We start from the raw sequence: 114,916 nt of genomic DNA on the forward strand, positions 1-114,916 counted from the left end.
GGATCCTCCGCCGAATCGAGCGCCTGGTCGAGCGAAAGAATCAGCCTCTTTTTGTCTCGATTGATGATACGATTTGCCAAAAAACGAAGCCTTCGTCACGGGCAACGCACGCCATTCAAGGGTGTGGTTGGCATTTCTCTCACAAAGATCATCAATCGGTTTGGGGGCATTCGCTCGTTTGGCTGATGGTGCACACCTTGACACAAGCGTTTCCGTTTGCGTTCCGCCTGTATGACAAGAAAGCGGGAAAAAGCAAGATCGACCTGGCCATCGAGATGCTTTCTTCGCTCAAAGTGAAGCGGGCTCAGCCGGTGTATGTGCTCATGGATTCGTGGTATCCGTCCAAAAAGCTCATTGAAGCCTGCTTGAAACAGGGATTCCATGTCATCGCCATGCTCAAGACGAACCGGATTCTCTACCCGAAAGGCATCGCCATCCAAGCCAAGCAGTTCGCCCGCTATGTCGAGTCCGAAGACACCCGCCTCGTCACGGTGGGTCAGGAGCGTTATCGCGTGTATCGCTATGAGGGGGCGATCCATGGCCTCGATGACGCGGTGGTGCTGCTGGCTTGGAAGGCGGATCAGCCGATGGCGCCGGAACATCTCCATGTCGTCTTGAGCACCGATCGGGAGCTCGGGGACGAAGACATCTTGCGTTACTATGCTCAGCGTTGGACGATCGAGTGCTTTTTCCGGCAGGCGAAAGATCAACTGAAGCTTGATGGATACCGCGTTCGCCACATTCGGGCGGTGAAACGGTATTGGGCGGTGGTGCTGCTCTCCTGCGTGTATAGCATCGCCGAATCCCGACAAAACCTCTCCGCCGGGCTGGAGCTTCTTCGGTCGCGGAAAGACCACAGCGTCGTCGAGTTCATTTATGACGCTGCGAAGCAAGATATTCCCATTGATGTGATCAAAAAACAGCTCCGTATCGCGTAAGGGGTACCCTGTTTGTCTCTCTAACCATGGAAATTATTGTAATGAAAAATGCTCATCTACAGTTAGTTAAAGACTTTTGGGATGGAATTAATAATCCACAAAGGATTAGTAAAAATATCTTAGTGGATCGAAATGTAGAAATTATTGAAGTTGATGGAAAAGAAATCGTGAAAATTTATGTTCCAAGAGCTTCACGTGAGGACAAGCCAATTTATATTGGTCATAATCCTTTTACGGGTACATATCGCCGCAATTATGAAGGAGACTATAAATGTACAAAAGAAGAAGTACAGCGAATGATAGCGGATCAATCTCCAATTCCTCAAGACAGCAAAGTTCTTCCCAATTACGGTTTACATGATTTGAATATGGAATCGGTGAGAAGTTATCGAAATCGTTTTTCCTCTTTAAAACCAGATCATCCTTGGAATGGATTAGAATTGGAAGAATTTTTATATAAAATTGGAGCTTTGGGAAGGTTACGCGAAACCAACGAGGAAGGGCTAACATTAGCTGGATTGCTCATGTTTGGGGAAGAGCGCAGTATTACAGAGTATTTACCACAGTATTTTTTGGAATATCGGGAAAAGAGTTCGGATGTGCCGGGAGAGAGATGGACAGACCGGATTATTTCTTCCGACGGCACTTGGTCGGGGAATTTGTATGATTTTTATTTTAAAGTGATCCGCAGACTAACGGATGATTTAAACATTCCTTTTCAAATGGAGGGGCTTTTTCGCAAGGATGATACAAGGGTGCACGCTGCTCTTCGTGAGGCTTTAGTCAATACGTTGGCTCATGCCGATTACTACGGGCAACTCGGAATTGTTATCGAAAAGGAAAAGATGTTATTTCGATTTTCCAACCCGGGTGTTCTTCGGATTCCTTTGCAACAAGCGCTGAAAGGTGGAATAAGTGATCCGAGAAATCCAACCATTTTTAAAATGTTTATGTTAATCGGACTCGGTGAACGAGCAGGGTCGGGGATTGAGAATATTCATTTGGCGTGGAAAGAACAACATTGGACTGCCCCGGAATTAATTGAAGAATTTCAGCCGGATCGCACGATTCTTACATTGCGAACAACTTCATTATTACCGCAGGAAAGCGTCGATTTTCTAAAAGCAGTTCTTGGGAAACATTATAAGTTTTTAACCAATGATGAAGTATTAATTTTAGTGACGGCACATCAAGAAAATTATGTGACTAATACGAGATTGCAAAGCCTGACAGATAAAAAGAGTGATGAAATAAGCAAATTATTATCCGGACTTGTGGAAAAAGGATATTTAGAACCAAATGGACAAGGAAGAGGTACAAAATATACGCTAACGGAAATGTTTCATCAAAAGTCTATAGGGAACTCCAGATATAATCGGATAAGCTCCGGACCTAACGCTGCTAACTCCGGACCTAACGAAAACGAACAAACAAAAGATCATGAAAAAGTGCTATTGGATATTTCTGAATTAGCAAGGAAGAAAAAGAGATTAAATCCTTCCGAAATGGATGAGATCATTTTAAATCTTTGTGCAATTAAGCCGTTAACGCTCAAAGAATTAAGTCAATTACTGAATAGGCAGATGGATCCTCTTCGCAAAAAGTACATTTCACGATTGCTTAAGGAAGGGAAATTAGAACCGCTATATCCAGAGCAAATAAACCATCCGAAACAAGCGTATATGACACGATCTCTTTTTAACCAGCATTAGGATATTGAAATGGAAAGCATGGGCAATGATTCAACGTATCAAAATTTCTTTTTCCTCATACATTGTGATAAGAGGAAAAAGGGGGGAGATGGATGCGGCAGGACGAGCTGAAAGAGTTGGAACGGGCGATTGCGGAAATTACGGAAATCGCAGAAGGATTTGGGCTTGATTTTTACCCGATGCGCTATGAGATTTGCCCGGCGGACATTCTTTATACGTTTGGCGCTTACGGGATGCCGACGCGGTTTTCCCACTGGAGTTTCGGGAAACAGTTTTACAAAATGAAGCTCCATTATGACTTAGGGTTAAGCAAAATTTACGAACTTGTCATTAACTCGGATCCTTGCTACGCGTTTTTGCTTGATACGAATACGCTCATCCAAAATAAGCTGATCGTCGCCCATGTGTTGGCTCACAGCGACTTTTTCAAAAACAACGTCCGCTTCAGCAACACGAAGCGCGATATGGTGGAAAGCATGGCGGCGACAGCGGAGCGGATCAAGCATTATGAACATCAATACGGAAAATTGGAAGTGGAAAAATTTTTGGATGCCGTCTTGGCCATTCAGGAGCATATCGATCCCTCGCTCCTGCGGCCGAAGCTGTCATGGACGTGGGAAGATACGGAAGTGTACGAAGAGGAGGAGCCTCCGAAAACATCGACGCCGTACGACGATTTATGGTCGCTTGACGAGCGGAACAAACTGAAAACGCCGCCGCGAAAAAAACGGCGCAAGTTTCCGCCGCAACCGGAAAAAGATGTGCTATTGTTCATTGAAGAATACAGCCGCGAACTGGAGGATTGGCAACGCGACATTTTAACGATGATGCGCGAGGAAATGCTTTATTTTTGGCCGCAGCTGGAGACGAAAATCATGAACGAAGGATGGGCGACGTATTGGCATCAGCGCATTTTGCGCGAGATGGATTTGACGAGCGATGAGGCGATTGAATTTGCGAAACTGAACGCCAACGTCGTGCAACCGTCGCGCACCGGCATCAATCCGTATTATTTAGGACTGAAAATTTTTGAAGACATTGAAGAGCGGTGGAACAACCCGACTGAGGAGATGAAAAAATACGGCGTCAAGCCGGGGTCGGGGAGGGCGAAAATTTTTGAAGTGCGCGAACTGGAATCCGACATTTCGTTTTTGCGCAACTATTTGACGAAAGAGCTCGTCATGCGCGAAGATATGTATTTGTTCCAAAAACAGGGAAAAGAATATAAAATCGTCGACAAAAACTGGGAGCATATCCGCGACCAACTCGTCAGCATGCGGGTCAACGGCGGGTTTCCGTATATCACTGTCAATGACGGCGACTACATGCGCAATGGGGAGCTGTATTTGAAGCATTGGTATGAGGGGATTGAGCTTGACTTAAAATATTTGGAAAAAGTATTGCCGTACATTTATCAACTGTGGGGACGGCCGGTTCATATGGAGACGGTTGTTGAAGAGAAGCCGATGTTGTTTACGTATGACGGGAAGACGGTGCATCGGAAGTATTTGTGATCACGAACGGCAGGGCATCCTGCTTTTTTTGTTTGTCACGACGAATATGTGAAAAACGTCGCAAATTATTCGAATTTGCGATGGATAAGAGCGGGAAGTTTATGGGATAATAAACACAACTGGTTTGTGATGTTTATCACAATTATGTCATGTAGGACTTTACGGGGGGAATGAACGTGTGGAAACGGCAAGAAACGTGGCTCATATGGATTAGTTTTTTGGCGGCAGCGGCCGTGTTCGTTTCGTTGATGGGACGGCTGTTTTCACAGTGGGGATGAAACATGCGCGAGTATGATCCAGTGTGGCTCAGCCGCGTGCTGACAGAGTTGACGCTGACGTTTCACATCATTTACGCCACGATCGGCGTTGGGATTCCGCTTATGATCGCCATTGCCCAGTGGGTCGGGATAAGGAGTAAACACAATTTCAGCGTCTTGGTAATGCATAGTTTGCCGCCAATCGCTCACACTAGCGGATGACAACGAATCAAGGAAGGGTGGGCGATCATGAAAGAAGTGTTGCAGCGTGTGAAAGAACAGTTGGAACAAGCATTTGACGAACCACGTTCGACGAGCCTTGACGGGGCGCTCCATGAGCTTGAACAATTGAAGGCGAGCGCTGGGGAGAAGAAACAAATGATTGAAGACGTCATTCGCGCCGTCGCCCATGCGCGCAATGCACGAATGGAGCTGGCCGAGGCTGGAGATGAATCGGCGGCGAACGCCTTCGCTGAGGCGTATCGGGCGCTGGATCAAGCGATTGAATCGTACAGTGGCGTCGATAACGACCCGGTGTAAGACGGATGGGGGCCCCCTCGGCCTTCATCTGTCGGAAATACGCGGAAGGCGGATGGATTGCAAGCGTTTGGCTGACGTGTTATACTGATTGGCAGTCAAGTAAATACAGGGAATGTTTTCTAGGGTTCCGCAGCTGCCTGGCAGCTGGACTGCGACCGAGAGAAAACGCGCGGCGCGGCTCGCGTACACGGAGGGACAAAAGCCCGGGAGGAGCATCGTTTCGATCGTTCTCGCGGCTTTTTTATTTTCGCTAAAAAAGGAGGACGGGGCATGGCGTGGGTTTGTTTAATAGTTGCTGGTTTGTTCGAAGTTGTATGGGCGATCGCGCTGAAATATACGAACGGGTTTGCCCGCTTTTGGCCTTCTGTTGTGACGATTGCGGGGATGGCGGCGAGCTTTTACTTTTTATCACTGGCGATAAAAACGTTGCCGATCGGCACCGCCTATGCGGTGTGGACGGGAATCGGAGCGCTCGGGGCGGCCTTGGTCGGCATGTTGTTTCTCAACGAGCCGGTCAACGCGCCGCGGGTGACGTTTTTGCTTTGCATTCTTGTCGGAGTCATTGGTTTGAAGTTTACGGCGGGGCAATAAATTGGATTCATTTCTTGTCAAGAAAAAGAGTTGACAACAGGTATAAATATTGAATATCATGGAAATATAAAAACGAATATAGTTTCTTTTGTTAAAGGGGAGTAGCTTTAACAGCAAAGTCGTCAGTTCAGGGCGCACGCCCTCGGCTTTGTTGGCAACGGCGACGTTGTTAGCGAGACCTTTACCGATGTGGGTAAAGGTCTCTTTTATTTATGAAGGCCTTTACCAAGGATGGTAAAGGTCTTCTTTCATGTCATGAAACAAAAGGGGGGAAGATAATCGTAAAAGAAGATAGGTTCGGCTTCAAAAGAACAAAAAGTGGAGGGGATGGCATGCGCAAATGGTGGAAACGGCTTCGGTTCATCGTCCATGTCCGGCGTTTTCTACCGTTTTTGTTCGAATTTTTCGTTTCTCATGAAGTGCCAATGCGAAAAAAATTGTTTTCCGTCGGTTTGCTGCTTTTGTATATAGCGCTGCCGCTTGACCTCATTCCGGATTGGCTTGCGTTGTTTGGTTTGATCGATGATTTGGCCGTCTTCCTATTTATTTTGCAACAAATCATTAACATGGCACCTATTTCATTAAAACTCACATTTCGCACCCTAACAAGGTCAAAACAAAGGATTTTTTATTTAGTTTTTCAGAATAACTTTTTGACCAACACAACGAGCGATGGCAATCCTTTTTTTACCATCGCTAGTCGTTCTGTATCATGTTAGACGTAGATGCTCTCATCCATGCCCAATCCCTGCAGAATCCTTCGCTGATCCGGGTTGAGGGAGCGATCCAGTGCGCGTTGGATGCGCCCGTCTGGCAGCTCCAGCAGGATGACGTTCACATATTGAAACAGCTGAAAAATCGCCTGTCCCGTTGGCCGGGTCAGCTTGCGGCCTCCCGCGCCCTTTAACGGGCGTTCTGGTGTGATGAACTGACGCACCCGGCGCTGAAAAACGCGGTAAATCGCCAAGGCCAAGAGAAATAGATAGCCCAATACGGCGACCCGTTCTGGTTTTTTGACATAAATCTCATCCGTGAAAAACGGATCTTTCAAAAACGCGAAGTTCATTTCCACCGAGATTTGCCCTTTATACAGCTTCAAGATCTCTTGGGCATCCATTTGTTGGCCCTTCCATTCCTTCGGAACGGTCGTGACGAGGACAAACCGGGACGCTTTCCGTCTTGCCTGTTCCCATGCCGGTTGGTCGAATTCGACGTTTAGGCGAAGGGTGTACAGCGTCTCCGTCTCGGGTTCCGCCCCTTTTTTCGGCCGTCCGCGCCGTTTTTTCGGACGCACGATCTCTTCGACCGCGGCCTCCACTCGATGAAACCGAGGGCGAAGGGACGCCTTGAGGGACGTCAAGGCTTGTTCGGCGTCTTCGCGGCAGGAGAAGGGGTGGCGCTCCCAACGGACTTGTTCCTCGCGAAGAAGCTCCGCTTCTTTGACCCGCTCTTTTTCGAGCGTTTTTCCTTTGCGCTGGTCGAGCGCGCTCGATTCGACGACGATCAGCCGAACCGGGTGGCCTTCATAGGTCGCGGCCGTTTCCCATACCCGGTACGTGGCGCCGTTTCTCTCCGCTAGGGTAAAGGGTTCGCTCCACGGGATGTGAGGCGAATCGGCCTCCGCGAGCGCCTGTTTCACGATTCGAAGCGACGAAGGGCCTCTGGTGATCAAAAAGGCACGGGCGGCTTTTGTCTGCGCCAAGGTGTCTTTCGTCATCGCGGCGGAATCGGCCACGTAAATCCATTCGTCGTCGATCTTGGCTTGTTTGAACTGTTCGTGGATCCGCGACAGCACCTCAGGATTCCACGCCTTATCCGATAGATTGCCGTCATGCACATCGCCGTAAAACGGGATGCCATCCTCGTTGCCGACCAGCCCGAAGCCGATCTGTTTTTGCCAACGGTGATGGCGGTTATAGCCATGTGTGATCTGCAAAGCCTCTAATGAGGCCGATTCATACGCTCCGTAAACAGTTTTGTCTGTCGTATCGGCGTGAAAGGCTCGGAGGGAAAGGCCTTCTTTGCGATAAATGTGAATCAAGCAAGTGCTGATGACCTTGTGAATATCGGCCTCATACAAGCGGTCGAGATGACGGGCCAAGGCATCGTCGTTCAACCAGGAAGGATGGAGACCGGGACGGATGAGTTTCTCCAGATCGATCTCCTGAGCCCATCGTTCTAAGTGAACCAGGGCTTGCCGGCCGTCAAATAGATTGTAAAGGATGGCCTGAACGGCATCGCTGACTCGCGTTTGGCACTGTGGATCGACGGGCACAAGATGGTCAATCAAGTGGGGGATGTCGAGTTTTTTGACTAGAACACTTATTATATTCAAATAACCATTACGATAGACCCCTTTGACTTTCACATTCATGAGAGAAAAACTCCTTTACGTTCCTTGTGTGTCAAGGATTCATTCGACATCGGAACAAAAAATCCTCCCGATTTTCGTCGGAAGGGTGCGAAATGTGAGTTAAAAGAAAAATATAACTTGTAAAGGGGGATTCTTCCATGGATCTGTTGTCAGCAGAGTTTTGGACGGCGTTGCTTTCGATCGTCATTATTGATCTTTTGCTGGCAGGGGATAACGCCATTGTGATCGGATTGGCGGCCCGCAACTTGCCCAAACACCAGCAAAAAAAGGCCGTTGTCTGGGGGACGGTAGGCGCTGTCGTCATCCGGGCGTTGGCGACGATTTTTGTCGTATGGCTGCTGAAAATCCCAGGGCTTTTGCTTGTCGGCGGCGTGCTGCTGGTCTGGATCGCCTATAAGCTGCTTGTTGAGGGGAAGGGACACGACGATGTTGAAGCCGGGGGAAATTTATGGGAAGCGATTCGCACGATCATCATTGCTGATGCGTTGATGGGGCTTGACAACGTGTTGGCGGTCGCTGGTGCGGCGCATGGAAGCTTTCTCCTGGTTGTTCTCGGGTTGCTCATTTCCGTTCCGATCATGGTGTGGGGCAGCACGCTCATTTTAAAATGGATCGAGCGCTTCCCGATCATCATTACGATCGGCGCTGGCGTCCTCGCCTGGACGGCGGCGAAAATGATCGTCGATGAGCCGTTTTTAAAGGCGTATTTTGCTAATCCTGTTGTGAAGTATGGATTTGAGTTGCTCGTTGTCGCTGCGGTCATTGGGGTGGGAACGATGAAAAAACGAAAAAGCGCCAAAGAGCCGCAACCGAAAGCCGCCAATGAGTAATTGGCGGCTTTTGTGGTGGGGCAATCACCAAGCGGATGGCTATTTCCATTTCAGCAGCAGAAATTGCAGCAGCCATCCAATGGAGAGCCCGGGGATGACAGATAAAATCGGCAGCCAAATCGGCCCAAAAAACACGTCGCCGATCGTCACGTGCGATGAATACATCAAGCCGACCGTCACAAAGTAGGCGGAGACGACAAACGGCAAAAACGAGTACGGCGTTTGCCCGCCGCCAGCGTCTTTAAACGCATCCCACATGGCAAAAAAGTATAAACATGGATAAAACATCAGCCATCCGATATCGACAATGCGGGCGGCCTCATCCGTACGTCCCAAAAAGCTGAGGCGGATGGCTTCATTGAAATGAGATTGGGTGTTAATCACAAATTCCAACGCAATAAACAAAATTCCTTTTATATACTTTTTGTTCAACAGTTGCCCGAATCCAGGCAAAGCAATGCTCCATAACAATGCTTCGATCGCCTTCACCTTCTCGAACCCTTTACTGAGATAATATTAGTTGATCGTTGCTTCGTCCGTTGCACCGTCAGATGGAGCTGGGGACAATCGATGGGTGCTTCATGGTCAGTTGCTGGTTAAGCCGATGGGTGCAATTACATTTTTTGCGCCAAAGACTTGTTTTATACTTTTGTGAAATAGGAATGGGGAAAAACGTTCCTATAGAACCAAACGATACGTTAGTTGAAGATGAAAAAATGTCTTTAAATTTTTCAGAATAATGAATATAATAGTGACGTAAAGGATTTTGACAAATAAAAAAGGAGGAAGCCGTGTGAAGGGGCTAAAATCGATTTTGTTATGGGGCCTGATTTCCGTCCTTGGGGCCGCAGCGTTTGCCATTTTGGCTTTAAGCCGCGGCGAATCGGTCAACGCCATGTGGCTGATCGTCGCCGCCGTCTGCACGTATGCGGTCGCCTATCGATTTTACAGCCGGTTTATCGCCCGCAAAGTGTTCGGTCTTGATGATAACCGGAAAACGCCAGCGGAAGTGTTCAATGACGGGAAGGACTATGTTCCGACGAACAAATGGGTGCTATTTGGCCATCACTTTGCCGCTATTGCGGGTGCGGGACCGCTTGTCGGACCGATTCTGGCCGCGCAGATGGGGTATTTGCCGGGGACGCTTTGGATTGTGATCGGCGTTGTGCTCGGCGGAGCGGTTCAAGACTTTGTCATTTTGTTCGCTTCGATGCGCCGCAACGGGAAGTCGCTCGGCGAAATGATTAAGGAAGAAATGGGTCCGGTGACGGGCTTGATCGCAGCGCTTGGCATTTTGGGCATTATGATTATTTTATTGGCCGTATTGGCGCTCGTTGTCGTGAAAGCGCTTGTCGGAAGCCCTTGGGGGATGTTTACGATCGCCGCAACGATCCCGATTGCGATTTTGATGGGTATTTACATGCGCTTCATCCGTCCGGGGCGCGTTGCTGAAGCGTCGCTTGGGGGATTTGTGCTGTTGATTTTGTCGATCGTGGTCGGGCAATATGTCGCGGAGCACCCGACGCTCTCGGCGATGTTTACGCTAAAAGGGGAAACGATCGCCATCTTAATGATCATTTATGGCTTTGTCGCTTCGGCGTTGCCGGTATGGCTGTTGTTGGCGCCGCGCGACTATTTGAGCACGTTCTTGAAAATCGGCACGATCGTCGGACTGGCGCTTGGCATTTTCGTCGTCATGCCGGACTTGCAAATGCCGGCGGTGACGAAATTTATCGACGGCACGGGGCCGGTGTTTGCAGGCGACTTGTTCCCGTTCTTGTTCATCACGATTGCTTGCGGCGCGGTGTCTGGATTCCACTCGCTTGTTTCATCCGGCACAACGCCGAAGATGATTGAGCTTGAAAGCCATGCGCGGCCGATCGGCTACGGCGCGATGTTGATGGAATCGTTCGTCGCTGTCATGGCGATGGTAGCGGCTTGCGTCTTGACGCCAGGGGCGTATTTTGCCATCAACAGCCCGGCGGCGGTGATTGGCACAGACGTGGCGCAGGCGGCAAAAGTGGTATCGTCATGGGGCTTCACCGTAACGCCGGATATGCTTGCGCAGCTGGCGAAAGACGTCGGCGAACAAACGGTGTTGTCGCGCACGGGCGGGGCGCCGACGTTGGCGATCGGGATGGCGCACATTTTATCGAGCGTCATCGGCGGCAAGGCGCTTATGGCGTTCTGGTATCACTTTGCTATCCTGTTTGAAGCGCTGTTCATCTTGACGACAATTGACGCCGGCACGCGCGTCGGCCGCTTTATGATCCAAGATATTATGGGGACGTTCTACAAACCGCTCGGCAAAACGGATTCGCTTGTCTCAAACTTGATCGCCACGACCCTTTGCGTACTGGCGTGGGGCTACTTCCTGTACCAAGGCGTCGTCGATCCACTGGGCGGCATCAACACGCTATGGCCGCTGTTTGGCATCGCCAACCAAATGTTGGCTGGCATCGCCTTGTTGTTTGCGACGACGGTTCTATTTAAAATGGGCAAAAAGGCATATGTTTGGGTCACGCTCGTGCCGACAACATGGCTTTTGGTCGTCACGCTGACGGCCGGGTATCAAAAACTGTTCCACGAAAATGTCAAAATTGGTTTCTTGTCGCATGCGAAAATGTTCCAAGACAGCTTGAGCCAAGGCAAAATTTTGGCGCCGGCAACGAATGAGGCGCAAATGCGGCAAATTATTATGAACGATTACATTGATGCGACATTGTGCGCGATTTTCATGCTCGTTGTGATCGCGATGCTGATCTCGGCGTTGAACATCTGGATCAAAGTGTTGCAAAACAAACATGTGCCGCTCAAAGAAGCGCCGTACGTGCCGCGTGATGGAGAAGGAGCGAAGCACTATGCCTAAATGGCTGCAAAACGTTTTGGCTTATCGCCGGCAGTTTCTTGACTTGCTTGTCGGTGTGCCGAGTTATGAAAAATATGTCGAGCATATGAAAACCCATCACCCTGGCGAGCCGATCAAGTCGCGGAAAGAGTTTTTCTGCGAGGCGCAAGAGGCGCGCTACAATGCCAAAGGCGGCAAAGTGTCGCGTTGCTGCTAGCGGACGAGAAGGAAGGAGGGGCGCGTTCCCTTCTTCCTTTTTTCTTCTTGTTCATCATCGTGGAGAAACATGTTCGATTGGCGGCATGGCTTTTGTGAAAGACGTTGGGAGCGTTGGATCAACCCTCAAGTAGAGAAAGGAGCTGTACATACGATGCGCATTCTGTTTGTCGGAGCGGGAGCGGTCGGCGGGTATTTCGGCGGCCGTCTTCTTGAAAAAGGGGTGGACGTAACGTTTCTTGTCCGCGAGCGCAGAAAACAGGAACTGGAGAAATACGGGCTTGTCATCCACAGCATCCATGGCGATGCGGTATTGGCGCCGAAATTGCTTGTTGCCGGCGAATCGGCCGAGCCATTTGATCTTGTCGTGTTCTCAAGCAAAGCGTACCATTTAGACGGCGCCATCGCCGACGCGAAACCGTATGTTGGAGAGGCGACGATGATTTTGCCGTTGTTAAACGGCATGGCCCATATGGAGGCGTTATGGAAGGCGTTCGGCCGCGAGAATGTCTTAGGCGGGCTTTGCTTTATCGAAACGACGTTAAACGAGAGAGGGGAGATCATCCAAACGAGCCCGGCGCATGAGATGCGTTTCGGTGAATGGCCAAACGGGCGGAGCGAGCGAACGGAGGTGCTTGCATCGTTGTTTGCCGGCGCCAACGCCTGCTTTCGCCTAAGCGAACAAATTGCGGTTGATATGTGGAATAAATATTTGTTCATTGCGACGATGTCGGGCGTGACGACGCTGTTCCGCGCCCCGATCGGGCCGATTCGCTCCGGCGAGTACGGGAGCGTCATCATCGACCGGCTGTTTCGCGAAATCAAAACGATCATCCAGGCGCATGGGGCGCCGTTGACCGATGAAATGGCCGAGCGGCAACGCACCCAGCTCGAACAGATCGCCCCAACGATGAAGTCGTCCATGCAGCGCGATATGGAAAAAGGACAGCTCATCGAAGCCGACCATTTGCAAGGGTATTTGCTGGCATTGGCGAAACGGCATGGCATCCATGCCCCGATGCTTGAGGCAGTATATCACAATTTAAAAATTTACGAAGCGAGCCGCGCAACGAGTTGATCAACCCCAGCCGGTTGGCAGGAGCGTGCAGCCCCGCCAACCGGCTGTTTTTTTGAGAAAAAGAGAAGTTGTTTACCGCACCAATATAGTGTACAGTTAATAGTGAAAACGTGTGCGCAAGGAGGAGGCAGCCTTGAAAAAAACATGGTGGAAAGAAGGCGTTGCGTATCAAATTTATCCTCGCAGCTTTATGGATGCCAACGGCGACGGCATCGGTGATCTTCGCGGCATCATCGAAAAGCTGGATTATTTGGTGGAGCTTGGAGTCGACATCGTTTGGATTTGTCCGATTTACCGGTCGCCGAACGCCGATAACGGATATGACATCAGCGATTATTATGCCATTATGGATGAGTTTGGAACGATGGATGACTTCGATGAATTGCTTGCCCAAGCCCATCGGCGCGGGTTGAAAATCATTTTGGATTTGGTCATCAATCATACGAGTGATGAGCATCCGTGGTTTATCGAATCGCGGTCATCGCGAGACAATCCGAAGCGCGACTGGTACATTTGGCGCGACGGCAAAGACGGGCGCGAACCGAACAACTGGGAAAGCATTTTCGGCGGCTCGGCATGGCAGTATGACGAGCGGACGGGTCAGTATTACTTGCATATTTTTGACGTCAAACAGCCCGACTTGAATTGGGAAAACGACGAAGTGCGGCGGGCGCTTTATGCGATGATCAACTGGTGGCTGGATAAAGGCATCGACGGCTTTCGCATCGACGCGATTTCCCACATTAAGAAAAAGCCGGGTCTTCCCGATTTGCCAAATCCGAAGGGGCTGAAGTACGTGCCGTCATTTGCTGCGCACATGAACCAGCCAGGGATTATGGAGTATTTGCGAGAGTTGAAAGAGCAAACGTTTGCACGATATGACATTATGACGGTCGGCGAGGCGAACGGAGTAACGGTTGATGAGGCCGAACAATGGGTCGGGGAAGAAAACGGCGTGTTTCATATGATTTTTCAGTTTGAGCATTTAGGGCTTTGGAAAAGGAAAGCCGATGGTTCGATCGATGTCCGCCGGCTGAAGCGGACGTTGACGAAATGGCAAAAAGGATTGGAAAACCGTGGGTGGAACGCGCTCTTTTTGGAAAACCACGACTTGCCTCGATCAGTGTCGACATGGGGAAATGACGGCGAGTATTGGGCGGAGAGCGCGAAGGCGCTTGGCGCGCTCTACTTTTTCATGCAAGGGACGCCGTTCATTTACCAAGGGCAAGAGATCGGGATGACGAACGTGCAATTTTCCGACATTCGCGACTACCGCGATGTCGCTGCCTTGCGTCTGTATGAACTCGAACGGGCGAACGGCCGGACGCATGAGGAAGTGATGAAGATCATTTGGCAAACCGGGCGTGACAACTCGCGCACCCCGATGCAATGGTCTGGTGCCCCAAACGCTGGATTCACGACAGGTACGCCATGGATCAAGGTGAACGAAAACTATCGTACGATCAATGTCGAGGCCGAGCGGCGCGACCCGAACTCGGTATGGTCGTTTTATCGACAAATGATTCAGCTTCGGAAAGCGAACGAGCTGTTTGTTTATGGAACGTACGATCTGCTTTTGGAAAACCACCCATCCATTTACGCGTACACAAGAACGCTTGGCCGCGATCGGGCGCTTATCATGGTCAACGTATCCGATCGTCCTTCACTTTACCGCTATGACGGCTTCCGCCTTCAGTCAAGCGATTTGGCGCTCTCGAACTACCCGGTCCGTCCGCATAAAAATGCGACGCGTTTTAAGCTGAAGCCGTACGAGGCGCGTGTATACATCTGGAAAGAATAAGAAGGAATTTGCCTTTCCGTGTGGAATGAATGAATACGGAAGGGGGATGATCAACATGGCAACGATCGATCCGATTCGCTACCCGATCGGAACGTTTCAAGCGCCGCAGCAGTTTGAGGCTGGGGAGGTGCAAGAGTGGATTGCTGCCATCCGCGGGCTGCCAAACGACTTAAGAACCGCTGTTTCCGGCTTGAACGATGAGCAGCTGAACACGCCGTATCGCGACGGCGGCTGGACGGTTGCCCAAGTCGTCCATCATTTGGCTGATGCAAGCATGAATGCGTTTTTGCGCACGAAATGGGGAGTGACGGAAGACGGCCCAACGGTGAAGCCGTTTGCGGAAAGCGAATGGGCGAAAACGGCCGATGCTTGCTCGTTGCCCATTGAACCGTCGCTTTTATTGCTTGACGGGCTGCATGCGCGATGGGCGGCGTTGCTTGAATCGATGACGGAGGCAGATTTTCACCGAACCGTTCGGCCGGAAGGGGCAGCGGGGGAGATGCCGCTGTATGTATTGACCGCGTTGTATGCATGGCATGGGAAACATCATACCGCGCAAGTTGCGTCGTTGCGCAAACGAAAAGGATGGTAAAGGCTGCCGATTCTTCGGTGGCTTTTTTCTTCATGCATCATAGAAGGATGGTGCTGCGCAAACAACAACCGGGAACCGCCGGCTGGGCGGGGCTTTTTTGTCGTCATCCTGCCGGGAGAACGGTGAAATAGCATTTTGCTTAAACGGCGGCATAGGATTATGTTATACTAACAAATATTAAGGGACACGAAATACATAGTTCGCAAGGGGGATCGGTATGGGAGCGGAGCAGCAGCCGCTTATTGCAGAACAAAAAGAAAAAATATGGACGAAAGATTTTGTTTTGATTTGTTTGGCCAATTTTTTTGTGTTTCTTGGGTTTCAAATGACGCTGCCGACCCTTCCGCTGTTTGTCAAGCATTTGGGCGGCAACGATCAGCTGATTGGCGTTGTCGTCGGTGTGTTTACGTTTTCGGCGCTCATCGTCCGTCCGTTCGCCGGCCATGCGCTTGAGACGAAAGGGCGCCGGTTTGTGTTTTTATTGGGGCTTCTCATTTTTGTCATTTCTGTCGGTTCCTACAGCTTGATCTCAAGCATTTTCCTTCTCTTTTTGATGCGGGTCGTCCAAGGAATCGGCTGGGGGTTTTCGACAACCGCTTCCGGGACGGTGGCGACGGACATCATTCCAGCGAGTCGCCGCGGGGAAGGAATGGGCTATTACGGGCTGTCCGGGAATATCGCCTTGGCGTTTGGTCCGTCGCTTGGACTTGTGCTTGCCGCTATGATTCCGTTTAGCCATCTGTTTGCCATTTGTGCGGCGCTTGGAGTCGCTTCGGTGCTGTTTGCCGCCGCGATCACGTATAAAAAAGCGGAAGCCGTGCATGGCAAAGGGGCGAACAGATGGGATTTGTATGAAAAAAGCGCTTTGACCCCGTCGTTGCTGTTGTTTTTCTTGACGGTGACGTTCGGCGGCATCGCCTCATTCTTGCCTCTATATACGGCGCAAAAACAGATCGGCGGCCTGCAACTGTACTTTTTGCTTTACGCGCTTGCCTTGATGGTGACGCGAACGTTCGCTGGCCAGTTGTATGACCGAAAAGGGCATCGAGCCGTCTTTCTCCCTGGTGCGGGGCTTATTTTGCTGGCGATGCTTCTTCTCGCTTGGCTGCCGGGAGAATGGGCGTTGCTTTTGGCGGCGGTGCTGTACGGTTTCGGCTTTGGCATGGTGCAACCGGGGCTGCAGGCGTGGTCCGTCGAGCGGGCGCCTGCCCACCGCAAGGGAATGGCGAACGCGACATTTTTCTCGTTTTTTGATTTAGGGGTCGGCGTCGGGGCGATGGTGTTTGGCCAAATCAGCCATTGGTTCGGCTATCCGAGCATTTATTTAGCTGCTAGCGGTTCGGTGCTCCTTTCGATGCTTGTCTATCTGTCGGTCTTGCATAAAGAACAATCGCTTCGCTCCAGGGAACGAAAAAACGCTTAGGGATAACCCCTAGGCGTTTTTTCTGCCCAGCAGCGCATCGAAACGGCCTTTGAGGGCGGCTCGTCACCGCCGAGAATGCACTTCGTAAATGGCGAATTTTAAGTAGTCGCCTTCTTCCGCGGCAAGGAGTTTCGGGTGGTCGTAGCCGGCGCCGTTCCAATATACTTGGCGCAGCACTTTTTTCGCGTCAAATGCCGCATCAGCGATCATCTCTTGAAATAGGTGCGGGCGGACGTGGTACGAGCAGCTTGATGTGACGAAAAAGCCGCCGTCTTTGACAAGCTTCAATCCGTTTAAGTTAATGTCTTTATAGCCGCGCAGCGCCTTCGGGACGGCATGGGCCGATTTCGCGAACGCCGGCGGGTCGATGATGACGACATCCCACTGTTTGCCGGCGCGCACCGACTCGCGCAAATAGTCGAAGGCGTTGGCGACGACAAATTCAACGTTCGTGAATCCGTTTAACGCGGCGTTCCGTTTCGCCGTTTCGATGGCATGTTCAGAAATATCGACGGCAGTAGCATGTTTTGCCCCATACAGACAAGCGTTTAGCATAAACGAGCCGGTATGGGTGAAGCAGTCGAGCACGGTCGTCTCCGGACCGATGAGCGGACGAAGAGCGGCGCGGTTTTGCCGTTGGTCGAAGAAAAAGCCGGTTTTTTGTCCGTTTTCAATATCGACGATGTATTTCACGCCGTTTTCCTCGATTTCGATTTCCGTTTCCGCTTTCCCGTACCAAAAGCCTTTTTCTTGTTTGAGACCCTCAAGCTCCCGAACGGACACATCGTTGCGCAAATAAATGGCCCTTGGGGCAAACACGTCAAGCAAGCCGCGCAAAATCCAGTCTTTCCGCCTTTCCATGCCGAGCGCCAAAATTTGCACAACAAGCACATCTTCATATTTGTCGACGATCAATCCGGGCAAAAAGTCGGCTTCGCCATAGACGGCGCGGCAGGAGCGAACGCCGGGAATCATCCGTTCACGGTACGCCCACGCCTGACGGATGCGGTCGATGAAAAAGCGCTCATCGAGTTCATCGTTTGGGTTTTGCGTCAAGACGCGGACGATGATTTGCGAAGCGGGGTTGATATATCCTTTCGCCAGCCAATAACCTTGATGATTGTAAACGTCAACGAAGTCGCCCGGCGTCGCATCGCCTTCGATGCGGTCGACTTCACTTTGAAAAATCCATGGATGCCCTTGCTCAAGCCGTTTTTTCCGTTCTCTTTTCAGGATGACCTTCGCCATCGTTTCCACTCCCATTCCGTCGTCAATTGCTGCGTTTCCATCATAGCGGATTGCAACGCATAGCGCAACGTCGGAGAAAAAAAGATTGACAATCGTTCGTGCCATGGTATGATTAAGTGTAAAGAAAACTGAAAATTGCACCATCATCCACTAGGGGGGCCTTTAGAAAGGCTGAGATCAAAGTGTGCCTTTGAGACCCTTAGCACCTGATCTGGGTAATGCCAGCGTAGGGAAGTGGAGGAGCAGCACAGCAAGGCTAGGCTTTGCCTGGCCAACGTCGCATGCCCACGCCGCTTTCTTTACGCCAATCGGCAAAGGAAGCGGCGTTTTTATTTTGCCAAAAAGGGGGAAAACGAATGTCATTTGCCAAACAATTGCGCCAAGCGGCCGATCCGATCTGGCAGGCGAGTTTCCGCCATCCGTTTGTTCAGGAGCTTGGCCAAGGGACGCTTGCGCGCGAGAAGTTTCGCTATTACGTGATGCAAGATGCCTATTATTTGCGCCATTTTGCCCGCGTGCAGGCGATCGGGGCGGCGAAATCGCCGGATTTGGCGACGACAGCCCGGTTGGCGCACCATGCACAAAGCACGTGCGAAGCCGAGCTTTCGCTGCATGAAACGTTCGCCGAGCTCTTGGGCATTACGGAAGAGGAAAGGGCGGCGTTCATTCCGGCGCCGACGGCGTACGCCTATACGTCGCACATGTACCGCGCGGCGTACGAAGGGCATCTCGGTGATGTTATCGCCGCCATTTTGCCGTGCTACTGGCTGTATTACGAAATTGGCGAGCGCTTGAAAACGTGCCGCCCGAACGATCCGATTTATGAAAAATGGATCGGCACCTACAGTTCGGACTGGTTCCGCTCGCTTGTGGAAGAGCAAATCGCGCGGCTTGACGACATCGCTGACGCGGTCACCGAAGAGGATCGCCATCGGATGAAGCGGCATTTCCTCATCAGCAGCGAATATGAGTACGAGTTTTGGGAGATGGCGTATCGGCTTGAGCAGTGGCCGTCGGCTGAATTGGCGGCGAGCCGTTGACGTGAGACAAGGAGGAGAACAGGATGGAAGTGAAGACAAAAGGGTTAAAATTGGCGGATATTTTAACGACGATCGTCATTGCGATTGTGTTTGGCATTATTTACAAATTATGGGGCCCGCTATATAGCGCGGTGGGAGCAGTAGGGTTTCATCTCGATCAACTCATTTACGGCATGTGGTTTATCGCCTCCTCGCTCGCTTATTTGCTCATTCGCAAGCCAGGGGTGGCGTTGCTCGCGGAGATTGCGGCTTCGTCCGGCGAGCTGATCATGGGATCGCAATGGGGGCTTGAAGTGCTCATTTACGGGGTCGTTCAAGGGCTGTTTGCCGAGCTCGTCTTTGCCGCCTTCCGCTATCGGCGCTTTGATACGTTCGTTGTATCGCTCGGCGCGGTCGGGGCGACGATTGGCTCGCTCATCATGGACTTTTACAAAGGCTATATTGAGGCGCTCGCCCCATGGAATATGGCGCTCTTTTTGCTGGCGCGTTTTATCGGCGCCATCCTCATCTCCGGCGTGCTTGCTGTTTCATTGGCGAAAGCGCTCGAAAAAACCGGAGTGACGCAAATGTGGCGGCCGGCTTCAAAAGACGATTACGATGCGTTGAACCGGTAAGGCGGCGAATGGCGATGAAACAAGCAATTGCGATTGATCGGCTGCGCCTGAAATTTCCCGGGAGCGACGGGCTGCTGTTTCGCGACTTGTCGCTTTCGATTGCCGAGGGGGAGAAAGTGCTCCTCCTTGGTCCGTCGGGATGCGGCAAGTCGACATTATTGCAAGTGATGGCTGGCATCATTCCCCACTCGATCGATGTGCCGATGAAAGCGGAGCGTCTTAAGCGGCCGGAACGGTGGGGCTATGTTTTCCAAGATCCTGATGCGCAATTTTGCATGCCGTATGCGGACGAGGAAATCGCCTTTGCCCTTGAAAATCAGAGCGTGCCGCGCCACGAGATGCCCGTCCGCATCCGCGCCCTGCTGGACCAGGTCGGTTTGGAGATCGCCCCGCATACTGATATTCATACGCTTTCCGGCGGGATGAAGCAGCGGTTGGCGCTCGCTTCGGTGCTGGCGCTTGAGCCGGATGTCTTGTTTTTGGATGAGCCGACGGCGCTGCTTGATGAAGAAGGGACGAAGGCGGTATGGCAAACGGTGAAGCAGGTGGGCCGCGGCAAAACGGTCGTCATCGTCGAGCATAAAATTGACCATGTGCTCGACTTTGTGGATCGCATTGTCTTGTTCGGCCGCGATGGGCGCATCATCGCCGACGGCGAGGCGAAGGCGGTGTTTTCCGACTATAAAAACGTCATTGCCGCTGAAGGGATTTGGTATCCAGGCGTCTGGGACGACTATGACCGGACGGCAAGGCGGCGAAATCGCCATCAAGGCGAGGAGCTTCTTCGCCTCGCCCGTTTTCGCGGGTTCCGCGGCCGGGAGGCGAAAATCTATGTTCCTGAAGCAGCGGTGCACGCCGGCGAATGGATTGCCGTCACCGGAAAAAACGGCGCTGGCAAAAGCACGTTGCTGCACGCGCTTATGCAACTCATCCGCACGGACGGAGAGTATATGCTGCTAGGCGCCGACATCAAGCGGCAACACCCGCTCTACCGCCATATTGCGTTTGTTTTCCAAAATCCGGAGTGGCAATTTGTCGCCCATTCCGTTCGCGAAGAGCTCGCCTACTCGCTTCGGCTTGAAGGGCGGCCGGAAGCGGAAATCGAGGAAACCATCACCCGCCTGTTGCGTGAATTTGACCTTGTTGAGCAGCAAGACCAGCACCCGTACCAACTGTCGGTCGGACAAAAGCGGCGGTTGAGCGTCGCTGCTTCGATCGTCGCCGGCCAACGCCTCTTTTTGCTTGATGAGCCGACGTTTGGTCAGGACGCGAAAAACACGTTTGCTTTGCTTGAAATGCTTGAAGCGTACCGCGAACAAGGAGCGGTGATCATGATGGTTACACATGACGAACAAATCGTCCGCCGCTTTGCGACGAGACAGTGGGTGATTGAAGATGGGGCGCTCGTTCGGGACGAACAGCTTGAAATTCGAGAGCCGGTGTTGGCGGAAGGTGGGGCAGGGCGATGAAATGGGAGGTTCGCTGCCGCGAGACATGGCTTCATGAGACGAACCCGAGCTTGAAGCTCATTGTGCTTGTCGTGCTCTTTTTCGCTGTGTTGTTCATTCATAACCCGAACGTGCTGATTAACGTTTCGCTCGCTCTCTTCGTTTTGTTTTGCTTTGGCACCGGCTATCCGGCGAATGTGTTGTTTTGGCTGTTTTTGCCGTTTTTCCTCGTGTTTGTTTCGACGGCTTCATCGATGATGATGTTTGGCGAGGGAACGACAACATGGGTTCGCTGGGGGTTCATCCATGTTACAGCCGAAAGTTTTTGGCGCGGGGTGCACATCGGGTTTCGCGCTTTGGCGCTTGGGCTTCTCGGATTGATTTTCTCGCTGACGACCCGGCCGGTTCCGTTGTTTTATTCGCTCATGCAGCAGTTGAGACTGAAGCCAAAGTATGCGTACAGTTTTTTGGCGGCCGTTCGCCTATTGCCGATTATGCTTGAAGAGTTTCAGGCGATCCGCTATGCGTTAACAGTGCGCGGCGTGCCGAACAAGGGCGTCCTCAGCAAAGTGAAGCGCTACGCCATTCCGCTGTTGTCGCAAAGCATCCGCCGCGCCCAGCGCATCGCCGTGGCGATGGAAGCGAAACAATTTTCCGGCAGCGGGCGGCGCACGTTTTATTATGAAATCGGGTTCGGCAAATATGATATTTGGCTTGTCGCCTTGTTTGCCGCTTTGATGTTCGCCGCCTACTATGTCGGTGTTCATTATCCGTATATTTCTATAAGCGATGTACGGTAGAAAGAAAGGGATGGCGATGGGGGTTCTCCATTTCGTTTCCACCGGGCGTCAGACGGTTGACGAATTCGCCGCGATTTGTGCGCACACCCATCCGTATGCCGACCTGATTCATATTCGCGAAAAAGGGAAGACGGCGCGTGAAGTGGCGGCGTTTGTCGCGGCACTGCTTCGCGTCGGGGTGCCGCCGCAAAAAATCATCGTCAATGACCGGGTTGATGTCGCCGCTGTCTACGGTGTCAAAGGTGTGCAGCTTGCTTATCACAGCCTGCCGGTGCGCGCCGTCCGCCGCTCGTTTCCGGACTTGACGGTTGGTTGCTCGGTGCACGGGTCGGAGGAGGCGAAACAAGCCGAACAGGATGGCGCTCACTTTTGTTTGTATGGCCATATTTTTCCGACGGACAGCAAGCCCGGTTTGCCGCCGCGCGGTCTGGACTCGCTTGCGGAAATCGTGGCCGCCGTGTCCATTCCAGTCATCGCCATCGGCGGCATTCACGCCGGCAACGCCCGTCGGGTGCTGGAAGCGGGCGCAGCCGGGGTGGCAGTATTGTCGGCTGTTTTTTTCGCTGCTGACCCCGTTGCTGAGGCCAAACGGCTGGCAGACATCGTGAAAGGGAGGGGATAGGGGATGACGCATCGGTATGACGTCGCCATCGTCGGCGGCGGGGTGATTGGGGCGGCCATCGGTTTTGAGCTCGCCAAGCGGCGGCATCGCGTCGCCATTTTTGAAAAAGGAACGATGGGAAGCGGGGCGTCAAGCGCGGCAGCCGGCATGCTTGGGGCGCAATCCGAGTTTTCGACGTCAAGCCCGCTTGTGCCGCTTGCCTTGCAAAGCCGAGCTCTCATGCCGGCCTTGGCTGAAGAGCTGAGGGAGAGGACCGGCATCGATATCGGCCTTGTCGAAAAAGGATTGATCAAACTAGCGACAACGGAAGAGGAAGCAGACGATCTCTATCGCCATTATACATTTTGGCGGGGCATAGGCGAACCGGTGCAGTGGCTCACGAAAGGGGAGGCGCTTGAAATGGAGCCGCGTCTTGCGGCGGAAGCGCTTGCCGGCGCGATGTACATCCCTGGCGATGGGCAAGTGAGCGCTCCGGATTTGGCCGCTGCTCTCGCCTATGCCGCCGCCTCCGCCGGCGCTTGTCTGTATGAGTATACGGAAGTGTTCGACATCCGTTCCGACAGCAGTGGGCATGTGTTAGACACAACAGGCGGGACGTTTGCCGCCGAGGCGGTTGTCATCGCTTCCGGCGCTTGGGCGGCGCGGCTCGGCGCGCGGGTCGGGCTTTCGCTTTCCGTTTATCCGGTCAAAGGGGAATGCGTCATGGTGCGCGCTCCGGTTCCGTTGTTGCAAACGACTGTATTTGCGAAAAACGGCTGCTACATCGTTCCGAAATCAGGAAACCGGCTGCTCATCGGAGCGACGTCCACGCCCGGCACGTTCGATCGGCGCGTATCGGCCGGTGGGGTGATGAACTTGCTTCACCGCGCCGCCCACCTTGTTCCGGACATCGAACAGGCGGAATGGGTGGCATCATGGAGCGGCATTCGGCCGCAGACCGAAGACGGCTTGCCTTATCTAGGCGAGCATCCGGAGCGGCGCGGCTTATTCGTCGCTGCCGGCCATTACCGGAACGGCATTTTGCTCAGCCCGTTGACCGGTCTGCTTGTCGCCGACTTAGTGGAGCGGAAAGAGACGGCGTTTGACCTTGCGCCATTTTCGTTGACACGCCATATCGGAAAGGTGGGGGTGGAATGACGTTAGTGATTAACGGGGAGGCGGTCGCAGTGCCCGACGAGGTGAAAACGGTGGGCGATTTGCTTGCCCATTTCCGGCTTGAGAACAAGCTTTGCATCGTCGAAGTCAATGTCCGCATCATCCAAAAACATGAGTATGAGACGACGGCGCTATGCGATGGCGATCGCGTGGAAATCGTTCATTTTGTAGGAGGCGGTTGAGATGTTGAAAATTGGCCCATATGAATTCTCTTCGCGGCTGTTGCTCGGCACGGGCAAATATCCGAGCTTGGACGTGCAAAAAGAAGCGGTGGAAGCATCAGGGGCGGAAATTTTAACGTTCGCCGTCCGGCGGATGAACATCTTTTCCCCGGAGCAGCCGAACTTTTTAGAGCAGCTCGATTTAAGCAAATATAAGCTTTTGCCGAACACCGCCGGGGCGAAAACGGCCGAAGAAGCGGTGCGCATCGCCCGGCTCGCCAAGGCATCCGGATTGTGTGATATGATAAAAGTAGAAGTGATCGGTTGCGACAAAACGCTCCTCCCAGACCCGATCGAGACGTTGAAAGCGGCGGAAATGCTGCTTGAGGAAGGGTTTATCGTGTTGCCGTACACATCCGATGATGTCGTGCTGGCGAAGCGGCTAGAGGAGCTTGGCTGCCATGCGATCATGCCGGGCGCCTCGCCGATCGGGTCCGGGCAAGGCATCATCAATCCGCTCAATTTGAGCTTTATCATTGAGCAGGCGAACGTGCCGGTCATTGTCGACGCCGGCATCGGTGGACCGGCGGACGCGGCGTTGGCGATGGAGCTTGGCGCGGATGGGGTGCTCTTGAACACCGCTGTTTCCGGCGCGGCCGATCCAGTGAAAATGGCGAAAGCGATGAAGCTGGCGGTGGAAGCGGGCCGGCTCGGCTATGAAGCCGGACGCATCCCGAAAAAACGGTACGCGTCAGCGAGCAGCCCAACGGAAGGAATGAGTGTTGTTTGAACGAACGGTATTCCCGGCAGCAATTGTTTGCACCGATTGGCGAGGAAGGGCAAAAGAAAATACGGGGAAAGCGTGTCGTGTTAGTCGGCGCCGGAGCGCTCGGCACAGGCAACGCCGAAGCGCTCGTTCGCGCCGGCATCGGCAAATTGACGATCATTGACCGCGATTACGTCGAATGGAGCAACTTGCAGCGCCAGCAACTGTACAGCGAAGCGGATGCGAAGGAGCGGCTGCCAAAGGCGATCGCCGCCAAACGGCGCCTTGAACAAATCAACAGCGAGGTTGAGATCGAGGCCATTGTCGGCGACGCCGGCCCGGAAGAATTGGAAACGATCGCCCTCAAGCAACGCCCTGACTTATGGATCGATGCGACAGACAATTTTGATACGCGCCTTGTCATCAATGACGTTGCCTACAAGTACAACATTCCGTGGATTTATGGCGCTTGTGTCGGCAGTTACGGTTTAAGCTGCGCCTTCATTCCGAACCGCACGCCTTGTTTGTATTGCTTGCTTGAAACAGTGCCGCAAGGGGGATTGACGTGCGATACGGCCGGCATTATCAGCCCAGCGGTGCAAATGGTTATCAGCTATCAGATGGCTGAGGCGTTAAAAATTTTAGTGGAGGACTGGTCGGCGCTCCGCGGCAAGCTCGTTTCGTTTGACCTTTGGACGAACGAATACGCCTCGATTCGCATTGACGGGGTGAAAAAGGACGGTTGCCCGACGTGCGGACGTCATCCATCTTATCCGTTTCTTTCCTATGAACAACGGACGAAGACTGCCGTCTTGTGCGGGCGCGATTCCGTGCAAATCCGTCCGCCTGCCCCGCGCCAGTACGACTTGAATGAATTGGCGGAGCTGTTTCGCCGCCAAGGGCTTCAAGCGGAAGCGAACCCGTATCTTGTCTCCGTTTCGCTCGGTGACAAGCGATTGGTTGTCTTTCGCGACGGCCGTGCGCTTGTGCACGGCACGAAAGACGTGCAGGAGGCAAAGGCGATCTATTACCGCTATTTAGGTTGAAACGAGAGAAAATGAAATGAGGGCGTCCATTGATGGGAGGACGCTCTTGTTTTGTTCATCAAACTGTCAAAAAGACACCCTTCTCCTCCTGCTTTTCCCGCCGTCAATATGGTACGATGAAAGAGGGGAAGAAAAGGGAGGGGAAGACAAATGGCCGAGTGGTCGGTGACATTCAACATTGCCTCATTGCTTGTTCTTGTGTATTTGATTGGTTCCTGTTGGCTTGAATCATGATGCGCCTCGGTTCATCCGGCGCATTTTTCTTTTTGATTGTCTGGATTTATATGGAAGGACAACTCGACAACTATAGTCAGTTGGCGAAAAATTTGTTATATTTAAGATAGGAAGAGAGAAAACGGCTGCTGCCGGCCGCATCGCTTTGTTTCCGCTTAGCCTGGCAAGTGTGGCTTTTACAAGCATGATTCGGCGGAAAAATGGATATGAATAACATAGTCACCATCCATAGGAGTGTGAAGATTCGTTGGAAGAGTGGCCGCTAAGGTTGTTCGGGTGGTTTTTCCTCTCCCTGCTCGCGAATGCACTGTTCGCTTCAGCAGAAGCCGCGTTTTCTTCGGCAAGCAAGGCACGGTTGCGGCATTATGCGGAAGAGCATCTGCACAATAAGCGCCTCCAAGCGGTGATCGGTCAGCTTGACCGCGTGTTGTTGGCGCTTGCTGTGGCCAACCGCCTCACCAGCGTCGTGACGGTCGTGCTCTTTACGGACATCGCCGTTTCGTTGCTTGGGGAACAGATGGGCTTGTTTGCCACGCTGGCGGTGATGACCGTATTATTTGTCGTCTTCGGTGAAATTTTGCCAAAATCGATGGCGAAAGAGCATGCGGAGCAGCTCGCCATCCGATACGCCGGCCTTGCCTATGGGCTGATGAAGTTGATGACGCCGGTTACGGCGTCGCTCCAAGCCTTAAAAGATCGAATCGCCAAGAGGTTCGCCAATGGGGTGGCTGTGCCGGCTGTTACGGAGGAAGATATTAAAGTGATGGTTGAGCTGAGTGAAGAAGAAGGGGTCATCGACAACAAAGAAAAAGAATTGATCCAACGTTCGCTCGATTTTGATGAAATTTTGGTCGGAGAAATTTTCACGCCGCGCGCTGATATGGTGGCGGTGGAAGTGAACCAGCCGATTGAAGAGATCCGCGACGTGTTTTTGGAAGAGAAATATTCCCGCATCCCGGTCTATGAAGGGGATATTGACAACGTGATCGGCATTTTGTCGGAAAGCGACTTTTTCAGCGAGCTTGTGCAAAAGCGGGAGGTGCGCATCCGCGATTTGTTGCGCCAGCCGTTGTTCGTCGTCGAGTCAATGAAAGTGTCCGATCTCCTGCCGGAGCTGCAAAAAAGCAAAGTGCATATGGCGATCGTCGTCGACGAGTTTGGCGGCACCGCCGGCTTGATTACGCTCGAAGATATTCTCGAGCAAATTGTCGGCGAAATATGGGATGAGCATGATGAGGCGGTGAAAACGGTGCGCCAAATCGACGAGCACAGCTTCGAGTTCAGCGCCGAACTGCCGCTGGATGAATTTTGCGAAGTGATGAACATCGACGTGCCAAAGAGTGAATCGCATACGTTGGGTGGTTGGATTTTTGAGATGTTTGAGCGTATTCCAGCCGTCGGCGAAACGTTGCAATATGGACCGCTGACGTTCACCGTCCGCCAAGTCGACAATCGGCGCATTCGCAAAGTGCTTGTCTCATTGAGCCAACCGCTTGCCGAGCAGGCGGGAGGCGCCTGATTCGCTCCCCGTTCCCATATGAAAGCGCCCCGGGCTGACTGCCCGGGGCGTTTGCCAGTACGCCCGGCATGGGTGCGACGCTATAGGGTGAAAGTCCCGAACGGGGGCTGGCGAGCGCCTACCGTTAGCTGAAGGCAAGGGTGTCCACCGTGAGGTGGAATCTGAAGGAAGCTGGAGGCAAACACTTGACCTGAGGTACACGAACCCAATGGGAGGCCGCCACAGTCGGACGAGTCTGCTGGACAAGACGAAGTCCTAAGCCGCCAAGGGCTGTGGAGGTAGATTGGGCAGGTGCATGAGTGGAAAGTGTCCATCCTTATCCGGGGAGGCCTGTACGGAACGCCTTCTGACGATGGCAACCAGAGTCGAAAGGCTCTGCTGAACGTACAGGAGTCAGCAGAGGCCATAGTACTGGAGTAAGGGACGCCTGAAACAGGAAGGGCCGAACGTCAACTCAGGGATGAATCAGACTCTTTCGAGATGTTGCGTGTCGAAGCAGAATTCCTTTCGGAACTCATCTGAGGAAGCAAGGGTGAAGCCCAGAGGGCCTCAGATCGAGGGCTGAGCGCAACCCGGCAAGACCTGAATCTCATCCCGCGGAAGGAGAAGATCACGATGGCTTTGTTGGAACGCATCTTAGCGAGAGACAACCTCATCACGGCGCTCAAACGGGTCGAAGCCAACCAAGGAGCACCGGGAATCGACGGAGTATCAACCGATCAACTCCGTGATTACATCCGCGCTCACTGGAGCACGATCCGCGCCCAACTCTTGGCGGGAACCTACCGGCCGGCGCCTGTCCGCAGGGTCGAAATCCCGAAACCGGGCGGCGGCACACGGCAGCTAGGCATTCCCACCGTGGTGGACCGGCTGATCCAACAAGCCATTCTTCAAGAACTCACACCCATTTTCGATCCAGACTTCTCCCCTTCCAGCTTCGGATTCCGTCCGGGCCGCAACGCCCACGATGCCGTGCGGCAAGCGCAAGGCTACATCCAGGAAGGATATCGGTACGTGGTCGACATGGACCTGGAAAAGTTCTTTGATCGGGTCAACCATGACATCTTGATGAGTCGGGTGGCCCGAAAAGTCAAGGATAAACGCGTGCTGAAACTGATCCGTGCCTACCTGCAAGCCGGCGTTATGATCGAAGGGGTGAAGGTGCAGACGGAGGAAGGGACGCCGCAAGGCGGCCCCCTCAGCCCCCTGCTGGCGAACATCCTTCTCGACGATTTAGACAAGGAATTGGAGAAGCGAGGATTGAAATTCTGCCGTTACGCAGATGACTGCAACATCTATGTGAAAAGTCTGCGGGCAGGACAACGGGTGAAACAAAGCATCCAACGGTTCTTGGAGAAAACGCTCAAACTCAAAGTAAACGAGGAGAAAAGTGCGGTGGACCGCCCGTGGAAACGGGCCTTTCTGGGGTTTAGCTTCACACCGGAACGAAAAGCGCGAATCCGGCTCGCCCCAAGGTCGATTCAACGTCTGAAACAGCGGATTCGACAGCTGACCAACCCAAACTGGAGCATATCGATGCCAGAACGAATTCATCGCGTCAATCAATACGTCATGGGATGGATCGGGTATTTTCGGCTCGTCGAAACCCCGTCTGTCCTTCAGACCATCGAAGGATGGATTCGGAGGAGGCTTCGACTCTGTCAATGGCTTCAATGGAAACGGGTCAGAACCAGAATCCGTGAGTTAAGAGCGCTGGGGCTGAAAGAGACAGCGGTGATGGAGATCGCCAATACCCGAAAAGGAGCTTGGCGAACAACGAAAACGCCGCAACTCCACCAGGCCCTGGGCAAGACCTACTGGACCGCTCAAGGGCTCAAGAGTTTGACGCAACGATATTTCGAACTCCGTCAAGGTTGACGAACCGCCTAGTGCGGACCCGCATGCTAGGTGGTGTGAGAGGACGGGGGTTAGCCGCCCCCTCCTACTCGATTCTATATGAAGTTGTTCGTTAAGGCGGTTATTGAATGTTGCCGAATTGGCCGCCAAGTTGTTGCTGAGCCATGGCGACAAGACGTTTCGTAATTTCGCCGCCGACCGAACCGTTCGCGCGAGAAGTCGTGTCAGCGCCGAGGTTCACACCAAATTCTTGGGCGATTTCGTACTTCATTTGATCAATGGCTTGTTGAGCACCAGCGACTAACAGTTGGTTGTTGTTATTGTTGCGTGCCATCGTTGATCATCTCCTCTTAAAAATTTTTGATGGTTGGGGTGGTTGGATTTGCACCAACACTTCACGCTGCAAGGCGTGTGCCAAGCTTGGCTGAACCCACCGGCCCACCCGCTTTTGGCTTCGCCAGCGTCCCTGTTGCAACGGATGGGTGATTTCGCTGGCGGTACTCATAGTTTGGGACGTTTTTTGCCTGTTATGCATGGTGAGAATATGGGAATTTTTAACGTTTTACCGCCGTCACCATTAGGGAATATGTAAAGATAAGGAACATCTTAGAGGAGGAAGCAGCATGAATGTATGCCCGCTGTGCAACGGGCTGCGCCGGGTGACGGTGTATTGCAGCTACTGCCGGCAACCAATGGAAGATCATGGGAAAGTTACAGATTATTTCGATGACTACAGCCCGTACATGGATGCGGACGTCATGAAGCTTGTCGACGGCTATTTGCGCACGTATACGAATCATGAATGTGTTCATTTGTTTTACTGTCCGACTTGCCATGAGGAGGAAGTGCGTTTTATCAAGGAATAAGGCTGTTGATGGAGTGGAAAGGAAAGGCGTTCCGTTTTTTCGGAACGCCTTCGAATGAATCTATATGAACAACAATGGGGGGGTTACTTTTCATCCGCCGCCCGGATGCGCCGTTCCGTTTCAACGTCAAAGAAATGCGCTTTGTTCATATCAAGCGCCAGGTCAATCCGGTGGCCCGGCTTGATTTCCGTGCGGGCGTCGATGCGAGCGACCAATTCTTGGTTGTCGATGCTAAAATAGATCATCGATTCAGCGCCAAGCAGCTCGGCGACTTCGACGAGAGCGGTGACTTTCGTCGCCGGAGATGCTTCAAGGAAGAGCGGTTCGTCGTGAATGTCTTCCGGACGAATGCCTAAAATCACTTCCTTGCCGACATACCCTTGCTCACGCAACACTTTCATTTTTCCTTCCGGAATGCCAAATGATGTTTGGCCGACGACAAACTTGCCGTCTTGGAGCGTTCCACGAAGGAAGTTCATGGCCGGTGAACCGATAAAGCCGCCGACAAAAATGTTTTCCGGTTTTTCGTATACTTCGCGCGGCGTTCCGACTTGCTGGATGACGCCGTCTTTCATGACGACAAGACGGGTGGCCATTGTCATAGCTTCCGTTTGGTCGTGGGTGACGTAAATGGTCGTCGTTTCCAAGCGCTGATGGAGCTTCGCGATCTCCGAGCGCATTTGCACCCGCAGTTTCGCATCCAAGTTCGAGAGCGGCTCGTCCATTAAAAACACTTTTGCATCGCGGACGATGGCCCGTCCCAATGCCACGCGCTGCCGCTGCCCGCCGGAGAGCGCTTTCGGTTTGCGGTCCAAATATTGCTCGAGCCCAAGAATGCGCGCCGCCTCGCGGACGCGTTTTTCAATTTCCGCTTTCGGGAATTTGCGCAGTTTTAAACCGAACGCCATGTTGTCATAGACGCTCATATGTGGATACAGGGCGTAGTTTTGGAACACCATGGCGATGTCGCGGTCTTTCGGCGGCACATCGTTCATTCGTTTGCCGTCGATGTAAAGATCGCCTTTGGAAATTTCCTCAAGGCCGGCGATCATCCGCAACGTGGTGGATTTGCCGCAGCCGGACGGGCCGACAAATACGATAAACTCTTTGTCTTGAATATGTAAATTGAAGTCTTTGACGGCGACCACATTGTTGTCGTAAATTTTGTAAATATGATCAAGAATGAGTTCTGCCATAACCATCCTCCTCATCGCCGAAATCGTTTTCTTGCCATTAGTGTATAGAAAAATAGGAACATTCGTAAATGGACGAGGTGCACAAAAAATGCCGCCGATTTTCGGCGACATGACAAAAAAGCGGGGGATTACGAACGGCGCCGGTGCAAGATAGCCAAATAGAAGGCTGCCGCCCCTTTGAACCGTTTGATGTCAACACCAGTTTGCTCCGCCCATTTATCGATTCGATATTGCAAACTATTGCGGTGCATATACAGCTTTTTCGCTGCCATCGAGACGTTTAAGTTGCATTGCAAAAACGTCTCCATCGCCCGCACTTCCTCCTCGTCGAATCCGTCAAGAAACGAGAGGGTCCGGCGGGCTTTCTCACTGACTGCTCCTTCTTCAAAGAGCGGAAGCGGAATGACGTCTTCCCATTCGTACACCGTTCGTTTCGGCCAAAAGCGCCGAGCGGCGGAAAAACACTCTTTTTCAAGGAGAAACGATTCATATAGCCGTTCATCGACGGAGCGGATTGGGCCGATCAATAAATGAAGGGCAGTATAAAAATCAGCGGCGAGCGCCTCAGCCATGTCCGCTAACGAAGGCGGCTCCGTCGTCCGCTTTTGTTTCGCTTCGACGATCAGCCCGCGCCGATCTTGTTCCCAGACGATGGCAACCGGGGAGGAAAATAAGCCGCGAACGGCGTCAGCAAACTCCTCTTTGTTGGCGATCGGCCGGCTGGCTGTAAAATGAATGAACCGGCAATACGGAGCAGCGAGCCGAGCGAGCGCGGCTGGGTCGCCGGTTGCCATCCATCGTTTCCATGCCCGCTCCTCTTCGCTTTCCGGTTCGCGTCGGCGCTCGGCGGGGGTGAAAAAAAGCGCCAGCAATCGCCGCTCCTGCTCTGTCAATCGATGCTTGGCGATGCCGATCTCATCACCATCGGCGGTATAAAACCATTCGTAATCTTCGGGGTGTTCCGGCTGACCGTTGATGACGATGTCCCCTTCATAAAGCGATTCGAGCTCTTTTAGCATCGCGGCGCACCACTTTCCGTCAAGGATGATGTCACGCCGAAGAGGAATCGGCGTTGTTTTCATTATACCAAATCCCCGCGAATGGAAAGAAAGACAATGGATGAAAGCGGGAAAGCCGCAGGATGAATGGGCGGCTTGGCCAACAGCGGTCGTTTCGAACGATCCCTGCCTAACGCATTGGCGGAGAGGCTTCATAAAACAAAAGGCCGACTTTCCCGAGGAGGGAAAATCGGCTCCGTTTACTGGCCGGCTTCGTACGGCGGCTCTTCTTTGACAAGATCGCGCGCTTCCTCAATGTTGACGTCATCGCCGTGGCCGTACACAGCACCTCCGGCCATCCCTTCGTTGATCATGCGGTCGATGTCCATATAGTATTCATCGCGTCCTTCGTACAATGAATCCCGGCGCTCGGCTTCATTTCGTTCCATCATCTCGCTCCTTCCTCTCATCGTTTTTCCTAAAGTTTGCCCAAAAGAGGCATACGCTATCCATGCCATTCATATGGATGAAAGAGGACAAGCGGCAAGAAAGGGGCGGCACGCGATGATCATGCTGATCAAAAAATTGCTCGAAACAACCGCCGCGGCGGAAGAAAAAGCCCGGCAGCTCGCTGAGATGGAAACGGATGAGGCATGGGCGGTCTATTTGGCTGAAGCCGAGCGGCAGCGTAAACTTTGGCAATACGTGCATTATTTAGTTGCTGGGGCTAACGCCGACGGTCGAGCGGAAAGAGAGCAAAGCAAAGCAGGCGCACCTCGTTGTGATCTCTTGCAAGCCATGGCGGCGGCTGAGTGGGAAAAAGCGATGTTATGCCAGAACGTCTGCCAAAGCTTAAATGGAGCCGTCAAACAAGCGGTTGATGCTGTGTTCCGCCAGGCGCTTCGCTACAGCGGCCAGTTTCTAGCTATGGCGTACGATGAGCGAGCTCGGCAAACAGCTGATTGAGCCTCTCGAGCCGCCGTGCCTCAATCTCCGGCTCATCAAACACCATCGGCTTGGCGTTGATTTCATAAATGTAAAGCTGCCGTTCGCTTCCGACGCCGATGTCGGCGGAAAACTCGCCGACAAAGCCAAACCGTTCGCCAAGGCGTGCGCCGCTCAAGGCAATAAGCCGCTCGAGCGCCGCTTCATCGATGCGTTCCTTGACTTCTTTGTACGGGAGGATGGTTCCGCCATGAAACACATGGGTCGTCACCGACTCGACGTCGGCCGAACGAACACCGATGCCGGTGATCGTATGGCGGCCGTTGTGCCAATGGGCGAGCACGCGCAAATCGTAGCGGCGTCCATTCCACTCGTCCGTTTCAGCCAATGCTTGGGCGATGTAGCGGCCGGACTGAATGAGTGATGCGAGCGCATCGAGCGAGCAGAACCGTTTTTGGCCGCCCGGATATTCGCAAATGGCTTCCGTCTCCGACAAGGCGGTGAGACGAAACAGCCCCATTCCTCTGGCGCCGTCATCCCGCTTCAAGTAAATGCAGCTGTATTGGAGGAGCCAAGCGCGAAGATCGGCCGCTGTTTGGACAGGCGCCGTTGGCAATAGATGCGGCCAGAGCCGGCGGTCGGACCGCAGCGCGTCATAAACGTCCGATTTGCGGAAAAAAGAGCGGTTGACAAGTGGAACGCCATGGGCGTTCAACCGGGCAGCCGCCGTTTGAAACGGCTCGCTTTCTTCTTCTTCGCGGCTTTTTACTCGATTGTAGACGACATCGGGCAGTGGAGCGGCCGCTTCGATGAAACGATGAATCGTCGGAACGAATAGATATCCGGAGACCGTTTTCTCTCCGATGCCGGCGGCCGCACTGACGACGGAGATGCCGCCGGCTTTGTGGATGGAGCGGATGACGGTTTCAAGCCACGGCTTTTTCCCAGCCAGCAAAGCGGAAAGGGACGAGGCGCTGACCAGCACGCCGACGAGCGGTCCCACCCGTCCATCTTGCTCGCGGACGGGAAAGACGAGATCGGGAAGGACAGCGGCGGGAGCAACCCAGCCGCTGCCGAATCGATAAGGGCCGCCCGGACTGTTGCACACCCACTCCCCGGTGTCAGGACGGTAGCCGATCGTCAGCATGACCAAAGCGCCTCGGGTTCGGTGATGGCTGTTTTGCTGAGGTGGACGGCGTAAGCGAGCGGCAACCGCGCTGTTCGTTCGTCTGCGTCCTTTAATTTTGGATGCTTAAAAATCGACCGTCCGGGTTTGGAATTGGCTTCAAACATCCAAATCCTTCCTTGTTGGTCAACGCCAAGGTCAAAACCGATTTCGCCGATCAACGTTTCTGATGCTTCATCAAGGCAACGGCTGAGCGTAAGGGCGGCGTCAGAAAGACGGGCGAGCATGATTTCGCGCTCGACGGCATCCGGGAAAATTTCTTCCAGCGTTTTGACGATGCCTCCGCTGTTCATATGGGTCGTGATGCTTTGTTTTCCAGCAATTTTGGCGGCGATGGCGCTCACTTGCCATATGCCGTGTTCGTTTTTGTTAACGTGAACGCGGAAATCAGCCGGTCGGCCGTTGACGGCAAGAAGCGGAACCGCTTGTTGGATGACATAGCGGTGAAGCGGCGCATGGGCGAGCAAATGATGCCACACCGCCATGGCGGTCGGAAACAGCACTGTTTGTATTTCTCCACTTTCATCGCGGAACCGGCATTCATAGGCGTTTTTTTTCGCTAAATGATAAATGCCGCGGCCGAGGCTGCCGTCGGCCGGCTTGATGTACGCTTCACGGTAGCGGGCAAGAAACTGCTCAATGGTGTGCTGCGTCACGTGGGCGGACGTCGCCGGCAAATACGGCTGCGCCTTCGGATGGGCAGCGAGCCGGCGGTAAATGTCCCATTTGTTGAAAAAACACCCGTTAAAGATCGGGATGCCGTAGGTGGTTTGCAGCGTCTTCGTCATCGTTTGAAACGTTTCCTCCTTTTCGACGCGCCGGTTTGGCAGCCGGTTGTAAACGACATTCGGCAACGGCACCGTATGGCGTTCCCAGCCGCGCTCTGTGTAAAAATAGCCGTTCGTCATGCCGTTTTCCCAGTCAATATGGGGCGCGCCAAACAAAAAGGCAAATCCGCCGACTTGCTTTTCTTGTGCCAGCAACTTGGCAAAAAAGAAGCTCCGGCTGCCGACCGGGCGGTGGAGCGACTTTGTGAATCCGGCGGTCAAAACGCCGACAAGCGGCCCGAAGTGAATAGCTTCATCGGTCAAAAAGACATGAACGTCAGCGGCAAATGGGATCGACAAGCATCGGGCAACGTCATGCGCCACAATCACACGGTCGACAAGACGGGGGGAAGAAATGACCCGGCATGGGGTGACAAGGCTGCCGAACGCGGCTGATGTTTGCCTAGATGCTTGGAGCGTGGCGGGAAGAATCACCGTATTTGTTTGTTTTTCGTCAATGATCAACGTGTAGGTCATTGGCTTTTCCCCCCTCTGGCCAAAAACAAGCAATACCGAAGCGGCGCTTCGTACAGTTCGTTTTGTTGCTCCGGGGGCAGAAGATGCGCCACTTTTCTCCCCGGCTTGGAATTGACATCCAAAATCCACACCGCCCCGTTGTCGGTCGCACCAAGATCCAAGCCGATTTCAAACAAAGGTCCGAACATGTGATCTATATAAACTGGCAGCGTGCGGATGATCGTCTCAACGCCATCGAGCACGAAGAGACGTTTTGAAGAGGAAAGGCGGTCGAGCCACTCGGAAAACGGACGAATGTCCGCGCCGGCGCGGACGTTGGCCACCCATGCCCCCGGTCGGCCGACTCGCACGGCCCGCACCCGCTCCACCCAGCGTCCGTTTTCATCCTTTTGCAAAAGAATGCGGAGGTCAAACGGTTCACCCTCCGGGGTCGATAGCTGAAGCAATGGCTGCAGGACATACTCGCCGCGGCGGCTCCAAGAGGCGAGGAGCTGTTCCAGCTCGCTTCGGCGGGCAATGACGGCCTGTTCTTGACCGTGACTGTCTTGGACGGACAGCGCCTTCCCTTTCTTTTGAAAGATGCAAATACCGCGTCCCCCGGAGCCGTGCATCGGCTTGGCGATGGCGGCTTGTTCGCGGCGGAGAAGCGCAAGCACATCATCGGCGCGCTCAAGACGGACAGTCGGAGGCACGTATGCGGACAAGAGCGGGTGAGAGGAGAGCGCTTCATATACGTCCCATTTGCCCGGCAGGCCATAGCCTAAAAACGTGAGGTCAGGTCGCTGCTTCAACCAGTTCATAATCGGTTTTGCTTTTTTGGACCGCTCATCATTGCCGTAAAAGCAGCGGTCATATAAAAATGGCGGAATGGCAAAGACGGCGTTTGTCCATTCGTTCGTTTCCTCTTGAAAGAGAAAGCCGCGGACGTTTTCCGTCTGCGGATCGATGCCAAGCGGCGAAAAGCGGCAGACGGAAATGCCGTAGCGTCTGGCGCATTTCGCCACCTCAGTGCAATACGTGTGGTCTTGCTGTTCGTCAAGGGTGACAAAACCAAGTGAAAGCAAAACGGTTCACTCCTTTTCCTCCATCAATGTCAAACTATAGTCGATGATCGCCTTCGCCGAAGGGCGAACCGATTGGTAGGAAGCGGCCATATCCGTCTGTTTCGACGGCTTCGTATTCACCTCGATGATCCACGGCTGGCCATGGATGTCAATGGCAAGATCAACGCCAAACTCTCCATACAGTCCCTCCGCTTCCGAGGCGAGAACGGCGGCGGATTCCAGTGCGATTTCTTTCAGAAGCTGTTTTTGCTGGAACGCGTCAGCTCTCGTATACCACTTCCGCAAGACATCATTGACCGCCATCAGTTCTCCGCCGCGGGCAAGGTTAGCGACAAACTGATCGGGCGGCGCTACGCGGGCGACGGCGGAAGTGACGCGCCAATCATTGTGGCGGACGCGATGACAAAGCAGGCGAAAATCGACCGGGCGGCCGTCGAGGGTGCGAAGCTCAAGCCCTTGTTGGATGATCATCGGCGTTCGGATTTGTTGCCGCAAAGCGGAAGCTAAAGCGTCCATCGAACGATATACGGACGTTGAAGCGGAAGTGGAATGGCGAAGACAAATTCCGTCGTCCGAATGTTGGAGGCAGAAAATCCCTCGCCCTTGGCTGCCATAGATCGGCTTGAGAAAGACGGATGGGAAAGCGTCAAGGAACGCCTCAAGCGTATGTTGACCGCTCCAGAGCGCCGTTTTCGGCAAGTGCGGGTGCAAGTACTCGTGCCGCTCAAAATGGCAGTGCACTTCCCATTTATGCAAAAAGCGATGGTTGAACATCATCCCGTTTTCTTCGGCAAGCCGGGCGAGCAGCTCGGCAAACAAAGGGGAGCGTTCGAGCTTGCGCGAGTGAAGGCGATTGTAAACGACATCGGCTGGAGGCACGTCCCGCTTGCCCCATCCGCTTTCGGTCCACTGATAGCCGACTCCCTCTAAGTAAAGCGCCGGCGAGGACACGTAAAAAAAGAGACCACGCTTTCTAGCATATGCCGCCAATTCCTCGCAAAAATGATGGATGGATCCAAAGGCAGCCCGTTCACTTGTTTCATTGATTTCCGTCAGCACAGCCATCGTTCGTTGTTTGCTCATCGCAGTCCCTCATTTGCGCATTCGTCAGGCAAGCTCTATAATGAACAATTAGGCAAACGTTTATATCGCCATCGTATGATGACGGACGCCGTTTGGTGACAGCGGCGGGGACGGAAGGAGAAGAGGATGGAAACGTTCGTTTATTTGCTGTTTATGGTGGCGGTCGGGGCGCTCATTGGCGGGGTGACGAATTTTATCGCCATCGTGATGCTGTTTCGCCCATATGAGCCGATGTACGTGTTTGGAAAACGGCTGCCGTTTACGCCGGGATTGATTCCAAAGCGGCGGCGGGAGCTGGCCGAACAGCTCGGGAAAACGGTCGTGGAGCATTTGGTGACGCCGGAAGGATTGCGGCGCAAACTCATGGATCCGTCCTTTACGGCCGAGATGGCCGAGTGGGGGCGGGAATGGCTTCGAAAGTGGCTTGCGCGCAAAGAAACGCCGGCTGAGTTGCTTGAACGCCTCGGTATTCGCTCTCCCGCCGAGCGGCTCGAGGCGATGGCGGCCGAGCAAGCTGAGCGAGCGTACGAACGGTGGAGCGAAACGTGGCGTCTGCGGCCGATACGCGATGTATTGCCAGCGGAGTTGAAGCAGACAATGGAAGCGCGCGTCGAAAGTCTAGCGGGTTATTTGGCCGACAGGACGCTTGACTACTTTCGCAGCGAGGAGGGAAAGCAGCAGATTTCCAGCATGATCGAGCGTTTTTTCCAAGAGCGCGGGATGGTTGGAAATATGCTGCAGATGCTGCTTGGCAATGTCCATTTCGTCGATAAGGTGCAGGCGGAGCTCGGTAAATTTTTGCGCCATGCTGGCACAAGAGAGGTGCTCTCCCGCCTTCTTTGGACGGAGTGGAACAAATGGTTGAACTATCCGCTCGCAACCGTGGAAGAGATGATCGGCCGCCGGCGCATCGATGAAGCGGTGCGGTCGGCTGTCCGCCGCTTGGTGCAAAGCGGCGGATGGCTGAACCGTCCGCTTGCCGAACTGCTCGCCCCATACGAACAGCCCTTGTTTGGTCGTCTCATCCCGCAGGCGGCGGAAGCAGCCAGCCGCCTGCTTAGCGGCAAGATTGAGGCAATCGTGGCGCAGCTTGGGCTTGAAGATATCGTCCGTGAACAAGTAGAGTCATTTTCGTTGCAACGGTTGGAAGCGATCATTTTATCGATCGCCCGCCGTGAACTAAAGATGATTACGTATTTGGGCGCCTTGCTTGGCGGGCTGATCGGCGCCGTTCAAGGCGTCATTGGCTTATGGCTGTAGGCTGTGGCATATCGCCGCCAGATGGCGCATACGTTAGAACGTGAACGATATTCGTATAGGAGGCTCTTTTTATGTCTGAACCCCTTCATGCGCTCGCTAGACAGCTTGAGCAGGCGATTCGGGCGAGCGAGCCGTTTCAGCAGCTGAAACGGGCATACGAAGATGTCCGCCGAGATGAAATCGCCTATCGAATGTTCGCGAATGTCCGCGACATCCAGCTTCGGCTCCATGAAAAACAGATGCGCGGGGCGGCCATTTTGCCTGATGAAATCGAACAGGCGCAAAAGGCGATGGCGCTCGCCCAGCAAAACGAGAAACTCGCCCGCCTGATGGCGCTCGAGCAGCAAATGAGCATAACCATTGCCGAGGTTCAGCAAATCGCCATGAAGCCGCTTGAGGAGTTGCACCGTTCATTCATGGAAGGAAGATAGGAAAAACACCCGGTCGGGTGTTCTTTTTTTGTCCGTTTCGTCATAGTCATGAAAATGATAAGGAATGCAAAGCCGCCGCCAGCTTGCTGGCGGCGGCAAGAGAGGTTGAGACGGACAAAAGGGGGAGACAGCCGTGTATAAGCTGTTGGCGCTCAACATTGACGGAACGATTTTAAAAAACAACGGCCGCCTGCCGCGCGAAACGAAAGAGGCGGTCGACTATGTGAAGAAAAAAGGAGTTTATGTTACGTTAATCACGAGCCGCAATTTGCTTTCCGCCCGCAAAGTGGCGAAAGCGCTGCGGCTTGATGGGATGCTCATTGCATTCCAAGGAGCGATGATTGCCAGAACGCTTGATGATAGGCTGTTTGACGCCGTGATCCCTGAGGAGCGGACGTTTAATATCGTGCAAATTTTGGAAAACTTCAACTGCAACATCCGCCTCATGCATGAGCGGTATTCGCTCGGCAATCGGAAGAAAGTGAAGAAAAACCTTGTCGTGCAAACGGTTCTCTCCTCAAGCGACCCGTTTTTCTATCCGACCCAATTTGTCGACTCGCTTGGCGACGTGTTGATGGACGAACCGATCGCTGTGCCGAAAATTGATGTATATTTTGCTACAGACGAAGAGAGGGATGCAGCGGCCGCTTTATTGACGAAATCGATTCCGTCCATTGATATGATTATGCAGCCAAACGGAAAAATGGAAATTGTCCCGCAAGGAGTGTCTAAACTAGCGGGGTTGCGCCGGCTTGTTCAACATATCGGCGTATCGTTGAAAGAAACGGTGATGATCGGTGACGGCCTTGACGATTTGCCGGCGATTGAAGCGGCTGGGCTCGGCGTCGCCATGGGGAACGCGCCGCTTGAGGTGAAGCGGGCGGCCGACTGGGTGACGCGTTCGAACGAACAGCTCGGCGTTGCTTATATGGTAAAAGAGCATTTTCGCAAACAACAGCGAATCGAGTTTTTGCAGAAACTAAAAACAAAACGGTGAGCAGTCCACGGGAGTTTGCTGTTTCAAAATGAGGCCGGAGCGAATGCCCGGCTTTGTTCATTTTATATACATGTTCATGAAAAGATTAACTTTCTTATAACTGATGCCCGCTTCGGTGATCCTGTTTCGAAGGAAACCAATGGAAAAGGAGCAGGATCATTCATGAAACGTCTGCGCATCACCAATGATCACGGATGGACGCCACGAACGCTTCGCAAACGGGAACGGAAAATCAAAAATGTCCTCCTTCGCCAACGGGTGATGGCGGCCCACCTTGGTCATGGAAGGATATTTGGGCAAAGAGGCGGCCTCCATGGTCAATGTGTGCCGCCAAACCGTTTCCCATTATGTGTCGCTGTTTAACGAAGGCGGCCTTGAACTCCTGCTTCATCGGGATTTTGTCCCTGGGCGGGAGCCGTTTCTCACCGAAGAACAGCAGGAAGAGATCAAACGCCTCGTGTTGACCACGACACCCGCGGAGCTGGGCTGGGACATCGCTTCGGCGTGGAATACGAAGATCCTTCAATCCTATGTGCACCACCGTTATGGCATCTCCATGTCCCGCGAAGCTTTGCGAAAACTCTTGCATCGAAAAGGGCTTTCTTGGACTCGCCCAACCTACACGTTGGCGAAAGGAGATCCGGACCGGCAAAAAACTTTGAAAAACAAATGGACCTAATAAAAAAACGTAATCGATCCGGATTCCATCCTGTTGTACATCGATGAAACGCATATCCGATCGTATCATGTGTTGCGTACGACATGGTCAGAGGTTGGCCGTCAAAAGCAAGTGTCGACGTTCGGCCATCGTGTCCACGTATCACAAAGATCGAAACGATATCACCCAAGCCATTGCCTGGTTTGTGGACTACATCCATGAGCGCCCGGAGGAAGTGCTGCAACTCCTAGCAGGATGGTGAAAAACGACCGATTTCGCCGAACCCGTTGTTTTCGGCTAAAAGAGAAGCGTTGATGTTACAGGACTTCTCCATTTGAGAAGAGAGTCAGTTTTTTTCCGCGGCTTTTCAATAAATCACCAGTTTTCTAGGGGGTACAGCGTAATCGGAAAGTTAACTTTTCAAGGTGCATCTATATACATCAATTTGCTTATCCATGCCAATGCCAATAATATGATAATAATAGTGATTATTTTGATGGAAAGACCCTTTATATCTATTTTTTTATTTTTTATTTGGAAAAACAAAATAAACAAAGAAATAATTAAAAGCAAAATATAAATAATTTCACTCATGAGATTCCCTCCCTGTCGTAAACAATGTCAGCTTTTCCATCATTTAATACAATTTTTTTGTTCACAAGATACATTAATTCATCAGTGTGACTAATAAACAAACAAATTTTGTCATGAAGTAAATCCAGTAAAATGTTTTGAAAAGCTTCTTTTGCGTTTTGATCCATATTCGATGTAGCTTCATCAAATATTAAGACATCAACATCCTTCATAAATATTCTTGCAAAAGCGATTTGCTGAATTTGCCCTTTGGACAAGTTTTTCCCATTATCAATAATTTTTTTATTTAAATCCAAACCATTCAAAAAGCCATATTCAAGAAGTCTATCTAATCTTCTTTGAAATTCTTTCTCAGACAACACCCGATTTCCAATCCGAATATTTTCCTTTACACTTCCTTCGAATAGATAGATATTTTGCGGAACAATCCCAATTTTGGATCTTAAACTATTTATATCTAACTCTCTCAGTTCATAATCATTAATGGTGATATTCCCAGAATAATTTTTATAAAAACCCAATAAAAGTTTGGCTATAGTAGTTTTACCAGATCCATTTTTTCCGATAAATGCTATCCGATCTCCAGAATATAGATCAAAACAGATATTATTAAGAATGCTTTCATTCGATGTATCGTATTTAAATGATACATTTTCAAATTTTACAAACTTGATGTAATCTATTTTTTTACCTGTGCTTTCCTCTATGTTCTCTGTGTTATTAGAGGATAACATGCTGTTAATTCTTGAAATAGCAGCAATAGTAGGTTGTATACTTAACTTAAAACTCTGTAACATAATCAAGGGAGAGTATATCATGCCAACATATTGGGTCATGGACACATAATCTCCTATAGTCAGCTTTTTATTGGTTATGAAAAAACCAATTATACCTATAATGAGCGTCTGAACCACCAAAACCATCACGTTTAGCATTTGGGAACTTTTACTGGCAGTTTTGCTTTGATGAATTGTCTTCAATGCTAATTGGTTGACTTCTTTTGTAATAGACTGATTCATGTGTTCTTCCTCGTTTAGTTCTTTTAATGCAATTATCCCTTCTAATGCAGAATGTATTTTGTTATTCGTATTTGCAGTAGCTTCAAGCATTTCTCTAGAGTATCTGTTTAAGGATGTGATAGAAGTGTTAGAAATAATATAAACCACTGGAATGAACGATACACATGCAACGAATATTTCAATGCTTTTGGACAATATGTACATTAAAGCGCCTATCATTGATATTGTGCTGGAAAGAAAGTTAAAAACAGTTGGAGTAAATATCGATGATAAAGAATTCACTTCGTTCAATCTTGATAAGATATAAGCTGTTGATTGTTTATCAAAAAATGATACAGGCATTTTTAATATCTTCTGAATGATTTCGTTCTTGACGTTGGCTATAATCTTAGCAGACGTTGCAGATATTAAATAATCACTAAAATGATTTAAAACACCTCTTCCAATATATGCCCCTATTAGAATAGATGAGTAAACAGCAATGTTAAAAACATTGTTTTTCATAATTCCTTCATCAAAAACCATTTGTGATAATATAGGAATGATGTTGCTAAGGAAAGAGATGAATAGGGTGAGCAATACTAGAATAACAACATTTTTTAAGCTTTTTTTTAAATAGAACTTTAATACTTTCAATTTCCTTCCTCACCTCCATAACCAAGAGGTTACATCGTTAAAAATTTTTCATTCGATATTTTCTTTAAAAGAAAATGGAGCGTGATTACAAGGAAAAGCAATATACCAATAATGGTTCCAATAATCTTGTATTGATGTATATTCGTAAAGGTTAATACATAAAACATCGCTCCAAACATAGAAGTAACTTTTAATATGACAATATTATCAACCAGAAACATGACGACGCATAACACTATTCCAAAGAGCAAGTTAATAAACGGCAATAATAATAAAGACAGCAAGTATTGAGAAGGGATCTGAATCCCCAAGTACAGCTGATATCCATAGAATAGAAACGAATACATGCTGCTAAGGATTGTTGCGATAAAAACAGAAAAAAGTACCTTGACAATTAATATCTTCTGTATAGAAAAAATTTGCAACATTTTCTCATATACTCGATTTTGTTTATCTGTCTTAATGGATTCAAAAAGTATTTGTAACAGAAAAATAATCGATGTCGTTCCTAAAATGAGATTAAATTTAATATGAATAGGGATAGAATTTAATCCATAGATGAAGTACAAAACTAGAACAAATTCAATTGCGATTAGAAGCAACATCTTTTGCATTTTCTTCTTCAAAAAAAGATATTCTTTCCACAATAGAGCCTTCATTCCGTCAACCTTCTTTCTTATTCAAACGTAAGTAAATATCTTCAAGTATTGCTTCATTTTCTAAAACATCACGTATTTCTATATTCAAATGGATTAATTTTAATAAAACATCGTTCAATTTATAAATTTGTTTATCTAAAATCACTTCATGATCTTTCACCAGAACATTTGGAAATTCTTCTTTAATTAGAATTGATTGTTGTTGATTGATTTTTGAGATGGTTCGTATTCCGACAAGAGAGGATTGAAAATCAGATTTTAATTTATTCAGTTCCTCTTTCACTTTTATCGTTCCATCAACAATCATAACAATTCGATTACACATATGTTCAATGTCATCAAAATTATGAGATGTAATGACAATGCAACTTTCCTTAGGATATTTCTGTATAAATTCCTTTATTAAAAATCGATTTTCTACATCCAAATTTACTGTAGGTTCATCCAAAATAAGGAATTTGGGGGAATGAATAATAGAGCAAGCAAAAGCAAGTTTTTGTTTCATTCCAGAAGAAAGCAAAGACACCTTTTTGTCTGCCATCTTATCCATGTTTAGCCTATCTATCAGTTCCTCCACTACATGGATAGGGGATTGATAAGTTTGAGACCAAAATATAAGATTTTCTCTCACTGTAAACTCTTCTATAATCCCTTTGGTAGAAGGCAAATACCCAATTTCGTGATTGGATATGTTTCTATTTATTTTCCCATATGTTGGAGTATACAATCCCAAGATTATTCTTAATAAAGTGGTTTTCCCAGAACCAATTCCCCCAATAATGCCCACACGATCCCCTTGGTGTAACGACAAGTTGATATCTTTTAGTATGTAATTTTTATTATCAAATGATTTAGCAATATTGTGCAGTTCAATATAATTCAATTGTTCCTCCTCCTACATTCTACTTCTTGGTTTTTAATTATCCTTATTATAAACCCATAAGGCTGGTGAAAAACAATGGATTCGCTCAGTTTGTGAGAAACCGCAAGGAACAACGCTATGGTGTTGCAAGGTTTTGCAATTTGAGAAACACTGTTGGAGAATAGCATTTCCCCTTAAATCACCAGCCCTCCATATAAGAACAAAGAGATTTTTTGGTTAAAATGTTAGAAAAAGCAATCTCTGCGGCTCTGCAATCCATACACATTCGTTTAAATTCGCAAGTACCACAAGGTTCAATATTTTCCAATGAAAGCTTCCAATATTTCAGGACTTCTTCTTTTCTGTCAAACAAATCAAGTAGACTGTTATGTTCTTTAAGATCCATCAGCACTTCCGATTCTAATCTTGGACACGGAACCACTTTTTTATCGGAAGTGATTGCTAAGCTGCCTGTTAAACAAGGATGATATATTCCAAGATAAGAAAAGCTGTTAATGTCGCACCCAAATGTCGGCAACTCTTCATAATATAAAATGGATTCTTCTTTTCCGTTTATAACTATGCTAGGAATGATATTGGCTATTCCTAATTCACTTAGTTGTTGTTTTAAACAATTTAATTTTTTTGCATTATTCTTGCTTGTTACTACATTGAATATGATCTGATTGACATGTTCTTTGAAGTAATGAGAAATCTCTTCTATCGTTTTCAAATCGATACTATCTGTTGTATAATCAAATAAAATGATTGGAACGATATTAAATTGGATTAAAAAGTCGGCTCTTTCTTCATTTAACATTTCCCCATTGGTAAGCAAATATAATTTTTGATTGGAAAGTTTTAATATAGAACTGAACTGAAGAATTTCTTTGGTAACACCCCAATTGGTTAAAGGATCTCCTCCATGAAAATAAATATTTGAAAATCCTAAAGAAATAATGTCTCTTACGAGGTTGTAATAGAAACCTAAATCTCTGTTTCTTAAAACATAGTTATTGGCAACCTTCTTACATGCAAAGCACCCATTAATTTTCGGACTATAACAATGACTGCAGTTTTTGGGACAACTGCAGGGAAGCTCTATGAAACAATTTAATAAAGGAATATTTTCGTCTAATTGCAAGACTTTCAAACTTCCCTTTCTATATGGCTCTCTTGGAACAAAAGTGTCACCGTATTCTCCAATTTTTTTCTCTGTGAATAGATTTAAAAGGTTTTCTACATTCTTAGCTCCATGCGTTTCTCTTAGTTTAGATATTCTCTCTCCCCTAGATATTCCTCTTAAAATTAGGCTTTCTTTTGACTGCAGATGATATATAGTGTTATTTTTAAAATCGTATAAGGTAGTGCCTAATTTTCCATTTATAGGCACACAATGTGGGTATAAATTAAAATATTCTTTCACCTTTTTCTTCTCCTTTCTATGTAATTCATGTATTATCTTTCTAAGATGTTGTCCAAATTGACGTTTTTCTCCATAAGGGTATAAGCAAGTTCAAATATTCTTTGCTTTTCTTCAATTAATTTTTGACAAGGCTTCATCTGTTTTCTGTTAAATTCTCCTTGAGCTGTTAGAAGGACTCGATAGCATGTTGGGCAAAATCTTTGTATAGGGCAATTAATACAGCCTGGACCCACGTGTTTGTTATATCTGTCGAGAGTTTCTGTTATTTTTTTAAAATCTATCCATTTTTTTGTAGTTCCTATAGGCATTTTATCATTTACCTTTTCGCAACTATGCAATATTCCTTTAGTGTCTACGGCAATTTTTGTGCCTGGCACACATGTGCCTGTAAAAGGCAAAAAAGAAGGTCTTAACTCTTGTATGGATACGTTTAGAGGTCTATTTATTACTTCATATAATGGAAGAGCAAAAAGCAATCTTAGCACTGGATCGAGTTTTTCTCCATTCATGACTTTTTTGATAAATATTTGTTTTAATTCTTCTAATTGTTTCTTAAAGTTATTTTTCTGATCATCTGAATATTGGTCGTACCAATCTGTACATACATCGGATACCTGCAAAAGCATAGTCAATTTGTTTTTTACTAGTTCATTCGTGGAGTAAAATTCTCGAAGTTTATGCAAATCCGTTCCTACATCATAAACCCCTATTATTTGACAGTTCGTTCTATAGTAATCGGGATATTTAGTTTTTATATAGCGTATTTTTTCCATAACGTCATCAAACGTACCTTTGTTGTTGGCATAAACTCTCATTCTATCATTTTCTTCCTTATACCCATTTAAACTAATAGATAGAAGAAAATTGTTGTGTACCAAAAATTCTATTTTTTCTTCATCTAATAAGGTAGCATTGGTTGTCATATTAAAATAAATTTTCCCGTTGTATATTTGCTTAGAGTAAGTAACAATTTCTTTGATCAGTGTATAATTTAATAAAGGTTCCCCACCGTAAAAACCAATTATAGGTATCAAAAACGGCTTCTTTTTCTTTATATTAGAAATACTAGATAAATACTTAAATACAGCTTCTTTAGCGATGGAAGAGTCCATTTTAAAGGAATTATGTGTCCTGCTGTTTTCATAGTTTCCTGAGTACACGCAGTATTTGCATCTTAGATTGCAATTTTCCGTTACAATCAGTATTAATTGTCTAAATCCGTTTTCATGAATAAATTTTTCTATTTCTTCCCTGTTCGCTGCTTTAAACTCATAACGTTGCTCACCAAACACTACTCTCTTATTAGGAACATTATCTACAACACTTACATTCCCTGTCGTATCATCATAAAAATAAGAATTATTCATTGTGCTAAAGTAAAAACCTCTTTTTTCCAAAGTACTCATCCTTTCATAAATATTTGGTTCATCACCAAAAGATGTACTTGAACCTACCATTAAAGTATGTTAGCTGTTTCTAGACGAACCCGCAATGCAAAACGCTGGATATTTCTGTATCCGTATCCCCGACGTTTGATTAGCTTGATCTTGTTATTTGTTCCCTCCATTTTTCCATTCGAATAAGGTGACAATATGCATGATATGATTTCATCTGTTCGTTTGACAAGCGATTTTGCGATGGCGCGTACAGCCGAACAAGGACAAAATACATATCGGTGAATCCAAGCCTCCAAACGTCGTTTCGCCTGTTGCTCGTCTTTGCTTTTAGACACATAGCGAAAATGTTGGAGCGATTGGTAGACAGACTTTAAGTAATCGCTTTCATTGCACCATTTCCGTACGATTTGGCGTTCTTCCTCCGTCAATTTCTCTGGGCATTGGCTCAATAAACGACAAACGTAACGAACATTTCCGTGTTTCTTGCCTCCTTTGTCTAAATATTTGCGACAACGCTCTAAAGCATCTGTAAACAGCTGAATGACATGGAAATAATCAACTACATGTGTCGCCTCTGAGCAAACCCTTTGAATCGCTTTTTTCATTGCTGGAGCCAAATCGCTCACGACATACTGAACAGAACCAGACACATGAGCCAACGCACGTCCAATGGCTTCCTCGTTCTTTCCTGCTTCAACGGCATACACTTCTCCCGTTTCGGCATCCATGATCGCCACCCCGTAGTCATGCCCTTTTCGAAACGCAAACTCATCGACACAAACCGCCTTTGGTTGGATTTCATTCGATAGGAAGGAAGGGGCATGGGTATAAAACCAACGTTCAACGGTCGTGTAAGGAAGCTTGAGCATACGAGCCACTGCCTGAATGGATGTCCCTATGCAAGATTGCGCTGCCCATTGTTGAAAGGCATCCGTTGCTATGCTTCGAGGGGAGATTCCTGGATAAGACGTGCTGAATGTCATGCCACACGTACCACAACGTCTTCGCTCTACAGGAAGTTCGATCCAAAAAATCCCGATTCGCTGAGCATAGCCATGCATCCATTGCTTCTTTTTTCCTGTCATTTTGATCGTGCGTTTCAAGCAGACAGGACATAACGGGCATTGTTCGGGAAGAGAAAGTTCGAAAATCCAACGTTCTTCTTCTTTTCGTACCTTTTGAATCAAAACATCTGGTAAATCGATGAGTTCTTTGATAAACTGAGAGTACATGCGAATTTTCCTCCAATGGTTTGGTTTGGTCACCTTTACCATACAGGAAAATTCGCATTTTTTGTACCCTCTATTTTCCCTATGCATACCTATCTTAAAATCTCAAGTACAACTTGTGGTGAAGAGCCAAATATTTGGGGAAAAGTCATCCTATCATTAAGGATGACTTTTCCAATATTCACCGCCTTAATCCACTTGCCTATCTCAACTAAGAAGATTTTTTATGAATCATATCCACTAGCATATCCTGATGTTGTTCCTACTGCATCCATAATTGGGCTAGTAGTGTCAATTGCGCAAACTCCTAGGCAAGGTGCAGCACATTTGAGAGCGCACATCCAGACGCCATCAGGCTTTACTTCTTTCATGTTATCACCCCTTCCTTAAATTCTATTAAATTCCTATCCTTTGTTAAAAGGGTAGGATTTACAAGTATATATTAACAAGTTATTGTTAAATCGGAAATAAAGAATACTCTTTTTTAACCCGTGGTGCTAGATAAAACTCAGACAAGCATAAAAATAGCCCTTGCTGGCGGATCTCCAGTAGAATGAAAGTATCACCCAACATTCGAAAGGAGAGATCCCCCATGCAAGAGCACTTTCATTTTACTACAGATCCAGCCAAACTTCAAAAACAATATGCCGCTATTTTCTGTTTTGTTTCTGCTCAACTGTCGTTGATTCAAATGTATCTTCATCGCCGCAACCGTCACTTGGTCAAGCAAAAAGACGAAGTGGTCATGGCGGTTCACCTTTTGGGGAAGCTGCTGGGCTTTTCTTCTGAACGAGCCTGGCATCGCTTTGTCACGGGAAATTTGTTCACAAACGGCTCGTTTCTTGAACGCTCCCGATACAACCGCCGCTGCCGAGCGCTTGGCTTCGCGGTCAAATGGATTCGTCATGAACTAGCCAAACGTGGCCAACACCATGCTTATGCCGTTGTTGACAGTTTGCCTCTTCCGTTGTGCCATCCCGCGAGAATGCAGCGCGTCAAGCGATTTCGAGGGATCGCGGATATGGGGTATTGTGCTTCCAAAAAGCAATGGTACTACGGTTTCAAGCTGCATCTTCAAGTGACCAATCAAGGGCTGGCCATGGGCTATGTCGTGACGGAAGCGTCCTGCCACGACGTCAAAGCGGCTGAAACGGTGATGACTCAAATCCCTCATCCCTACAACTTTGGAGACAAAGGGTACATCAGCCGCGCTCTTCGAGAAAAGCTGTATGAAGAACACCAAGCCGCGTTCTGGACACCGTCTCGACACAATCAAAAGCACGGCCCATCCAAGGCATGGGAAGAATGGATCAGGAAAAAACGCAAAGTCATCGAGACGGTGTTTTCGATTCTCGTGGACCAATACCGGATCACCGACATTCGGGCGAATTCCATTGCCGGGTTTGAAGTGGCACTCGATGGCATCTTGGTGGCTTATTCCCTGGTCACACTAGGGCTGGTTGAGCGCTGACGCTCAACTAGCACCACGGGTTCTTTTTTAATAAAATATACAAAAATTATGTATTTTTGTATATTGTCAAACTTTATATAGTGAATATAGTTTTTGGATATTCACCACAAGTTGTACTTGATCATTCAAGATCGGTGTGCATAGAGAAAATAGAGGATACAGAAAATGCGAATTTTCCTGTATGGTAAAGGTAACCAATCCCAACCATTGGAGGAAAATTCGCATGTATTCTCAGTTTATCAAAGAACTCATCGACTTACTAGAAGGCCGGTGAATTAATGGGGAATAGACTTCAACAGGATCCCGGTCGGCTGTCGGTGACTCGGTCTGTTCATCTTCCCGGGCGGTGCGGGCGAGGTAGTCCTCCAACGTTTCCACCGGAGCGAGCTTGACTTCCCGCAAGCTGTGGATCGAAGCATTCGCCCGCACTTGGGTGCCATCGGCCGCCGCATGCACGTCTGGCGAGATCAGCTCCGCCGCGATGCACGGATCCACCACGCAGGTCATCAGCCGATCAAAGATTCCGTGTTGGCGCCAGCGTTTCCGTGTTTTGACGAGTGTGGTTCGATCCGGCAGTGTGGGGTGATGAGGATCCGGATGGAGCAAGGATTCACAGTCGAGACCGCAAAACCACAAGCATCCGGCATGCATGGGGAGGATCTCATACAACTCCCGCTCGGAGTGGTCGAACCAATACGAGAGCAGCATCAGGCGAAGCAACTGTTCCGGATCCGCCGCTGGACGACCCGTTTTTTCCGTGTACAGGGGAGCCACCCAATCGTGAATGGCGGAAAAGTCAACGGTTTCGTTGATTTGGCGCAGGATATGATGTGGGGGAATCAGGTCCTCCGTGTCGATGACTTGAAACAGCCGAGGCTGAGTCGAAGGGTTTTTGGGGGATTTCATGATCCATTCACACTCCATTCCAACGATTTTTCTTCCTTTTTCGACATAAGCCCCCTAAATCCCTGCCTTGGCGTGTACTTTTTCACCGGCCTTCTAGGTTCGCCAAGCAGGAGTCATTCCCGTAAAGTCGCCGAAAGGTGCATTCTTCCGCTTGACGAAGGAAACAGCCGTTCAGTACACTGAAAGAAGTTTGAAAGAAAAGGTGATGAACGTGCGGATCGAAATTCAAGGACTGCCGCATCCGGAACGGTTTCAGCGCCCGCTCGAAGTGATGACCGAGCTGTTCTTCGAAGCGCCGGAGCTGTCGTTCGCGCCGCTTCCCGAGGCCGATATGGCCGCTATGTTTTCCGTCAAGGAAGACGGGTGCATCGCTGTTTCTGGGACGCTTCTCGACAAGACGTCCGGGCGCGTTGAGGAAGCGAGTCATGAATGCAGCACGCCGGCGGATGCTGACGGGAAAACGTACGAAAAACAGCTGAAAAACGCCGTTTTGCATGTCTATTTGACGTTGCTTGAGCGTTCTACCGGCCTCATTCAGCCGTGGGGTGTGCTGACCGGCGTGCGTCCGGTCAAGCTGCTTCATCAGCTTTTGCGCTCAGGCCTTTCGAAAGAAGAGGCGCACCGGAAGCTGGCTGAAGAGTATTTAGTGACAAACGAAAAAATCGAATTAATGCAAGCGATCGTGGATCGTCAGCTCACGGTCGTTCCGGATTTATACGATTTGGCCCACGAAGTGAGCATCTATATCGGCATTCCATTTTGCCCAACGAAATGCGCCTATTGCACATTTCCAGCGTACGCCATCAACGGCCGCCAAGGGTCGGTCGACGCCTTTTTGGCCGGCCTTCATTACGAAATGGAGGCGGTCGGCCGCTTTTTGCGCGAGCGCGGCATCCGCATTACGACGATTTACTACGGCGGCGGGACGCCGACGAGCATTACGGCCGACGAGATGGACCGGCTGTACGCTCATATGTATGACGTATTTCCAGACGTCGACCGCGTCCGCGAAATCACGGTCGAAGCCGGGCGTCCGGATACGATTACGCCGGAGAAGCTCGAAGTGTTGAAAAAGTGGCGGATCGACCGCATCAGCATTAACCCGCAATCCTACATTCAGGAGACGTTAAAAGCGATCGGGCGCCATCATACGGTCGAAGAGACGATCCACAAGTTTCATTTAGCAAGGCAAATGGGTATGAACAACATTAATATGGATTTAATCATCGGACTGCCCGGCGAGGGTCTGGCGGAATTTACGCATACGCTCGCCGAGACGGAGCGGCTCATGCCGGAATCGCTCACCATCCACACGCTGTCATTTAAACGGGCGTCGGAAATGACAAAGAACAAACAAAAGTACAAAGTCGCCAGCCGCGAGGAAGTGCAGGCGATGATGAAGGCGGCCCAAGAATGGACAAAGGAACACGGTTATGTCCCTTACTATTTGTATCGACAAAAAAACATTCTCGGCAACCTTGAAAACGTCGGCTACGCGCTGCCAGGTCAAGAGAGCATATACAACATTATGATCATGGAAGAGCAGCAGTCGATCATCGGCCTTGGCTGCGGGGCGTCAAGCAAATTCGTCGATCCGAAAACGCGGAAAATCACCCGCCAGGCGAACCCAAAAGAGCCGAAAGTGTACAACGAGCATTTCGCCGAATATACGGAAGAAAAAATCCATATATTAAAGGGGATATTTGGATGAATCTCACATTTCGCACCCTAACAAGGTCAAAACAAAGGATTTTTTATTTAGTTTTTCAGAATAACTTTTTGACCAACACAACGAGCGATGGCAATCCTTTTTTTACCATCGCTAGTCGTTCTGTATCATGTTAGACGTAGATGCTCTCATCCATGCCCAATCCCTGCAGAATCCTTCGCTGATCCGGGTTGAGGGAGCGATCCAGTGCGCGTTGGATGCGCCCGTCTGGCAGCTCCAGCAGGATGACGTTCACATATTGAAACAGCTGAAAAATCACCTGTCCCGTTGGCCGGGTCAGCTTGCGGCCTCCCGCGCCCTTTAACGGGCGTTCTGGTGTGATGAACTGACGCACCCGGCGCTGAAAAACGCGGTAAATCGCCAAGGCCAAGAGAAATAGATAGCCCAATACGGCGACCCGTTCTGGTTTTTTGACATAAATCTCATCCGTGAAAAACGGATCTTTCAAAAACGCGAAGTTCATTTCCACCGAGATTTGCCCTTTATACAGCTTCAAGATCTCTTGGGCATCCATTTGTTGGCCCTTCCATTCCTTCGGAACGGTCGTGACGAGGACAAACCGGGACGCTTTCCGTCTTGCCTGTTCCCATGCCTGTTGGTCGAATTCGACGTTTAGGCGAAGGGTGTACAGCGTCTCCGTCTCGGGTTCCGCCCCTTTTTTCGGCCGTCCTCGCCGTTTTTTCGGACGCACGATCTCTTCGACCGCGGCCTCCACTCGATGAAACCGAGGGCGAAGGGACGCCTTGAGGGACGTCAAGGCTTGTTCGGCGTCTTCGCGGCAGGAGAAGGGGTGGCGCTCCCAACGGACTTGTTCCTCACGAAGAAGCTCCGCTTCTTTGACCCGCTCTTTTTCGAGCGTCTTTCCTTTGCGCTGGTCGAGCGCGCTCGATTCAACGACGATCAGCCGAACCGGGTGGCCTTCATAGGTCGCGGCCGTTTCCCATACCCGGTACGTGGCGCCGTTTCTCTCCGCCAGGGTAAAGGGTTCGCTCCACGGGATGTGAGGCGAATCGGCCTCCGCTAATGCCCGTTTCACGATCCGAAGCGACGAAGGGCCTCTGGTGATCAAAAAGGCATGGGCGGCTTTCGTCTGCGCCAAGGTGTCTTTCGTCATCGCGGCGGAATCGGCCACGTAAATCCATTCGTCGTCGAGGTGGGCTTGCTTCAGCTGTTCATGGACACGGGACAGTACCTCGGGATTCCATGTTTTATCAGACAGGTTGCCGTCATGCACATCGCCGTAAAACGGGATGCCATCCTCGTTGCCGACCAGCCCGAAGCCGATTGGTTTTTGCCAACGGTGATGGCGGTTATAGTCATGTGTGATCTGCAAAGCCTCCAACGAGGCCGATTCATACGCTCCGTAAACCGTCTTGTCCGTCGTATCAGCGTGAAAGGCTCGGAGGGAAAGGCCTTCTTTGCGATAAATGTGAATCAAGCAAGTGCTGATGACCTTGTGAATATCGGCCTCATACAAGCGGTCGAGATGACGGGCCAAGGCATCGTCGTTCAACCAGGAAGGATGGAGACCGGGACGGATGAGTTTCTCCAGATCGATCTCCTGAGCCCATCGTTCTAAGTGAACAAGGGCTTGCCGGCCGTCAAATAGATTGTAAAGGATGGCCTGAACGGCATCGCTGACTCGCGTTTGGCACTGTGGATCGACGGGCACAAGATGGTCAATCAAGTGGGGGAGGTCCAGTTTTTTGACTAGAACACTTATTATATTCAAATAAGAATTGCGATAGACCCCTTTGACTTTCACATTCATGAGAGAAAAACTCCTTTACGTTCCTTGTGTGTCAAGGATTCATTCGACACCGGAATGAAAAAATCCTCCCGATTTTCGTCGGGAGGGTGCGAAATGTGAGTTTTAATGAGAAAATAATCGGAAAATTCGATGATGAACCTAATTGATTTCGATTTTCGATCATCTAATTCCCTAATATCATCAGTGATACACTACTTTTCGGGCCAGATTTGACGATGATGAGACCCATCATCCAACAATATTTGATTGATATGGGCATACTTATTTTTATCAATTTGGATATGAAAGGAACTACCTTTGCTTCCAAAGGAAAATAAGCTACCCTTAATAGTAATAAGAAGGGTTCCATTTTTCTCGCTTATAGAATACCCTTTATATTTCGTTCCGCTTTCAGCGATACTCCCCTTAATGGAAATCATTTTGTCACCCACATTCGCTTCGCTGATCGCAATACTATTTGGACTTAATGCTTTTGAAAAAAACATAAAAACCACTCCAAATATAATCATTAGAGAAATAATAAAGATCGTAAATAAACCCCTTTTTTTCTTCATATTTTTTCCTCCAAACAAGGAACAAAACCTCAACCGAAATAACGCTTTAAAACGGTAAGGTTCCATTCGTTCCTAAAAGATGATCATTAATACACTTTGCTTCTGATCGGTGCGCCGGTTCCATTAGCATAATATACAGCGTAGCTCGAAGAAAAAGAAAGATTGGTTACATAACCGAATTTCTTTTTAATGTCATCCCTTAGTGAAGTTGGTGTGCTTCCACTTAATTTTACTGCCGCAACGGTGTTCCAAACTTTTGTAGCGAAACTTGCGCAATTATTGGTTAGAGACCAAGTATCACTATTGGCAATGACAGAGTTAATCGAACTCAGTTGGCTAGCATTGAGATCTATGCTTAAGGACACTCGATTATTATATGCGCCTTGGGAAACAAATAAAGCCTCCAAGTTGTACCACAAGCCTGTATGTTCGCTCTTATTCCCCCAGGTTCCTAATGAAACTAATTTCCCGGGTGCCACTCCTGCAAATTTTCCAACTGTAATATTAGAAGAGCTAGTATTTGACACAGTAATCCATGCATGACCATCAGTACTGAAAGAACTGCCTGAAGCATCTGAACTTGCAAAAATCGTTAAAACCGCTACCCCGTTGCCTACACTTTCTGGGCTAATGAACTTCCCTTCTCCACTGTCGTTTGTAGCTGCTGACGCAAAAGAGGGGGACAGGGCAAAATATACAGTCACTACAAAAAATAATAAACTGAATAAACATTTTCTCATTTCAATCACCCCAATTAAATAATATAAAAATGTGATTTTGTTTCCATACACATTGTGTGTATGGATATATATACTAAAATGAATTTTATCAATAATAATAATAATCAATATATTCAGAAAGAAGAACTGACCCAAAGGGGCTGACCCAAAAGGGTAATTTCCCTTAACAAAACACAGCATATTGTTCCTTAATGATGTTTTATACCTATATACGGTAATAAGAAAGGGTGTCCCGATCCTTTTGGGACACCTTCTTTGGGGTCAGCCCCTTTGGATTAACGGTGAAATAAAATGAGCTTGCCGCTGGCATTGACGCAACGGTGTGTTTTCTCCCAACAGCCGCGCTCGCGCAGCTTTTGTTCACCGATTTTTTTCGCTTCTTCATCATTGGCTGCTTCAAACGTTTCATCGAGCAATTTTTCCCCGTTGCGTTCAAAAGCGGTCAACGTATACATCGGCATGTCACCATCTCCTTTCTCTGAATCATCATTCATTTCTCTTTCATTTAGAGGTTTGATAGGCAAATTCCTGCTTCTGTCTGAAACTTTTTTTGAGACTGCACGTTTTAATAATGTGGGTGGAAAATTTGTTTTACGTTGGGGGAATGTGGATGAGTTTAGAGATCATTGAGGTGACGAAACGGTTTGGTCAGGCGACGGCCGTCGACCATTTGACGTTGACGGTTCCAGAAGGGGAGATGTTCGGATTGCTTGGGGCGAACGGAGCGGGAAAAACGACGACCTTTCGCATGATTTTAGGCCTTCTGCTCCCGACGGAAGGGGTGATCCGTTGGCAAGGCGAACCGATTGATTACTCGAAAAGCCATCTGATCGGCTATTTGCCGGAAGAGCGCGGGTTGTACCCGAAGCTGAAAGTGCAAGAGCAGCTTCTGTATTTAGGGCGGTTGCGCGGAATGAAAAAGACGGATATTCTTCCGGAAATCGACCGCTGGCTCGAGCGCTTCCATATCCGCGATTACGCCCACAAGCGGGTGGAGGAGCTGTCGAAAGGCAACCAGCAAAAAATCCAGTTTATCGCTGCTGTGCTTCATCGACCGAAGCTATTAATCTTGGATGAGCCATTCAGCGGTCTTGATCCGGTGAACGTTGAACTGTTGAAAGAAGCGGTGCTTGATTTAAAACGGAACGGCACGACCATTGTCTTCTCGAGTCATCGGATGGAACATGTGGAAGAGCTGTGCGAACATGTCTGCATTTTGCGCCGCGGCCGCGCGGTGGTGGCTGGAGCGCTGCGTGAACTGAAACGTTCGTTTGGCAAACAAATACTTGTTATTCAAGGGGACGGGCCGTTTGAAGAATTGGCGCGGTTTCCTGGCGTTTTGCAGTGGAAGAGGACGGCGGAAGGGGTGCGGCTGCAAATCGCCAATGAGGAGACGGCACAAGCGATACTCGGCCATATAGCAGGAAAAGTCGCGGTTCGTCTGTTTGCCTTGGAAGAACCGTCTCTGAATGATATCTTTATTGAAAAAGTAGGTGCGGCGTATGAATAAGTTTTTCCTTGTGGCGGGGCATACGTATGGAACGAAGCTGAGGGCGAAAGCATTTCTTGTGACAACCGCCATCACTTGCCTGTTGATCATCGGGGTGGCCAACATTCAGCCGATCATCGAGTTTTTCACCGGTGATGAAAAGACTCATGTCGCGGTCATTGACCGCACGGGATCTTTGTACGGTCCGCTTGAGAAGCAGGTAAGCCATGACCAAATCGCGTTGACGAAAATTACGGATATGGAAAACGAAGCGAAAGAAGCAGTCAAAGAAGGCAAATGGGATGGATTGCTCGTATTGTCCATGGATGCGGAAGGATTGCCGGAAGCGGTGTATTATGCCAATACGATTGTGGACAATCAGACGCCTGAGGAACTCAAACGAGCGCTAAGCCAGCTGAAAACAGCGCTTTCAGCCGCTAAGCTCGGCCTGACGGATGAACAAATGGCTGAGCTTTACAAACCTGTTCCGTTCCAAAAGGTGGCATTGGAAAAAAACGCGAAGACGGAAGAGGAGTTGAACCAAGCGCGCGCTCTTGTTTATGTCCTTCTTTTCGCGATGTATATGTTTGTTTTGATGTATGGAGGAATGATCGCGACGGAGGTGGCAACGGAAAAATCGTCGCGCGTGATGGAAATTTTAGTGTCAAGCGTCCCGCCGGTCCAACAGCTGTTTGGCAAAATCATCGGCGTTGCTCTTGTCAGCTTGACGCAATTTTTCGTTTTTTTCGCCGTCGCTTTCGCCGCGTTAAAAACGAGCGGGCAGGAAGTGTGGCGTTTCCTCGGATTTGACCACCTGCCGGCATCGATATTTGTGTATGCACTCGTTTTTTTCTTGCTCGGTTACCTCTTGTATGCGGTGCTGTTTGCCGTGCTCGGTTCGCTCGTCAGCCGGGTCGAAGATGTGCAGCCGGCGATTACGCCGGTCATGATGTTGGTTGTCGCTGCATTTATGATCGCGATGTTTGGCTTAAATGCGCCAGAGTCGGCGTTCGTGACCGGCGCCTCGTTTGTTCCCTTTTTCGCTCCGATGCTCATGTTTTTGCGCATCGGCCTCGTTTCCGTTCCGGGGTGGGAAGTGGCGCTTTGCCTTGTGCTTTTAGCGGCGACGATTGCCTTGCTGATCTATTTTGGCGCCAAAGTGTATCGAGGCGGTGTGCTGATGTATGGGCGAATGAACATTTTCAAGGATATAAAACGGGCCATTCAGCTAACAAAAAAATAAACAGCGTGACGGGACGTTTGGGCCAATGTTTCCTTGCCGTTTCGGCAAGGCTTTCTTTTTGCCCTCTAACCGTTATGATATACTAGAAAGTACGTACAGAGAAACGGAGGAGAACGAAGTGGCGAAAGGCATCATCCATTATGAGGTTGGGGAACAAGTTGATCTCTTTTTGCTCATCAAATCAGCAACGAAAGGCATCGCCAGCAACGGCAAGCCGTTCTTAACTTTGATTTTGCAAGATAAAAGCGGCGACATTGAAGCCAAACTGTGGGATGTCTCGCCGGATGACGAAGAGCGGTATGTGCCGGAGTGCATCGTCAAAGTGGCGGGAGACATCCATAACTACCGCGGCAAATTGCAGCTGCGCATCCGTTCGATCCGTCCTGCTCATCCGGGCGATGCCGTGCGCATCGATGACTTTTTGGAGAAGGCTCCGCTCGGCCGCGAGGAAATGAAGGCGAAAGTCATGGAATACATATTTGCTATGGAAAATCCAAACATCCAGCGCATTACCCGCTATTTGTTGAAAAAATACGAAAAGGCGTTTTTTGAGTACCCAGCGGCGACGAAAAACCATCATGAATTCATCTCCGGACTGGCGTACCACGTCGTGTCGATGCTCGAGCTCGCCAAGGCGCTCATCCATCTCTATCCGTCGCTCAATAAAGATTTGCTTTATGCCGGCGTCATTTTGCATGACCTTGGCAAAGTGATTGAATTATCCGGTCCGGTATCGGCGGCGTATACGCTTGAAGGAAATTTGCTCGGACACATTTCGATCATGGTGAGCGAGATCAGCAAGGCGGCGGAACAGCTCGGCATTCAAGGCGAGGAAGTTGTCATTTTGCAGCATCTTGTGCTCGCGCATCATGGCAAGGCGGAATGGGGCAGCCCGAAGCCGCCGCTTGTCAAAGAAGCCGAGGTGCTTCATTACATTGACAATTTGGATGCGAAAATTACGATGATCGACCGCGCGCTTGAGAAAGTGAAACCAGGTGAATTCACCGAACGCGTCTTTGCCCTTGACAACCGCTCGTTTTACAAACCGGCGTTTTTGTCTGTTTCAAAGCCAAAAAACGCGGGTAGTAAAGAGTAGGGGCGGATCAAGGGAGGGATGGATCATGATCGAACCGATCATTGAAATCGTCCCGACGGCTCAGTATGAACAGGCGAAAGAAGAGTTGAACGAGCTGCGCCGACAGTGGAAGAAAGCGAAGAAGAAAACAAAGAAGAAGCGAAACGAAGCATAAGCGTTGTCCCTAAGAAAGAGGCGGCTTTCCCGCCTCTTTCTCCATGCATACTGCCCCCTTGTTGCGCGTATAGTGTACTAAGACAAGACAAGCATACAAGGGGGAATGGCGATGCTCAGTTTGCCTTGGTGGGTGTATTTGGTTGTTGCCGGCATTATTTTCAGCGGCTATATGACCGTAAAAACGGCGGCGCGTGAGCGGGAAATCGACGAAGCATTCATTGAAAAAGAAGGGGAGATTTACATGGAGCGCATCCGAAAGGAGCGCGAGCGGCGGAAACAAGCGAAGTCCTTGCAATAGCAGGGGCTTTCTTTTTTTGGAAGATTTCATTTGAAAGCGTTTTTTTCGAAAAATTCTCTTTCTTTTTTTGCGAATCGTGTTAGGATAATAATATCAATGGACTACCAGGAGGCAAAGTGAGGGATGACAATGAAACGCGCGTACAACTTCAACGCCGGCCCGTCAGCGCTGCCGCTTCCGGTGCTTGAGCGGGCGCAAAAAGAGCTGCTTAATTTTCAAAACACCGGCATGTCGGTTATGGAATTAAGCCACCGAAGCAAGGAATACGAGGCTGTCCATAATGCGGCGAAAGAGCGGCTCAAGCGGCTTCTAAATGTGCCGGACGGATATGACATTTTATTTTTGCAAGGCGGGGCGAGCCTGCAGTTTTCAATGGTGCCGATGAACCTCCTCACGGAAGGGAAAATCGGCTGTTATGTTCTGACCGGGGCGTGGTCGGAGAAAGCGCTGAAAGAAGCGCAAAAAATCGGTTTGACAACGGTCGTCGCTTCGAGCAAAGAAGCGAACTACACATACATTCCGCCGCTTGATGACGTCCAATGGCCGAAAAACGCCGCCTATGTCCATATTACGTCAAACAACACGATCTTCGGCACTCAATGGAAGGAATTTCCGAACACGCCGGTTGACTTGGTCGCGGATATGTCGAGCGATATTTTAAGCCGTCCGTTCGATGTCAGTCAATTTGCCCTCATTTACGCCGGGGCGCAGAAAAATCTCGGCCCGTCAGGAGTCACGGTTGTCATTCTCCGCAACGATTTGCTTGAGCGCATTCCGGACGGGCTGCCGACGATGCTTGATTACCGGACGCACCAGAAGAGCAATTCGCTGTACAACACGCCGCCGACGTTTGCGATTTACATGCTGTCGCTCGTGCTCGAATGGGTCGAAGAGCAAGGCGGTGTGGCGGCGATGGAAGAGCGCAACCAGCAAAAGGCGGCCGTGCTGTATGAGGCGATTGATGAAAGCGGCGGCTTTTACAAACCGCACGCCGAAAAGGGGAGCCGTTCGCTCATGAACGTCACCTTTACGCTTCCAAATGAGGAGCTGACGAAAACGTTCCTCGCCGAGGCGAAAGAACGCGGGTTTGTCGGGCTCGGCGGGCACCGATCGGTCGGCGGCTGCAGGGCGTCGATTTACAACGCGGTGCCGCTTGAGGCGTGCGAAGCGCTCGCGTCGTTCATGAACGAGTTCCGCCGCCGTTTTGCCTGAAAATTTCTTCTTCACTTTTACACTGCAAAGTGATATAATGATAGAAAAATTCTCGAGCAAAAGATATAGACGAGGAGAGATGAGGAGAGATGAGCATGAATGTGAGAGCATTAGTATCGATGGCGCTGTTAGTCGGAATCGGAGCCGTGTTGCACGCGGTCATTCCGGGGTTGTTTTTCGGAATGAAGCCGGATATGATGCTGGCGATGATGTTTTTGGCGATTTTGCTTTTTCCAAACGTCAAAGCGGTCGGCCTTGTCGGCGTCGTCACTGGCTTGATCTCAGCCATGACGACGACGTTCCCGGGCGGACAGCTGCCGAATATGATCGATAAGATCATCACCGCCTTTGTCGTGTTTGCCCTAGCGACTTTGATGAAAGCATACAGCCAAACGGTCATTGGGGCTTCAGTGCTGGCGGCAGTCGGCACGGTCATTTCCGGCGGGGTGTTTTTGGCTGCGGCGCTCTTGCTTGTCGGGTTGCCGGGCGGAGCGACGTTTTCGGCGCTGTTTGTCACCATCGTGCTGCCGACAGCGGCGTTGAACGCAGTGGCGATGGCCATCATCTATCCGATCGCATCGTCGATTTTCCGACGGATGAACGTTACAGCGCACGTGTAGACGGCGAAAAACCCGATCATTGCTGGTCGGGTTTTTTGCTATCAAAGAGAGAGTAGGAAAAAAATACTTATGCTCCATTTGTTTTTAACGCGTATTAGACATAGCTGAGAAGCCAAGCGGTGAGCAAGCAAATGAACGCTATTCCAATATAGCGCAAAGTCCGTTCTTTCAGCAATGCTTTCGGCGGGTACGCCCGCGCTTTCCATAAGGCGAAAAATGCGTTTATAAAAAGACAGAAAAATAAGAATCCGACAGCGATAAGCAGCCATTGTATATACACCATGGCATTCTCCTCCTGTATGCGCCAAGCGCCTTATGCTTACTACTATGAATATGCAAAAAAAATCATAAAAATAAATACTTTTGTCTTTATTCCTTTTTGTTTTATTGATATAATGGAGAGTAAAAAATACGGTGAGGGAAGAGTGGGTGGAACGATGAAAGCGACAGAACAGCATTATTCCATCAAAGAGGCGATGTTATTCAGCCAACGAATTGCCCAGCTGAGCAAAGCGCTATGGAAATCGATTGAAAAAGATTGGCAGCGGTGGATCAAGCCGTTTGACTTGAACATTAACGAACATCACATTTTATGGATCGCCTACCACTTCAAAGGAGCCTCGATTTCGGAAATCGCCAAGTTCGGTGTGATGCATGTGTCGACGGCGTTCAACTTCTCAAAGAAATTAGAAGAAAAAGGATTGCTTTCGTTTTCCAAAAAACAGGATGACAAGCGCAATACGTACATTGAGTTGACGGAAAAAGGCGAAGAAGTGTTGATGAAGCTGATGGAGACGTATGACCCGACGAAAAATGCCGTTTTCAATGGGGCGTTGCCGTTGCGCGAGTTGTACGGAAAGTTTCCAGAAATTTTAGAAATGATGTGCATCGTCCGCAACATTTATGGCGATGATTTCATGGAAATTTTTGAGCGGTCGTTTGAAAACATTAAAGAAGATTTTATCGAGCAAGACGGCAAACTTGTCAAGCGAAAGCCGAAAACGGAAGAGCACGAGAAAGAATTGGCCAGCCAGGCTAACTGATGGTGCGAATGAGCGTTTTCAGCTCGGTCATCAGCGGGACAAACATTTGTTGGGCCAAAAGAGCGTCAACTGTCTGTTCCAGCGGAAGGTTCGGATGAAGCATCCCAGCAAACTGCACGAGCAGGGGAGTGAAAATCGTCAACCCTTCCGCTTTTTGCTGTTCGTATTGGTCGGCAAGCTCTTGGCAAAACGCCAAGAAGGCGTCGACTTCTTCTTTGGTCAAATCCGCGCGGATGATGAGGGAATAAAATGGTTTTTTCGTTTCGTCGATCATTTCCATCAGCAGAGACTGGTGAAATTCCAGCTTGGCCACTCGCTTTTCCAACGATTCCATATATCGTGCTCCTTTTGGTGACGAAAATGTGACCGTTTTTACGTATATTTTACCGAATTTGTGCGCATTCACCAATAGAAAAATCGGTTTGTGTCCGGAAAAAGAAAAATGATTGATTTCCCGCCATGAACGATGTAAAGTTAAAGCCATGGGCGGCGTTTGGCGAAGAATCAAAGAGGAGGGGAACAGTTTTGGTGCTTTATTTCATCCTCCTGGCGGTTACCGTCTTATTTTTTATCAACCAGCTCACACACTCGCTTTGCGCGCAGCGTGACATCCCGGAGGAGCAGCAGCCGGCGGTTTTTCGCACGATCAATGTCCTTATTACGATTTTATTAATCTCTTCTTACTTTGAAGTGTTGTTTACATAACTTTTCTCTCTTCTAACGGTTGATGCGGGGATTGTTATGTTTTCCTTTTGATGGAGCGAGTTCCATTGTCGTTGCCTCTCCCTTCGTTTCAAGGAAGGCGGCAAAAAAGGGTGCTCCTTTTGCGGGAGCACCCTCTTTCGTTTAGTAGATGACGCAGGCGCAGCCGACAATGATTAGCAAAATAAACAGCACAACAATCAACGCAAAGCCTCCGGAATAAGGTGCGCTCATCGTAACACCCCCTTTCGGCAAGAAGAAGCCTGTCGAGCGCTTCATCCTCATCATATGTATGGCAAGCGTGCATGTTATGGGCGGATGACTAAAGCGGAAAGAGGTTTTTTTTTCGTTGGAAATATGGTATAGTTATTGTCGTGGCTGAAGAGGCGAGCATGTTGTTTCTTGGGCGCGCTTGGGCGCCATTCGATCTGCGCCGCTTGAAAGCGTGGGAACATTCAATCGAAAAAAGATGTAGGAGTTGTGAAGCGAATGAAAAAATGGATGATGGCCGCTGCCGTCGTTTCGCTCATGGCTTTGTCGGCCTGCAGCAACGACGGTTCGGAAGCGATTGTGGAAACGAAAAACGGCAATATTACGAAAGACGAATTTTATAATGAGATGAAAGAGCGCGTCGGCAAATCCGTCCTTCGTGATTTGATTGACGAAAAAGTGTTGAGCAAAAAATACAAGGTAACCGATGAAGAGATCGACCGCGAAATCGAACGAATCAAGGAAGCGTATGGAACGCAATATGATTTGGCCGTGCAGCAGAACGGAGAAAAAGTGATCCGCGAAATGGTCAAGCTCGATTTGCTGCGGACGAAAGCGGCCGTTGAAGACATAAAAGTGACGGAGAAAGAGCTGAAGGAGTATTATGACAACTACAAGCCGAAAATTCGCGCCAGCCATATTTTGGTCAAAGATGAAAAAACAGCAAAAGAAGTAAAGGCGAAGCTTGATAAAGGCGAGGATTTCGCCAAGTTGGCCAAAGAATACTCCCAAGATCCAGGTTCGGCGTCCAACGGCGGCGATTTAGGCTGGTTTGGCCCAGGGAAAATGGTCAAGGAGTTTGAAGAAGCCGCCTATAAGCTGAAAGTCGGCGAAGTGAGCGATCCGGTGAAAACGGATTACGGCTACCATATCATTAAAGTGACGGACAAAGAAAAGAAAAAGTCGTTCAACGAAATGAAAGACGAAATTGCGTTTGAAGTCAAACGGAACAAGCTTGATCCTGCGACGATGCAGTCAAAAGTGGACAAACTGGTGAAAGATGCCGGTGTTGAGATCAAAGACAAAGATTTGCAAGATGTGATCGGGCAGCAAGGAAAACAGTAAAAAAAACGGAAGCGGAACATCCCTGCTTCCGTTTTTTTTATTTGTGGGCTTGACCTTTCTGCTGTTCAACAACGGGAGATCAGCCGAGCTGTTCGCGAATGGCGGCCGCGATCGCCTGCAGGTCAGCGGGCGTATAGTCGCTTGCATGCGACTTCCAGACCGCGCCAAACCCATCCCCTTTGCCGTAGCGTGGAATGAGGTGAAGATGGTAATGGAACACTGTCTGCCCCGCTTGCTCGCCATTGTTGTTCAATAAGTTGAGCCCGACCGGGGAAAATGCTCGCCTGAGTGCATTGGCAATCGTCGGCACTGCCCGAAACAGTTGGCCGGCCGCCTCCGACGTGAGGGTGAAAATGTTTTCCGTATGTACTTTCGGGATGACAAGCGTATGCCCTTTTGTCACTTGGCTGATGTCCAAAAACGCGAGCACATGGTCGTCTTCGTACACTTTCGCCGCAGGCAATTCGCCGTTAATGATTTTGCAAAAAATGCAATCGCTCACTGTGGTCACCCTTTCCTTCCTATTTTCTTCATTTTACCATAAAAAAACCGGGATGTAATCCCGCAACGCAGGTTACATCCCGGTTGGTGAAAAGGGGAGAGGATGATTCAAGCAAATGTGCGTTTGATGAACACCCCATTTGCAGCAAAAGTTGGTTCGGCGTGAGCGCTTCCTTTGTTCAACGTGACCATCCCCTTTGGACAGGCTCGTTGCTTCCCAGCAACGAATGCGATGGTCGCCTCCTAGGAACGTTTACAACGTTTTGCGGCTCACAACGGTGTCTTTGACGAACACCCCATTTCGGATGGATCGTTCATCAACTTTTTGATTCCTCATCCCCTCTTCGCTATTTATCATGCCCGGCTTGAGTGAGTTTATGCAAAAGAACGGTGTGATCTTTTTTTGGTAAGCGAGGCTATAGTTTGGTACAATGGGGACAAAGGCCAGAACGGAAAGGGAGCGGACGATGACGCTTTTAGAAGTGAAGGATCTATCCGGAGGCTACACGGCGCAAAACGTGCTTGAAGACGTGACGTTTGCGGTCGACCGCGGCGAAATGGTCGCCTTGATCGGCCTAAATGGAGCCGGCAAAAGCACGACGATCAAACATATTATCGGCTTGATGGAACCGCGCCGCGGCGCGATTTCCATTAACGGCTATCGGCTTGCGGACGGGCCGGAAACGTATCGAAGGCAGTTTGCTTATATCCCGGAAACGCCGGTGTTGTATGAAGAATTGACGCTTGAGGAACATTTGCGTCTAGCGGCGATGGCGTACGGGTTGAGCGAAGCAGAGTATGAACGCCGCCTTCCGCCGCTGCTTCGCGAGTTTCGATTGGAGCGGCGGCTTTCCTCGTTTCCGGCTCATTTTTCGAAAGGAATGAAGCAAAAAGTCATGATTGTATGCGCCTTTTTGCTTGAACCGCCGCTTTATATCATCGATGAGCCGTTTCTCGGCCTCGATCCGCTTGCCATTCACGCCCTGCTTGAGCGAATGAATGAACAGAAAGCGAAGGGGGCGGGCATTTTGCTGTCGACGCACATTTTGGCGACGGCAGAGCGGTATTGCGACTCATTCGTTATTTTGCACAACGGCCGCGTCAAAGCCAAAGGGACGCTCGATGACATTCGCCGCCAGTTCGGGCTGCGGGGGGCGTCGCTTGATGAACTGTACGTCGAATTGACAAAGGACGATGCGCCATGATTGACGCCCGCCGTCTTTGGAAGCAGCGTTTCCAAGCGGAATGGCGAAAACGGATCCGCTACTTGCGCTATATGTTCAACGACCATTTGCTCGTCGGTTTGATCATTGTGCTTGGCGGCATAGCGGTGATGTACGAGCGCTTTGCGGCGGCGCTTCCTGACTCGTTTCCGTATCCGGCTATTGCGGCGGTCGTGTTCGGCTGGGCGGCGGCCGCTGGATCAGTGCGCACCTTGTTCCGCGAGGCGGATGCGGTGTTTTTGTTGCCGGCGGAAGAACGGCTGGGTCCGTATATTCAGCGGGCGTTTTTCGTCTCATGGTTATGGCAGGCGTACGGCCTTTCTTTGCTTTTGCTGTTGGCGGGTCCACTGCATGCTCGCTTTTCCCCGGTGTCATGGCCGCTTTTTTTGTTCGGTCTTTTCTGCTTCAAAGGATGGAGCTTATGGGCCAGTTGGCAAGGAAGCTACATCGCCGATCCGTCTTTTCATCGCTTTGGCGCATTTACCCGTTTCAGCCTAGCGGCGGTGTTCGTTTATTTGGTGCTGGTTGCGGCCCCATGGCCATTTTTTGTCGTTTTGGTTGGTTTGATGGCCGTTCTGTCCATCTATTTGTCACGGTTGACGATAGGGAAAACATGGAAATGGGAACGGATCATCGCGGAAGAACGGCGAGCGGCCACGGCGTTTTACCGGCTGGCCAACTTGTTTACCGACGTTCCGGAATGGCGGGAGGCGGCGAAGCGGCGGCGCTGGCTTGATCCGCTGCTCGCTTTGATACCGTACGACGAGCGGCATGTGTTTTTTCATTTGTATGCCCGCACGTTTTTGCGCACCGGCGGGTATGCTGGTCTGTATGTCCGCCTCACCGCCATTGGAAGCGTCATGCTGGCTGTGATCGATCACCAATACGGGCGGGCGGCCATCGCATTTTTGTTTCTTTACGCGACCGCTGTTCAATTGGCCGCGCTGCCTTCCCATCATCGCTATTCGCTATGGCCGCGGCTGTACCCGTTGCCGCAGGCGCAACCGGATGCTGCGGCGGTTCGGTTGCTTTCCATTCTGCTGATTGGGCAAAATACGGTATTCCATCTCGTACTGTTGGCTGTTTCCCCGCGCCTTCTTTGGCTCGCCACTTGGCTTGGCGGAAACATATGGGGGCTTTGGACGGCAGGGCGGTACGTGCGCCTGCAGCGTGGGCAGAAAGCCGGACGCTAGCGATGGTTGCGCCGGCTTTTTTCTTTTGGCGTGAGACGATGCGAGCTTTCACACCTTTTTTCCCGCTTCATATGCTGTAGTACGCTGGCCTGGGCGCATGTCCAGCAGTCAGGCTGGAAGTTGGGAAGAAAGGGGAATGGTTCATGGGTGTAGAGCTTGTAGCGCTGCACTGGATTTACTTGCTGTTCATCGTGCTCATTATTGGGTTTATGGTCGCCCGCAAAGATACATCACTCATTTGCATTGCCGGCATCTTTTTGTTGGCGGCGGTCGCTACCCATTCGTTGAGCGCGGCGGTCAGCGGAGTGTTTAACAGCTTTATTTACGCCATTACGGAGCTATTGCCGACGATTTTAGTCATCTCCATTATTGTGGCGATGAGCAAAGTGTTGTCGGCCACCGGCATCAATGATGTCATGGTTTCGCCGTTTGTCCGTTTCATTCGTACGCCAGCTTGGGCGTATTGGACGATCGGAATTTTGATGATGATCATTTCTTGGTTTTTCTGGCCGTCCCCAGCTGTTGCTCTCATGGGGGCAGTTCTGTTGCCGGCAGCGGTCCGGGTGGGTTTGCCGGCGTTGGGAGCGGCGATGGCGATGAACTTGTTCGGGCATGGCATCGCGCTTTCCGGCGATTTTATCATCCAAGGGGCGCCGAAATTAACGGCCGATGCCGCCGGGCTGCCGGTCGGCGATGTCATCGCTGCCAGTGTGCCGCTTGTTTTTGTCATGGGGGCCGTCACAACGGTCACCGCGTTTTGCTTGCTGCGCCGTGACATGAAGCGAGGGCGCCTGGCAAGCGGGGAGGCGGAAATGGCTGCAACGGTCGATTCGACGCTGGAGAAAACAGGCCATTTACTGACGGGACAAACGAAAAAATGGCTTGCGCTGTTGATTCCGATTTTGTTCGCCCTTGATGTCATCGCGATGTTTTATTTGCGGTTGCAAGGCGGGGAAGCGACCGCCTTGGTCGGTGGGACGGCGATTTTCATTTTGATTCTCATCTCCGTTCTCGCCCATCGGCAAGAAAGTTTTGCGGAAGTGACCAATTACTTTATTGAAGGGTTTCAGTTTGGGTTTAAAGTGTTCGGCCCTGTTATTCCGATCGCCGCGTTTTTCTATCTTGGCGATGCGGGGTTTGTGAAAATCATCGGCGACTATTTGCCGCAGGCATCGCAAGGCATCGTCAACGATTTAGGGATTGCCTTGGCTCATGCGGTGTCGCTGAACAATGAGGTGGGGGCGGTTACGCTCACGATCGTCGGGGCGATTACTGGTCTTGACGGCTCCGGGTTTTCCGGCATCTCGCTCGCCGGTTCGATCGCCCATTTGTTTTCTGTAGCGATCGGCGGCGGAGCGGCAACGTTGACGGCGCTCGGCCAAATCGCCGCCATTTGGGTCGGCGGCGGCACGCTCGTTCCGTGGGCGCTCATTCCAGCGGCAGCGATCTGCGGGGTTGACCCGTTTGAGCTGGCGCGCCGCAACCTCATTCCTGTTGCTGTCGGCTTGGTGGTTACGACCGTTGTCGCCATGTTTCTCATCTGAACAGAAAGCTGTCCCGTGCGGCCGGGGCAGCTTTTTTGCTATAATGGGCATGGACTTAAAAATCGGTCGATTTTTTGACAGTTCGCCTTCTTCTCTATACATTGGGTACGGAAAGCTGTATAGTGAAAAGGAGATAGGCAACGTTTAAAGATGAAGAAAAACGCGAAACCATTGACGGGATTGTGAGGAAAGAAAGGCGGATGGAGATGGCTAGACAGATCAACGATACATTTTTGCGCGCCTGCCGCGGCGAACAAACATCGTACGTGCCGGTTTGGTATATGCGGCAAGCCGGACGGTCGCAGCCGGAGTATCGGGCGCTGAAAGAAAAATATTCGCTGTTTGAAATTACGCATCAACCGGAGCTTTGCGCGTACGTCACGAGACTCCCCGTTGAGCAATATGGCGTCGATGCCGCCATTTTATATAAAGACATTATGACACCGCTGCCGGCCATTGGCGTGGACGTCGAGATTCAGGGCGGCGTCGGGCCGGTGATCGCGAATCCGATTTGCTCGCTTCAAGACGTCGAGCGGCTTGGGGAGATTGATCCAGAACATGATGTGCCGTATGTGTTTGAAACGATCCGGCTCCTTGTCAACGAACAGTTGGATGTGCCGCTCATCGGGTTTGCCGGGGCGCCGTTTACGTTGGCGAGCTACATGATTGAAGGCGGTCCGTCAAAAAATTATCATAAGACGAAAGCGTTCATGTATGCTGAACCGAAAGCGTGGTTCGCCTTAATGGACAAGCTCGCTGAGATGACGATCCGTTATGTGCGGGCGCAAATTCGGGCAGGGGCAAGCGCTGTGCAAATTTTTGATTCTTGGGTTGGCGCCGTTAATGCTGACGATTACCGGACGTTTATCAAGCCGGCGATGGCGCGCATTTTTGCCGCTTTGCGGGAAGAAGGGGCTCCGCTCATTATGTTTGGCGTCGGCGCCAGTCACTTAGTGCATGAGTGGAACGACTTGCCGCTTGATGTCATCGGCCTTGACTGGCGGCTGTCGATTCGCGAAGCGCGCCGCCAAGGCATTGCGAAAGCGATTCAAGGCAACTTGGATCCGGCGGTGCTTCTTGCGCCGTGGGACGTGATCGAAGAACGGGTGAAGCGCATTTTGGACGAAGGAATGGAACGGCCGGGCTACATCTTCAACTTAGGCCACGGCATTTTTCCGGATGTTCAGCCGGCGACACTGAAGCGTTTGACCGCTTTTATCCACGAATATACGTCAACGAACTAAACGAGGGGGTGGCACAATGGTGAAAAAAACAGTGGGGCTGCTCGTGATGGCGTACGGAACGCCGTACCGGGAAGATGATATTGAACGGTATTATACGCACATTCGCCATGGGCGCAAGCCGCCGCAGGAACAAATCGACGATTTAAAAGCGCGCTACCGGGCGATCGGCGGGTTGTCGCCGCTTGCGAAAATTACGGAAGAGCAGGCGAAACGGCTCGAGGAGCGGCTGAACGAAGTGCAAGATGAAGTCGAGTTTCGCATGTATTTAGGGCTCAAACATATTGAGCCGTTCATTGAGGATGCCGTCGAGCGCATGCATGATGACGGCATCAAAGAAGCGGTTGGGATCGTCCTAGCCCCTCATTATTCCACATTCAGCATTCGCTCGTACAATGAGCGGGCGAAAGCGGCAGCGGAAAAGCTCGGCGGACCGACCATTTACACGATTGATCAATGGTATGACGAGCCGAAGTTTTTGCAATATTGGGCAGAACAAGTGCGGGCGATTTTTGCCGCCATGCCGGAACGTGAGCGGGAGCGAGCTGTGCTGATCGTATCCGCACATAGTTTGCCGGAAAAAATTATTCAAGCCGGTGACCCGTATCCAACGCAGCTCGAAGATACAGCGAAACGAATTGCTGATCAAGCCGGCGTCGCCCACTATGCCGTCGGCTGGCAAAGCGCCGGTCAGACGCCGGAACCATGGCTTGGGCCGGACGTGCAAGACTTGACGCGCCAGCTTTACGAAGAGCGCGGCTATACGTCGTTCGTTTACGCGCCGGTCGGTTTTGTCGCCGACCATTTGGAAGTGTTGTATGACAACGACATTGAGTGCAAACAGGTGACGGAAGAGATCGGCGCCCGCTATTACCGACCGGAGATGCCCAACACGAATCCATTGTTTATTGATGCATTGGCGTCGGTTGTGTTAAAGCGGTGGGCGGAAGAAGGCGATCGACATGAATGAAGGGCAACGGACGGTCGTCATCATCGGCGGCGGCATTACCGGCTTGACGGCTGCTTACTACTTGCAAAAAGCGATTCGAGAGCAACGCCTCCCACTTGCATGCAAACTTGTCGAGGCGACGCACCGGCTCGGCGGAAAAGTGCAGACGGTCGTCCGCGACGGTTTTGTCATTGAACGCGGTCCAGACTCGTTTTTGGCGCGGAAAACGAGCGCGTTTCGCCTTGTGAAGGAAGTCGGCCTTGAACATGAGATCGTTCATAACGCGACCGGAACATCGTACATTTTGGTCAACGGCAAACTCTATCCAATTCCGGGCGGAGCGGTGATGGGCATTCCGACGCGCATCGCCCCGTTTTTAACGACCGGACTGTTTTCCCCGGCCGGCAAGCTGCGGGCGGCGCTTGACTTTGTGCTGCCGCCGGTGAAAGTCGATGGTGATATGCCGCTTGGCCGCTTCTTCCGCCGCCGCCTCGGCGATGAGGTGGTGGACAATCTCATCGAACCGCTGCTTTCCGGCATTTACGCCGGCGACATTGATGAGATGAGCCTAATGGCGACGTTTCCACAGTTTTTTCAGCTTGAGCAAAAATACGGAAGCCTTGTCCGTGGAGCGAGACGAACGACGCCGAAAGAGCAAAAAGAGCGGAAAGGGGCGTTCCAGACGTTAAAAACGGGCTTGCAGTCGCTCGTTGATGAAGTGGAAAAACGGCTTGAGCCGGGCAGCGTCATCAAAGGGGTGCGTGTCGAGCGGATCGTTCGCACCGATTCGGCGTATCGGCTGCAACTGAGCACAGGAGATGTGTGGGGGGCAGACGGCATCATCGTGACAACGCCGCATCATGTTGTGCCCGACATGTTTGCTGACTATCCGTTTTTCGCCCCGTTCCGTTCAGTGCCGCTGACGTCGGTGGCGACGGTGGCGCTCGCATTTCCGGAGGAGGCGATCCGCCAAGACATTGACGGCACCGGGTTTGTCGTTTCGCGCCGCAGCGATTACACGATGACAGCGTGCACATGGACGCATAAAAAATGGCCGCACACGGCGCCGCCTGGCAAGGCGCTCTTGCGCTGCTACGTCGGGCGCCCGGGCGATGAGGAGATCGTCGACCAACCTGATGATGAGATCGTCCGTGTTGTATTGGATGATTTAAATAAAGTGATGAACATCGCCGGCCAACCGGAGTTCGCCGTCATCTCGCGCTGGAAGCGGGCCATGCCGCAATACACGGTCGGGCACCGCGAGCGGCTGGCGCACATTAAACGGCAGATGGGCGATGCGCTGCCGGGGGTGTTTTTGGCCGGCAGCTCATACGAAGGGCTCGGATTGCCGGATTGCATTGACCAAGGCGAAAAAGCGGTGCGTGACGTGCTTCTGTATTTGCAGCAAGCGCCAGTTCAACAGACGTCCGATCTGTACAGCAGCGTCCGTTAACCAACGGTTTTCCAACGCCCTGGTCCGTTCGCCGCTCACATTTGGACGTCGGTGCGGCCGCCCGCCGTTTGAAGCGAAAAGCAGCGGATGGCTGTTTGTCTCTTTTGGTTCGTGGAAGTGGTTTCCGCTGCAAAAGGGATGTGAAAAGAGCGTGGGAGAAGCTTCAACGGCGCTTCTACCCATTTGCTTGGAAAGGATGAGGGAGCAGGAAGAAATTCCGTCCCCAATGCGACGGCCCTTTACATCCATGTTGTTTGATAGTATAATGGATACGGATTGACCAAATTGTTCATTTAGTCAGTTTGAAGGATGAGGAGTATGGCAAGCGACCGCAAACGGCAAATCATCGAAGCGGCGGCCCAATCGTTTGCTGCCTTTGGCTACAAGGCGACGACGATGGAGCAGATCGCCAAGCTCGCCAACGTCGGCAAGGGGACGATCTATACGTTTTTTAAAAGCAAAGAGGAACTGCTTGATGAAATCGTCTCCGGATTGATTATGGAAATCAAGGCGGAAGCGGAGCTGGCGATGGACTCGTCGCTGCCGTTTTCCGAAAACGTCCACCGCGCCTTGTACCGCATTTTGGAATTTCGCCAGCGCCATCAGCTGACGGCGAAGCTGCTTCAAGAAGTGCGCAATATCGGTACGGCGGCGGTGCAAGAAGTGCTTGCCAAACTGGACCGGGCAATGGTCGAGTTCATTCGGCAAAAAATTGATGCGGCGGTGGAAAAAGGGGAGATTCGTCCGTGCAATTCGGAAATTACGGCATTTTTGATGCTCAAGACGTACATCGCCTTGATCGTCGATTGGGAAAAAGATCATGAACCGTTGACAAAAGAACAAATTGCTGAATTGTTTACGCTCTATTTTTTGCAAGGATTGTCGAGATAGATGATCCTCTTTTTTTTGCTGGAAATTGACCATACGGACAATTTGGTCATCTGTACAAAGGAGGGAGCGCCATATGCTGCGAAAAGAGCTGCGGGCCATCGTGCTCCGCCCGAAAGTGTTTGTCCCGATCCTTGCTGTTCTGTTCATTCCTCTTCTGTACAGCGGGTCGTTTTTATGGGCGTTTTGGGACCCGTATGGGCATTTGGACCGCCTGCCGGTCGCTGTCGTCAATGAAGACCAAGGAGCTAAGCTTGACGGCGAACCGATGCATCCTGGCGACGATGTTGTCAAGCGGCTGAAGGAAAAACATTCATTTGCTTGGCATTTGTTCACTTGGATCATCAGCATAACGTTTATGATGATTGTTCAATTCCTTGTCACCGTGTTTGACAACCCGGGCCGGTTTCTTGCCATTTTGCTATTGATTGCCCAGCTGGTTGGAAGCGCCGGCACGTATCCGATTGAGCTCGTTCCGGATGCGTTGCAGTCGCTTCATCCGTGGCTGCCGATGACCCATTGCGATCCGTGGGTTGCGAGCAGTCATTTCAAGCGGCGATTTCTTGGTCATGTGGAAGGAAGCTGCGATATTGCTTGCGACAGCCGCGGTCTTTGCCTTGGCGACGCTCGTGTATTTTCTCCTTCGGTATCGCCGCCGTTATGCGGTATGGACGGAAACAGCGGCTCAAACGTGATGATTGAACCATGCCGTCTCGAAGGCGTCCTAAAAAGATTGGGACGCCTTTTTGCATTGGCCAATATCGGAATCAAACAAGAGATGGAAAGTAAATGAAAGGAAAACCATTTGCTGGGACGGGGGATTGCTTTTTGCGGATGGGCCGCCATTAGAACGTTGTGTGTGATGGCGCCCCTGAGATTGGCAAAAAAAAATGCCTCTTAGCTGGAGGCAGTCAAGAGAAAAGGCAGGCTGCATTGGGGAACAGCCAAACGCCGGCGGGGCAGCCGACGCCGTGACGCAAGAGATGCCCCGCTTACCTATTGGCGGTAAGCGGCGCCAAGGCAATCAGAGCACGTGTTGCCGTAGCATTCATGCTGCTCGTCAATCTCTTTGCCGCAGTGCAGACATTTTTTTGGCGGTAAGTTTCTGAAAAATTCCAACACTTTCATCAGCATTCCGATCCCCTCCGTTGTCTTGGTAATTTTATTGTATTATAACACATAACAAAATGTCAATAGGTGTTTTAAAACAAAAATCAACAAAGATGAAAAAATAGGCGCGGTTGTGTATGATGAAGACAAAACGAATGGAAGGAGAGAACCGAAAATGAAAGTGACGGTCATCGGCTATTGGGGAGGATTCCCTGCCGCCAATGAAGCGACATCGGCGTATTTGTTCGAGCATGACGGATTTTGCCTGCTCGTTGATTGCGGCAGTGGGGCGCTTGCCAAGCTGCAAAACTATACGGCTGTGGAAAACTTAGATGCGGTCATCATCTCCCATTACCATTACGACCATATCGCCGACATCGGCCCGCTCCAATATGCGCGTCTCATTCATAAAAATTTGGGAGCTGACCTTCCCGTCTTGCCGATTTACGGCCATGTGGAAGACGAGGCGGCGTTTTCACGCTTGACGCACAGCGGCATTACGGAAGGAATTTCCTATGACCCGAATGGGACGCTGGCTGTTGGACCGTTTTCGATCACATTTATGAAAACAGTCCATCCAGTGCCATGCTACGCGATGCGCATTACTGCCGGCGGCAAGACGGTTGTTTATACGGCCGATTCAAGCTATATACCGGAGTTTCTTCCGTTTGCCAAAGGAGCCGACTTGCTCATTTGCGAGTGCAACTTTTACGCTGGGCAAAACGCGGCGCCGGCTGGGCATATGACGAGCGAGGAGGCGGCGGCCATCGCGGAGGGAGCACGTGTCGGAGAATTATGGTTGACGCATTTGCCACACGTTGGCCGGCACGAGCAGCTGGTTGAGGAGGCTGGCCGGACGTTCCGCGGTGTCATCCGCCTCGCCCGCACCGGTCTAACATGGGCGCAATAGGCCAAAATAAGAGAGAACAGCAAAGGAAACGCTTTCCCTTGCCCTTTGCTGTTCTTTTTTTTATAATGAATATAGTTCGAATTTTTTTACTTATAAAATGAATGGTCATTCATTCATTTTGGGGGAGGAGCGTATATGAACGTAACGAAGCGGTTGGCGCAAATCGCTAAGCAGTTGCCGGACAAGGAAGCGTATGTGTTCATGAAAGAGCGGTGCACGTATCAACAATTGGACGAAGCCATTTCCCGATTTGCCGACGGGTTGGCGCGGCTTGGCGTTCGCCGAGGCGACCATATCGCCTTGTTGCTTGGCAACTCGCCGCAGTTCGTCATCGGCTTGTACGGGGCGCTGCGGCTTGGGGCGACCGTCATTCCGATCAATCCCATTTACACGCCCGAGGAAATTTCTTATATTTTGCACAACGGCGACGTCAAGGCGGTGATCGGCCTCGACTTGCTCGCTCCGTTGTTTGTGGAGGCGAAGAAGCGGCTTCCGCTGCTTGAGCATGCGATCGTTTGTGAAACGCCGGAAGGGAAGGAAAAAGGCATTTCCCTGTCGGAAGGAATGAAATCGTTTGCAGAAGTGTTGGCGGACGGCAGCCCGGATTTTACCGGCCCTGAACTGGATGATGACGATGTCGCCGTCATTTTGTACACATCGGGGACGACGGGCAAGCCGAAAGGAGCGATGCTCACTCATAAAAACATATACAGCAATGCGCAAGATACGGCCGATTATTTAGGCATCAACGAAAACGATCGCGTCATTGCCGCCTTGCCGATGTTTCATGTGTTTTGCTTGACCGTGGCGCTCAATGCCCCGCTGATGAACGGCGGAACGGTGCTCATCATGCCAAAGTTCAGCCCGTCGAAGTTGTTCCAGCTGGCTCGCGAGGAAAAGGCGACGATTTTTGCCGGCGTGCCGACGATGTACAATTTCCTTTATCAATATGAAGGTGGAAGTGCGGACGATTTGCGGACGCTCCGCCTTTGCATCTCAGGAGGCGCTTCGATGCCGGTCGCCTTGCTTGAAAACTTTGAGAAAAAGTTCAATGTCATCATCTCGGAAGGGTACGGGCTCTCGGAGGCGTCCCCCGTCACCTGCTTCAATCCTCTCGATCGGCCGCGCAAACCCGGTTCGATCGGAACGAACATTAAAAACGTTGAAAATAAGGTCGTCAACGAATACGGAGAAGAAGTGCCCGTCGGCGAAGTTGGCGAGCTTGTCGTTCGCGGGCCGAACGTCATGAAAGGGTACTACAAAATGCCTGAAGAGACCTCGGCCGCCTTGCGCGACGGCTGGCTGCACACCGGCGATTTGGCGCGCATGGATGAGGACGGCTATTTCTATATCGTCGACCGAAAGAAAGAGATGATTATCGTCGGCGGCTACAACGTGTATCCGCGCGAAGTCGAAGAAGTGCTGTACAGCCATCCGGATGTTGTTGAAGCCGCGGTGATCGGCGTGCCGGACCCGGATTACGGAGAGGCGGTGCGGGCGTATGTCGTCGCGAAAAATCCGGAGCTGACGGAAGCAGAGCTCATCGCTTACTGCCGTGAGCGATTGGCAAAATATAAAGTGCCGAGCGCGATTGACTTTTTGGACGAGCTGCCGAAAAACGCGACAGGCAAAATTTTGCGAAGAGCGTTAAAAGAGCGGCTCGCGTCTTCCCACGCTTGATGGTGCTGAATTTTCAGCACCTTTTCTTTTTTTTGAATAGTATATTGAAAACAAGTAGATAAATTTATATAATTTAACACATAAAAGTTTAAAAGGGCTAAACTTTTCTACATAGGGGGATGGGATCATGGGTCAATCGATTCGGCGGTTCGCCGCGGTGTGCGCGGCCAGCTTTTTGTTGCTTGGCGGCTGCGGCGGTGCGAAAGAGACGGGAAGCAGCCAGGGAAGCGGCGGGAAGAGCGAGAAAGAAAAGACGTACAAAATCGGCGTGACGCAAATTGTCGAGCATCCATCGCTCGATGCGGCGCGCAAGGGATTCCAGCAGGCGTTAAAAGACAAAGGGCTGTCCGTTGAGTATGACGTGCAAATCGCCCAAGGCGACCAAAGCAACAACCAAACGATCGCCAATAATTTTGTTTCGGACGGCGTCGACTTGATTTTTGCCAACTCAACGCCAAGCGCGCAGGCGGCGCTCAATGCGACAAAAGACATTCCGATCGTGTTCACTTCGGTGACTGACCCAGTCGGCGCGCAGCTTGTCCAATCGATGGAAAAACCGGGCGGCAATGTGACGGGAACGACCGATACGCACCCGGAGGCCATTCCGAAAACGGTGCAGTTTATTGACAAATATATCAAAGGCAACCGTGTCGGCATGGTATATAACGCCGGCGAACAAAACTCAGTCGCTCAAATCGAACAGGTGAAAAAGGCGATGCAAGGAACGGACTTGCAAATCGTTCCTGCATCAGTATCGACGTCAGCAGAGGTGAAGCAGGCGACCGAGTCGCTCGTCGGCAAAGTCGATTGTCTGTACATCATCACCGACAACACGGTCGTCTCGGCGCTCGAGTCGGTGATCCAGGTGGCGAATGAACACGACATTCCGCTTTTTGTTGGCGAACTGGATTCCGTCAAGCGCGGCGGTTTTGCGGCGTACGGGTTCGACTATTATGACATCGGCTACGAAGCGGGGGAAATGGCGGCGCAAATTTTGCAAGACGGCAAAAAGCCAGCCGATTTGCCGGTGCAATATCCACAAAAATTGAAGCTTGTCATCAACAAAAAAGCAGCGCAAGAAATGGGCATCAAGCTCAATCCAGAATGGGATTCCATTGCGGAATATATTGAATAAGCGGCCGTCCCTCCTTCGATGAAGGAGGGGGCCAAAAAGTAGGGAAAAGTGCGTTTTGGCACTCAACGTGTCACATGCGCCTTCGGTGTGTTTCCGAAAAGGTAGGTGAAAAGTTGTGTGGACAGCGATGTTCAGTTCCGTCGAAGCCGGCTTGATTTACGCCGTGATGGCGCTCGGCGTCTATTTATCGTTTCGCATTTTGGATTTTCCCGATCTGACGGTTGACGGCAGCTTCGTCACCGGCGCGTCCGTCGCCGCCGTGCTGATTGTCAATGGAGCCAACCCGTTTGCCGCCTCAGCCGCGGCGCTTTTGGCCGGCTTTGCCGCCGGGGTGTTGACTGGGCTTTTGCATACGAAAGGGAAAATCAATCCACTGTTATCCGGCATTTTAATGATGATCGCTTTGTATTCGATCAATTTGCGCATTATGGGCAAATCGAACGTGCCGCTCTTGCAGCAGGAAACGGTCATCACCAAAATCACCGCCATCTGGAAGCAAGCTGGGTTGGATGCGGCGCTCAACCGACTCGTTTCCTTCACCGGCTTTGCGCCGCGGACATGGGCGGTGCTTGTGTCAATGGCGATTGTCGCGCTAATGGTCAAAGGGCTGTTGGATTGGCTGCTGAAAACAGAAGTGGGGATCGCCTTGCGGGCAACTGGAGACAACAAGCCGATGGTGGCGAGCTTTTCCGCCAACACCGATTGGTTGATCGTGTTCGGCCTTGGGCTGTCGAACGCACTTGTGGCGCTTTCCGGAGCGCTCGTCGCCCAGTACGGCGGATTCAGCGACGTCGGGATGGGAATCGGGATGATCGTTATTGGGCTCGCTTCCGTCATCATCGGGGAGGCTTTGTTTGGCGCCCGTTCGGTCGCACGCGCGACGTGGGCGGTCATCGGCGGCGCCATCGTCTATCGCCTCATTTTGGCGCTTGCGTTGCGCGTCGAGTTTTTGGAGACGGGCGATGTGAAATTGATTACTGCGCTCATTGTGATGATGGCGCTCGTCGTGCCCAACACGTTGGCGGCGCAAAAAGAACGGCAGCGGAAAAAGCGGAGGGTGCGGCAGTTGGAGAGGGGGGAAACCGTTGCTGGAGCTGAAACGAATTACAAAAGTGTTTAACGAAGGAACGGCTGACGAGAAAATCGCTTTGCGCGGCATTGATCTGACGCTTGCCCCCGGCGATTTCGTCACCGTCATCGGCAGCAACGGCGCCGGCAAGTCCACGCTCATGAACATCATTTCCGGACGGCTGTCTCCTGATACCGGCGAAGTGTGGATCAACGGCCGCGATGTAACCGCGCTCAAGGAGCATGCGCGCGCCCGCTACATCGGCCGCGTCTTTCAAGACCCGATGGCCGGCACCGCCCCGCATATGACGATTGAGGAAAATTTGGCGCTCGCCTACAACCGGACAAAGCGGCGCACGTTAAGCCTTGGCGTCACGAAACAAAAGCGCGAGTGGTTTCGGGAGACGCTGCGAACGCTTCATTTAGGGCTTGAAGACCGGCTCGCCGCCAAAGTCGGACTTCTTTCCGGCGGGGAGCGGCAGGCGCTTTCCCTGTTGATGGCGACGTTTACAAAACCGGATGTGCTGTTGCTCGATGAACATACCGCCGCTCTTGATCCGGCGCGGGCGGAGTTGGTCACGGAGTTGACGAAGCAAATTGTTGAGCAGCACCGCCTGACGACGCTCATGGTGACGCACAACATGGAGCAGGCGATTCGCCTTGGCAACCGGTTGATCATGATGGATGGCGGGCAAATCATTTTTGCCGCAGAAGGAAAGGAGAAAGAAGAGCTGACGGTCGAGCGGCTGCTTGAGGCATTCCAACGCATCCGCGGCAGCCAGTTTGCGAGCGACCGCGCCGTGCTCAGCTCATAAACGAAATGAGGTGTCCTTCTTTGGCTGGGGGACACCTCTTCTGTTCGGCCGGCCGGTCAGATATTTTGGGTTTCTCGCTGCGTCGCTTGTCGGTAGGCGGCTTGCAGCGCCTTCGTCACCGCCCCTGGCGCGCCGCTTCGGATCACCGTTTCGTCGACTTGAATAATCGGGATAATCGCTGACGTCGTGCTCGTTAAAAACAGTTCGTCCGCCTCCCTAAGGTCGTTGGTGGAAAACGCTTCTTCGACAAATGGAATGCCAAGCTCAGCGCAAAATTCCTTCACTTTCGTGCGGACGATGCCGTTTAAAATCTGTGCGGTGGCCGGATGGGTGTACACCGTTTCATTTTTGACAAGGAAAATGTTTGACGAGCTGCCTTCGGTTACGACGCCGTCGCGATGCAAAATCGCTTCAAACGCTCCGCGTTCAACCGCTTCTTGTTTAGCCAATACGTTGGGCAATAAGTTCAAGCTTTTAATGTAACAGTATTCCCAGCGGACATCTTTCGTCAAAATCGTGCGCACCCCATGTGTCATTTCCTCGGTTTTCCGCGCCATCGGCTGGATGTAGGCGCACAAGTTCGGCCGGTTTTCCGCCGGAAACGCATGGTTGCGCGGGAAGCTGCCGCGCGTCATTTGCAAATACAAAATCGCATCTTCCTGCACATCGTTGAGGCGGCGAAGCTCCTCAAGCTGTTCGATGAGCTCTTCGCAGCCAAACGGAACGGATAGGCGAATGGCGGCCGCTGAACGGTACAGCCGGTCAAGATGCTCGCGAAGCCAAACGTATGTCCCGCTATATAAACGGACGACTTCGTAGACGCCATCGCCGAATTGCAAGCCGCGCTCTTCCATCGGGTACGTGACTTGTTCATAACGGAAAATGCCGCGGTCGGTTAATACATACGGTTTCACTGACATGGACGTGCACTCCCTTTCTGTTGCCGTCAATCATAATCAGTTTGATTATATCATAGATTGGCCTTTCTCTGCGTTTGTCTCGTGTTTGGCGTGAGCAGAAACAATGGATGGACGTTCGGGTTGCGAAATGAGACGAATTTTTAGACAATAAAGTTATCAATCTAGTCAAATGGGGGGATGAATGAATGGAAACGACATGGGCAGCCGGCAAGATGGCGCCGTTTCGCCAAGGGGTGCAAGCAGGAGCAGCGATTGCCATCGGCTACATGCCGATCGCGCTGGCGTTTGGACTGCTCGCCAAGACAACCGGACTGACGTTCGCCGAGACCGTGCTCATGAGCATCGTCGTCTTCGCCGGCGCCTCGCAATATATCGCATTAAGTCTGCTTGCCGCTGGCACCGGGGTGTTTGAAATCGTGTTGACGACATTCGTATTGAACATTCGCCATTTTTTAATGTCGGCGTCCCTTAATGAAAAGGCTGAGCCGGACGCACTTTGGAAAAAAGCGCTGTACGCCTTTGGCATTACCGATGAGACGTTTTCGGTGGCGGCGATGAAAGAAGGAACGATCAACGCCTCGTATATGTTTGGGCTCATTGCCATGGCGTATGGCAGCTGGGTCGTCAACTCGGGCATTGGTTATGCCGCTGGGTCCGGTTTGCCGGAAAGTTTGCAAGAAAGTATGTCCATTGCCTTGTATGCCATGTTTATCGGCCTGCTCGTTCCAGCGTTGAAAAAGCAGCGGAAAATCGTCTGGCTGGCGGGTCTGTCGGCTTTATTCAACTCGATCGGCACGTTTGCCCTTCACTTGTCGAAAGGCTGGTCGATCGTGTTGGCTACATTGTTGTCGGCCATCATCGTTCAATGGCTGACGAAGGAAGGGGGAAACGGCGGTGAATAGCGCGATCGTATGGATGATCATCGGCATGGGGATCGTGACGTATTTGCCGCGCCTGTTGCCGTTTGTGTTGCTCGGCGGCGTCGAGCTGCCGTCGTTTTGGCAAGGAGTGCTGAAAAATGTGCCGTATGCGGTGCTTGGGGCGCTCATTATTCCGGACGTTTTTTTCATCCAAGATGATCTTTCGTTCGGTGTCATCGGTTTTGCAGCGGCCGTCATCACAGCTTGGCTTGGGGCCAATGTCATGATCGTCGTGCTTGCGGCGGTTGCGGCGCTCAGCCTGTATTCGTTATTTGTTTAAAAAGGGAAGCGGACATCGCTTCCTCTTTTCCTTTTGCGACAGGTATGCAAACTTGCTGCATGGTTATGACAATTCCTCCATAATCGCCTCGTATACCTCATCGACATGAAATCGAGATGTTCCCATGCCGATTTGTTTGACGACACGCCCGTTGCGGCCAAGCAAGTAGGCGAGCGTCGTGTGTACGATCATGCCGTTGCCCGGGTCGCGGTATTGAAAGTGGAAGGCGTCCGCTACTTTTTTCGTGTCTGCTTCGCTGCCGCGCAAAAACACCCAACCTTGTCCGTCGCTCATGACTCCAAACGCATTGGCATATGTCTGCAGCTTTTCATTCGTATCGCGCGCCGGGTCGATCGTGATCGTGATGAATTCCACCTTGCTCCCAAATACCCCGGCTTTTTTTAGGCGATCGCGCAGTTTTGCCATTTGTGCTGTCGTATTCGGACAAAGATCCGGACAGTTTGTATAAATAAACTCGACAAGCCGCACTTTCGGCGGAAGGTCGCCAAACTCGTATGATTTTCCCCATGCTGTTTCCATCGTCACGTCATTTGGAAGCCGCATCGTCGATGGCTGGTAGACAGCAAAGTACAGGATGCCGACGCTGATGCCTATGATGACAAGAGAGGCAGCCAACGTATACCATTTTTTCACTATTCATCACTCCTCAATATGATCATATCAAAAAGATTAGCGAAAAAATCGCGATGTTTATGAACAATATGCGACTATTTTCCCAATTAAAAAAAGTTTCAAAAAAAGGCTTGCACTTTCGTTTTTCTGTTATATAATAAAATCGTAAATATAAACAATGTAATATAACAATAGAGAGATGGGGGAAGGAAAAATGGCGTCATTTGCTGAACGTGTCCGGCAATTAGAAGAAAGTTGGAAAAACGAGGAGCGCTGGGAAGGGATCGTCCGTCCGTACAGCGCGGAGGATGTCATTAAACTGCGCGGCTCGCTTGACATCGAGTATACGCTCGCTCGACGCGGGGCGGAAAAATTATGGAAGCTGCTTCATACAGAGGATTACGTCGCGGCCCTTGGCGCGCTGACCGGAAATCAGGCGGTGCAGCAAGTGAAAGCAGGCTTGAAGGCGATTTATTTAAGCGGCTGGCAAGTGGCGGCCGACGCCAACCTCGCTGGACAGATGTATCCGGACCAAAGCCTGTATCCGTCCAACAGCGTTCCGCATGTCGTCAAGCGAATCAATCAAGCGTTGCAGCGCGCGGATCAAATTCAATACTTAGAAGGCAGCGGGGACGTGGACTACTTTGTGCCGATCGTCGCTGACGCCGAGGCGGGATTCGGCGGCCAACTGAACGTCTTTGAGCTCATGAAGGCGATGATTGAGGCCGGAGCGGCTGGCGTCCATTTTGAAGACCAGCTGTCATCGGAGAAAAAATGCGGCCATTTAGGCGGCAAAGTGCTTTTGCCGACGCAAACGGCGATTCGCAACTTGATCGCGGCGCGGTTGGCCGCCGATGTCATGGGGGTTCCGACGGTGCTCATCGCACGCACCGACGCGAACGCTGCTGACTTGATCACAAGCGACATCGACCCGCGCGATCAAGCGTTTATCACCGGGGAACGGACTCCGGAAGGGTTTTATCGCACAAGAGCCGGTTTGGATCAAGCGATCGCCCGCGGGCTTGCCTATGCGCCATATGCCGACCTCATTTGGTGCGAGACGAGCGAGCCGAATTTGGATGAGGCGCGCCGATTTGCCGAAGCCATCCATGAGAAATTCCCAGGCAAGCTGCTGGCGTACAACTGCTCGCCGTCGTTCAACTGGAAGAAAAAATTGGACGACGAAACGATCGCCAAATTCCAGCAAGAGCTCGGCAAAATGGGATACAAGTTCCAATTTGTCACCTTGGCTGGCTTCCATGCGCTCAACTACAGCATGTTCGAACTGGCGCGCGGCTACAAAGAGCGAGGCATGGCGGCGTACGCCGAGCTGCAGCAAGCGGAATTTGCCGCCGAGAAGTACGGCTACACGGCGACGCGCCATCAGCGCGAAGTCGGCACGGGCTATTTCGACGAAGTCGCCCAAGTGATCTCTGGCGGCCAATCGTCAACAGTCGCTTTGAAAGGATCGACCGAAGAAGAACAGTTTACGACAGCTTAATGCAAACCGATCACAAACGAAGACGAAAGCCCGGCGTGGCCGGGCTTTTTTCGTGTATAAAAAGGAAAAAGATGGAGCATCCTATAAGACATAGGGAGGCGATGTGATGGAAAAAAACAAAAGCAACCTGCCGGAGCTGATGCCCGCTGAGTTTCGCGTCAGCACGGATCTTCATGTTGAGCAATGGTTGATGGATGAAGAGACGTATGCTGGCGACTCGGTCGGCGAGCATGCCGCGTTGGAACAGGCGAATGAATATTTAGCGTCCAAAGAAATCGGTCAAACGTTTGAAAACTCTTAGAACACCCATGACGATTGTCATGGTTTTTTTTAATAGATTTTTTGCAAAATATAGAAAAATATAACTGCTGATGGTATGATAGGAGTAGTGGGTGAGTTGATTAAGAGAGGAGACGAACGGATGAAAGTCAATGAATTCATTGTCTTGGAGCAATTCATCGTAAGCCGTTATACGATGGCGATTCTCCCATACTTTTTAAACAGCGATGTGTATGCGAAAGTCATTGAGGAGGACGGCGAATATATCATCAAACAAACGCCGATGGACATTATTAAACATAGTTGCGATTACTATGGAAGCAGCTTTCAAGGGAGAAAAGAAGGAACAAAAGCCGTCATTGGCATCACCCATAAAGCGCCGATCGCCATTGAACCAGCCAATGAAATTTACGTATTTCCAACCGCCTCTCCGCGTGACTCCCGCTGCGTTTGGCTCTCGCACATGCACGTTTATCGGTATGAGCCTGCCAAATATGAGCGGACCATCGTTTATTTCCGCAACGGAAAAAGCATATCCCTCGATGTTTCCTGCAAATCGTTCATCAACCAGTTATACCGAACGGCTCAACTGCGGACAAAATTATCCGAGCGGATGGAAGCGAGGGAGCGCAAACTCCAATACATATTTCGCATGCAGCAAGAAAAACAGAGTTAGCTGAACAAATTGATAAAAATGGTTTTTCCTAAAGATGAGTTCAAATTAGGCGCCTGGACGTGTAAAATAAAGATATAAACGGCATTTGAATGGGGAATAGACATGGATATGGAAACAATCAAACAATGGTTCACGCTCGACAGCATCCTTTCCCTGCTCGAACAATACCGCTCTTTCGGCGTGCTTCCCGGCATCGCAGCGACGTTGCTTGAGTCGTTTTTTCCCATTTTGCCCATGTTCGTCTTCGTGATGGCGAACGCAGCGGCGTTTGGACTATGGAAAGGGTTTCTGATCTCTTGGCTAGGCGCTTCACTTGGCTCGCTCATCGTGTTTTGGCTGACGCGGAAAGTGGGGCAGAAGCGTTTTTTTCACTTTGTCCGCCGCCACCCGAAAGTGCGGCAGTTTATGCATTGGATTGAGCGACACGGATTTGGTCCGCTGTTTTTGTTGTATTGCTTTCCGTTCACCCCATCGGCGCTTGTCAATATTGTTGCCGGACTGTCGCGCATCAGCCGCCAGCAGTTTGTATTGGCGGTGCTGCTAGGAAAGATGATCATGGTGTTTACCATCAGTTTTATCGGCTATGACTTGAAGGCGCTCATCCGTCAGCCGCTGCGCACGGCGATGATCGCCGCAGTCGTTCTGTTGCTTTGGTACGCCGGAAAACGGGTGGAAGCGCGATTTTCGTTGACGGAAGAACAAGGCCGCGAGGAGGGCGGAGAGTGACCAAGCAAAAAGAAAAACGAGGCCGCCGATGGCCATGGTTTGTTGCCGTTTGTGTTGTCGCCACGCTTCGGTTGTTCGTGTTCAGCAATTACATGGTGGAAGGAAAATCGATGATGCCGACGCTAGAGAGCGGCAATTTGCTGATCGTCAATAAGCTTTCCTACGACATCGGGCCTATTCGCCGGTTCGACATTATCGTTTTTCACGCCAACAAAAAGGAAGATTACGTCAAGCGGGTTATCGGCCTGCCTGGCGATCGGATCGCGTACAAAAATGACATCTTGTATGTCAACGGAAAAAAAGTTGACGAACCGTATTTGCGCCCGTATAAGCAAAAGCTGCTTGACGGCAGGCTGACCGGGGATTTTACGCTTGAGGAGGTGACCGGGAAAACACGGGTGCCTCCCGGCTGCATTTTCGTTCTTGGCGACAACCGGCTTAGCAGCTGGGACAGCCGCCATTTTGGGTTTGTCAAAATCAACCAAATTGTCGGCAAGGTGGACTTTCGCTACTGGCCGTTTAAACAGTTCGCCTTTCAGTTTTAACCTTCATCTCGAAAGAAGTCTTCCTCTTCTATAACGAAGTGAAGTTTCGCAGACCAATAAATGGATCCTTCGAAGCGAGGTTGTTCAGTCGTCCGACAGTCGCTGACATGTCGGCTGGCTCCACAAAAAGAAACAAACGTTAACGTTTCAGATTGCCTCTATATAACCCGCAGCCGAAGGGCGTTTTTTTTCTTCCCAAAAGCGAACATACGTGCTAAAATAAAAAAATAAAGGAAACGAATGGTGGTGGATACAATGTCGCTGCGGTTTTTGCTCGGACGGTCAGGAAGTGGGAAAACGGCTGTCTGCCTCGAAGAAATTCGCCGCCAGTTGCAAGAGGATCCAAAAGGAAGGGCGATCGTCTATCTCGTTCCGGAGCAAATGACATTTCAATGCGAATACGCGTTGATACATACCGAGGGAGTGGACGGGATGATTCGCGCCCAAGTGTTCAGCTTCACCCGTCTCGCTTGGCGCGTGCTGCAGGAAACAGGCGGCATGACCCGGTACCACATTCATGATGTTGGCGTGCAGATGATGATCCGCAAAATTATTGAGCAACGCAAACAAGAGCTGAAACTGTTTGGCCGCGCGGCGGACAAACATGGGTTTATCGAGCAGCTGAATGAAATGATCGCTGAATGCAAACGGTATTGCCTGACGCCGGGCGAACTCCGCCGACATGCTGAGGCGTTCGAGGATGGGCCAAGCCAGCCGGGCCGCCGCTTGCTCGCTGACAAGTTGAGCGATGTCGCGCTTGTGTATGAGGAACTTGAGCGGAGTCTTATCGGCCACTATCTTGATTCGGAAGATTATTTGCGCTTGCTCGCTGAGCATATTCCGCGCTCAAGTTATTTGCGGGATGCCGATATTTACATCGACGGCTTTCATCATTTCGCGCCGCAAGAATATATGATCATCGAACAGCTTCTTCTCCATTGCCGGCGCGTCACCGTTTGTTTGACGATCGACCGCCCGTATGACGACGGAATGCCGGACGAACTTCACCTCTTTTATTTGCCGGCGCAAACGTACCGCCAGCTGAGGGAGTTGGCGCTAAGCAATGACATTGCGATCGAAGAGCCGATCGTGCTTTCGGCCAACCGACGCCATGAAGACAGGGCGCTCGTTCATCTTGAGGCGCAATTTCACCGACGCCCATTGCTTCCATATGGTGCAAAGACCGATGCCGTTCATCTTTATGAGGCGTCCAATCGCCGAGCAGAAATCGAAGCGGTCGCACGCGAAATCATCCGCCTTGTCCGCGATGAAGGGGCGCGCTATCGCGACATTGCGCTGATCATCCGCCAGACGGAGGCGTACCGCGATCTGGTGAAAACGGTGTTTTTTGATTTTGGGATCCCGTATTTTATGGATGAAAAAGAACCGATGCACCACCACCCGCTCATTGAACTCGTGCGCGCTGCCTTAGAGACGGTCGTGACGCGTTGGCGATATGAAGCGGTGTTTCGGGCGGTGAAAACGGATTTGCTTTTTCCAACGGACGGCGATCTGCACATGTGGCGCGAGGCGGCCGACAAGCTCGAAAACTATGTGCTTGCTTACGGAATCAAAGGGGATAAGTGGACAAACAATGAGCGCTGGGCGTATCGGCGCTATCAGGCGCTTGACGGTTTGAACGTACCACAAACGGATGAAGAGCGGCAGTTTGAGGACATGCTCAATGAATGGCGCGAGGCGTTGGCCGCTCCGCTTCGCCGGTTGGAGCGCCGTCTGCGCCGGGCGGAGGACGGACGCGGGTTTTGTATGGCATTATATCTGTTTTTGGAAGAATTGCAGATTCCAAAAAAACTAGAGAAAATGAGCGCGCAAGCGGAAGCGGACGGCCGCCTCGTTGAAGCGCGCCAGCATGAACAGGCGTGGAACGCCGTCGTCGATTTGCTTGACCAATATGTAGAAATGCTCGGGGCAGAATCACTGCCGCTCGCTGAGTTTGTCAAGATTATCGAGGCTGGGCTCGATCGGTTGGAGTTCTCCCTTGTGCCGCCGGCGATGGACCAGGTGATCGTCGCTCAGCTTGATCGCTCTCGTTTAATTGACATCAAGTATGCGTTCGTCATCGGCGCCAACGATGGCGTTATTCCAGCGAAAGTGAAGGAAGACGGGCTGATGGCGGAAGTGGAGCGCGAGCAGCTGCGTGAGTTGGGGGTGGCGCTCGCCCCAGGGGGACGGGAGCAGCTGTTTTATGACCCGTTTTTTGTCTACTTGGCACTTGTTTGTCCGAGCCGGCGGCTGTATGTTACATATCCGCTTGCTGATGGAGAAGGGAAAGCGTTGATGCCGTCGCCGCTCATCAAGCAGCTTACGGAACTGTTTCCGCATGCGCCGGTGCATCTGTGCGGCAACGACCCGTTCGACGCCCCGGCAGAAAAAGCAGAGGCGTTCGTGACCGCGCCGCGGGCGACGCAAACGTATTTGATCAGCCAGCTCCGAGCATGGAAGCGCAACTACGGCATCGATCCGCTTTGGTGGGATGTGTATAACACGTTCATCGGCCATCGGGACTGGAAGGAGCAGGTGCGGCATGCCGTCTCCGCGCTCTTTTATACAAACGGAGCGACGCCGCTCAAAAAACAGTGGAGCCAGCGGCTGTACGGCAAAAAAATTCAGGCGAGCGTCTCGCGCATGGAGCAGTTTCAAAAATGCCCGTACGCCCATTTCGCATCGCATGGGCTGCGGTTGAAAGAGCGCAACGTTTTCCGACTTGAGGCGCCGGATGTTGGGCAATTGTTCCATGCCGCCATCAAGCAAATCGCCGACCGGCTGCGCGAACAGCATCTTGATTGGCGCGAACTGTCAAGACCAGACTGTGAACGGCTGTCGGCCGAAGCGGTCGAGCGAATCGCCCCGCTCATCCAGCAGCAAGTGCTCTCAAGCTCTCATCGCTATGAATATATGAAACGAAAATTGAAACACGTCGTTGCCCGTACAACCCATGTGTTAAGTGAGCATGCGCGGGCGAGCGGTTTCGTTCCGATCGGACTTGAGCTGTCATTCGGCCCCAATGGCGACCTGCCGCCGCTTCGGTTTCGGCTGCCCGACGGAACAGTGATGGAGCTTGTTGGGCGGATCGACCGCGTCGATAAGGCGGAAAGCAGCCAAGGAGTGCTTCTGCGCATTATCGATTACAAATCGAGCGCGAAAACGCTCGATTTGACGGAAGTATATTACGGCCTGGCGCTGCAAATGCTCACCTACCTGGACATCGTGCTGACGTATGCCGAACAGCTCGTTGGACAGCCGGCCTTGCCAGCCGGGGTGCTTTATTTTCACATCCACAATCCGATCGTTCAAGCGAAGCAATGGGTGGATGATGAGGTGGAAATGGCGAAAAAGTTGCTTGAACCGTTTCGGATGCGCGGGCTGTTGCTCGCTGACGTCGAGGCGATCCGGTTGATGGACAGCCGAACGGAAGAGGGACAATGGTCGCTGATTGTGCCCGCTCAGCTTACGAAAAGCGGGTCGATCCATTCGCGTTCGTCGGTGGCGAGTCCATCCGACTTTGCCGCGCTCCGCCAGCATGTCCGCCGTTTGTTCATCGACATCGGCGGGCAAATCGCCGACGGCGTCGTGTCGATCGCCCCGTACAAGTTGAAAGATAAAACAGCGTGCGAGTTTTGCGTCTTCAAACCGGTCTGCCAATTTGATGAGGCACTCTCCGGCAACGAATACCGGAAGCTTGCCCCGCAAACGAAGGAAGCGGTCATCGAAAAACTAGCGGAAGGGAAGGAAGGATAAATGAACGCCACGATTCGCCCGAAGCCGGCTGGGAGCCGATGGACGGATGAACAATGGAAGGCGATCGCCGCGGGCGGCCGAGACATTCTTGTCGCCGCGGCGGCCGGATCCGGGAAAACGGCCGTTCTTGTCGAGCGGATCATTCAAAAAGTGACGGCGGAAGAAGGAGCGGTCGATATCGACCGGCTGCTTGTCGTTACCTTTACCAATGCGGCAGCCGCGGAGATGAAAGCAAGAATCGGCGAGGCGCTCGAGCGGGAATTGGCCAAGCGTCCGCATTCGCTCCATTTGCGACGTCAACTCAGCCTGCTTCCCCGCGCCGCGATCTCGACGCTCCATTCCTTTTGCTTGGATGTCATTCGCAAATATTACTATTTGCTTGATTTGGATCCGTCGTTTCGCATCGCGGATGAAACGGAAATCGAGCTGTTGAAAGAGGATGTCCTTGAAGAGCTGCTTGAGGAGGAATACGGAAAGCCGGACAACGAGCGGTTTTTCGCTGTCGTGGATGCCTATACGGGCGACCGGAGCGATGCGGAGCTGCAGGAGATGATTGTCGCCCTTTATGAATTTTCCCGCTCCCATCCGGAACCAGATGAATGGTTGGCCGGTTTGACCTCGATGTATAATGTCGATGAACGAACAGATATAAAGACGCTGCCAGCAGCCCGCTATATCGCGCAACATGCCGCGATGGAGCTGGCGGCGGCCAAACGGCTGATCCGAAGGGCGCTTGAGCTTGCTGAAGAGCCGGGCGGACCGCGGCCGTATGCTGCTCGGCTCCGTGAAGATTTGGAGCGGATTGCCGAGTTGGAGGTGCATCTTTCCGGAACGTGGGATGGGTTGCATCACGCGCTCAAGGCGCTGTCGTTTGGGCGGCTGCCGGCCTGCCGCGGCAAGGACTATGACGAGCGGCTGATCGACGAAGCCAAATCGCTGCGCGATCAGGCGAAAAAGAAAGTGGAGGCGCTGCGCGACAATGTGTTTTCGCTCGATCCATCCGTTTGGCTCCGCCATATGCGGGAAATGAAGCCGATCGTTGAAACGATCGCTAACCTTGTCCGCCGTTTTGCCGTCATGTTCCAAGCGGCGAAACGGGAAAAAGGAATCGTTGATTTTTCTGATTTGGAGCATTATTGTTTGCATATTTTGCGGCGGCGCGATCCGGAAACGGGCGAATCGCAGCCTTCCTCCGCCGCCTTGGAATACCAGGCGCAGTTTGATGAAGTGCTTGTTGACGAGTATCAAGATACGAACCTCGTTCAAGAAGCGATTTTGCAGCTGGTGAAAAAAGGGAGCGAACGAACAGGCAATTTGTTTATGGTCGGCGACGTGAAACAGTCGATTTACCGATTCCGCCTTGCCGAGCCGATGCTGTTTTTGGACAAATACAAACGATTCACCGCCGACGGGGAAGAAGGGGGGATGAAAATCGACCTCGCGAGCAACTTCCGCAGCCGCCGCGAAGTGCTTGACGGGACGAATTTTCTGTTTGCGCAACTCATGGGGGAAACCGTCGGCGAAATGGTTTACGACGAAGCGGCGCAGCTGAAATACGGCGCCGATTACCCGGAAGGGGAGGATGCGGCGCCGGAAGTCATGATCATCAACCGGCAGCGTGCGGCGGAAGAGGACGAAGAGGAAGCGGCTGAATGGGAAGCGGCGGAGCTCGAGGCGCGGCTGATGGCGAAAAAAATCAAAGAGATCGTTTCCGCTCCGTTTTATGTATACGATCGTTCGAGCGGGCAGCCGCGGCGCGCCATGTACCGTGACATCGTCATCCTTGTCCGCTCGATGACGAATGCGCCGCAGATGATCGAGCAGTTGCAGGCGCAAGGCATCCCGGCGGCCGCGGATTTGTCATCCGGCTATTTTCAGGCGACGGAAATTTCTATCATGCTCTCACTGTTAAAAGTGATCGACAACCCGCACCAAGACATTCCGCTCGCCGCGGTGCTCCGGTCGCCGCTCTTTCATTTTGACGAGAATGAGCTCGCCATGATTCGCCTCGCCGATCCAAAAGGCACGTTTTATGAAGCGCTCTGTTCGTTTCGGCAAAAGCCGGCGGAAACAAAAGAGGAGGCCAACGCCCAAAGGAAAGCGGCGGCTTTCTTAGAGCGGCTCGAGGGCTGGCGTACGATGGCGCGCCGCCGCTCATTAGCTGATCTCATTTGGCAGCTGTACCGCGATACGCAATTTTACGATTTTGTCGGCGCACTGCCGGGCGGCAGGCAACGGCAGGCGAACTTGCGCGCTTTGTACGACCGCGCGCGGCAGTACGAGTCGACGTCGTTTCGCGGCTTGTTTCGCTTTCTTCGCTTCATCGAGCGGCTGCAAGAGCGCGGCGACGATTTAGGGGCGGCCCGGCCGCTCGGCGAGCAGGAAGACGTCGTGCGCATCATGACGATTCACAGCAGCAAAGGATTGGAATTTCCGATCGTGTTTCTCGCCGGGCTTGCGCGTTCGTTTCATACGCGCGATTTGCATCACCCATATTTGCTCGATAAAGAGCTGGGCTTTGCCGCCCGCTTTGTCCACCCGCGGCTGCGCATCAGTTATCCGACGCTGCCGCTGTTGGCCATCCAAACGAAAAAGCGGCTTGAACTGCTCGCTGAGGAGATGCGCATTTTGTATGTCGCGCTCACAAGGGCAAAAGAGAAGCTGTATTTGTTGGCGTCGGTCAACGATGCGGCCAAGGAGATTGAAAAATGGAAAAGCGCTGCTTCGGAACGCGGCTGGCTTCTCCCCGACGATGTGCGGGCTTCGGCCCGCTCCTACTTGGATTGGATCGGCCGGGCGCTCATCCGTCATCGTGATGGGGGGGCGCTTGCGGGAACGAAGGCGCCTGAAGAGGTCGCCTCTCACCCGTCTGTATGGCGTGTCGCCATCGTGCCGGCCGCCGATTTGCGCGGCCAAGAGGCTGCGAGGGAGGAGATGGATGGCGGCGTGCTTCTTGCCCTCGAACAAGGCCGACCCGTTCCCGTGGGAGGAGGGTGGCAGGAGGAGGCCAAACGCCGCTTGTTGTGGCGGTATTCGTATGAGAAAGAAACGGCCGTGCGCGCCAAGCAATCGGTGTCAGAACTCAAAGAACAGCGCGCGCTCTTTGGCGAGCAAGCGGACGAATGGCGGCCGCGCCAAGGGACGGCTCCGGTGTTTTCCCGGCCGCGCTTCATGCAGGAGAAAACGTTGACGCCGGCCGAAAAAGGGACGGCGCTCCATGTCGTCATGCGCCATCTCGATTTGCAAGCGCCGCTTGATGAATCGTCGATCCGCAGTCAGATCGTCCGCCTTGTCGAAAAAGAGCTGCTGTCGGCAGAACAAGCCGAGGCGGTCGATCCAGCGGCCATCGCTGCCTTTTTCACTGCAGATCTTGGCCGCCGCCTTTGCGCCGCCCGCGAAGTGCACCGTGAAGTGCCGTTCAGCTTGGGGCTTAAAGCGGCTGAACTGTACGGCGGCGAAGGGACGGAAAGCGGCCGGCGCGTCCTCGTGCAAGGGGTGATCGACTGCGTGTTTGCCGACGAATGCGGCTATGTGATGATTGACTATAAAACGGATGAAGTCGTCCACCGTTTTGCTGGGCAAAAGGAAGAAGCGGCTCGTTTTCTGCTCGGCCGCTACGGGACGCAAATGCGCTTGTACCGGCGGGCCATCGAGCAAATTTGGCGTGCGCCGGTGGCGGAATGCTATTTGTATTCGTTTGACGGCGGGTTTGTTGTGGCTGTTGAGTGATGCAAGGGGGGAAAGAGAGAATGCGGATTTTGCATACCGCGGACTGGCATTTTGGGAGAACGCTCGAGGGGCGGAGTCGGATGGCCGAGCAAGAGGCATTTGTTGATGAGCTTGTGGAGATTGTCAAGAAAGAACAAATCGACATCATCCTTGTGGCCGGCGATGTATTCGACTCCGTCAATCCGCCGGCGGCTGCGGAACAACTGTTTTATGAAAGCCTCGCCCGCTTGTCCGACAAAGGACGCCGCCCGGTGGCAGTCATCAGCGGCAACCACGACCACCCCGACCGGATCAGCGCTGCCCGGACGTTGATGTGTGCGCACAACATTTTTCTTTTCGGCCGCCCGCAAGCGGCTGTTTGCCGGATTGACGTTCCATCGTGCGGCGAAACGATGATGCTTGCTCCGTTGGCCTATCCGTCCGAATCGCGCCTCGCCGAGCTGTTGTCATCCGACTGTAAGGAGACGACGATGCGCGATCGGTACGATGACCGCATCCGCGCCCTATTAGCGGCGATGGCCGCCTCGTTCACGGCGGAGACCGTCAATATCGCGATGAGCCATCTTTACGTTGCCGGCGGACGTACGTCCGATTCCGAGCGGCCGATTGAAGTCGGCGGCGCTTATACGGTGGCGGCTGAGAGCTTGCCGAAAGCCGCGCAATATGTGGCGCTTGGCCATCTGCACCGGCCGCAGGATGTCAAGCAGGCAAAGACGGCGGCGCGCTATTCCGGCTCGCCTCTGGCGTACAGCTTTTCCGAAGCCGGTCAAGCCAAATCGGTCACGGTCGTTGACGTGCATCCAGGCGGGGCGGCCAAGGTGGCGGAGATACCGCTCGCTGCCGGCAAACCGCTCATCCGTTGGAAGGCGACAGAGGGGCTCGCTCAAGTATACCGCTGGTGTGAGGAAGGAAGAGACCGATCAAGCTGGATCGATTTGGAGATCCATGTGACCGAGTCGTTGACAATGGAGGAAATTGATCGGCTGCGTAAGCTTCATCCCGGATTTGTCCACATTCGCCCGGTGCTTCCCAATCGGGCGGAAGAGATGATGGAAATGAGCCGCGAGCCGCTTTCACTTGAAGAAATGTTTCACCGCTTTTACGAACGGCAGACTGGGGGACAAACGCCGGATGAAGAGCTCGTCCGCCTCTTTTTGGAGCTGGCGGCGGAAGAAGAGAAGGAAGGGGAGGGAGAATGAAGCCGATCTCGCTGACGATCGCCGGGCTTCATAGCTTTCGTGAAAAGCAGACGATCGATTTCACCGCACTGTGTGAGGGCGGTGTGTTCGGCATTTTCGGGCCGACTGGAAGCGGCAAATCAACGATTTTAGACGCCATGACGCTCGCCTTGTTCGGCAGCGTCGAGCGGGCGGCCAACCGCACGCAGGCGATCATCAACCACGCGGAGCAAGAGTTGTTTGTCTCGTTTACGTTTGAGCTGGAAAATGCGGCAGGAGCGAAACGGTATACAGTCGAACGAAGCTTAAAAAAAGTGGACGAATGGCGGACGCGCAGCGCCGTTTGCCGCCTGATCGAGCATCGGTCCGAGCCGGTCGTGCTCGCCGATAAACTATCGGAGGTGGACAAGGCGATCGAGCAATTGCTCGGCTTGACGATGGAGGATTTCACCCGGGCGGTCGTCTTGCCGCAAGGAAAATTTGCCGAATTTTTATCGCTCAAAGGGTCGGAGCGGCGGCAAATGCTGCAGCGCCTCTTCCATCTTGAGCGGTATGGCGATCAGTTGAATAAAAAGTTGAAAGACCGGCTTGCCGCCGCTCGGCAAGAATGGGAAAAAATCGAAGCGGAAAAAGCGGGGCTTGGCGATGCTTCAAAAGCAGCGCTCGAGCAGGCAGAGGCGGATGTGCGGGAGCTCGCGGGGCTGTTTGCCAAGCGAAAAAAAGAGCTTGAGGAAGTCGAAGCAGATGTGGAACGAACAAAACAACGATGGGCGTGGCAGCAAGAAAAAGAAGCGGTCGAACAAGAGCTCGCCGCGCTGCGCCAACATGAATCCGCCATCCGCGAGCTTGAGGTGAAAAAGGAGCGCGCCGAGCAAGCAGAGCGCATATGGCCGTATTGGGAGCAGTGCGAGCAGGCATGTCGCTTGCGGGCAGAGGCGTTTCGTCGGTATGAAGGACTGGCGCGTCGGTTAGAGGAAGCCCAATTGAGCTATGAAGAAGCGGCGCGGCGTTATGAACGCGCGCGCCAAGAAAAGGCGCAGCGCGAACCGGAATTGCTCGTCCAGATGGAACGGCTGCGGCAGGCGGCGCAGCTTGAGCAGCAAATGGAAGTGCTTGGACAGGAGCTCGCAGCTCTTAGTGAAGAGAGGAAGCGACTCATTGCCCAGGAGAAGGCAGCTGCACGCCGGTTTGAAGAGGCGTCGGTCTGGTATGAGCGCGGCGCGAAGCGGCAGCGGGAGTTGAAAGAAGAACTGAAACAGCATGAAGAGGCGCTGGATGGAAAAGATGAGGCAGAGCGGGCGTACAGGCAGAAGCAGCATATTGAGCAAGCGGCGTCAGCCATCGCTCGCGTCGATGCCCAACTTCAGCAAAAGGAGGCCGTTTGGCGTCGGGCGAAAGAGGAAAAGTTGGAGCGGGAACGCCGATCAGCCGCTGTCGGCTCCCGGCTTCAAGAGCTGTTCCGGCGTGTGGAGCGGACGTATCGTTTCGTCTGCTGGCGGCAGCAGGACGCTGAAAAACAATTGTATACGTTGCAGAAAACCATGGAGGCGGAGCGACAGCGAGCCGAAGAAGCGCGGACGGCGCAACTCGCCTCCGCCTTGGCTGAGCGGCTCCGTCCCGGCGAGCCGTGTCCAGTGTGCGGATCGCGCGAGCATCCGCATCCGGCCGCCGCACCGCACGATGTCCAACTTGAGCGTCTGTCCGAGCTTGAGGCAGAGCGGCAGCGGTATGAACAAGATTGGCAAATGATCATTTCGTTCAAGGCGCAGCTCGAGCAGCTTGCCGAGCTGGCGGCAGGCCATGAAGCGCCGCCTCTGTTTGCTGAAAGCCGATCGGTGGAGGAGGTCGTCGACCTCACTGTGGAAGTGCGGGCGCTTGCGCAAGATGTCATTGAATTGAAAGAAGCGGTCTACCGGGTGCTTGCCCAATGGAATGAAGCCGAGTCAGCGCGGCGCGAAGCGGAGAAAGCGTGCCAATGGATAGCGGCGGACATCGAAGCGCTGCAAGTTGAAAAGCAGCGGCTGGAGGAAGAGCGGCGGCAACTTGAACAGCAATGGCGGCAGATGTATCCTTTCCTTTCGCTTGAGACGATCGATGCGGTGTATGAACAGCTGTGTGAACGGGAAAACGTGCGGCGCGACGTGCAAAAACGGCTGGAGGACAGCGTGCTGTTTTTAGAGGAAAAACAGCGGGCGAAAGAGGAAGCGGCCAAAGAGCGGAGCCGGCTTGAGACGGAGCGGGTGCGTCTTGACTCGCTGATTAGTGCCAAACAGCAGCAATGGAACGAATATGAGCGGCAACGGGGCGAGAAGGCGGGCTCAGGCCCAGCGGCTGTGCATCTTCAGAAGGCGGAGGCCGAATGGCGCCAGCTGCAAAACGGCGAGCAACAGGCGTATGAGGCCTGGCAGCGAGCCCAGCGGGAATATCAAATGCTTGAAAGCGAAACAAAAGCAGCCAAGCAGGCGTGGGAAGAAGGCGTCCGCCGCGAAGAAGAGGCGCTCGCTCGCTGGCGCGGCGCGCTTTTGGACACCATGTTTGCCGATGCCGAACAAGTCAAGCAAGCAAAGGCGGAAAAAGCGCAGCGAGATGAATGGGATGAGGCAATCCGCCGCTATTGGCGCCAAATCGAGCAAGCCGAACATCGCCTCGCCCAGCTGGCCGCCGCCATCGGGGGGGCGGCGGTGAGCGCTGAACAATGGGAGACGATGCAGCGTGTATACGCCGAGTTGAAGGAGCAAGTGGAGGCGATGACGCAGCAGCTTGGGGCGGCTCAAGCGAAGGTGGAAGAGTTGAAAAAAAAACATAGCCGCTTTGTTGAACTGGAGGAGAAGCAGACGGAGCTCAGCCGGCACATCGAGCGGTATAAACAGCTGCAGGCGCTGCTTCGCGGCAACAGCTTTGTCGAATTTATGGCTGAAGAGCAGCTCGAGCAAGTCACCGCCATGGCTTCGGAACGGCTGCAGCGGCTGACACGGCACCGGTATTCGCTCGAATTGGATTCGCAAGGCGGGTTTCTGATCCGCGATGATGCCAATGGCGGCGTCAGACGGCCGGTATCGACGCTCTCGGGTGGGGAGACATTTTTGACGTCACTGTCGTTGGCGTTGGCGTTATCGGCGCAAATTCAGCTGCGCGGCGAGTATCCGCTCCGCTTTTTCTTCTTGGACGAAGGGTTTGGCACCCTCGATGCTGAGCTGCTTGAGACGGTCATTTCCGCCTTGGAAAAGCTGCATACCGAGCGGCTGGCGGTCGGCGTCATCAGTCATGTACAAGAAATTCGCCACCGTCTGCCGCGACGGCTCATCGTCGAACCGGCTGAACCGTCCGGACGCGGCACGCGCGTCTGGCTGGAAATGATTTGACACTCCGCACGCCTAAAGGCGTGGGATTCTTGGGTCGTTTGCGTCCTCATCCATTTCTGGTTCGGACAACGCAAAAGCTTCAGGGGTGTGTCATCACCCCGTCCCATCGGGTTACGATGTACCCCAATGGGCGGCGCACCTGTGACCAGTGCGCTAGGTTCAGCGGCGAAGCCCGAAATCGCTTTGGCGATGTTGATGGCGCCATTCAAGTCGGCGTGGAGAGTGTATCCACACCTTTGGCATCGGAAGCGGATGCCGTTTCGGTTCGCTTTCTCTCGATGACCACATTTACACGTTTGGCTCGTGTAGGTTGGATCCACCCACTCCACCCGAATGCCTGCCATTTCCGCTTTATAGGCAATCATCGTTTGCAGTTGGTGGAACGCCCAAGCATGAAGGCTTCGCCCCGCTTCTTTGGCCGATTTTGCCCGCTTGCGAATCCCCGTCAACGCTTCCATCCGAATCACGCCAACACCGTTGGCGAGCGCAACATTCACGATTTGACGGCTGATTTTGTGATTTTGCTCCTTCATCCAGCGGGACTCTTTGCGGCCGATTTTGCGAATCATCTGGAGCTTCTTCGCTTTGCCCAACGTTCGCCGCAAAGCCGCATATCGTCGGCGAATGAAGGCGCATTGGCTCCCTTTGAAAAACAACGATTTCGTTCCCACGCTGGCCACAGCGAGATAGCGAAGCCCAACGTCAACGCCCATCACCTTTGTTTCGTGCCGCGGCTTCACGTCAAAGGTGATCGCGATCGCCAAGTACCATTTCTTTCTCTTTTTGTAGAGCTTGGCGGCCCCTTGTTTAGCGGTTCCATCGAGCAGCCGATTCAGCCATGCTTCTTGATAGGGGCGCGTGACGACCGGCACGCCAATTCTCTTCTCCAGTGTGGGGAAGGAAACCGTGTAGAACGATCCTTTCTTTTCCACCTTCACGTTTTGATTGTTAAAGCAGCACCATAATGTTTGAAACTTCTTTGTTTTCTGGTTTTTCTTTTGGGACTTCACTTCTCGAATCGTTTGATTCACGACAGCGGAAGGAAACCGCTGCGGCGAAAACTCCTTAAAAATTTTGCTCGTTGCTTGATTCAGCTCGGGATGATTCAACAGCCAATTCGCAAACGCGGTATTCACTTCTGTCATCCGTTCATACATGTCTTGTTTGACTTTCGTTGGGTTGTACAGCTCCAGCCTTAGTGTGATGGTCGGCATGGATTCACCTCCTTGCGACGATTACATGATACCGTTTTTTTCATCATCATTCAATAATATGAAGAAAACGGCTCGCTTTCATCTCACCCCTCAAGGAGTGGGCTTTCTCGCTCGCTGATCTGTAAATGGATAGCCCGTTGAGCTGAACGGGCTTTTGGGAAATAATGGAGAGAGGCGGTCGCAAAAGGTTGGTTTCCTTTCGATCAAGCACAATGTATGGTTTTTTAGATATAGAGGCAAATAAGCAAAGGTGTCCGGATCCTTTTGGGACACCTTCTCTTTTTGGTTTCGGCAGCGTTCGGCTGATAAGGTTGATGTTGGCAAATGAAAGGTGAGGGGATTCGTTTTCTGCAACGTTCAGTTGTTGGCGGCTACGTTTTGGTCGGATACATCCGGATCAAACGCGTTTGTAAAGCTGATCGCGTTGTTCGTCATCACAAAATCGCCGGTGTTGAACCCGCCGGATCCGGCTTGCGTTTTCGTGGCGACTTTCGGCGCGATGTACAGACAGTCGCCCATTTGGACGACAGCTCCGCTGCTGACGTTGTTGATTTTAATCGGGCCGACAAACGAAGGCATTATAAATCCCTCCCTCTTGTTGGCGCGCTCGACTCAGAGCCGGCCAGCTGGCGGATATGTTTAATTCTTGCCTCTGCCTCCGCTGTCGAGGTCGAGCCGATATGGACGATGGCGGACGAAGAAATGGCGAGCACGCGCACAGACTGAACGGAAATGACCGGGGACTCATGGAGCGTTTGGCGTGCGGCTACCGGCGGTGGAGAAGTCCAGCGCGGGATCGGCTTCGCAAAAACAGGGAATATTTGTTCTCCTTCTGGGCCAAAAAACAGTTCATATTGCCGCTGAACGGCAAAGGCGCGCGTGCGGGCGGAAATTCGCTCTGAGTCGCCGATTTGCAGCACAGAGCTAATGATGAGCGTTTCGGCATGGAACGTTTGCACAACTGACGTTCGTTTCACGGCGTATCCCCTCGGGCCGGCACAAGCGGGACGAACGGGCCGATGATAAGCGATTCAGGCGGTGTGTCAAACGCTGATGACAAGTGAATCGCATCGGCGTCGCCGATTAAAAACAGCGAGGCACTGGCGACGGCCACGAGGCGGATGTCGCCAACATGCAGATGACGATTGATCACTGTATAATTCACGTCGATCCCTCCTTTGAAGGCAAATGTTTCAAAAACGCATCGAGCGATTGTTCGATATCGGCTTTCACTTTTTGAAAAATTTCATTTTCAACTGCTTCATCGCGGTCGCCGGACGGAACGTAGCCATGGTTGGCTTTCTCTTGCAAATAGAAGCGGATGCGTTCGTCTGTTTGCCGGGCGATGTCTTGCAAAATGAACTGGCGGTACGTATCGTCGAGGCGGCGGCCGTATTGCTGTTCAAGGCGTTTTAACGTTTCCGACGCTTCCCCGTTGAGATAGGCGGCTACTTTTTCTTGAATCGGGCGCATCAGCACCGGTTCCGGCTTTGGAATTACGGTTTTGACCGGTTCGACGGCAAAGTCTTCAATTGTACCGCCGGCTCCGGACGGAGCGATCCCGATGTTTAGCGTTCCTTCGAGCGTTTCCACTTTGAGCTGGTCAAATTTATATTCAATTCGTTCGATCGATGTGCGCGGCTGAGCCTCCATTTCCCGAAGCCGGGCTTCGAGTGCGTGGAGACGGCGTTCCAGAGCCCGTATTTTTTTTGTTTGCCATAATAAATAGCGGTGCAGCTTGACGAAATACTCGTAAATGCTCATTGTGCACCATCATCCTCTCCAAAGAGCCCTCTTACTTCAATATATGGACGGCCTTTCGCTCTCATCACTTTTTTTCGCTGAATTTAGCGGGTGGCTGAATGGAGAGGAACGAGAGGAGCGGATGCACCGGGCGGCACGGTCGCCTGTGGGGCCGGACCGGTGAATCCGCCGGTATTGGCAAGCGTTGAGAGCGCTTGAATGCTTCCGGCGCTGCCGATTTGCAAAACGGATGAATTGGTGACCGAGCCGATCCGCAACTGGTGGATGCAGATGCTTTGGCTGATGTAAACGTGCACCCTCCTTCTCCTCCTTCAAACGTTTCCGACGACATTTTCATCGGCGACATCGGCGTCATTCGTATTGGTATTGCTGTAATAGTTATAGATATGAAGCCCGTCGCCGGTGTTAAACGAACCGGCGCCAGCGAACGTTTTCGTCACGCTTTGCGGGGAAATCGCAAACACATCGCCAATATGGAACACGCCGCTGCTTCCAATGCTGTTCAGTTTGACGACTCCGACAAAAGCCGGCATGTGGGCATGCTCCCTTCCATGTTTTCTTCGTTGATACTAGTGTATGGGCGCAAGCTGCGAAACGTTCGCTTTAATTGTTGGCGGCATTATTTGAGTCGAACACATCCGGATCGCCGTTGTTTGTAAAGCTGACGAACGTATTCGTCTGCAGGAAGTCCCCGTTGTTGCCGCCGCCTGAGCCGGTATTGGATTTCAACGTGCTCTTTGGTGTGATTTGCAAGACGTCGCCGAAATTCACCGTGCCGTCGCCGCTGACATGGGTGATTTTAATTGGACCGCTGATAAATGAAGGCATGAAGAGCCCCCTCCTTTTTCGTCGTGTCGCTATCGTTATTGTATGAAAACGGAGAAAAAACGGTTCAATGCGGGGCGAGAGTCCAATTGAGGAAAGCAGCTCCCGCGTATGATAAAGAAAGGGAACGGGCAGAAAGGAAGGGGAAAGGGGATGCCAGCAATCGTCATTGGGGGGATCAAAGTGACGAACGTAAGCGGCAATGGCACTGTCAACATGGGCGATGTGCTGCAAATCGCTCCGAAAAGCACCACGAAGTCAAACTCAGGTGCCGGCGGCGGCAATACTGGCGATTTCTTGCAAACGAATACGTTTTGCAGCGTCACGAATACGGTCGATCCGGACGTCTCCGACGCCGGGGTGAAAGGAAATAACTAGCGGTTGTCGAGACGACTCCCCTAGCGTTCGTTTTTGGAAAAAGAAGAAACCAGGTTCTTTTTTGGCGCAATGGAGCGGACTAGCCAAGAAAGAGGGCTGGCTTCAAAAGTCATTTTACGACTTTTGGGACGGCCCTCTTTTTCTTTATGCCATCTTTGTTATATAATACAATTGTGAATTTTCTAAAACATAAAACAGGGGGATGGGAGAATGAATGCGCCGCTCTTGCTCCATCACTTTTTCGATCGCGCCGTGGCTCTCTATGGGGACAAGACAGCCATGATTTGTTCGGGGCGGACGGTGACGTATCGTGAGCTTGGCGAACGGGTGTCGAGACTCGCCAACGGGCTGCGGGGGCTTGGCGTTCGCAAAGGCGACCGCGTGGCGTACTTGGCGCCCAACACGCTCGAGATGCTCGAAGGGTTTTACGGTGTGTTTGAAGTGGGAGGGGTGATGGTGCCGCTGAATACGCGGCTGAAACCGGATGATTACGTTTTTATTTTGAATCACAGCGAAACGAAAGTGTTGTTTGTGGATCAGGAGCTGTATGGGCTGATTGCACCAGTCAAAAACAAGCTTGAAACGGTCGAGGAGATCATTGTCCACCATAAAACAGAGGCGGCGATTGATGAAACCGCTTACGATGAATGGCTCGCCGCCCAGTCGTCAGCGCCGGTTCCGCGCCCGATGATCGATGAGAATGATGTATGCAGCTTGCTATATACGAGCGGGACGACAGGCAACCCAAAAGGAGTCATGCTGACGCATCGGAACAACTATTTGCATGCGCTTGTGACGATGCACCATTTGCGTGTGTCCGACCGCGATACGTATTTGCATGTGTTGCCGATGTTCCACGTCAACGGCTGGGGGGCTCCGTTTTATTACACCGCCAACGGGGCAACGCAAATCGGTTTGCGTAAAGTCGATCCGAAAGTCATTTTTGATCTTGTCAAGGAACATCAGGTGACGGTTATGCATATGGCTCCGACTGTGCTCAATATGTTGCTGCAATATTATGAGCAATATCAACCAGATGTCCCGGAAGGCGTGCGGGTCGTCATCGCCGGTTCTGCGCCGCCGCCGGCATTTGTCGCACGCGTTGAGGAAAAGCTCGGCTGGGAGTTTATCCAGGTGTACGGCATGACCGAATCATCTCCGCTCAGCACGATTTCGCTCATTCGTCCGCAGCTTGACGGACTGCCTGTGGAGCAAAAGCAGCGGATCAAGGCAAAAGCCGGCTATCCGATGATCGGCTGTGAAGTGAAAGTGGTCGATGAAAACGGCGACGAAGTGCCTCATAATGGCCGGGCGATCGGCGAGGTGATCGTCCGCAGCCATGGCGTCATGAAAGGATATTGGAAAAACGAAGAAGCAACCGCCGCAACGATCCGCGACGGCTGGCTGTATACCGGCGATATGGCGACCGTCGATGAATACGGGCATATTGATATCGTTGACCGGAAAAAGGATATTATTATTAGCGGAGGGGAAAATATTTCGTCGATTGAAGTCGAAGGTGCGCTTTATGAACACCCTGCTGTGCTTGAGGCAGCCGTCATTGCCGCGCCGCACGAAAAATGGGGAGAAACGCCGCATGCGTTTGTCGTCGTCCGACCAGGGCACAATGTGACAGAGGAAGAGCTGATCGCCTTTTCTCGGGAAAAACTGGCTCATTTCAAAGCCATTACAGGCGTTACGTTTGTCGATGAGCTGCCGAAAACAGCCTCCGGAAAAATTCAGAAAGTACACTTGCGCCGCCAATATTGGGATGCAATTGGAAAATCGGGCCGCTATGTCAACTGATGATACAGGCATGCGCCTTCAGACGGGCAGAGGAGAGCGCGTCGAATGAAATGGATAAGGCGGCGGGCGTGCCGGCAAGGCGGTAAAGCATCGCCGATTGCGCAGACGGCTAGGCGGCAGAAAGAAGGGAGAAAGCGATGATCAGATCGCCCGAGCGAATCGCCGCGGCCGATGTGCTGCGTGGATTCGCTTTGCTTGGCATTTTGCTTGTCAACATGCGTTATGTTTCCTCACCGGCGTTATACGACGACGGCGTCAAGGGCAGTGATTTTGACCGAGTTTTCGTTGCCGTCGTGGATGTGTTGTTTGAAGCAAGCGCGTATCCGCTGTTTGCCTTTTTATTCGGCTTTGGCGCCGTGATGATGTTCCGCCGGCTCCAAAGCCGCGGGGAGCGGCCGATTCCGATTCTTTTGCGCCGCTTCTTTCTTTTGCTTGGGATCGGCATTGCTCATGCGTTTGGCCTTTGGTTTGGCGATATTTTAATCCCCTACGCCCTCGCCGGGTTCATCATGCTTTTCTTTTTCGCCGCCCCGCCTCGTTGGTGGCGGACGGCGGCTGTTGCCGTCTTTTTTCTTTTTCACGGCCTCATGGCGCTGTTGTTAACTCTCAATGTGTTGACCGGAGAAATGGAGACAGCCGGCGGCCACGAGACCGCGGCGGCCGCGGCGGTTCGCCATTATCGAAACGGAACGTTTCGTGACGTGTTTTGGCAACGGTGGAACGACTGGATGTATATCAACGGCGATGGAGGGCTTTTGCTTACGGTGTTGACCGTGCTGCCGTTTTGTTTGCTTGGCGGCTATGCCGCCGACCAACGTTGGCTTGAAGCCGACCGTCACTCGCCTGCGAAGCTGCGCCGCCTGATGAGGTGGGCGCTATGTTTTGGTTTAGCACTGAAAACAATTCCGTATTGGGCTGCGGCCAACGACTTGACCATGTACATCCAAGACAGCTTCGGCGGCGCCGCATTGGCGGTGTTTTACGCGTCGGCTGCCGTGTTCGTCTGCGGGAAATCAAGTTGGCAGCGCGCTTGGCGGTGGTGGCAAGACGTCGGGAAAATGTCGCTCACCCATTACCTGGCCCAATCGCTCGTTTGCACGTCGCTGTTTTATGGTTATGGGCTTGGGTGGTATGGACGCACAAGCGCATGGCAGGAGATGTTGATTGCGTTTGCCTTGTATGCAACTCAAGTGTGGATAAGCCGCTTTTGGTTTGCGCGTTTTCATTATGGCCCGGTTGAGTGGATGTGGAGGTGGGGAACATACGGAACGCGGCCGCCGTTTCGCCGCCGGCCGGGGCAATAAAAACCCCCGCTTACTGAACGGACGGGGAAGGCGATTCAAAAATCCGCGTTTGCTGCAAATATTGATTGATCAATTGGTCAAGCTCTTGGCTGCATTCGATCGTCTCTTTGGCCGTAAACCCATAAGTGAGCGCCAATTCGATCATTTGTTGTCGTTTTTCTTCAATTTGCAACAGAACCATTTCCTTCACCATCAATTCGTTTGAAATGTTGGTTGAGGCATGCCGGGTCGATGCAAGAGACGTTTGTTGCATGACGAAAGTCGCAATCGACGCCCTAGTGGAAACTAAACATTATTATACATATCACGACGAAAAAAGAAAGTGATTCGGGAAAATAAGTGATAAATTTCCTAATTTAGACAAAATTCTACAAAAAACAGGACTTTTTCGCCTCGATGGCGAATATCATCCTCAACGCGCCAAAATGGCGAAGGCGGGTGGAAGAGAAGAGTTCACGAAGCATCCGCTGCATAACAAACAAAGGGAGAGAGACACGATGAAACTGATCACCGCGCTTTTCGATGGAGAAACGTTTGTCGGAGCCGTGCCGCAAGGAGACGACCGGGCGGTTCATTTGCGCCGCGCCGAACGGACGATGGATGGGACGGAGACGATGCCGACGACTATGCTTGAGGCGATTGCCCAAGGGGAGGCGTTTTTCACCCGAGCACAAGAAGTAGTTGACTGGGCGCTGCGCCACCCGGCACCGGAGTACGTTTATCGCCTCAGTGATGTCCGTCTTTTGGCCCCGATCCCACGGCCGGCGAAAAACATTTTTTGCATCGGCAAAAACTATGTTGATCACGCGCTGGAGCTCGGCGGCGCCGATGTGCCGGAGCATTTGATCGTCTTCACGAAAGCGCCGACAACGGTCATCGGTCATGAGGAAACGATTTTGCGCCATGCCGATGTCACGGATGAAATGGACTATGAAGGGGAGCTGGCGGTGGTCATTGGCAAACAAGGGCGGGCGATCCGCCGCGAAGACGCGCTTGATTACGTATTTGGATACACGATCATCAACGATGTGACAGCAAGAGATTTGCAGGAGCGGCACCAACAATATTTTCTCGGCAAAAGCTTGGATACATTTTGCCCGATGGGGCCATGGATCGTGCCAAGCAAATTTGTGCCAAATCCAAACGATTTGCGCATCGAGACACGGGTCAACGGCGAAGTGCGCCAGCAAGCGAACACGAAACAATTGATTTTTTCCATTGAATCGATCATCGAGACGATCTCAAAAGGCATTACGCTTGAGCCGGGCGACATCATCGCTACAGGAACGCCGGCTGGAGTCGGCAAAGGGATGAACCCGCCGCGCTTTTTGCAGACGGGTGATGTCATTGAGGTGACGGTGGAAGGCATCGGCACGTTGCGCAACAAAGTGGGAGAGTAAACGGCGAAAGTGAGGAAGCTCCCATTGATGTTCGAAAGGCGTCCTCTTGAAAGAAAGGGCGTCTTTCGTTTTCGTGAAGTTTGTCAACCGTCCGCCCGCCGTGCTATGATGGGAAGGAACAAGGAATGGTTGGAGGGATGGACGTTGACGCATGCCCATATTACGAGCTGGCTCATCACGATTGTTTTGTTTTTCCTTGCGGTGTCGATGGAGCGGCAAGGGGCGGGCAAAGCCAAGATCGTGCAAATGGTGTTGCGGCTGTTTTACATTCTCACGATCGTGACGGGCCTGCTTTTGCTGCATAGCATTGCTTCGATATCTGCGCTTTATTGGCTAAAGGCGCTTGCCGGGCTGTGGGTGATCGGAGCGATGGAAATGGTTTTAGCAGCTGAAAAAAAAGGGAAAAGCGCGGCGGCAAGATGGACGCAATGGGTCATTGCCCTTGCGGTGACGCTGTTTCTTGGTTTGCTGCTGCCGCTTGGTTTTGACTTATTCTAAAGCGAAGCGGCAGCCTTCTATTGGTTGCCGCTTTTGTTGAAGATGAAAATATGGTATGGTAAAAGAAATATCATTTTTTGAATTTTTTGACCCTATTGGTCAGCGGAGGGGGCATGATCGTTTATGCGTTGGTTCTGCTGCCGCCGCGCCGAGGAGCTGGATCATTTGCTCAGGGAGCATAGTTCTTCCTTGGATGAGCCGTTGTTTGTCCAAATCGCGGGCAATGATGAGGAAGCAGTGCGCCATGCGGCCGCCGCGTTAGCCCGTCGTTGGCCGCACGCCCATATGGTTGGGATGGCAGGGCCGCTGCCAATGGCCGGGGAGGCGAATCTCGCTGTTGGCGTCGCGTCGATGACGTCTTCAACCGTTTCGTCGTTGGCGCTGCCAGCTGATGAGTTTGGCCGCCCGGATGGATTGGCGGCGTTGATCGCGGAGGCGGTCGTTCGTCACGATACGACGTTGCTTTTGTTGTTTACGAATCACCGCTCGGCTTTGCCGCCCTTGCTTCGCCATTTGCCGCTTGCAAACGAACGAATGGTTATCATCGGCTGCGCGCTTCCCGAGGGCAGCGTGTTATTTTCGCCCGACGGTCGGCTTGAGCGCGGAGGAATCGCCGTCTCTTTCAGTGGAACAGCGCTTCGCGGCCACTGTGCCGCACCGTTTTTATGGGAGCCGATTGGCTTGACGTTTTCCATCACGAAAAGCCGCGATCAGCAGATTGACGAGCTAAACGGACAAAAAGCGTCGAGCTATTTGGAACGGTATTTAGGAAAAGAGTTTATCGAACGCCTTCCGTTTTCTGGGATGGAATTTCCGTTTCTTATCGAACGGAACGGACGCGATGTCTGCCTGCCGATTGTCGCTGTCAACCAGGATGGCTCGGTTGCAGTAAGGGGCCATGTCCATAACGGAGAAAAGGTGCGATTTGCTTATATTCATGCCGCGTCCCTTTACTGGAGCGCGCGTGATGTGGCGATGCAAACGGCCAAGCAACCAGCAGAAGGAATGCTGCTTTACTACAGTGCGGCGCTGAGTGGGTATACGCGCCCGCTGTTTGACGGCGTGGCTGCGGCGTTTGGACAGGCAGCGCTGTTTCCGGCCGTCGAGGTGTTGGTGAAAGATGCGTATACGGCGGTGCGGCCGGCCGCATTTGCGGCCATTTCGCTGGCGGAAACAGCGGCCTCGGCGGAGAGCGGCCTACTGTCACCGTGGTCATCGCCGCCAGAAGGGATGATGACATTGGCGCAGCTCATGTCAACATCATCCCGCGACATGGAGCGGCTGCACGTCCGCCTGCAAATGTCGGAGCAACGCTACAAATCGTTGTTTGAGCATAACACGGACATTGTCTATTCCACAGATTTGCACGGCCGTTTGACAAGCGTCAACCCCGCTTTTGAGCAAGTGCTCGGTTACACGAAAGAAGAGATTTTGTATACGAATTCGCTCAAGTATATTCATCCGAATGATATTCCCCGCGTCACCCGCTATTTTTACCGAGCGCTGCGGGGGAATATCCAAACGTATAACTTGGAAATTCCGACGAAATCGGGAGAACGGCTTTTGTTTCAAATGAAAAACATTCCCATCATTGTGGATGGCAAAAAGGTCGGCATTTACGGAATCGGACGCAACATTACCGAGCAAAAAAAGGCGGAAGAGAAAATCTCTTATTTAGCATATTACGACATCGATACGAACTTGCCCAACCGGACAAAGTGGATGGAATTGTTTTCCGAACAGCTGGACAAAGCCAAGCAGAAGCGACGAAAGATGGCGGTTGCTTTGATCGATTTGGACCGGTTTAAATGGATTAACGACAGCGTCGGCCATTACGCCGGAGATGACATTTTGCGCCAGCTTGTCGAGCGCATTCGCCGCGTCTTGCCGCCTAGTGCGGAGCTTGGCCGATTTCATGGCGACAAGTTTTGCTTGCTTTTTCCGCTCAAAACAGAGGCCCAGGCGGCGACGGAAGCGGCGCTCCGCATCGTGCGCGAAGTGGCGCGGCCGATTGTGTACGAAGGAAAGGAATTTTTCGTTACAGCAAGCGTTGGTCTAGCGATGTTTCCAGATGACGGAGAGGACGAACATGCGCTCCTTAGGCATGCCGATATGGCTGTCAACATGGCGAAAAAAGGCGGCGGCAACCGGGTGGAGCGCTACTGCGCGCAAATGAACGAAGAAGCAATGCACCGATTGGAAATGGGCGGACATTTGCGCAGGGCGATCGAAGAGAATGAATTATTTCTTTGCTACCAACCAATTGTCGACGTACATACGGGTGCGGTGAAGGCGACGGAGGCGCTGATTCGCTGGCGCCATCCGAAGCTTGGGCTTGTGCGGCCGGATGAATTCATCCCTTTGGCGGAAGAGACCGGGTTGATTCATGAGATTGGGCGCTGGGTGCTGAAAACCGCCTGCAGACAGACGAAACAATGGCAGGAAATTACGGGAAATAACCGACTTGCCATTTTTGTCAACGTCTCCCCTGTCCAGTTTCAACACGAGCGGTTTGTAGACAATGTAAAACAAGCGCTTAAGCAGTCACGCTTGTCTCCGTCCTGTTTGCATCTCGAATTGACCGAACATTCGATGCTCCGTTATCTGTCCAGCACGATGCGGACAATGGACGAGTTGAGGAAGCTTGGCGTCGGCATCGCCGTCGATGATTTCGGCAGCGGATATTCCTCGTTCCATTATTTAAAGCGGTTGCCAGCGACAATATTGAAAATTGACCGTGCCTTTATTGAACAATTGCATGCCAACGCTTCCGATGAGGCCATTGTCAAGGCGATGATTACGATGGGACACGGGTTGGGGCTTGAGACGATCGCCGAAGGGGTGGAAACGCCGGAACAGCTCAACCGGCTTCGCGATTTGCAATGCACGTATGCGCAAGGATACGTGTTTTGTCCGCCGCTTCTCGCTGAAGAAGTGATGCGGTATGTGACGGAAAAGCAAAAGTGATCCCCCGCCCGCGTCGGTTGACAGCTGTCGTCCGTCGGCACTCCGCCTGAAGCAAAACGGCTGCTAGGCTTCGCTTCGGGCGGAAGGATGGCCGGTAAAAAAACATTGACAGATCACCGTTGGACTTCGACGACGTGAGGATCAAAAGGCGATTCAGCCGATTTGGGCGCAAATGGCTCGCTCACCGCTGTTTAATGTGATTTCAAAACGGTCGCTTGACGCCCGTCCGCGCTCGTAATAATGGTGGATGCTGCCAATTTGTTCGGTGTTGTCGTAAATGATGAAATTCACGCCAGACGATTTGGCAAACAATAGGCCGTTGTAGCAATATAAGCAGTCATACAGCGAAAATCCGAGGCTGTTCAGCCATTGAACAAACTGGAAAAAGGTTGAATCAGGAAGCGCGGCGAGCCATTGTTGATAGGCATAAGTCAGCCGTTTGCGGAAACGGATGCGATCGCCGTTTTCGAGGGGAAAGACGCCAAGATCCGTGGCGACCGCGCCCTGATCCTGCCATTGCCCGGACAGCCAATGCCCGCAGTGAAACCATTCGATGCCTTGCTCGGCAATTTCTTCTACTAAAGAGGCTTCCTCTTCTTCTTCGTCGAAGAAGATCCATTCATCGTTGACGAACTCCACTGTTCCATACACATAAGCACGCGGCTGTTCCACAATGCATTGCAGTCGTTCCTCGATGTTCAATGTCTCTCATCCTCCTTGTACTCCTCTGTTTTTCCATTTTTTTGCTGATTTATTCATGCGGCGACCGACGTCGGACAATTCATCGAAATGACGGGGGGTGCATAAAATGGAATCATGCCGACGTGGAGAACCATCGTGAATCAAAGGAGCGATCGCTGGAAACGATCGTGAAAAAGAACGGACGAAATGATGGAAACGGGTGAGAACTTGCCATCTTTGATAAAAAGAAAGGATTGGTTTGTATGTGTGGCATTACTGGCTGGGTCCATTTCGGGCGCAATTTGCGCCGCGAGCGGACGGTCATTGACAGCATGACAGAGACGCTCGCCAAACGTGGACCAGATGATACAAATACGTGGCTGGACACTCATGTCGCCTTCGGCCATAAACGGCTTGTCGTCGTGGATCCGGCTGGCGGCAAACAACCGATGGTCCGGCAAAAAAACGGACATCGTTATACGATCGTCTATAACGGCGAGCTGTATAATACGGAAGACATTCGCAAGGAACTGTTGCGCCAAGGCTATCGATTTGATGGTCATTCCGATACAGAAGTGTTGCTTGCCGCATATATGGAATGGAAGGAGAAATGCGTCGATTGGCTCAACGGCATTTTTGCCTTCGCCGTTTGGGACGAGGAGCGCGAGCTGTTATTTATGGCGCGCGACCGGCTCGGAGTAAAACCTTTGTTTTATCGAGAAGATGGCGAGGGGCTGCTGTTCGGCTCGGAAGTGAAAGCCATTTTGGCCCATCCCGATGTAAAGGCAGAAGTCAATTATGAAGGACTCGCCGAAGTGTTCGGCCTCGGACCGTCGCGCACACCGGGGCACGGCGTGTTTGACGGCATTCGAGAGCTGCGCCCGGCACATGCGCTCACGTTCTCTCGCAGCGGGCTTCGCATTTGGCGGTATTGGAATGTCGAAAGCGACGTCCACCGCGATTCGTTCGAGGAAACGGTCGAAAAGCTGCGCTTTCTATTGACGGATGCGGTCACGCGCCAACTCGTTTCCGATGTGCCGGTCTGCACATTTCTATCCGGTGGAGTCGATTCAAGCGCCATTACAGGGATTGCCGCCAATGCCTTCGCGGCAGATGGAAAAGGGCCGCTGCACACCTACTCGATCGATTATGAAGGAAACGACCAGTATTTCAAAGCCAACGATTTTCAACCAAACACGGATGCGCCATTTATCGAACAGGTGTCAAACCAATTTCAAACGGTTCATCATCGCTGCGTGATCACGCAAGAAGAACTGTTCCGCCATTTGCATGAAGCCGTCATCGTCCGCGACGTTCCGGGCATGGCCGATGTCGATTCTTCGCTTCTTTGGTTTTGCAAACAAATTCGCGAACGGTTTGTCGTCAGCTTATCTGGGGAGTGCGCCGATGAAATTTTCGGCGGCTATCCATGGTTTCATCGGCCGGACGATTTGTCTCGGAAAGGATTTCCGTGGATGCGTTCGGTCGACGCGCGCATGGGCCTATTAAAGGATGAGTGGCGGCAAAAGCTTCGCCTTGACGACTATGTGCAAATGCGTTATGAACAAACGCTTGCTGAAGTGCCGCGTCTCGAGGGGGAAAGCGCCGAGGAGGCGAAGCGGCGTGAGCTGTTTTACTTAAATATGATTTGGTTTATGACGACACTGCTTGACCGAAAAGACCGGATGAGCATGGGAGCAAGCTTGGAAGTGCGTGTGCCGTTCGCTGACCATCGCATTGTCGAATACGTTTGGAACATTCCGTGGGATATGAAAATGTACGGCGGCCGAGAAAAAGGCCTTTTGCGAAAAGCGCTCGAGGGATTGCTTCCCGAAGAGGTGCTCTACCGGAAAAAAAGCCCATATCCGAAAACGCACCATCCTCTATATACGAAACTTGTCAAGCAATGGCTTGAGCAGTTGCTCCATGATCGCTCTTCGGTTTTGCACGAGTTTTTCGACCGGGAAAAATTGCTGGCGCTCATTGAAACAGAAGGGAAGTCGTTCCAAGTGCCGTGGTTTGGGCAGCTCATGACCGGTCCGCAGCTGCTCGCTTACCTTGGCCAAGTGCACGTTTGGTTTGATCATTACGGCATTCGCATTAAAGAATAAGAGCTGCGCCTACGCGCAGCTCTTATTCGATTTGGCGGCGCTACGCCATTTTTGCTTGTGGCACCATCGTTTTTTTCATCCAGACGCGCGACCGCCAGCGCCAAAGCATCAACAGTCCGCGCAGCCATTCGTCGGCGATGAACGACAGCCAAATGCCGACGAGGCCAAATCCGAGGGCGATGCCAAATACGTAAGCAATGGTCACGCCGACGCCCCACATCGACAAAATGCCCATATAGACAGGGAATTGCACATCGCCAGCGGCACGAAGCGAGCTGATAATCACTAAATTAAATGAGCGCCCCGGTTCAAGGATGATCGTTAACAGCAACAGTTTGCGGCCAAGAACAA

111 protein-coding genes, 4 pseudogenes and 2 riboswitches (2 of these 117 cut by a window edge) are annotated in these 114,916 nt (G+C 51.6%); of the genes and pseudogenes, 74 read left to right on the forward strand and 41 right to left on the reverse strand.

Annotated elements, in window-relative coordinates; all coding sequences use genetic code 11:
* From GYMC52_RS02915 to GYMC52_RS02945, 7 genes and pseudogenes are all read left to right on the forward strand, one after another.
* Nucleotides 1–938, forward strand: the 3' portion of a protein-coding gene (locus GYMC52_RS02915) for an IS701 family transposase (protein WP_012820647.1). 250 nt of this gene lie to the left of the window's left edge; the window shows 938 of its 1,188 coding nt (coding positions 251–1,188); its start codon lies beyond the left edge, outside the window; it ends in the stop codon at nt 936–938.
* A gap of 41 nt (nt 939–979) precedes the next feature.
* Nucleotides 980–2,650: an ATP-binding protein gene (locus tag GYMC52_RS02920; RefSeq protein ID WP_230982732.1), complete on the forward strand. Its 1,671-nt coding sequence runs from the start codon at nt 980–982 to the stop codon at nt 2,648–2,650.
* A 92-nt stretch (nt 2,651–2,742) separates the two neighbouring features.
* The gene (locus tag GYMC52_RS02925) at nt 2,743–4,164 is read left to right on the forward strand and encodes a SpoVR family protein (RefSeq protein WP_013523016.1); all 1,422 of its coding nucleotides are present in this window, start codon (nt 2,743–2,745) and stop codon (nt 4,162–4,164) included.
* A 281-nt stretch (nt 4,165–4,445) separates the two neighbouring features.
* A pseudogene (locus GYMC52_RS02930) lies at nt 4,446–4,604 on the forward strand (cytochrome ubiquinol oxidase subunit I); the annotation flags it as partial.
* A 66-nt stretch (nt 4,605–4,670) separates the two neighbouring features.
* Nucleotides 4,671–4,961: a hypothetical protein gene (locus tag GYMC52_RS02935; RefSeq protein ID WP_013523017.1), complete on the forward strand. Its 291-nt coding sequence runs from the start codon at nt 4,671–4,673 to the stop codon at nt 4,959–4,961.
* Between the two features lie 108 nt (nt 4,962–5,069).
* Nucleotides 5,070–5,173: riboswitch (guanidine-I (ykkC/yxkD leader) on the forward strand.
* 58 nt (nt 5,174–5,231) lie between these two features.
* Nucleotides 5,232–5,552 (forward strand): DMT family transporter, encoded by a 321-nt coding sequence (locus GYMC52_RS02940; protein WP_013523018.1) that lies wholly within the window; start codon nt 5,232–5,234, stop codon nt 5,550–5,552.
* Between the two features lie 332 nt (nt 5,553–5,884).
* A pseudogene (locus GYMC52_RS02945) lies at nt 5,885–6,139 on the forward strand (DUF1232 domain-containing protein); the annotation flags it as partial.
* A 128-nt stretch (nt 6,140–6,267) separates the two neighbouring features.
* Here GYMC52_RS02945 and GYMC52_RS02950 read toward each other — a convergent pair.
* Entirely contained in the window at nt 6,268–7,926 is a 1,659-nt protein-coding gene (locus tag GYMC52_RS02950; RefSeq protein ID WP_012820529.1) for an IS1634 family transposase, read from the reverse strand.
* Nucleotides 7,927–8,063: 137 nt separating this feature from the next.
* Between GYMC52_RS02950 and GYMC52_RS02955 the strand changes: the two genes are divergently transcribed.
* The gene (locus tag GYMC52_RS02955) at nt 8,064–8,756 is read left to right on the forward strand and encodes a TerC family protein (protein ID WP_013523020.1); all 693 of its coding nucleotides are present in this window, start codon (nt 8,064–8,066) and stop codon (nt 8,754–8,756) included.
* 39 nt (nt 8,757–8,795) lie between these two features.
* Here GYMC52_RS02955 and GYMC52_RS02960 read toward each other — a convergent pair whose 3' ends face one another.
* Nucleotides 8,796–9,245 carry a hypothetical protein gene (locus GYMC52_RS02960; protein WP_013523021.1) on the reverse strand — a complete coding sequence of 150 codons (450 nt, stop codon included), beginning with the start codon at nt 9,243–9,245 and terminating at the stop codon, nt 8,796–8,798.
* Nucleotides 9,246–9,549: 304 nt separating this feature from the next.
* Here GYMC52_RS02960 and GYMC52_RS02965 point away from each other — a divergent pair, with 304 nt between their 5' ends.
* The 6 genes from GYMC52_RS02965 (at nt 9,550) to GYMC52_RS02990 (ending at nt 16,714) form a co-directional block, all read left to right on the forward strand.
* The gene (locus tag GYMC52_RS02965; protein ID WP_013523022.1) at nt 9,550–11,625 is read left to right on the forward strand and encodes a carbon starvation CstA family protein; all 2,076 of its coding nucleotides are present in this window, start codon (nt 9,550–9,552) and stop codon (nt 11,623–11,625) included.
* Complete coding sequence (locus tag GYMC52_RS02970) at nt 11,618–11,821, forward strand: YbdD/YjiX family protein (RefSeq protein WP_011230117.1); 204 nt, start codon at nt 11,618–11,620, stop codon at nt 11,819–11,821. The genes GYMC52_RS02965 and GYMC52_RS02970 overlap by 8 nt, the downstream gene beginning before the upstream one ends.
* 153 nt (nt 11,822–11,974) lie before the next feature.
* Entirely contained in the window at nt 11,975–12,898 is a 924-nt protein-coding gene (locus tag GYMC52_RS02975; RefSeq protein WP_013523023.1) for a ketopantoate reductase family protein, read from the forward strand.
* Between the two features lie 133 nt (nt 12,899–13,031).
* Complete coding sequence (locus tag GYMC52_RS02980; protein WP_013146267.1) at nt 13,032–14,699, forward strand: glycoside hydrolase family 13 protein; 1,668 nt, start codon at nt 13,032–13,034, stop codon at nt 14,697–14,699.
* A 55-nt stretch (nt 14,700–14,754) separates the two neighbouring features.
* Nucleotides 14,755–15,291 carry a YfiT family bacillithiol transferase gene (locus tag GYMC52_RS02985; RefSeq protein ID WP_013523024.1) on the forward strand — a complete coding sequence of 179 codons (537 nt, stop codon included), beginning with the start codon at nt 14,755–14,757 and terminating at the stop codon, nt 15,289–15,291.
* A gap of 217 nt (nt 15,292–15,508) precedes the next feature.
* The gene (locus GYMC52_RS02990; protein WP_013523025.1) at nt 15,509–16,714 is read left to right on the forward strand and encodes an MFS transporter; all 1,206 of its coding nucleotides are present in this window, start codon (nt 15,509–15,511) and stop codon (nt 16,712–16,714) included.
* A gap of 63 nt (nt 16,715–16,777) precedes the next feature.
* Here the strand turns inward: GYMC52_RS02990 and GYMC52_RS02995 are convergent, their stop codons facing one another.
* Nucleotides 16,778–17,962, reverse strand: coding sequence for a class I SAM-dependent rRNA methyltransferase (locus GYMC52_RS02995; RefSeq protein ID WP_013523026.1), 1,185 nt, complete (start codon nt 17,960–17,962; stop codon nt 16,778–16,780).
* Between the two features lie 142 nt (nt 17,963–18,104).
* A riboswitch (TPP riboswitch) is annotated at nt 18,105–18,212 on the forward strand.
* Between the two features lie 106 nt (nt 18,213–18,318).
* Here GYMC52_RS02995 and tenA point away from each other — a divergent pair.
* The 11 genes from tenA (at nt 18,319) to ltrA (ending at nt 29,245) form a co-directional block, all read left to right on the forward strand.
* Nucleotides 18,319–19,002: a thiaminase II gene (tenA, locus tag GYMC52_RS03000; RefSeq protein WP_013523027.1), complete on the forward strand. Its 684-nt coding sequence runs from the start codon at nt 18,319–18,321 to the stop codon at nt 19,000–19,002.
* Between the two features lie 23 nt (nt 19,003–19,025).
* Complete coding sequence (locus GYMC52_RS03005) at nt 19,026–19,616, forward strand: ECF transporter S component (protein ID WP_013146263.1); 591 nt, start codon at nt 19,026–19,028, stop codon at nt 19,614–19,616.
* Nucleotides 19,617–19,630: 14 nt separating this feature from the next.
* Nucleotides 19,631–21,085 (forward strand): ABC transporter ATP-binding protein, encoded by a 1,455-nt coding sequence (locus GYMC52_RS03010; protein WP_013523028.1) that lies wholly within the window; start codon nt 19,631–19,633, stop codon nt 21,083–21,085.
* A complete protein-coding gene (locus GYMC52_RS03015) occupies nt 21,082–21,864 on the forward strand; it encodes an energy-coupling factor transporter transmembrane component T family protein (RefSeq protein WP_013523029.1) in 783 nt (260 codons plus the stop codon). The genes GYMC52_RS03010 and GYMC52_RS03015 overlap by 4 nt, the downstream gene beginning before the upstream one ends.
* A gap of 16 nt (nt 21,865–21,880) precedes the next feature.
* Nucleotides 21,881–22,486 (forward strand): thiazole tautomerase TenI, encoded by a 606-nt coding sequence (tenI, locus tag GYMC52_RS03020; protein WP_013523030.1) that lies wholly within the window; start codon nt 21,881–21,883, stop codon nt 22,484–22,486.
* A gap of 3 nt (nt 22,487–22,489) precedes the next feature.
* Nucleotides 22,490–23,623 (forward strand): glycine oxidase ThiO, encoded by a 1,134-nt coding sequence (thiO, locus tag GYMC52_RS03025; RefSeq protein WP_011230127.1) that lies wholly within the window; start codon nt 22,490–22,492, stop codon nt 23,621–23,623.
* Nucleotides 23,620–23,823, forward strand: coding sequence for a sulfur carrier protein ThiS (thiS, locus tag GYMC52_RS03030; RefSeq protein WP_013523031.1), 204 nt, complete (start codon nt 23,620–23,622; stop codon nt 23,821–23,823). Before thiO ends, thiS begins: the two co-directional genes overlap by 4 nt.
* Nucleotide 23,824: 1 nt before the next feature.
* On the forward strand, nt 23,825–24,592 hold the full coding sequence (locus GYMC52_RS03035) for a thiazole synthase (RefSeq protein WP_013146257.1): 768 nt from the start codon (nt 23,825–23,827) through the stop codon (nt 24,590–24,592).
* Nucleotides 24,589–25,614, forward strand: coding sequence for a thiazole biosynthesis adenylyltransferase ThiF (locus GYMC52_RS03040; RefSeq protein WP_013523032.1), 1,026 nt, complete (start codon nt 24,589–24,591; stop codon nt 25,612–25,614). Before GYMC52_RS03035 ends, GYMC52_RS03040 begins: the two co-directional genes overlap by 4 nt.
* A 481-nt stretch (nt 25,615–26,095) precedes the next feature.
* A complete protein-coding gene (locus GYMC52_RS03045; RefSeq protein ID WP_013146254.1) occupies nt 26,096–27,367 on the forward strand; it encodes a hemolysin family protein in 1,272 nt (423 codons plus the stop codon).
* Between the two features lie 615 nt (nt 27,368–27,982).
* Nucleotides 27,983–29,245, forward strand: a complete 1,263-nt coding sequence (ltrA, locus tag GYMC52_RS03050; protein ID WP_013522881.1) for a group II intron reverse transcriptase/maturase — start codon at nt 27,983–27,985, stop codon at nt 29,243–29,245.
* A gap of 100 nt (nt 29,246–29,345) precedes the next feature.
* On the opposite strand, the gene GYMC52_RS03055 is transcribed toward ltrA, so the two are convergent.
* The gene (locus GYMC52_RS03055; protein WP_011230133.1) at nt 29,346–29,558 is read right to left on the reverse strand and encodes an alpha/beta-type small acid-soluble spore protein; all 213 of its coding nucleotides are present in this window, start codon (nt 29,556–29,558) and stop codon (nt 29,346–29,348) included.
* Nucleotides 29,559–29,847: 289 nt separating this feature from the next.
* On the opposite strand from GYMC52_RS03055, the gene GYMC52_RS03060 reads away from it, so the two are divergent.
* On the forward strand, nt 29,848–30,090 hold the full coding sequence (locus GYMC52_RS03060; protein ID WP_011230134.1) for a hypothetical protein: 243 nt from the start codon (nt 29,848–29,850) through the stop codon (nt 30,088–30,090).
* 83 nt (nt 30,091–30,173) lie between these two features.
* Here GYMC52_RS03060 and GYMC52_RS03065 read toward each other — a convergent pair whose 3' ends face one another.
* The 3 genes from GYMC52_RS03065 to GYMC52_RS03075 all read right to left on the reverse strand — a co-directional run bounded on the left by GYMC52_RS03065 (nt 30,174) and on the right by GYMC52_RS03075 (nt 32,733).
* A complete protein-coding gene (locus tag GYMC52_RS03065; protein WP_013146253.1) occupies nt 30,174–31,286 on the reverse strand; it encodes an ABC transporter ATP-binding protein in 1,113 nt (370 codons plus the stop codon).
* A gap of 128 nt (nt 31,287–31,414) precedes the next feature.
* Complete coding sequence (locus GYMC52_RS03070) at nt 31,415–32,305, reverse strand: PucR family transcriptional regulator (RefSeq protein WP_013523034.1); 891 nt, start codon at nt 32,303–32,305, stop codon at nt 31,415–31,417.
* Between the two features lie 239 nt (nt 32,306–32,544).
* The gene (locus tag GYMC52_RS03075; protein WP_011230137.1) at nt 32,545–32,733 is read right to left on the reverse strand and encodes a hypothetical protein; all 189 of its coding nucleotides are present in this window, start codon (nt 32,731–32,733) and stop codon (nt 32,545–32,547) included.
* A 115-nt stretch (nt 32,734–32,848) separates the two neighbouring features.
* Here GYMC52_RS03075 and GYMC52_RS03080 point away from each other — a divergent pair, with 115 nt between their 5' ends.
* Nucleotides 32,849–33,250 carry a hypothetical protein gene (locus tag GYMC52_RS03080; protein ID WP_013523035.1) on the forward strand — a complete coding sequence of 134 codons (402 nt, stop codon included), beginning with the start codon at nt 32,849–32,851 and terminating at the stop codon, nt 33,248–33,250.
* Here the strand turns inward: GYMC52_RS03080 and GYMC52_RS03085 are convergent.
* From GYMC52_RS03085 to GYMC52_RS03100, 4 genes are read right to left on the reverse strand one after another with little or no spacing between them, the layout of a single operon-like run.
* Nucleotides 33,210–34,376 (reverse strand): YheC/YheD family protein, encoded by a 1,167-nt coding sequence (locus GYMC52_RS03085; protein ID WP_013523036.1) that lies wholly within the window; start codon nt 34,374–34,376, stop codon nt 33,210–33,212. The two genes, GYMC52_RS03080 and GYMC52_RS03085, sit on opposite strands and share 41 nt — an antisense overlap.
* Nucleotides 34,370–35,719 (reverse strand): YheC/YheD family protein, encoded by a 1,350-nt coding sequence (locus tag GYMC52_RS03090; RefSeq protein WP_013523037.1) that lies wholly within the window; start codon nt 35,717–35,719, stop codon nt 34,370–34,372. Before GYMC52_RS03090 ends, GYMC52_RS03085 begins: the two co-directional genes overlap by 7 nt.
* Nucleotides 35,716–36,783 carry a YheC/YheD family protein gene (locus GYMC52_RS03095; RefSeq protein ID WP_013523038.1) on the reverse strand — a complete coding sequence of 356 codons (1,068 nt, stop codon included), beginning with the start codon at nt 36,781–36,783 and terminating at the stop codon, nt 35,716–35,718. The genes GYMC52_RS03090 and GYMC52_RS03095 overlap by 4 nt, the downstream gene beginning before the upstream one ends.
* Nucleotides 36,784–36,789: 6 nt before the next feature.
* On the reverse strand, nt 36,790–37,866 hold the full coding sequence (locus tag GYMC52_RS03100; RefSeq protein ID WP_013523039.1) for a YheC/YheD family protein: 1,077 nt from the start codon (nt 37,864–37,866) through the stop codon (nt 36,790–36,792).
* Between the two features lie 126 nt (nt 37,867–37,992).
* Between GYMC52_RS03100 and GYMC52_RS03105 the strand changes: the two genes are divergently transcribed.
* From GYMC52_RS03105 to GYMC52_RS03120, 4 genes are all read left to right on the forward strand, one after another.
* Nucleotides 37,993–39,126: a DUF445 domain-containing protein gene (locus GYMC52_RS03105; RefSeq protein WP_013523040.1), complete on the forward strand. Its 1,134-nt coding sequence runs from the start codon at nt 37,993–37,995 to the stop codon at nt 39,124–39,126.
* A 71-nt stretch (nt 39,127–39,197) separates the two neighbouring features.
* Nucleotides 39,198–39,557 carry a YlbF family regulator gene (locus tag GYMC52_RS03110; RefSeq protein ID WP_013146245.1) on the forward strand — a complete coding sequence of 120 codons (360 nt, stop codon included), beginning with the start codon at nt 39,198–39,200 and terminating at the stop codon, nt 39,555–39,557.
* 133 nt (nt 39,558–39,690) lie between these two features.
* The gene (locus GYMC52_RS03115; RefSeq protein WP_013523041.1) at nt 39,691–40,554 is read left to right on the forward strand and encodes a Cof-type HAD-IIB family hydrolase; all 864 of its coding nucleotides are present in this window, start codon (nt 39,691–39,693) and stop codon (nt 40,552–40,554) included.
* 280 nt (nt 40,555–40,834) lie between these two features.
* The gene (locus GYMC52_RS03120) at nt 40,835–41,233 is read left to right on the forward strand and encodes a winged helix-turn-helix domain-containing protein (protein WP_230982733.1); all 399 of its coding nucleotides are present in this window, start codon (nt 40,835–40,837) and stop codon (nt 41,231–41,233) included.
* 399 nt (nt 41,234–41,632) lie between these two features.
* Here the strand turns inward: GYMC52_RS03120 and GYMC52_RS19685 are convergent, their stop codons facing one another.
* The 7 genes from GYMC52_RS19685 to GYMC52_RS20135 form a co-directional block, all read right to left on the reverse strand.
* Nucleotides 41,633–41,806, reverse strand: a complete 174-nt coding sequence (locus GYMC52_RS19685; protein WP_013523042.1) for a hypothetical protein — start codon at nt 41,804–41,806, stop codon at nt 41,633–41,635.
* Entirely contained in the window at nt 41,803–43,461 is a 1,659-nt protein-coding gene (locus GYMC52_RS03125; RefSeq protein WP_013523043.1) for an ABC transporter ATP-binding protein, read from the reverse strand. Before GYMC52_RS03125 ends, GYMC52_RS19685 begins: the two co-directional genes overlap by 4 nt.
* Before the next feature lie 663 nt (nt 43,462–44,124).
* Nucleotides 44,125–45,003 carry an ATP-binding cassette domain-containing protein gene (locus tag GYMC52_RS03135; RefSeq protein ID WP_013523045.1) on the reverse strand — a complete coding sequence of 293 codons (879 nt, stop codon included), beginning with the start codon at nt 45,001–45,003 and terminating at the stop codon, nt 44,125–44,127.
* A 178-nt stretch (nt 45,004–45,181) separates the two neighbouring features.
* The gene (locus tag GYMC52_RS03140; protein WP_013523046.1) at nt 45,182–46,408 is read right to left on the reverse strand and encodes a radical SAM protein; all 1,227 of its coding nucleotides are present in this window, start codon (nt 46,406–46,408) and stop codon (nt 45,182–45,184) included.
* A gap of 32 nt (nt 46,409–46,440) precedes the next feature.
* Complete coding sequence (locus GYMC52_RS03145) at nt 46,441–47,814, reverse strand: radical SAM protein (RefSeq protein WP_230982734.1); 1,374 nt, start codon at nt 47,812–47,814, stop codon at nt 46,441–46,443.
* A 50-nt stretch (nt 47,815–47,864) separates the two neighbouring features.
* Nucleotides 47,865–49,037, reverse strand: a complete 1,173-nt coding sequence (locus GYMC52_RS03150; RefSeq protein WP_013522940.1) for an ISL3 family transposase — start codon at nt 49,035–49,037, stop codon at nt 47,865–47,867.
* Between the two features lie 221 nt (nt 49,038–49,258).
* A complete protein-coding gene (locus GYMC52_RS20135) occupies nt 49,259–49,405 on the reverse strand; it encodes a huazacin family RiPP peptide (RefSeq protein ID WP_156779978.1) in 147 nt (48 codons plus the stop codon).
* Nucleotides 49,406–49,626: 221 nt separating this feature from the next.
* Here GYMC52_RS20135 and GYMC52_RS03155 point away from each other — a divergent pair, with 221 nt between their 5' ends.
* The gene (locus GYMC52_RS03155; RefSeq protein ID WP_013523048.1) at nt 49,627–50,505 is read left to right on the forward strand and encodes an IS982 family transposase; all 879 of its coding nucleotides are present in this window, start codon (nt 49,627–49,629) and stop codon (nt 50,503–50,505) included.
* 297 nt (nt 50,506–50,802) lie between these two features.
* Here the strand turns inward: GYMC52_RS03155 and GYMC52_RS03160 are convergent.
* Nucleotides 50,803–51,429: pseudogene (locus GYMC52_RS03160) on the reverse strand (transposase); the annotation flags it as partial.
* Nucleotides 51,430–51,616: 187 nt separating this feature from the next.
* Between GYMC52_RS03160 and GYMC52_RS03165 the strand changes: the two are divergent.
* A complete protein-coding gene (locus tag GYMC52_RS03165; protein ID WP_041468858.1) occupies nt 51,617–53,122 on the forward strand; it encodes a coproporphyrinogen III oxidase in 1,506 nt (501 codons plus the stop codon).
* A gap of 130 nt (nt 53,123–53,252) precedes the next feature.
* On the opposite strand, the gene GYMC52_RS03170 is transcribed toward GYMC52_RS03165, so the two are convergent.
* The 4 genes from GYMC52_RS03170 to GYMC52_RS03185 form a co-directional block, all read right to left on the reverse strand.
* On the reverse strand, nt 53,253–54,911 hold the full coding sequence (locus tag GYMC52_RS03170; RefSeq protein ID WP_013523051.1) for an IS1634 family transposase: 1,659 nt from the start codon (nt 54,909–54,911) through the stop codon (nt 53,253–53,255).
* A 191-nt stretch (nt 54,912–55,102) separates the two neighbouring features.
* Nucleotides 55,103–55,465 (reverse strand): hypothetical protein, encoded by a 363-nt coding sequence (locus GYMC52_RS03175; RefSeq protein WP_015731654.1) that lies wholly within the window; start codon nt 55,463–55,465, stop codon nt 55,103–55,105.
* Nucleotides 55,466–55,551: 86 nt separating this feature from the next.
* Nucleotides 55,552–56,340 carry a hypothetical protein gene (locus tag GYMC52_RS03180; RefSeq protein WP_230982735.1) on the reverse strand — a complete coding sequence of 263 codons (789 nt, stop codon included), beginning with the start codon at nt 56,338–56,340 and terminating at the stop codon, nt 55,552–55,554.
* A 140-nt stretch (nt 56,341–56,480) separates the two neighbouring features.
* Entirely contained in the window at nt 56,481–56,666 is a 186-nt protein-coding gene (locus GYMC52_RS03185; protein ID WP_013523053.1) for a YhzD family protein, read from the reverse strand.
* A gap of 149 nt (nt 56,667–56,815) precedes the next feature.
* Here GYMC52_RS03185 and GYMC52_RS03190 point away from each other — a divergent pair, with 149 nt between their 5' ends.
* The 7 genes from GYMC52_RS03190 to GYMC52_RS03220 all read left to right on the forward strand — a co-directional run bounded on the left by GYMC52_RS03190 (nt 56,816) and on the right by GYMC52_RS03220 (nt 62,319).
* Complete coding sequence (locus tag GYMC52_RS03190; RefSeq protein ID WP_013523054.1) at nt 56,816–57,715, forward strand: ABC transporter ATP-binding protein; 900 nt, start codon at nt 56,816–56,818, stop codon at nt 57,713–57,715.
* Nucleotides 57,708–58,937, forward strand: a complete 1,230-nt coding sequence (locus GYMC52_RS03195; RefSeq protein ID WP_011230149.1) for an ABC transporter permease — start codon at nt 57,708–57,710, stop codon at nt 58,935–58,937. The genes GYMC52_RS03190 and GYMC52_RS03195 overlap by 8 nt, the downstream gene beginning before the upstream one ends.
* Before the next feature lie 118 nt (nt 58,938–59,055).
* A complete protein-coding gene (yhaM, locus tag GYMC52_RS03200) occupies nt 59,056–60,033 on the forward strand; it encodes a 3'-5' exoribonuclease YhaM (RefSeq protein WP_013146238.1) in 978 nt (325 codons plus the stop codon).
* A gap of 25 nt (nt 60,034–60,058) precedes the next feature.
* A complete protein-coding gene (locus GYMC52_RS03205) occupies nt 60,059–60,187 on the forward strand; it encodes a hypothetical protein (protein WP_013523055.1) in 129 nt (42 codons plus the stop codon).
* A 111-nt stretch (nt 60,188–60,298) separates the two neighbouring features.
* Entirely contained in the window at nt 60,299–60,487 is a 189-nt protein-coding gene (locus GYMC52_RS03210; RefSeq protein ID WP_011230152.1) for a sporulation YhaL family protein, read from the forward strand.
* Nucleotides 60,488–60,616: 129 nt separating this feature from the next.
* The gene (gene serC / locus GYMC52_RS03215) at nt 60,617–61,699 is read left to right on the forward strand and encodes a 3-phosphoserine/phosphohydroxythreonine transaminase (RefSeq protein WP_041469550.1); all 1,083 of its coding nucleotides are present in this window, start codon (nt 60,617–60,619) and stop codon (nt 61,697–61,699) included.
* A gap of 95 nt (nt 61,700–61,794) precedes the next feature.
* Nucleotides 61,795–62,319, forward strand: coding sequence for a tryptophan transporter (locus GYMC52_RS03220; protein ID WP_011230154.1), 525 nt, complete (start codon nt 61,795–61,797; stop codon nt 62,317–62,319).
* Between the two features lie 94 nt (nt 62,320–62,413).
* Here the strand turns inward: GYMC52_RS03220 and GYMC52_RS03225 are convergent, their stop codons facing one another.
* The gene (locus GYMC52_RS03225; RefSeq protein WP_013146234.1) at nt 62,414–62,602 is read right to left on the reverse strand and encodes a hypothetical protein; all 189 of its coding nucleotides are present in this window, start codon (nt 62,600–62,602) and stop codon (nt 62,414–62,416) included.
* A gap of 154 nt (nt 62,603–62,756) precedes the next feature.
* Between GYMC52_RS03225 and GYMC52_RS03230 the strand changes: the two genes are divergently transcribed.
* On the forward strand, nt 62,757–63,362 hold the full coding sequence (locus tag GYMC52_RS03230) for an HTH-type transcriptional regulator Hpr (protein WP_171011198.1): 606 nt from the start codon (nt 62,757–62,759) through the stop codon (nt 63,360–63,362).
* Here GYMC52_RS03230 and GYMC52_RS03235 read toward each other — a convergent pair.
* Nucleotides 63,355–63,696: a YhaI family protein gene (locus GYMC52_RS03235; RefSeq protein WP_011230157.1), complete on the reverse strand. Its 342-nt coding sequence runs from the start codon at nt 63,694–63,696 to the stop codon at nt 63,355–63,357. The genes GYMC52_RS03230 and GYMC52_RS03235 overlap by 8 nt on opposite strands.
* Before the next feature lie 191 nt (nt 63,697–63,887).
* Between GYMC52_RS03235 and GYMC52_RS03240 the strand changes: the two genes are divergently transcribed.
* A complete protein-coding gene (locus GYMC52_RS03240; RefSeq protein ID WP_011230158.1) occupies nt 63,888–64,067 on the forward strand; it encodes a hypothetical protein in 180 nt (59 codons plus the stop codon).
* Nucleotides 64,068–64,208: 141 nt separating this feature from the next.
* Here the strand turns inward: GYMC52_RS03240 and GYMC52_RS18375 are convergent, their stop codons facing one another.
* On the reverse strand, nt 64,209–64,298 hold the full coding sequence (locus GYMC52_RS18375; protein ID WP_021322511.1) for a YjcZ family sporulation protein: 90 nt from the start codon (nt 64,296–64,298) through the stop codon (nt 64,209–64,211).
* Between the two features lie 255 nt (nt 64,299–64,553).
* On the opposite strand from GYMC52_RS18375, the gene GYMC52_RS03245 reads away from it, so the two are divergent.
* A complete protein-coding gene (locus GYMC52_RS03245; RefSeq protein WP_013146230.1) occupies nt 64,554–65,399 on the forward strand; it encodes a peptidylprolyl isomerase in 846 nt (281 codons plus the stop codon).
* 79 nt (nt 65,400–65,478) lie between these two features.
* Here the strand turns inward: GYMC52_RS03245 and GYMC52_RS03250 are convergent, their stop codons facing one another.
* On the reverse strand, nt 65,479–65,901 hold the full coding sequence (locus tag GYMC52_RS03250) for an HIT family protein (RefSeq protein WP_014194996.1): 423 nt from the start codon (nt 65,899–65,901) through the stop codon (nt 65,479–65,481).
* A gap of 466 nt (nt 65,902–66,367) precedes the next feature.
* Here GYMC52_RS03250 and GYMC52_RS03255 point away from each other — a divergent pair, with 466 nt between their 5' ends.
* The 8 genes from GYMC52_RS03255 to GYMC52_RS03290 all read left to right on the forward strand — a co-directional run bounded on the left by GYMC52_RS03255 (nt 66,368) and on the right by GYMC52_RS03290 (nt 75,184).
* Nucleotides 66,368–67,105 carry an ABC transporter ATP-binding protein gene (locus tag GYMC52_RS03255; RefSeq protein WP_013523059.1) on the forward strand — a complete coding sequence of 246 codons (738 nt, stop codon included), beginning with the start codon at nt 66,368–66,370 and terminating at the stop codon, nt 67,103–67,105.
* On the forward strand, nt 67,102–68,316 hold the full coding sequence (locus GYMC52_RS03260; protein WP_013523060.1) for an ABC transporter permease: 1,215 nt from the start codon (nt 67,102–67,104) through the stop codon (nt 68,314–68,316). The genes GYMC52_RS03255 and GYMC52_RS03260 overlap by 4 nt, the downstream gene beginning before the upstream one ends.
* Nucleotides 68,317–68,459: 143 nt before the next feature.
* Nucleotides 68,460–69,860 carry a hypothetical protein gene (locus tag GYMC52_RS03265; protein ID WP_013523061.1) on the forward strand — a complete coding sequence of 467 codons (1,401 nt, stop codon included), beginning with the start codon at nt 68,460–68,462 and terminating at the stop codon, nt 69,858–69,860.
* Between the two features lie 206 nt (nt 69,861–70,066).
* A complete protein-coding gene (gene hemE / locus GYMC52_RS03270; RefSeq protein ID WP_013523062.1) occupies nt 70,067–71,104 on the forward strand; it encodes a uroporphyrinogen decarboxylase in 1,038 nt (345 codons plus the stop codon).
* Between the two features lie 16 nt (nt 71,105–71,120).
* Nucleotides 71,121–72,071 (forward strand): ferrochelatase, encoded by a 951-nt coding sequence (gene hemH, locus GYMC52_RS03275; protein ID WP_013523063.1) that lies wholly within the window; start codon nt 71,121–71,123, stop codon nt 72,069–72,071.
* Nucleotides 72,064–73,503 (forward strand): protoporphyrinogen oxidase, encoded by a 1,440-nt coding sequence (gene hemY, locus GYMC52_RS03280; RefSeq protein ID WP_013523064.1) that lies wholly within the window; start codon nt 72,064–72,066, stop codon nt 73,501–73,503. Before hemH ends, hemY begins: the two co-directional genes overlap by 8 nt.
* A gap of 318 nt (nt 73,504–73,821) precedes the next feature.
* Nucleotides 73,822–74,394: a TetR/AcrR family transcriptional regulator gene (locus GYMC52_RS03285; RefSeq protein ID WP_011230167.1), complete on the forward strand. Its 573-nt coding sequence runs from the start codon at nt 73,822–73,824 to the stop codon at nt 74,392–74,394.
* Nucleotides 74,395–74,467: 73 nt separating this feature from the next.
* Nucleotides 74,468–75,184: a YhgE/Pip family protein gene (locus tag GYMC52_RS03290; protein ID WP_013523065.1), complete on the forward strand. Its 717-nt coding sequence runs from the start codon at nt 74,468–74,470 to the stop codon at nt 75,182–75,184.
* A 203-nt stretch (nt 75,185–75,387) separates the two neighbouring features.
* Here GYMC52_RS03290 and yhfH read toward each other — a convergent pair whose 3' ends face one another.
* Complete coding sequence (gene yhfH / locus GYMC52_RS18165; RefSeq protein ID WP_011230169.1) at nt 75,388–75,525, reverse strand: protein YhfH; 138 nt, start codon at nt 75,523–75,525, stop codon at nt 75,388–75,390.
* A gap of 151 nt (nt 75,526–75,676) precedes the next feature.
* On the opposite strand from yhfH, the gene GYMC52_RS03295 reads away from it, so the two are divergent.
* From GYMC52_RS03295 to GYMC52_RS03315, 5 genes are all read left to right on the forward strand, one after another.
* A complete protein-coding gene (locus GYMC52_RS03295) occupies nt 75,677–76,411 on the forward strand; it encodes an MBL fold metallo-hydrolase (protein ID WP_013523066.1) in 735 nt (244 codons plus the stop codon).
* 135 nt (nt 76,412–76,546) lie between these two features.
* Nucleotides 76,547–78,091, forward strand: a complete 1,545-nt coding sequence (locus GYMC52_RS03300) for a fatty acid--CoA ligase family protein (RefSeq protein WP_013523067.1) — start codon at nt 76,547–76,549, stop codon at nt 78,089–78,091.
* 127 nt (nt 78,092–78,218) lie between these two features.
* Nucleotides 78,219–79,226 (forward strand): ABC transporter substrate-binding protein, encoded by a 1,008-nt coding sequence (locus tag GYMC52_RS03305; RefSeq protein ID WP_013523068.1) that lies wholly within the window; start codon nt 78,219–78,221, stop codon nt 79,224–79,226.
* A gap of 127 nt (nt 79,227–79,353) precedes the next feature.
* Nucleotides 79,354–80,346 carry an ABC transporter permease gene (locus tag GYMC52_RS03310; RefSeq protein ID WP_013523069.1) on the forward strand — a complete coding sequence of 331 codons (993 nt, stop codon included), beginning with the start codon at nt 79,354–79,356 and terminating at the stop codon, nt 80,344–80,346.
* Nucleotides 80,312–81,109, forward strand: coding sequence for an ABC transporter ATP-binding protein (locus GYMC52_RS03315; RefSeq protein WP_013146218.1), 798 nt, complete (start codon nt 80,312–80,314; stop codon nt 81,107–81,109). Before GYMC52_RS03310 ends, GYMC52_RS03315 begins: the two co-directional genes overlap by 35 nt.
* 56 nt (nt 81,110–81,165) lie before the next feature.
* On the opposite strand, the gene dat is transcribed toward GYMC52_RS03315, so the two are convergent.
* Entirely contained in the window at nt 81,166–82,029 is an 864-nt protein-coding gene (gene dat / locus GYMC52_RS03320; protein WP_013523070.1) for a D-amino-acid transaminase, read from the reverse strand.
* A gap of 185 nt (nt 82,030–82,214) precedes the next feature.
* Here dat and GYMC52_RS03325 point away from each other — a divergent pair, with 185 nt between their 5' ends.
* Both GYMC52_RS03325 and GYMC52_RS03330 read left to right on the forward strand, forming a co-directional pair.
* On the forward strand, nt 82,215–82,931 hold the full coding sequence (locus GYMC52_RS03325; RefSeq protein WP_013523071.1) for an AzlC family ABC transporter permease: 717 nt from the start codon (nt 82,215–82,217) through the stop codon (nt 82,929–82,931).
* Complete coding sequence (locus GYMC52_RS03330; protein ID WP_013523072.1) at nt 82,924–83,229, forward strand: AzlD domain-containing protein; 306 nt, start codon at nt 82,924–82,926, stop codon at nt 83,227–83,229. Before GYMC52_RS03325 ends, GYMC52_RS03330 begins: the two co-directional genes overlap by 8 nt.
* A gap of 63 nt (nt 83,230–83,292) precedes the next feature.
* On the opposite strand, the gene GYMC52_RS03335 is transcribed toward GYMC52_RS03330, so the two are convergent.
* Nucleotides 83,293–83,883, reverse strand: a complete 591-nt coding sequence (locus GYMC52_RS03335) for an SCO family protein (RefSeq protein WP_013523073.1) — start codon at nt 83,881–83,883, stop codon at nt 83,293–83,295.
* Nucleotides 83,884–84,076: 193 nt separating this feature from the next.
* On the opposite strand from GYMC52_RS03335, the gene aceA reads away from it, so the two are divergent.
* The 9 genes from aceA (at nt 84,077) to GYMC52_RS03380 (ending at nt 99,617) form a co-directional block, all read left to right on the forward strand.
* Nucleotides 84,077–85,363 carry an isocitrate lyase gene (gene aceA, locus GYMC52_RS03340; RefSeq protein WP_013523074.1) on the forward strand — a complete coding sequence of 429 codons (1,287 nt, stop codon included), beginning with the start codon at nt 84,077–84,079 and terminating at the stop codon, nt 85,361–85,363.
* Nucleotides 85,364–85,469: 106 nt separating this feature from the next.
* The gene (locus GYMC52_RS03345) at nt 85,470–85,664 is read left to right on the forward strand and encodes a hypothetical protein (protein ID WP_013523075.1); all 195 of its coding nucleotides are present in this window, start codon (nt 85,470–85,472) and stop codon (nt 85,662–85,664) included.
* 120 nt (nt 85,665–85,784) lie between these two features.
* Nucleotides 85,785–86,318 (forward strand): competence protein ComK, encoded by a 534-nt coding sequence (locus GYMC52_RS03350; RefSeq protein ID WP_013146211.1) that lies wholly within the window; start codon nt 85,785–85,787, stop codon nt 86,316–86,318.
* Between the two features lie 102 nt (nt 86,319–86,420).
* Nucleotides 86,421–87,044: a TVP38/TMEM64 family protein gene (locus GYMC52_RS03355; protein WP_013523076.1), complete on the forward strand. Its 624-nt coding sequence runs from the start codon at nt 86,421–86,423 to the stop codon at nt 87,042–87,044.
* Entirely contained in the window at nt 87,041–87,589 is a 549-nt protein-coding gene (gene lepB / locus GYMC52_RS03360; RefSeq protein WP_013523077.1) for a signal peptidase I, read from the forward strand. The genes GYMC52_RS03355 and lepB overlap by 4 nt, the downstream gene beginning before the upstream one ends.
* 255 nt (nt 87,590–87,844) lie before the next feature.
* The gene (gene addB, locus GYMC52_RS03365) at nt 87,845–91,348 is read left to right on the forward strand and encodes a helicase-exonuclease AddAB subunit AddB (RefSeq protein ID WP_343203258.1); all 3,504 of its coding nucleotides are present in this window, start codon (nt 87,845–87,847) and stop codon (nt 91,346–91,348) included.
* On the forward strand, nt 91,349–95,077 hold the full coding sequence (gene addA / locus GYMC52_RS03370; RefSeq protein ID WP_013523079.1) for a helicase-exonuclease AddAB subunit AddA: 3,729 nt from the start codon (nt 91,349–91,351) through the stop codon (nt 95,075–95,077). It begins immediately after the preceding gene.
* 20 nt (nt 95,078–95,097) lie between these two features.
* Nucleotides 95,098–96,276, forward strand: a complete 1,179-nt coding sequence (locus GYMC52_RS03375; RefSeq protein WP_013523080.1) for an exonuclease SbcCD subunit D — start codon at nt 95,098–95,100, stop codon at nt 96,274–96,276.
* Complete coding sequence (locus GYMC52_RS03380; protein WP_013523081.1) at nt 96,273–99,617, forward strand: AAA family ATPase; 3,345 nt, start codon at nt 96,273–96,275, stop codon at nt 99,615–99,617. The genes GYMC52_RS03375 and GYMC52_RS03380 overlap by 4 nt, the downstream gene beginning before the upstream one ends.
* A 161-nt stretch (nt 99,618–99,778) precedes the next feature.
* Here the strand turns inward: GYMC52_RS03380 and GYMC52_RS03385 are convergent.
* The 8 genes and pseudogenes from GYMC52_RS03385 to GYMC52_RS03415 all read right to left on the reverse strand — a co-directional run.
* Nucleotides 99,779–100,831 (reverse strand): annotated as a pseudogene (locus GYMC52_RS03385) (RNA-guided endonuclease TnpB family protein); the annotation flags it as partial.
* 357 nt (nt 100,832–101,188) lie between these two features.
* A complete protein-coding gene (locus GYMC52_RS03390; protein WP_011230188.1) occupies nt 101,189–101,410 on the reverse strand; it encodes a spore germination protein in 222 nt (73 codons plus the stop codon).
* Nucleotides 101,410–101,808: a spore germination protein GerPE gene (locus tag GYMC52_RS03395; RefSeq protein ID WP_011230189.1), complete on the reverse strand. Its 399-nt coding sequence runs from the start codon at nt 101,806–101,808 to the stop codon at nt 101,410–101,412. The genes GYMC52_RS03390 and GYMC52_RS03395 overlap by 1 nt, the downstream gene beginning before the upstream one ends.
* Complete coding sequence (locus tag GYMC52_RS03400; RefSeq protein WP_013146202.1) at nt 101,805–101,996, reverse strand: hypothetical protein; 192 nt, start codon at nt 101,994–101,996, stop codon at nt 101,805–101,807. The genes GYMC52_RS03395 and GYMC52_RS03400 overlap by 4 nt, the downstream gene beginning before the upstream one ends.
* Nucleotides 101,993–102,595, reverse strand: coding sequence for a spore germination protein GerPC (locus tag GYMC52_RS03405; protein WP_013523083.1), 603 nt, complete (start codon nt 102,593–102,595; stop codon nt 101,993–101,995). Before GYMC52_RS03405 ends, GYMC52_RS03400 begins: the two co-directional genes overlap by 4 nt.
* 83 nt (nt 102,596–102,678) lie before the next feature.
* Nucleotides 102,679–102,891, reverse strand: a complete 213-nt coding sequence (locus GYMC52_RS18380; RefSeq protein WP_013146201.1) for a spore germination protein GerPB — start codon at nt 102,889–102,891, stop codon at nt 102,679–102,681.
* Between the two features lie 15 nt (nt 102,892–102,906).
* The gene (locus GYMC52_RS03410) at nt 102,907–103,128 is read right to left on the reverse strand and encodes a spore germination protein (RefSeq protein WP_011230193.1); all 222 of its coding nucleotides are present in this window, start codon (nt 103,126–103,128) and stop codon (nt 102,907–102,909) included.
* Between the two features lie 70 nt (nt 103,129–103,198).
* Nucleotides 103,199–103,423, reverse strand: coding sequence for a spore germination protein (locus tag GYMC52_RS03415; protein WP_013523084.1), 225 nt, complete (start codon nt 103,421–103,423; stop codon nt 103,199–103,201).
* 150 nt (nt 103,424–103,573) lie between these two features.
* Between GYMC52_RS03415 and GYMC52_RS03420 the strand changes: the two genes are divergently transcribed.
* The 3 genes from GYMC52_RS03420 (at nt 103,574) to GYMC52_RS03430 (ending at nt 106,908) form a co-directional block, all read left to right on the forward strand.
* Complete coding sequence (locus tag GYMC52_RS03420; protein WP_013523085.1) at nt 103,574–103,798, forward strand: spore germination protein; 225 nt, start codon at nt 103,574–103,576, stop codon at nt 103,796–103,798.
* Between the two features lie 210 nt (nt 103,799–104,008).
* On the forward strand, nt 104,009–105,604 hold the full coding sequence (locus GYMC52_RS03425) for a fatty acid--CoA ligase (RefSeq protein ID WP_013523086.1): 1,596 nt from the start codon (nt 104,009–104,011) through the stop codon (nt 105,602–105,604).
* A gap of 137 nt (nt 105,605–105,741) precedes the next feature.
* The gene (locus GYMC52_RS03430) at nt 105,742–106,908 is read left to right on the forward strand and encodes a DUF418 domain-containing protein (RefSeq protein ID WP_013523087.1); all 1,167 of its coding nucleotides are present in this window, start codon (nt 105,742–105,744) and stop codon (nt 106,906–106,908) included.
* Between the two features lie 10 nt (nt 106,909–106,918).
* Here the strand turns inward: GYMC52_RS03430 and GYMC52_RS03435 are convergent, their stop codons facing one another.
* Nucleotides 106,919–107,089, reverse strand: coding sequence for an aspartyl-phosphate phosphatase Spo0E family protein (locus GYMC52_RS03435; RefSeq protein ID WP_011230198.1), 171 nt, complete (start codon nt 107,087–107,089; stop codon nt 106,919–106,921).
* 316 nt (nt 107,090–107,405) lie between these two features.
* On the opposite strand from GYMC52_RS03435, the gene GYMC52_RS03440 reads away from it, so the two are divergent.
* The 3 genes from GYMC52_RS03440 to GYMC52_RS03450 all read left to right on the forward strand — a co-directional run bounded on the left by GYMC52_RS03440 (nt 107,406) and on the right by GYMC52_RS03450 (nt 111,773).
* Complete coding sequence (locus GYMC52_RS03440) at nt 107,406–108,308, forward strand: fumarylacetoacetate hydrolase family protein (RefSeq protein ID WP_013523089.1); 903 nt, start codon at nt 107,406–107,408, stop codon at nt 108,306–108,308.
* Nucleotides 108,309–108,452: 144 nt separating this feature from the next.
* Nucleotides 108,453–108,806: a YisL family protein gene (locus GYMC52_RS03445; RefSeq protein ID WP_011230200.1), complete on the forward strand. Its 354-nt coding sequence runs from the start codon at nt 108,453–108,455 to the stop codon at nt 108,804–108,806.
* 123 nt (nt 108,807–108,929) lie between these two features.
* Nucleotides 108,930–111,773 (forward strand): EAL domain-containing protein, encoded by a 2,844-nt coding sequence (locus GYMC52_RS03450; RefSeq protein ID WP_013523090.1) that lies wholly within the window; start codon nt 108,930–108,932, stop codon nt 111,771–111,773.
* Between the two features lie 153 nt (nt 111,774–111,926).
* Here GYMC52_RS03450 and GYMC52_RS03455 read toward each other — a convergent pair whose 3' ends face one another.
* Complete coding sequence (locus GYMC52_RS03455) at nt 111,927–112,475, reverse strand: DUF2777 domain-containing protein (RefSeq protein WP_011230202.1); 549 nt, start codon at nt 112,473–112,475, stop codon at nt 111,927–111,929.
* 242 nt (nt 112,476–112,717) lie between these two features.
* Here GYMC52_RS03455 and asnB point away from each other — a divergent pair, with 242 nt between their 5' ends.
* A complete protein-coding gene (gene asnB, locus GYMC52_RS03460; protein WP_013523091.1) occupies nt 112,718–114,565 on the forward strand; it encodes an asparagine synthase (glutamine-hydrolyzing) in 1,848 nt (615 codons plus the stop codon).
* 40 nt (nt 114,566–114,605) lie between these two features.
* On the opposite strand, the gene GYMC52_RS03465 is transcribed toward asnB, so the two are convergent.
* On the reverse strand, nt 114,606–114,916 hold the 3' portion of the coding sequence (locus GYMC52_RS03465; protein WP_013523092.1) for an MATE family efflux transporter. The gene runs 1,042 nt beyond the window's last position; only the last 311 of its 1,353 coding nucleotides appear in the window; its start codon lies off the right edge, out of view — the gene reads right to left on this strand; it ends in the stop codon at nt 114,606–114,608.

Source organism: Geobacillus sp. Y412MC52 (assembly GCF_000174795.2).
GTDB classification, from domain to species: domain Bacteria; phylum Bacillota; class Bacilli; order Bacillales; family Anoxybacillaceae; genus Geobacillus; species Geobacillus thermoleovorans.

Coding starts and splice junctions, on each gene's coding strand:
- GYMC52_RS02920 (WP_230982732.1), top strand. CDS start 980: ATGAAAAATGCTCATCTACAGTTAGTTAAAGACTTTTGGGATGGAATT.
- GYMC52_RS02925 (WP_013523016.1), top strand. CDS start 2,743: ATGCGGCAGGACGAGCTGAAAGAGTTGGAACGGGCGATTGCGGAAATT.
- GYMC52_RS02935 (WP_013523017.1), top strand. CDS start 4,671: ATGAAAGAAGTGTTGCAGCGTGTGAAAGAACAGTTGGAACAAGCATTT.
- GYMC52_RS02940 (WP_013523018.1), top strand. CDS start 5,232: ATGGCGTGGGTTTGTTTAATAGTTGCTGGTTTGTTCGAAGTTGTATGG.
- GYMC52_RS02950 (WP_012820529.1), bottom strand. CDS start 7,926: ATGAATGTGAAAGTCAAAGGGGTCTATCGTAATGGTTATTTGAATATA.
- GYMC52_RS02955 (WP_013523020.1), top strand. CDS start 8,064: ATGGATCTGTTGTCAGCAGAGTTTTGGACGGCGTTGCTTTCGATCGTC.
- GYMC52_RS02970 (WP_011230117.1), top strand. CDS start 11,618: ATGCCTAAATGGCTGCAAAACGTTTTGGCTTATCGCCGGCAGTTTCTT.
- GYMC52_RS02975 (WP_013523023.1), top strand. CDS start 11,975: ATGCGCATTCTGTTTGTCGGAGCGGGAGCGGTCGGCGGGTATTTCGGC.
- GYMC52_RS02985 (WP_013523024.1), top strand. CDS start 14,755: ATGGCAACGATCGATCCGATTCGCTACCCGATCGGAACGTTTCAAGCG.
- GYMC52_RS02990 (WP_013523025.1), top strand. CDS start 15,509: ATGGGAGCGGAGCAGCAGCCGCTTATTGCAGAACAAAAAGAAAAAATA.
- GYMC52_RS02995 (WP_013523026.1), bottom strand. CDS start 17,962: ATGGCGAAGGTCATCCTGAAAAGAGAACGGAAAAAACGGCTTGAGCAA.
- tenA (WP_013523027.1), top strand. CDS start 18,319: ATGTCATTTGCCAAACAATTGCGCCAAGCGGCCGATCCGATCTGGCAG.
- GYMC52_RS03005 (WP_013146263.1), top strand. CDS start 19,026: ATGGAAGTGAAGACAAAAGGGTTAAAATTGGCGGATATTTTAACGACG.
- GYMC52_RS03010 (WP_013523028.1), top strand. CDS start 19,631: ATGAAACAAGCAATTGCGATTGATCGGCTGCGCCTGAAATTTCCCGGG.
- GYMC52_RS03015 (WP_013523029.1), top strand. CDS start 21,082: ATGAAATGGGAGGTTCGCTGCCGCGAGACATGGCTTCATGAGACGAAC.
- tenI (WP_013523030.1), top strand. CDS start 21,881: ATGGGGGTTCTCCATTTCGTTTCCACCGGGCGTCAGACGGTTGACGAA.
- thiO (WP_011230127.1), top strand. CDS start 22,490: ATGACGCATCGGTATGACGTCGCCATCGTCGGCGGCGGGGTGATTGGG.
- thiS (WP_013523031.1), top strand. CDS start 23,620: ATGACGTTAGTGATTAACGGGGAGGCGGTCGCAGTGCCCGACGAGGTG.
- GYMC52_RS03035 (WP_013146257.1), top strand. CDS start 23,825: ATGTTGAAAATTGGCCCATATGAATTCTCTTCGCGGCTGTTGCTCGGC.
- ltrA (WP_013522881.1), top strand. CDS start 27,983: ATGGCTTTGTTGGAACGCATCTTAGCGAGAGACAACCTCATCACGGCG.
- GYMC52_RS03055 (WP_011230133.1), bottom strand. CDS start 29,558: ATGGCACGCAACAATAACAACAACCAACTGTTAGTCGCTGGTGCTCAA.
- GYMC52_RS03060 (WP_011230134.1), top strand. CDS start 29,848: ATGAATGTATGCCCGCTGTGCAACGGGCTGCGCCGGGTGACGGTGTAT.
- GYMC52_RS03065 (WP_013146253.1), bottom strand. CDS start 31,286: ATGGCAGAACTCATTCTTGATCATATTTACAAAATTTACGACAACAAT.
- GYMC52_RS03070 (WP_013523034.1), bottom strand. CDS start 32,305: ATGCTAAAAGAGCTCGAATCGCTTTATGAAGGGGACATCGTCATCAAC.
- GYMC52_RS03075 (WP_011230137.1), bottom strand. CDS start 32,733: ATGGAACGAAATGAAGCCGAGCGCCGGGATTCATTGTACGAAGGACGC.
- GYMC52_RS03080 (WP_013523035.1), top strand. CDS start 32,849: ATGATCATGCTGATCAAAAAATTGCTCGAAACAACCGCCGCGGCGGAA.
- GYMC52_RS03085 (WP_013523036.1), bottom strand. CDS start 34,376: ATGCTGACGATCGGCTACCGTCCTGACACCGGGGAGTGGGTGTGCAAC.
- GYMC52_RS03090 (WP_013523037.1), bottom strand. CDS start 35,719: ATGACCTACACGTTGATCATTGACGAAAAACAAACAAATACGGTGATT.
- GYMC52_RS03100 (WP_013523039.1), bottom strand. CDS start 37,866: ATGAGCAAACAACGAACGATGGCTGTGCTGACGGAAATCAATGAAACA.
- GYMC52_RS03105 (WP_013523040.1), top strand. CDS start 37,993: ATGGAAACGTTCGTTTATTTGCTGTTTATGGTGGCGGTCGGGGCGCTC.
- GYMC52_RS03110 (WP_013146245.1), top strand. CDS start 39,198: ATGTCTGAACCCCTTCATGCGCTCGCTAGACAGCTTGAGCAGGCGATT.
- GYMC52_RS03120 (WP_230982733.1), top strand. CDS start 40,835: ATGGAAGGATATTTGGGCAAAGAGGCGGCCTCCATGGTCAATGTGTGC.
- GYMC52_RS19685 (WP_013523042.1), bottom strand. CDS start 41,806: ATGAGTGAAATTATTTATATTTTGCTTTTAATTATTTCTTTGTTTATT.
- GYMC52_RS03145 (WP_230982734.1), bottom strand. CDS start 47,814: ATGAGTACTTTGGAAAAAAGAGGTTTTTACTTTAGCACAATGAATAAT.
- GYMC52_RS03150 (WP_013522940.1), bottom strand. CDS start 49,037: ATGTACTCTCAGTTTATCAAAGAACTCATCGATTTACCAGATGTTTTG.
- GYMC52_RS20135 (WP_156779978.1), bottom strand. CDS start 49,405: ATGAAAGAAGTAAAGCCTGATGGCGTCTGGATGTGCGCTCTCAAATGT.
- GYMC52_RS03155 (WP_013523048.1), top strand. CDS start 49,627: ATGCAAGAGCACTTTCATTTTACTACAGATCCAGCCAAACTTCAAAAA.
- GYMC52_RS03165 (WP_041468858.1), top strand. CDS start 51,617: ATGAACGTGCGGATCGAAATTCAAGGACTGCCGCATCCGGAACGGTTT.
- GYMC52_RS03170 (WP_013523051.1), bottom strand. CDS start 54,911: ATGAATGTGAAAGTCAAAGGGGTCTATCGCAATTCTTATTTGAATATA.
- GYMC52_RS03175 (WP_015731654.1), bottom strand. CDS start 55,465: ATGAAGAAAAAAAGGGGTTTATTTACGATCTTTATTATTTCTCTAATG.
- GYMC52_RS03185 (WP_013523053.1), bottom strand. CDS start 56,666: ATGCCGATGTATACGTTGACCGCTTTTGAACGCAACGGGGAAAAATTG.
- GYMC52_RS03190 (WP_013523054.1), top strand. CDS start 56,816: ATGAGTTTAGAGATCATTGAGGTGACGAAACGGTTTGGTCAGGCGACG.
- GYMC52_RS03195 (WP_011230149.1), top strand. CDS start 57,708: ATGAATAAGTTTTTCCTTGTGGCGGGGCATACGTATGGAACGAAGCTG.
- GYMC52_RS03205 (WP_013523055.1), top strand. CDS start 60,059: ATGATCGAACCGATCATTGAAATCGTCCCGACGGCTCAGTATGAACAG.
- GYMC52_RS03210 (WP_011230152.1), top strand. CDS start 60,299: ATGCTCAGTTTGCCTTGGTGGGTGTATTTGGTTGTTGCCGGCATTATT.
- serC (WP_041469550.1), top strand. CDS start 60,617: ATGAAACGCGCGTACAACTTCAACGCCGGCCCGTCAGCGCTGCCGCTT.
- GYMC52_RS03220 (WP_011230154.1), top strand. CDS start 61,795: ATGAATGTGAGAGCATTAGTATCGATGGCGCTGTTAGTCGGAATCGGA.
- GYMC52_RS03225 (WP_013146234.1), bottom strand. CDS start 62,602: ATGGTGTATATACAATGGCTGCTTATCGCTGTCGGATTCTTATTTTTC.
- GYMC52_RS03230 (WP_171011198.1), top strand. CDS start 62,757: ATGAAAGCGACAGAACAGCATTATTCCATCAAAGAGGCGATGTTATTC.
- GYMC52_RS03235 (WP_011230157.1), bottom strand. CDS start 63,696: ATGGAATCGTTGGAAAAGCGAGTGGCCAAGCTGGAATTTCACCAGTCT.
- GYMC52_RS18375 (WP_021322511.1), bottom strand. CDS start 64,298: ATGAGCGCACCTTATTCCGGAGGCTTTGCGTTGATTGTTGTGCTGTTT.
- GYMC52_RS03245 (WP_013146230.1), top strand. CDS start 64,554: ATGAAAAAATGGATGATGGCCGCTGCCGTCGTTTCGCTCATGGCTTTG.
- GYMC52_RS03255 (WP_013523059.1), top strand. CDS start 66,368: ATGACGCTTTTAGAAGTGAAGGATCTATCCGGAGGCTACACGGCGCAA.
- GYMC52_RS03260 (WP_013523060.1), top strand. CDS start 67,102: ATGATTGACGCCCGCCGTCTTTGGAAGCAGCGTTTCCAAGCGGAATGG.
- GYMC52_RS03265 (WP_013523061.1), top strand. CDS start 68,460: ATGGGTGTAGAGCTTGTAGCGCTGCACTGGATTTACTTGCTGTTCATC.
- hemE (WP_013523062.1), top strand. CDS start 70,067: ATGGCTAGACAGATCAACGATACATTTTTGCGCGCCTGCCGCGGCGAA.
- hemH (WP_013523063.1), top strand. CDS start 71,121: ATGGTGAAAAAAACAGTGGGGCTGCTCGTGATGGCGTACGGAACGCCG.
- hemY (WP_013523064.1), top strand. CDS start 72,064: ATGAATGAAGGGCAACGGACGGTCGTCATCATCGGCGGCGGCATTACC.
- GYMC52_RS03285 (WP_011230167.1), top strand. CDS start 73,822: ATGGCAAGCGACCGCAAACGGCAAATCATCGAAGCGGCGGCCCAATCG.
- GYMC52_RS03290 (WP_013523065.1), top strand. CDS start 74,468: ATGCTGCGAAAAGAGCTGCGGGCCATCGTGCTCCGCCCGAAAGTGTTT.
- yhfH (WP_011230169.1), bottom strand. CDS start 75,525: ATGCTGATGAAAGTGTTGGAATTTTTCAGAAACTTACCGCCAAAAAAA.
- GYMC52_RS03295 (WP_013523066.1), top strand. CDS start 75,677: ATGAAAGTGACGGTCATCGGCTATTGGGGAGGATTCCCTGCCGCCAAT.
- GYMC52_RS03300 (WP_013523067.1), top strand. CDS start 76,547: ATGAACGTAACGAAGCGGTTGGCGCAAATCGCTAAGCAGTTGCCGGAC.
- GYMC52_RS03305 (WP_013523068.1), top strand. CDS start 78,219: ATGGGTCAATCGATTCGGCGGTTCGCCGCGGTGTGCGCGGCCAGCTTT.
- GYMC52_RS03310 (WP_013523069.1), top strand. CDS start 79,354: ATGTTCAGTTCCGTCGAAGCCGGCTTGATTTACGCCGTGATGGCGCTC.
- dat (WP_013523070.1), bottom strand. CDS start 82,029: ATGTCAGTGAAACCGTATGTATTAACCGACCGCGGCATTTTCCGTTAT.
- GYMC52_RS03325 (WP_013523071.1), top strand. CDS start 82,215: ATGGAAACGACATGGGCAGCCGGCAAGATGGCGCCGTTTCGCCAAGGG.
- aceA (WP_013523074.1), top strand. CDS start 84,077: ATGGCGTCATTTGCTGAACGTGTCCGGCAATTAGAAGAAAGTTGGAAA.
- GYMC52_RS03345 (WP_013523075.1), top strand. CDS start 85,470: ATGGAAAAAAACAAAAGCAACCTGCCGGAGCTGATGCCCGCTGAGTTT.
- GYMC52_RS03350 (WP_013146211.1), top strand. CDS start 85,785: ATGAAAGTCAATGAATTCATTGTCTTGGAGCAATTCATCGTAAGCCGT.
- GYMC52_RS03355 (WP_013523076.1), top strand. CDS start 86,421: ATGGATATGGAAACAATCAAACAATGGTTCACGCTCGACAGCATCCTT.
- addB (WP_343203258.1), top strand. CDS start 87,845: ATGTCGCTGCGGTTTTTGCTCGGACGGTCAGGAAGTGGGAAAACGGCT.
- addA (WP_013523079.1), top strand. CDS start 91,349: ATGAACGCCACGATTCGCCCGAAGCCGGCTGGGAGCCGATGGACGGAT.
- GYMC52_RS03375 (WP_013523080.1), top strand. CDS start 95,098: ATGCGGATTTTGCATACCGCGGACTGGCATTTTGGGAGAACGCTCGAG.
- GYMC52_RS03380 (WP_013523081.1), top strand. CDS start 96,273: ATGAAGCCGATCTCGCTGACGATCGCCGGGCTTCATAGCTTTCGTGAA.
- GYMC52_RS03390 (WP_011230188.1), bottom strand. CDS start 101,410: ATGCCTTCGTTTGTCGGCCCGATTAAAATCAACAACGTCAGCAGCGGA.
- GYMC52_RS03405 (WP_013523083.1), bottom strand. CDS start 102,595: ATGAGCATTTACGAGTATTTCGTCAAGCTGCACCGCTATTTATTATGG.
- GYMC52_RS03410 (WP_011230193.1), bottom strand. CDS start 103,128: ATGCCGGCTTTTGTCGGAGTCGTCAAACTGAACAGCATTGGAAGCAGC.
- GYMC52_RS03415 (WP_013523084.1), bottom strand. CDS start 103,423: ATGCCTTCATTTATCAGCGGTCCAATTAAAATCACCCATGTCAGCGGC.
- GYMC52_RS03420 (WP_013523085.1), top strand. CDS start 103,574: ATGCCAGCAATCGTCATTGGGGGGATCAAAGTGACGAACGTAAGCGGC.
- GYMC52_RS03425 (WP_013523086.1), top strand. CDS start 104,009: ATGAATGCGCCGCTCTTGCTCCATCACTTTTTCGATCGCGCCGTGGCT.
- GYMC52_RS03430 (WP_013523087.1), top strand. CDS start 105,742: ATGATCAGATCGCCCGAGCGAATCGCCGCGGCCGATGTGCTGCGTGGA.
- GYMC52_RS03435 (WP_011230198.1), bottom strand. CDS start 107,089: ATGGTTCTGTTGCAAATTGAAGAAAAACGACAACAAATGATCGAATTG.
- GYMC52_RS03440 (WP_013523089.1), top strand. CDS start 107,406: ATGAAACTGATCACCGCGCTTTTCGATGGAGAAACGTTTGTCGGAGCC.
- GYMC52_RS03450 (WP_013523090.1), top strand. CDS start 108,930: ATGCGTTGGTTCTGCTGCCGCCGCGCCGAGGAGCTGGATCATTTGCTC.
- asnB (WP_013523091.1), top strand. CDS start 112,718: ATGTGTGGCATTACTGGCTGGGTCCATTTCGGGCGCAATTTGCGCCGC.